Source organism: Actinotignum sanguinis (assembly GCF_030230305.1).
GTDB classification, from domain to species: domain Bacteria; phylum Actinomycetota; class Actinomycetes; order Actinomycetales; family Actinomycetaceae; genus Actinotignum; species Actinotignum sanguinis.
The window spans coordinates 1-115343 of the sequence record NZ_JASPCQ010000004.1 but is presented as its reverse complement, the minus strand read 5'-3'; the positions used below and the strand labels follow the sequence as shown (position 1 = coordinate 115343).

General features: G+C 62.1%; 86 protein-coding genes, 4 tRNA genes, 1 other RNA gene and 1 pseudogene (1 of these 92 running past the window's edge). 62 read left to right on the top strand and 30 right to left on the bottom strand.

Annotated elements, in window-relative coordinates:
- The 3 genes in view from QP828_RS03710 to QP828_RS03700 are tightly spaced (each overlapping or abutting the next) and all read left to right on the top strand, a layout consistent with a single transcriptional unit that may run on beyond the window.
- A protein-coding gene (locus QP828_RS03710; RefSeq protein WP_274733341.1) for a choice-of-anchor M domain-containing protein crosses the window boundary here: on the top strand, positions 1-1031 show its 3' portion. It extends 76 nt beyond the left edge of the window; the window shows 1031 of its 1107 coding nt (coding positions 77-1107); its start codon lies beyond the left edge, outside the window; it ends in the stop codon at positions 1029-1031.
- Positions 1019-1777 carry an anchored repeat-type ABC transporter ATP-binding subunit gene (locus tag QP828_RS03705; RefSeq protein ID WP_016443348.1) on the top strand — a complete coding sequence of 253 codons (759 nt, stop codon included), beginning with the start codon at positions 1019-1021 and terminating at the stop codon, positions 1775-1777. Before QP828_RS03710 ends, QP828_RS03705 begins: the two co-directional genes overlap by 13 nt.
- Entirely contained in the window at positions 1774-2643 is an 870-nt protein-coding gene (locus QP828_RS03700; protein ID WP_016443349.1) for an anchored repeat-type ABC transporter permease subunit, read from the top strand. The genes QP828_RS03705 and QP828_RS03700 overlap by 4 nt, the downstream gene beginning before the upstream one ends.
- Positions 2644-2728: 85 nt before the next feature.
- Here QP828_RS03700 and phoU read toward each other — a convergent pair whose 3' ends face one another.
- Positions 2729-3454 (bottom strand): phosphate signaling complex protein PhoU, encoded by a 726-nt coding sequence (gene phoU / locus QP828_RS03695; protein ID WP_016443350.1) that lies wholly within the window; start codon positions 3452-3454, stop codon positions 2729-2731.
- A 181-nt stretch (positions 3455-3635) separates the two neighbouring features.
- Between phoU and QP828_RS03690 the strand changes: the two genes are divergently transcribed.
- The 3 genes from QP828_RS03690 (at position 3636) to QP828_RS03680 (ending at position 6195) form a co-directional block, all read left to right on the top strand.
- Positions 3636-4817: a sensor histidine kinase gene (locus QP828_RS03690; RefSeq protein WP_274733342.1), complete on the top strand. Its 1182-nt coding sequence runs from the start codon at positions 3636-3638 to the stop codon at positions 4815-4817.
- 9 nt (positions 4818-4826) lie between these two features.
- Positions 4827-5516, top strand: coding sequence for a response regulator (locus tag QP828_RS03685; RefSeq protein ID WP_016443352.1), 690 nt, complete (start codon positions 4827-4829; stop codon positions 5514-5516).
- A 136-nt stretch (positions 5517-5652) separates the two neighbouring features.
- Complete coding sequence (locus QP828_RS03680; protein WP_274733343.1) at positions 5653-6195, top strand: CarD family transcriptional regulator; 543 nt, start codon at positions 5653-5655, stop codon at positions 6193-6195.
- Positions 6196-6312: 117 nt separating this feature from the next.
- On the opposite strand, the gene QP828_RS03675 is transcribed toward QP828_RS03680, so the two are convergent.
- Complete coding sequence (locus QP828_RS03675; RefSeq protein ID WP_274733344.1) at positions 6313-7701, bottom strand: MFS transporter; 1389 nt, start codon at positions 7699-7701, stop codon at positions 6313-6315.
- 78 nt (positions 7702-7779) lie between these two features.
- Here QP828_RS03675 and cysS point away from each other — a divergent pair, with 78 nt between their 5' ends.
- Genes cysS through QP828_RS03655 form a run of 4 tightly spaced genes read left to right on the top strand, consistent with a single transcriptional unit; the run spans position 7780 to position 12303 of the window.
- Positions 7780-9282 (top strand): cysteine--tRNA ligase, encoded by a 1503-nt coding sequence (gene cysS / locus QP828_RS03670; RefSeq protein ID WP_274733345.1) that lies wholly within the window; start codon positions 7780-7782, stop codon positions 9280-9282.
- A 7-nt stretch (positions 9283-9289) separates the two neighbouring features.
- Entirely contained in the window at positions 9290-10312 is a 1023-nt protein-coding gene (gene rlmB, locus QP828_RS03665) for a 23S rRNA (guanosine(2251)-2'-O)-methyltransferase RlmB (RefSeq protein ID WP_126135339.1), read from the top strand.
- The gene (locus tag QP828_RS03660) at positions 10284-11762 is read left to right on the top strand and encodes a hypothetical protein (protein ID WP_274733346.1); all 1479 of its coding nucleotides are present in this window, start codon (positions 10284-10286) and stop codon (positions 11760-11762) included. The genes rlmB and QP828_RS03660 overlap by 29 nt, the downstream gene beginning before the upstream one ends.
- Positions 11755-12303 carry an ASCH domain-containing protein gene (locus QP828_RS03655; protein ID WP_274733348.1) on the top strand — a complete coding sequence of 183 codons (549 nt, stop codon included), beginning with the start codon at positions 11755-11757 and terminating at the stop codon, positions 12301-12303. The genes QP828_RS03660 and QP828_RS03655 overlap by 8 nt, the downstream gene beginning before the upstream one ends.
- A gap of 98 nt (positions 12304-12401) precedes the next feature.
- Here the strand turns inward: QP828_RS03655 and QP828_RS03650 are convergent, their stop codons facing one another.
- Positions 12402-12998 carry a LytR C-terminal domain-containing protein gene (locus tag QP828_RS03650; RefSeq protein ID WP_126135342.1) on the bottom strand — a complete coding sequence of 199 codons (597 nt, stop codon included), beginning with the start codon at positions 12996-12998 and terminating at the stop codon, positions 12402-12404.
- A 409-nt stretch (positions 12999-13407) separates the two neighbouring features.
- On the opposite strand from QP828_RS03650, the gene QP828_RS03645 reads away from it, so the two are divergent.
- Both QP828_RS03645 and QP828_RS03640 read left to right on the top strand, forming a co-directional pair.
- Entirely contained in the window at positions 13408-14979 is a 1572-nt protein-coding gene (locus QP828_RS03645) for a uracil-xanthine permease family protein (protein WP_274733349.1), read from the top strand.
- Positions 14980-15612: 633 nt separating this feature from the next.
- Positions 15613-15993, top strand: a complete 381-nt coding sequence (locus tag QP828_RS03640) for a hypothetical protein (RefSeq protein ID WP_274733351.1) — start codon at positions 15613-15615, stop codon at positions 15991-15993.
- 62 nt (positions 15994-16055) lie between these two features.
- Here the strand turns inward: QP828_RS03640 and QP828_RS03635 are convergent.
- The 3 genes from QP828_RS03635 to QP828_RS03625 all read right to left on the bottom strand — a co-directional run bounded on the left by QP828_RS03635 (position 16056) and on the right by QP828_RS03625 (position 18004).
- Positions 16056-16140: transfer RNA gene (locus QP828_RS03635), tRNA-Ser, on the bottom strand.
- Between the two features lie 95 nt (positions 16141-16235).
- Positions 16236-16832 carry a YbaK/EbsC family protein gene (locus QP828_RS03630; RefSeq protein WP_241227539.1) on the bottom strand — a complete coding sequence of 199 codons (597 nt, stop codon included), beginning with the start codon at positions 16830-16832 and terminating at the stop codon, positions 16236-16238.
- A gap of 23 nt (positions 16833-16855) precedes the next feature.
- The gene (locus QP828_RS03625; protein WP_274733355.1) at positions 16856-18004 is read right to left on the bottom strand and encodes an acyl-CoA dehydrogenase family protein; all 1149 of its coding nucleotides are present in this window, start codon (positions 18002-18004) and stop codon (positions 16856-16858) included.
- 165 nt (positions 18005-18169) lie between these two features.
- On the opposite strand from QP828_RS03625, the gene ffs reads away from it, so the two are divergent.
- The 5 genes and pseudogenes from ffs (at position 18170) to QP828_RS03600 (ending at position 24274) form a co-directional block, all read left to right on the top strand.
- Positions 18170-18266, top strand: an RNA gene (ffs, locus tag QP828_RS03620) — signal recognition particle sRNA small type.
- Positions 18267-18328: 62 nt separating this feature from the next.
- On the top strand, positions 18329-21004 hold the full coding sequence (locus QP828_RS03615) for a DNA polymerase III subunit gamma and tau (RefSeq protein WP_274733418.1): 2676 nt from the start codon (positions 18329-18331) through the stop codon (positions 21002-21004).
- Positions 21004-21609: pseudogene (gene recR / locus QP828_RS03610) on the top strand (recombination mediator RecR); the annotation flags it as partial. The gene QP828_RS03615 and the pseudogene recR, both read left to right, overlap by 1 nt.
- Before the next feature lie 347 nt (positions 21610-21956).
- Positions 21957-23222 carry an aspartate kinase gene (locus QP828_RS03605; protein ID WP_126135699.1) on the top strand — a complete coding sequence of 422 codons (1266 nt, stop codon included), beginning with the start codon at positions 21957-21959 and terminating at the stop codon, positions 23220-23222.
- The gene (locus QP828_RS03600; RefSeq protein WP_126135698.1) at positions 23219-24274 is read left to right on the top strand and encodes an aspartate-semialdehyde dehydrogenase; all 1056 of its coding nucleotides are present in this window, start codon (positions 23219-23221) and stop codon (positions 24272-24274) included. The genes QP828_RS03605 and QP828_RS03600 overlap by 4 nt, the downstream gene beginning before the upstream one ends.
- 61 nt (positions 24275-24335) lie before the next feature.
- On the opposite strand, the gene QP828_RS03595 is transcribed toward QP828_RS03600, so the two are convergent.
- Positions 24336-25589 carry a DUF4032 domain-containing protein gene (locus tag QP828_RS03595; protein WP_274733358.1) on the bottom strand — a complete coding sequence of 418 codons (1254 nt, stop codon included), beginning with the start codon at positions 25587-25589 and terminating at the stop codon, positions 24336-24338.
- A 28-nt stretch (positions 25590-25617) separates the two neighbouring features.
- Positions 25618-26397: an ABC transporter ATP-binding protein gene (locus QP828_RS03590; RefSeq protein ID WP_274733359.1), complete on the bottom strand. Its 780-nt coding sequence runs from the start codon at positions 26395-26397 to the stop codon at positions 25618-25620.
- 133 nt (positions 26398-26530) lie between these two features.
- On the opposite strand from QP828_RS03590, the gene QP828_RS03585 reads away from it, so the two are divergent.
- The 6 genes from QP828_RS03585 to QP828_RS03560 all read left to right on the top strand — a co-directional run bounded on the left by QP828_RS03585 (position 26531) and on the right by QP828_RS03560 (position 32720).
- A complete protein-coding gene (locus QP828_RS03585; RefSeq protein ID WP_274733360.1) occupies positions 26531-28405 on the top strand; it encodes a serine/threonine-protein kinase in 1875 nt (624 codons plus the stop codon).
- 139 nt (positions 28406-28544) lie between these two features.
- Entirely contained in the window at positions 28545-29444 is a 900-nt protein-coding gene (locus QP828_RS03580) for a DsbA family protein (RefSeq protein WP_274733362.1), read from the top strand.
- A 170-nt stretch (positions 29445-29614) separates the two neighbouring features.
- Positions 29615-29690, top strand: a tRNA-Thr gene (locus QP828_RS03575).
- A gap of 204 nt (positions 29691-29894) precedes the next feature.
- The gene (locus tag QP828_RS03570) at positions 29895-30581 is read left to right on the top strand and encodes a hypothetical protein (protein ID WP_274733364.1); all 687 of its coding nucleotides are present in this window, start codon (positions 29895-29897) and stop codon (positions 30579-30581) included.
- A 390-nt stretch (positions 30582-30971) separates the two neighbouring features.
- Positions 30972-31634, top strand: coding sequence for a hypothetical protein (locus tag QP828_RS03565; protein ID WP_274733365.1), 663 nt, complete (start codon positions 30972-30974; stop codon positions 31632-31634).
- A 375-nt stretch (positions 31635-32009) separates the two neighbouring features.
- Positions 32010-32720, top strand: coding sequence for a hypothetical protein (locus QP828_RS03560; RefSeq protein WP_274733366.1), 711 nt, complete (start codon positions 32010-32012; stop codon positions 32718-32720).
- Here the strand turns inward: QP828_RS03560 and QP828_RS03555 are convergent.
- The 3 genes from QP828_RS03555 to QP828_RS03545 form a co-directional block, all read right to left on the bottom strand.
- Complete coding sequence (locus tag QP828_RS03555) at positions 32717-33379, bottom strand: hypothetical protein (protein WP_274733367.1); 663 nt, start codon at positions 33377-33379, stop codon at positions 32717-32719. The two genes, QP828_RS03560 and QP828_RS03555, sit on opposite strands and share 4 nt — an antisense overlap.
- 118 nt (positions 33380-33497) lie before the next feature.
- Complete coding sequence (locus tag QP828_RS03550) at positions 33498-39197, bottom strand: DUF6531 domain-containing protein (RefSeq protein WP_274733368.1); 5700 nt, start codon at positions 39195-39197, stop codon at positions 33498-33500.
- 273 nt (positions 39198-39470) lie between these two features.
- On the bottom strand, positions 39471-39752 hold the full coding sequence (locus QP828_RS03545; RefSeq protein ID WP_087070350.1) for a pyrophosphorylase: 282 nt from the start codon (positions 39750-39752) through the stop codon (positions 39471-39473).
- Positions 39753-40202: 450 nt separating this feature from the next.
- Here QP828_RS03545 and QP828_RS03540 point away from each other — a divergent pair, with 450 nt between their 5' ends.
- From QP828_RS03540 to QP828_RS03525, 4 genes are all read left to right on the top strand, one after another.
- Positions 40203-43397 carry a hypothetical protein gene (locus tag QP828_RS03540; protein ID WP_274733370.1) on the top strand — a complete coding sequence of 1065 codons (3195 nt, stop codon included), beginning with the start codon at positions 40203-40205 and terminating at the stop codon, positions 43395-43397.
- Positions 43394-44761, top strand: a complete 1368-nt coding sequence (locus QP828_RS03535; RefSeq protein ID WP_279058509.1) for an ABC transporter substrate-binding protein — start codon at positions 43394-43396, stop codon at positions 44759-44761. Before QP828_RS03540 ends, QP828_RS03535 begins: the two co-directional genes overlap by 4 nt.
- A gap of 138 nt (positions 44762-44899) precedes the next feature.
- Positions 44900-49105, top strand: coding sequence for a type VII secretion EssC family protein (locus QP828_RS03530; protein WP_274733373.1), 4206 nt, complete (start codon positions 44900-44902; stop codon positions 49103-49105).
- A complete protein-coding gene (locus QP828_RS03525; protein WP_274733375.1) occupies positions 49102-51267 on the top strand; it encodes a serine/threonine-protein kinase in 2166 nt (721 codons plus the stop codon). The genes QP828_RS03530 and QP828_RS03525 overlap by 4 nt, the downstream gene beginning before the upstream one ends.
- Before the next feature lie 67 nt (positions 51268-51334).
- Here QP828_RS03525 and QP828_RS03520 read toward each other — a convergent pair whose 3' ends face one another.
- Together QP828_RS03520 and QP828_RS03515 are read right to left on the bottom strand one after the other, a co-directional pair.
- Complete coding sequence (locus QP828_RS03520; protein WP_274733377.1) at positions 51335-52792, bottom strand: hypothetical protein; 1458 nt, start codon at positions 52790-52792, stop codon at positions 51335-51337.
- Positions 52793-52925: 133 nt separating this feature from the next.
- Complete coding sequence (locus QP828_RS03515; protein ID WP_274733378.1) at positions 52926-53594, bottom strand: uracil-DNA glycosylase; 669 nt, start codon at positions 53592-53594, stop codon at positions 52926-52928.
- 1 nt (position 53595) lies between these two features.
- Between QP828_RS03515 and QP828_RS03510 the strand changes: the two genes are divergently transcribed.
- The 3 genes from QP828_RS03510 (at position 53596) to groL (ending at position 56545) form a co-directional block, all read left to right on the top strand.
- Positions 53596-53970: a DUF3263 domain-containing protein gene (locus tag QP828_RS03510; RefSeq protein WP_274733379.1), complete on the top strand. Its 375-nt coding sequence runs from the start codon at positions 53596-53598 to the stop codon at positions 53968-53970.
- 4 nt (positions 53971-53974) lie between these two features.
- A complete protein-coding gene (locus QP828_RS03505; protein WP_274733381.1) occupies positions 53975-54601 on the top strand; it encodes a LytR C-terminal domain-containing protein in 627 nt (208 codons plus the stop codon).
- Positions 54602-54922: 321 nt separating this feature from the next.
- On the top strand, positions 54923-56545 hold the full coding sequence (gene groL / locus QP828_RS03500; protein WP_016443292.1) for a chaperonin GroEL: 1623 nt from the start codon (positions 54923-54925) through the stop codon (positions 56543-56545).
- Positions 56546-56749: 204 nt separating this feature from the next.
- Here groL and QP828_RS03495 read toward each other — a convergent pair whose 3' ends face one another.
- The gene (locus QP828_RS03495; protein ID WP_274733384.1) at positions 56750-58216 is read right to left on the bottom strand and encodes an HD domain-containing protein; all 1467 of its coding nucleotides are present in this window, start codon (positions 58214-58216) and stop codon (positions 56750-56752) included.
- A gap of 200 nt (positions 58217-58416) precedes the next feature.
- On the opposite strand from QP828_RS03495, the gene QP828_RS03490 reads away from it, so the two are divergent.
- Positions 58417-59232, top strand: coding sequence for an SDR family NAD(P)-dependent oxidoreductase (locus QP828_RS03490; RefSeq protein ID WP_241227402.1), 816 nt, complete (start codon positions 58417-58419; stop codon positions 59230-59232).
- Positions 59229-60062, top strand: coding sequence for a lysophospholipid acyltransferase family protein (locus QP828_RS03485; protein ID WP_274733386.1), 834 nt, complete (start codon positions 59229-59231; stop codon positions 60060-60062). The genes QP828_RS03490 and QP828_RS03485 overlap by 4 nt, the downstream gene beginning before the upstream one ends.
- 24 nt (positions 60063-60086) lie before the next feature.
- Here QP828_RS03485 and QP828_RS03480 read toward each other — a convergent pair whose 3' ends face one another.
- From QP828_RS03480 to QP828_RS03465, 4 genes are all read right to left on the bottom strand, one after another.
- Positions 60087-61694 (bottom strand): sensor histidine kinase, encoded by a 1608-nt coding sequence (locus tag QP828_RS03480; protein ID WP_274733388.1) that lies wholly within the window; start codon positions 61692-61694, stop codon positions 60087-60089.
- 9 nt (positions 61695-61703) lie between these two features.
- Positions 61704-62447 carry a response regulator transcription factor gene (locus tag QP828_RS03475; protein ID WP_026428430.1) on the bottom strand — a complete coding sequence of 248 codons (744 nt, stop codon included), beginning with the start codon at positions 62445-62447 and terminating at the stop codon, positions 61704-61706.
- 235 nt (positions 62448-62682) lie between these two features.
- The gene (locus tag QP828_RS03470; RefSeq protein WP_274733391.1) at positions 62683-63438 is read right to left on the bottom strand and encodes a PspA/IM30 family protein; all 756 of its coding nucleotides are present in this window, start codon (positions 63436-63438) and stop codon (positions 62683-62685) included.
- A 102-nt stretch (positions 63439-63540) separates the two neighbouring features.
- Positions 63541-65478 carry a TPM domain-containing protein gene (locus QP828_RS03465; protein ID WP_284891272.1) on the bottom strand — a complete coding sequence of 646 codons (1938 nt, stop codon included), beginning with the start codon at positions 65476-65478 and terminating at the stop codon, positions 63541-63543.
- A gap of 216 nt (positions 65479-65694) precedes the next feature.
- Between QP828_RS03465 and QP828_RS03460 the strand changes: the two genes are divergently transcribed.
- From QP828_RS03460 to QP828_RS03390, 15 genes are all read left to right on the top strand, one after another.
- Positions 65695-66072 carry a cold-shock protein gene (locus QP828_RS03460; protein WP_016443284.1) on the top strand — a complete coding sequence of 126 codons (378 nt, stop codon included), beginning with the start codon at positions 65695-65697 and terminating at the stop codon, positions 66070-66072.
- A complete protein-coding gene (locus tag QP828_RS03455) occupies positions 66065-66856 on the top strand; it encodes a DUF3027 domain-containing protein (RefSeq protein ID WP_274733395.1) in 792 nt (263 codons plus the stop codon). Before QP828_RS03460 ends, QP828_RS03455 begins: the two co-directional genes overlap by 8 nt.
- A 16-nt stretch (positions 66857-66872) precedes the next feature.
- The gene (gene manA, locus QP828_RS03450; protein ID WP_279058107.1) at positions 66873-68300 is read left to right on the top strand and encodes a mannose-6-phosphate isomerase, class I; all 1428 of its coding nucleotides are present in this window, start codon (positions 66873-66875) and stop codon (positions 68298-68300) included.
- Positions 68301-68598: 298 nt separating this feature from the next.
- Entirely contained in the window at positions 68599-70074 is a 1476-nt protein-coding gene (locus tag QP828_RS03445; protein WP_274778297.1) for an NCS2 family permease, read from the top strand.
- Between the two features lie 122 nt (positions 70075-70196).
- Positions 70197-71834 (top strand): MFS transporter, encoded by a 1638-nt coding sequence (locus QP828_RS03440; RefSeq protein WP_284891269.1) that lies wholly within the window; start codon positions 70197-70199, stop codon positions 71832-71834.
- Complete coding sequence (locus tag QP828_RS03435; RefSeq protein WP_279058102.1) at positions 71827-72531, top strand: metal-dependent transcriptional regulator; 705 nt, start codon at positions 71827-71829, stop codon at positions 72529-72531. The genes QP828_RS03440 and QP828_RS03435 overlap by 8 nt, the downstream gene beginning before the upstream one ends.
- Before the next feature lie 374 nt (positions 72532-72905).
- Positions 72906-73640 (top strand): C40 family peptidase, encoded by a 735-nt coding sequence (locus QP828_RS03430; RefSeq protein ID WP_274733401.1) that lies wholly within the window; start codon positions 72906-72908, stop codon positions 73638-73640.
- A 128-nt stretch (positions 73641-73768) separates the two neighbouring features.
- Positions 73769-74680, top strand: a complete 912-nt coding sequence (locus QP828_RS03425; RefSeq protein ID WP_274733402.1) for a universal stress protein — start codon at positions 73769-73771, stop codon at positions 74678-74680.
- Between the two features lie 157 nt (positions 74681-74837).
- Positions 74838-74909, top strand: a tRNA-Arg gene (locus QP828_RS03420).
- Between the two features lie 78 nt (positions 74910-74987).
- Positions 74988-75266, top strand: a complete 279-nt coding sequence (locus QP828_RS03415) for a hypothetical protein (RefSeq protein WP_126135283.1) — start codon at positions 74988-74990, stop codon at positions 75264-75266.
- Positions 75259-75828 (top strand): zeta toxin family protein, encoded by a 570-nt coding sequence (locus QP828_RS03410; protein ID WP_274733404.1) that lies wholly within the window; start codon positions 75259-75261, stop codon positions 75826-75828. The genes QP828_RS03415 and QP828_RS03410 overlap by 8 nt, the downstream gene beginning before the upstream one ends.
- 9 nt (positions 75829-75837) lie before the next feature.
- Positions 75838-77121, top strand: a complete 1284-nt coding sequence (locus QP828_RS03405; RefSeq protein ID WP_274733405.1) for a glycosyltransferase — start codon at positions 75838-75840, stop codon at positions 77119-77121.
- Positions 77118-78098, top strand: a complete 981-nt coding sequence (locus tag QP828_RS03400) for a PIG-L deacetylase family protein (protein WP_274733406.1) — start codon at positions 77118-77120, stop codon at positions 78096-78098. The genes QP828_RS03405 and QP828_RS03400 overlap by 4 nt, the downstream gene beginning before the upstream one ends.
- A gap of 69 nt (positions 78099-78167) precedes the next feature.
- Positions 78168-82838 (top strand): PDDEXK-like endonuclease domain-containing protein, encoded by a 4671-nt coding sequence (locus QP828_RS03395; protein ID WP_274733407.1) that lies wholly within the window; start codon positions 78168-78170, stop codon positions 82836-82838.
- Between the two features lie 10 nt (positions 82839-82848).
- Positions 82849-83181, top strand: coding sequence for a hypothetical protein (locus tag QP828_RS03390; RefSeq protein WP_274733408.1), 333 nt, complete (start codon positions 82849-82851; stop codon positions 83179-83181).
- A gap of 76 nt (positions 83182-83257) precedes the next feature.
- Here the strand turns inward: QP828_RS03390 and mscL are convergent, their stop codons facing one another.
- From mscL to QP828_RS03370, 4 genes are all read right to left on the bottom strand, one after another.
- Entirely contained in the window at positions 83258-83641 is a 384-nt protein-coding gene (gene mscL, locus QP828_RS03385) for a large conductance mechanosensitive channel protein MscL (protein WP_016443270.1), read from the bottom strand.
- Positions 83642-83691: 50 nt separating this feature from the next.
- Positions 83692-84324, bottom strand: coding sequence for an SAF domain-containing protein (locus QP828_RS03380; RefSeq protein ID WP_274733409.1), 633 nt, complete (start codon positions 84322-84324; stop codon positions 83692-83694).
- Between the two features lie 108 nt (positions 84325-84432).
- Positions 84433-84642 (bottom strand): FmdB family zinc ribbon protein, encoded by a 210-nt coding sequence (locus tag QP828_RS03375; protein ID WP_126135290.1) that lies wholly within the window; start codon positions 84640-84642, stop codon positions 84433-84435.
- 108 nt (positions 84643-84750) lie between these two features.
- Positions 84751-85386, bottom strand: a complete 636-nt coding sequence (locus QP828_RS03370; protein ID WP_274733411.1) for a 5-formyltetrahydrofolate cyclo-ligase — start codon at positions 85384-85386, stop codon at positions 84751-84753.
- A gap of 205 nt (positions 85387-85591) precedes the next feature.
- Here QP828_RS03370 and QP828_RS03365 point away from each other — a divergent pair, with 205 nt between their 5' ends.
- The 3 genes from QP828_RS03365 (at position 85592) to QP828_RS03355 (ending at position 88533) form a co-directional block, all read left to right on the top strand.
- Complete coding sequence (locus tag QP828_RS03365; protein WP_274733412.1) at positions 85592-86818, top strand: molybdopterin molybdotransferase MoeA; 1227 nt, start codon at positions 85592-85594, stop codon at positions 86816-86818.
- 109 nt (positions 86819-86927) lie between these two features.
- On the top strand, positions 86928-88310 hold the full coding sequence (locus QP828_RS03360; RefSeq protein ID WP_284891267.1) for a DUF6667 domain-containing protein: 1383 nt from the start codon (positions 86928-86930) through the stop codon (positions 88308-88310).
- A 147-nt stretch (positions 88311-88457) separates the two neighbouring features.
- Positions 88458-88533: transfer RNA gene (locus QP828_RS03355), tRNA-Ala, on the top strand.
- Positions 88534-89014: 481 nt separating this feature from the next.
- Here QP828_RS03355 and QP828_RS03350 read toward each other — a convergent pair.
- A complete protein-coding gene (locus QP828_RS03350; protein ID WP_284891266.1) occupies positions 89015-90010 on the bottom strand; it encodes a LacI family DNA-binding transcriptional regulator in 996 nt (331 codons plus the stop codon).
- A 227-nt stretch (positions 90011-90237) separates the two neighbouring features.
- Here QP828_RS03350 and uriH point away from each other — a divergent pair, with 227 nt between their 5' ends.
- Together uriH and uriT are read left to right on the top strand one after the other, a co-directional pair.
- Positions 90238-91188 carry a uridine-preferring nucleoside hydrolase UriH gene (uriH, locus tag QP828_RS03345; protein WP_284891265.1) on the top strand — a complete coding sequence of 317 codons (951 nt, stop codon included), beginning with the start codon at positions 90238-90240 and terminating at the stop codon, positions 91186-91188.
- Positions 91189-91235: 47 nt separating this feature from the next.
- On the top strand, positions 91236-92645 hold the full coding sequence (gene uriT, locus QP828_RS03340) for a uridine transporter UriT (RefSeq protein ID WP_465246416.1): 1410 nt from the start codon (positions 91236-91238) through the stop codon (positions 92643-92645).
- Between the two features lie 101 nt (positions 92646-92746).
- Here uriT and QP828_RS03335 read toward each other — a convergent pair whose 3' ends face one another.
- The 3 genes from QP828_RS03335 to QP828_RS03325 form a co-directional block, all read right to left on the bottom strand.
- Entirely contained in the window at positions 92747-93391 is a 645-nt protein-coding gene (locus QP828_RS03335; protein WP_284891263.1) for an ABC transporter ATP-binding protein, read from the bottom strand.
- Between the two features lie 9 nt (positions 93392-93400).
- A complete protein-coding gene (locus tag QP828_RS03330; RefSeq protein ID WP_284891262.1) occupies positions 93401-94768 on the bottom strand; it encodes an FtsX-like permease family protein in 1368 nt (455 codons plus the stop codon).
- Positions 94769-94836: 68 nt separating this feature from the next.
- A complete protein-coding gene (locus QP828_RS03325; RefSeq protein WP_284891261.1) occupies positions 94837-96201 on the bottom strand; it encodes an ABC transporter permease in 1365 nt (454 codons plus the stop codon).
- Between the two features lie 244 nt (positions 96202-96445).
- Between QP828_RS03325 and QP828_RS03320 the strand changes: the two genes are divergently transcribed.
- The 3 genes from QP828_RS03320 (at position 96446) to QP828_RS03310 (ending at position 99958) form a co-directional block, all read left to right on the top strand.
- Positions 96446-97924, top strand: a complete 1479-nt coding sequence (locus tag QP828_RS03320) for a threonine synthase (protein WP_284891260.1) — start codon at positions 96446-96448, stop codon at positions 97922-97924.
- A gap of 165 nt (positions 97925-98089) precedes the next feature.
- A complete protein-coding gene (locus tag QP828_RS03315) occupies positions 98090-99073 on the top strand; it encodes a ribokinase (protein WP_016443256.1) in 984 nt (327 codons plus the stop codon).
- A gap of 36 nt (positions 99074-99109) precedes the next feature.
- Positions 99110-99958 carry a Cof-type HAD-IIB family hydrolase gene (locus QP828_RS03310; protein WP_016443255.1) on the top strand — a complete coding sequence of 283 codons (849 nt, stop codon included), beginning with the start codon at positions 99110-99112 and terminating at the stop codon, positions 99956-99958.
- Between the two features lie 12 nt (positions 99959-99970).
- Here QP828_RS03310 and QP828_RS03305 read toward each other — a convergent pair whose 3' ends face one another.
- The gene (locus QP828_RS03305) at positions 99971-100705 is read right to left on the bottom strand and encodes a hypothetical protein (protein WP_155875993.1); all 735 of its coding nucleotides are present in this window, start codon (positions 100703-100705) and stop codon (positions 99971-99973) included.
- Positions 100706-101094: 389 nt separating this feature from the next.
- Here QP828_RS03305 and QP828_RS03300 point away from each other — a divergent pair, with 389 nt between their 5' ends.
- The gene (locus tag QP828_RS03300) at positions 101095-102486 is read left to right on the top strand and encodes an NAD-dependent succinate-semialdehyde dehydrogenase (RefSeq protein WP_274734386.1); all 1392 of its coding nucleotides are present in this window, start codon (positions 101095-101097) and stop codon (positions 102484-102486) included.
- Between the two features lie 125 nt (positions 102487-102611).
- Here the strand turns inward: QP828_RS03300 and QP828_RS03295 are convergent, their stop codons facing one another.
- The gene (locus tag QP828_RS03295; RefSeq protein ID WP_016443252.1) at positions 102612-104066 is read right to left on the bottom strand and encodes an amino acid permease; all 1455 of its coding nucleotides are present in this window, start codon (positions 104064-104066) and stop codon (positions 102612-102614) included.
- Between the two features lie 720 nt (positions 104067-104786).
- Here QP828_RS03295 and QP828_RS03290 point away from each other — a divergent pair.
- Together QP828_RS03290 and QP828_RS03285 are read left to right on the top strand one after the other, a co-directional pair.
- Positions 104787-105575 carry a hypothetical protein gene (locus tag QP828_RS03290; RefSeq protein WP_016443250.1) on the top strand — a complete coding sequence of 263 codons (789 nt, stop codon included), beginning with the start codon at positions 104787-104789 and terminating at the stop codon, positions 105573-105575.
- A gap of 531 nt (positions 105576-106106) precedes the next feature.
- Entirely contained in the window at positions 106107-107297 is a 1191-nt protein-coding gene (locus QP828_RS03285; RefSeq protein WP_016443249.1) for a cobalamin-independent methionine synthase II family protein, read from the top strand.
- Between the two features lie 182 nt (positions 107298-107479).
- Here the strand turns inward: QP828_RS03285 and QP828_RS03280 are convergent, their stop codons facing one another.
- Complete coding sequence (locus QP828_RS03280; protein WP_016443248.1) at positions 107480-109054, bottom strand: S1C family serine protease; 1575 nt, start codon at positions 109052-109054, stop codon at positions 107480-107482.
- 159 nt (positions 109055-109213) lie between these two features.
- Positions 109214-110983 carry a dolichyl-phosphate-mannose--protein mannosyltransferase gene (locus QP828_RS03275; protein ID WP_016443247.1) on the bottom strand — a complete coding sequence of 590 codons (1770 nt, stop codon included), beginning with the start codon at positions 110981-110983 and terminating at the stop codon, positions 109214-109216.
- Between the two features lie 62 nt (positions 110984-111045).
- Between QP828_RS03275 and rsmI the strand changes: the two genes are divergently transcribed.
- The 4 genes from rsmI to QP828_RS03255 form a co-directional block, all read left to right on the top strand.
- A complete protein-coding gene (rsmI, locus tag QP828_RS03270) occupies positions 111046-111897 on the top strand; it encodes a 16S rRNA (cytidine(1402)-2'-O)-methyltransferase (protein ID WP_016443246.1) in 852 nt (283 codons plus the stop codon).
- A gap of 278 nt (positions 111898-112175) precedes the next feature.
- Positions 112176-113171 (top strand): ornithine carbamoyltransferase, encoded by a 996-nt coding sequence (gene argF / locus QP828_RS03265; protein ID WP_016443245.1) that lies wholly within the window; start codon positions 112176-112178, stop codon positions 113169-113171.
- A 125-nt stretch (positions 113172-113296) separates the two neighbouring features.
- The gene (gene arcC / locus QP828_RS03260) at positions 113297-114253 is read left to right on the top strand and encodes a carbamate kinase (RefSeq protein WP_284891259.1); all 957 of its coding nucleotides are present in this window, start codon (positions 113297-113299) and stop codon (positions 114251-114253) included.
- Positions 114254-114270: 17 nt separating this feature from the next.
- Positions 114271-115343: SLC13 family permease (locus tag QP828_RS03255; protein WP_349018019.1), on the top strand; the 1073-nt coding region annotated here is incomplete at its 3' end.

Sequence of the window (115343 nt, the reverse complement as noted above, 5' to 3'; positions counted from 1 at the left end):
CCCTGGTGCTGACGCTGCCCGCGCGCGCTTTCGCCCATCCGGACCCGGCACCCACCGCGCCCGGCTCCAGCACGGCCGTTGACCCGGCCCTCACCCAAACGGTGAGCGGGGATGAACAGCTGGCCCCGGCCGGCACCCCGGTGGAGATCAGCTCCGGTCACGTGGATATGGGCCCGCGCCTGACGGATGCCGGTTGGGATTTCCTGGTGCGCGATGATTCGGGTGCCGCGCCGGTATGGCGTTCCGTGGATGACGTGGTCTTCCGGGTGGGGGAGGCGGCCCGCATGGAGGTGCCCGCCACCGATGCTTACTCCTTTATTCATGCCTCCGGCCCCGCCTACGTGATTCCGCAGCAGCAGCTCGCTGACGTGGTGTGGTTGGGCTGGAATACCCAGGATCCCGGCGTGGTCAGCCGCGTCAACGGGGATGTGGCCCTCACCTACGGCGGGCACGCCGGTGAAGGCCAGTTCACCGCTTTCGTCGATTCGGGGAACTTCTCCGGACCCACCCTGCTGTGGAATTCCGAAGTGGCCACCTCGCAGCCGGTCCACGTTTCCCTCAATACCCACACCCACGCCAATTGGGTCTTCACCCAGCCCGGCGTACACCTGGTGCGCCTGACGGTATCCGCACAGCTCACGGACGGTACCCAGGTGGAGAAAACCGTGACCTTGCGTTTCGCGGTGGGGGCGAATACTTCTGCCGACGCCGCCCGCGCGGCCCAGTGGCCCAGCGGCAGCGATGGTGCAGCTGCCACCGGCTCGGCCGCGGATAACGCCCGGGCGGGGCAATCCGGCGGCGGTCAATCCGGTACGGCGCAAGCGGGCGCGAACGGTGCCCAGAACCCCGCTGGCGGCGAAGCGGAGATCCCGCTGCGCTGGGTTGTTATCGGCTGCGCCGGTGCTGTGATTCTCATTGCCGCCGGCTTTATCGGGGCGCGTGCTTCACGCCGCCGCCACCAGGCCGCCGCGCTCGCGGCCCGTACCCAGACCCGCGATAGCGCGGAAGGGGAGGAATCGTGCCGGCATTAACGGTCCGTGACCTGGCGGTTGTCCTCGGGGGAGTGCGGGTGCTCCGCGATGTCAATCTCGAGGTGGCAGCCGGTGAACTCGTTGGCCTCATCGGCCCGAACGGCGCCGGGAAAACCACCCTCATGCGCAGCATTATGGGGCTGCTCACGCCGGCAGCGGGCACGATTGAGGTGCGCGGGGAGCGGGTCCGGCCCGGCCGCCCGCACCGTGCCATCGGCTACGTGCCGCAGTCGCGCGCAACCCAATGGGGTTACCCCATGAGCGTGGAAGAACTGGTGGCCACCGGCCTCGAACGCCGCGGGCTGCTCGCCCGCACCCGCCTCGGGCGGAACGCGTGGGAAAAGGTCTATGCCGCGCTCGATAGGGTCGATTTATTCGAGATGCGGCGTCGGCCCATCGGGCAGCTTTCCGGCGGGCAGCAACAGCGTATCCTCATCGCGCGCGCCCTCGTGCGCGACCCGGCCATCCTCCTCCTGGACGAGCCCTTCACCGGACTCGACCACCCCACCCAAGATTCCCTGGCCGATCTTTTCCTCTCGCTGCGCGCCGGCGGGGCCGGAATTATTATGTCCACCCACGACCTCACCCAGGCCGTCGATATTTCCACCCGGGTGGCCCTCCTCAATCGCACAATTATCGCGGCCGGTCCGCCCGCCGATATCCTCCGCGCCGACCTGTGGATGGAAACCTTCCAAGTGCGGGCTTCCTCGCCGCTGCTGCGCGTCCTCGGAATGGTGAAAGCATGAGTTTCTTCGATTTTCTAGCCGATTTATCCAATCCGGTGCTCGGCTTCCTCCCGCGCGCGCTCCTCGTTGCCATGCTCTCCGCGGTCGTGTGCGGGGCGGTGGGCGTACACGTGGTCCTGCGCGGCATGTCCTTCCTAGGAGATGCCCTCGCCCATGCCGTTTTCCCCGGTATCGTCATCGCTTTCGCGCTCCAGGGTTCCATTCTGGTGGGCGGAGCGGTCGCGGGCGGCGTCGTCGCCCTTCTTATCGCGCTCGCCTCGCAAAACCGCAACCTGCGCGAAGACTCGATCATCGGCATCTTTATGGCCGCGGCTTTCGCTTTCGGTGTGGCGCTCATCGCGCGCATCCCCGGCTATACCGGGTCCCTCGAATCTTTCCTTTTCGGTTCGCTCACCGGCGTGGATAGCTCCGACGTGCTCACGTCCGCCATCGTGGCCGCGGCCGTGCTTCTTTTCCTCGCCGTGCTCCACCCGGCGCTGCTCTCCGTGAGCGTAGACCGCGATTTCGCGCGCGCCACCGGCACCCGCGTCCTGCTCGTGGACGTGTGCCTCTACCTCACCGTGGCGCTCGCGGTGGTCATTTCCGTACAGTCCATCGGCAATATTCTGGTGCTGGCGCTGCTCGTCACCCCGGCCGCCACCGCCCGCCTGCTGACCGACCGGGTGGGCACGATGATGCTGCTCGCCCCGCTCCTCGGGTGCGCCAGCGCTTTCGTGGGGGTGTGGCTTTCCTGGGCGGCGGATATCCCGGCGGGCGCGGCTATCGTGCTGGTCACGACGGCGCTTTTCGCCCTCGTGTGGTTGAGTGTTCCGGTGCGCGGGAAACTGGTACGGGCCCGCACTGCACGCGGTAGCGACCGCGCGTAGTACAGGCCCGTACGACGCCGCCGCGGCCAGCCGGCCGCCTGCCTAGCTGGCACGCGATCCTGGCCGGAGCGGCGGTAGTACTGTATTAATCTTCCATATCCCCGGCGGAGAAACCTGCGGGGAAATCGCCACCGAGCATTTCTTCTTCGGTGCCCGGGGTGGATTCCACATCCACGCGCAAGCCGGTGACCAGGAAGTGCATGCGGCGCGCCACGGTGACCCCGTGATCCCCGTAGCGTTCCAGGAAACGGCCCAGCAGCACCACGTCCACGATTTCCTGGTGGCTCATGCCGTTATCTTCGTCGAGAACCAGCTGGAAGGACTGGCGGTGCAGATCGTCAAGAACTTCATCGCGTTCGTCAATCTCGTCGGCGATGGCAAGATCCTGCTTGCGCACGAGCTCTTCCACCTGGCGGCCCACTCGCACGGCCTCATCGGCCATGCGTACGAGCAGGTCATAGCCGGGGCCGCCCACCACGCGTTCGGGGAAACGCCCGCGCGCGATATAGGCAACGTGCCGGGCCAGATCACCCATGCGCTCCAGGGTAATGGCGATGCGCATGGCGGTCACCACGGTCCGCAAATCCGAGGCAACCGGCGCCTGGCGCGCCAGCAGCGAAATAGCCATATCTTCAATCTGACGCTGCAGCTCATCAATATTCGCATCGGCATCGATAACCGATTCCGCCAGGGCTAGGTTGGCGTTCCGCAGCGAATCTGCGGCGTGTTCCATCGCCCGAGCGGCGCTGCGAGCCTGCTTGGCAAGCGTTTCCTCGAGCGTCTTCATTTCGTTGCGGAATTCTTGACGCATTAAAGCTCCTCATTTCTGTGCGCCCGCGGGCGCGTTTGTAGCGCACGGCGGCGCACCACAGGTCTTATTTCAGCAGTATGGGGTTAACACTAGCGGCATATTCCGTAAACAGTAGGTAAATAGCGGGTTTTCGGGGCCGTCGGGCGTGCCAGGCCGCGCTCGGACAGGCTAGTCTGGAACCATGGTTGAAGGAATCGCCGTGCTTGCCGCGGTCTGCGGGGGGATCGCCGTGGGCATTATCGCCTCCCTGGCTTTCGCCTATTCGCAGCGTTCGCTGCGCCCATTGCGGGTGACCGCGCCGGTAGAGCCGGTGGAGGATGCCGTGAAAGTCCTCGAGGCGATTCCGCAATTCTTTGTGCTGGTGTCCGCCCTTGACGTGGTGGAACGGGCCTCTACCCAAGCGTATAGTTTCGGGCTGGTGCGCGATGATCGCCTGGTGCGCCCGGAGTTCATCCAACTGGTAGCGCGGGTGCGCGATACCGGGGAGGTGCTCTCCCGCCCGCTCTCCATTAAACGATCCACGCTGAAAAATCAGAGCGATACCCGCCTGATGGTCTACGCCGCGCCGCTGTCCGGCGGGCGGGTGCTCGTGCTTTTCGAGGATAATACCGAGAAGCTCAAACTGGAAGAAACCCGGCGCGATTTCGTGGCGAATGTTTCCCATGAATTAAAGACCCCGGTGGGGGCAATTTCTTTGCTGGTGGAAACCCTGGAAAGCGCGGCGGATGATCCGCAAGCGGTCCGGCATTTCACCGCCCAGCTAGATACCGAAGTGGTGCGCTTGCGCGGCCTGGTGCAGGATATTATCGAGCTTTCGCGCCTCCAAGAAGGTAATGCCCTCACCACCACGGAACTTGTTGATGTGGATGCGGTGGTGGCCGAATCGGTGGCCCGCATGGATGTGGAAGCCGCTAATCGCGGGGTGAAAATTGTGAGCGGCGGGCAGCCGGGCCTCACGGTTTACGGCGATAGGCGCATGCTCGCCACCGCGATCCGCAATCTGCTGGATAATGCGGTGCGCTATACCCGGCCGCACGGGCGGGTCTCGGTAGCAACATCGCTGGCGGATGGGCAGGTGCTTATTTCCGTCGTCGACCAAGGAGAGGGAATTGACGCGGCGCAACGCGAACGTATTTTTGAGCGTTTCTACCGCGGGGATGCGGCCCGGGATCGTAATTCCGGCGGCTCCGGGATCGGCCTCGCCATCGTCAAACATGTGGTGCAAGACCACGGCGGGCGCATCAAATTATGGAGCAAGGTAGGCCAGGGCTCCACCTTCACCATCTGCCTACCCGAACCCTATATTCCCGAGGCGGCTCCCACCCCTGAAACTAATGCGCTTGAGCATTCGGAGAGGAAGTAACAAAACACCATGACCACGATTCTTGTTGTTGATGACGAACCTACCTACCGTGACACCCTCGCATTCAACCTGGGCCGGGACGGTTACGAGGTGGTCACCGCCGCGGATGGCACCGCGGCCCTGGAACAATTCCGGGTGGCGCGCCCCGATGTGGTGCTTCTTGATCTCATGCTTCCGGGCATGTCCGGCGAGGAAGTGTGCCGCCGGATTCGAGCCACCTCGGATGTGCCCATCATTATGCTCACCGCCAAGGATTCCGAAATCGATAAGGTGGTCGGTTTGGAGGTAGGGGCGGATGACTATGTCACCAAGCCTTATTCCTACCGGGAACTGGTGGCGCGGGTGCGGGCGGTGCTGCGCCGGGCGAGTACCGGGGCCGCGGACGACGTGGACGAAGACGTGCTGCGCGTGGGCCGGGTAGAAATGGATACCGATAAGCACGAAGTGTACGTGGGCGGAGAACTCATCAGCATGCCGCTGCGGGAATTCGAGCTGCTTGAACTCTTCTTGCGTAATCCGGATCGGGTGCTTACCCGCCCCCAGATTCTTGACCGTATCTGGGGTTTGGATTATATGGGTGATACCAAGACCCTGGATGTGCACGTCAAGCGGATTCGCTCGAAGATTGAGGTGGATCCTTCCGCGCCCACCGCGCTGGTTACGGTGCGTGGGCTCGGTTATAAGCTGGTTTCTGAATAGCGAAGCTGTGGCCCGCACCGCAGCCCTTTGTGGCTTGCAGCGCAAAAAAGATCAGAGACTACACCGTCAATGGTAAAATGTCTATCGGATATGCGCATATTGCGCGAACGCGCAGCGGAGAAAGGGTTCTGATTCAATGCCGTTCAAGGTCGGAGAAACCGTTATTTACCCGCATCACGGGGCAGCGGAAATTACTGATATTTCGGACAAGATTATCAGGGGTGAAAAGCGCACCTACCTCACGCTTAACGTCATGCAGGGCGATATGGTCATTCAGGTTCCGGCCGAATCCATCGAGGAAGTTGGGGTCCGCGATGTCTCCAACGAAGATCAGCTTGAAGTGGTGTTCCGGGTTCTGCGCGAACAGGATGTGGAAGAACCTTCCAATTGGAGCCGGCGTTTCAAGGCGAATACCGAAAAGCTCACCTCGGGAGATGTTAATAAGGTAGCCGAAGTGGTGCGTGACCTCACGCGCCGGGATACGGATCGTCACCTCTCGGCGGGGGAGAAGCGGATGCTCCAGCGCGCCCGCCAGATCCTCTGCTCGGAAATTGCCCTCGCCCGCGAATTGAGCGAAGAAGAAGCCGGTGAGCTCCTTGATGAGATCCTGGCCGAAGGTAACGAAGGCCGGGAACCCAGCTCGGAAGAAGGCGGCGCGGCATCCACCTCATCCAACTAAAGAGCGGGGCCTCGTGCCCAGATACACGTGATTGAAGCGGCCTCGGGAATTTCCCGGGCCGCTTCATTCATGGTGGTACGACGCCGCGCCACCCTCGGCCAGCTGCGACTCAGTCCATCACCGCCGGCCGGCGCGCAGCGAACCGTAGAAGGCAGCCAGCCCCACCGCGAGCACCGCGATAATCCCGAGGATGCCGTAGTGGGCCGCGGCATCTCCGCTTACCCCGGCCAGCGCACCGAAGCTCATAATCGCAGCTGAATACAGCGCCGGGGTGAGGAAAGAAACCGCGCGGCCGGTGGTGGCATAGAGGCCGAAAAGCTCGCCGCTATTCTCGCGGCCGGCGCGGCGCGCCAGGTAGGTACGCGAAGAACTCTGGACCGGCCCCACGAAAATGCACAGGAGGGAGCCAAAGACCCAGAAGAGGGATTTGCCGGCGTCGTGCATCAAGAACAATACGCAGCCGCACGCGATCATAAGAGTGAGCGACATGAAAATAACGCGGCGCGCGCCGATAATATCTTCCAACCACCCGAAAGCGATGGTCGCAACCCCCGCGATCACGTTCGCCGCGATGCCGAAAATCATGACTTCCCCAGGAGTGAAACCGAAAACGCGGGCCGCGAGCACCCCGCCGAAAGCGAAGACACCGGCCAGGCCGTCGCGGTAAATAGCGGAAGAAATCAGGAACCAGAACGTGGAGCGATCCGCGCGCCACAGCCGCGCGATGGAGCGGAAAATAGCTCGGTAGGCGGCGATGATGCCGCGGGATTGTTCCCCGCGCGGGGATTCATCGCGGGAGAGCACCATGAGCGGGGCGGAAAAAATCAGCGTCCACAGCGCGCAGGCGATCATGCAGACGCGAATATTCATGCCGTTCGCGCTCGTCACTCCGAACCAGCCGGTATCCGGGCTGATGAAGCCAATAAAGAGGATGAGGAGGAGCACGATGCCGCCCACGTATCCCATGCCCCAGCCGAAACCGGAGATGCGCCCCAGGGTGGCCGGTGTGGAAATATCGGTGACCATCGCGTTGTAGACCACCGAGCCAATTTCGAAAACGATATTGCCGACGGCCAGCAGCACCACCCCGAGCCACAGGTAGGAAGGCGACGGCGCCACAAAGAACAGCAGCGCCATGCACACAATGGTGACGAGGGTGGTGAGGGTGAGGAGGGAGTTTTTCTTCCCCGAACGGTCCGCCCATTGCCCCACCGCCGGGGCGATAAGTGCCACGAGCAGCCCGGCGAGTGCCAAGCCCCAGCCGATGAGCGCATTGGCCTGGTTCCCGAAGAACTTTTCGTTGGAAAGATACGGGGTGAAAACGAAGGTGGTCACGACGGCGTTGAAAGCGGCCGAACCCCAGTCCCACAGCGCCCAGGGGAGAACCCGGCGGTTGAAAAGAACGGAACGCGCGGGTGTGCTAGCGCTCGGCGCGGCAGATGCACCGGCCTGCGGGGCGGCCGGCGGCGTGCTGGCGCTCGGCGGCGCGGCAGAAGTGTTATGCATGGCTTCATCGTAGGCGAGGAGGGTAACGGGGCGTTGAACGGCACTGCCCGGCGGGCGGGGAGCGGGTAAACTGGCCACGTGAGCTTCAAGATCTATGATTCGTCCGTCCGTGCCGTCCGGGATTTCGTTCCCCTGGAACCCGGGAAGGTCAGCGTGTACCTGTGCGGCGCCACGGTGCAGGGGTCCCCGCATATCGGGCATATTCGCTCCGCGCTGGCTTTCGATGTGCTGGTGCGGTGGTTGCGCCGCTGCGGCAATGAGGTGCGTCTGGTGCGCAACGTCACCGATATTGACGATAAGATCCTCGATAAATCCGCGCAGGCCGGTGCTCCGTGGTGGGCCTGGGCCTACCGTTTCGAAAAGGAATTCAGCGCCGCCTACCGTACCCTCGGGGTGCTCGATCCCACCTATGAGCCGCGGGCTACCGGGCATGTTCCGCAGATGATCACGCTTATCCAGGAAATTATTGACGCGGGCCACGCCTATGTGGGCAAGCCCGGCAATGTGTATTTCGACGTCGCATCGCTGCCCGATTACGGTTCCCTCACCCGCCAGAAGCTCGAAAATATGGTGGTGGATGAGGAAGGTGGGGAAGCCGATAAGCGCAATCCTCATGATTTCGCGCTGTGGAAGGCACCTAAGCCGGGCGAACCGGAAAGCGCCGCCTGGGATACCCCGTGGGGGCGCGGGCGGCCGGGGTGGCACCTGGAGTGCACCGCCATGTCTACCCACTACTTGGGTAAGGAATTTGATATTCACGGTGGCGGCATCGATTTGCGTTTCCCGCACCACGAAAATGAGCAGGCGCAGGCGCACGCGGCGGGGCGGAATTTCGCGCGGTACTGGATGCATAACGCCTGGGTGACCATTAATGGCGAAAAAATAAGTAAGTCGCTGGGGAATGTCGTCTCGTTGGAGGATGTTACCGCGCAGGTATCCCCGGCGGTGGTGCGTTTCGCGCTGGGAACGGTCCACTACCGCTCCACCGTGGACTACTCGCCGCAAAACCTGGCGGAAGCCGGGGCAGTATGGGAACGCCTGGCCGGATTCGTGGAACGCTCGGTTGCCGCCACTGAAGAAGTACCGGCGGAAGAAATCGCGGCGGTGGGTCCGGCGGATCTACCCGAAGCATTCGTACGGGCCCTCGATGACGATCTTAATGTTTCGAGCGGGCTGGCCGCGATCCATGATGAGGTACGCCGCGGGAACGCCGCGCTTGCGGAGCGGGATAGCTCCGGCGTGCGCGCCGCCCAGGTGCGGGTGCGGGCCATGCTTGATGTGCTCGGGCTTGATCCCCTGGCTGCCCCCTGGCGTAATTCCACCGGGGCGGATAAAGCAACCGCGCGGGCGCTGGGCGCCGTCGTCGATACTATGCTGAAGGAACGCGCGGCCGCGCGCGCCGCGAAAGACTGGGCCCGGGCCGATGCGCTGCGCGATGCGTTGCACGCGGCCGGCATCGCCGTGGAAGATTCGGTGGACGGAGCCCACTGGCACTTGGACAACGCGCAAGAATCCGCCACCGGCGCGGAAAATTCCGCCACCAACGTAGAAGAATCCGCCACCGGCGCGGAAGAAAAGTAGGAGAAATATGGGAGACGGACGCACCCGGCGCCCCAAGGGCAAGAAGCGCGCCACGGTCGGCTCGGGCGGGAATAACCGCCGGCGCCTGGAGGGCAAGGGCCCCACCCCGAAAGCGGAGGAACGGGTCTACCACAAGGCGTATAAAGAAAAGCAGGTGCGTGATGCCCGCAAGGCGCAAGCGGAGGCACGCGAGCGTTCCAGCATGAAGCTGCGCCGCGATTTGCATACCGCGCCCGGGCACGAACTGATTTGCGGGCGCAATCCGGTGCGCGAAGCGGTCCGGGCTGGCGTGCCCCTGACCAGGGTCTTTATGCAGACCTCCGCAGTGGGTGATGAACGCCTGGCCGAGCTGGTGGCGCAGGCAACCGCGCTGGGTGCGCCGCTCGTGGAAGTTTCCCACGGCGAGCTCGACCGGATGACGGAGAACGCCGTGCACCAGGGCGTGGCCATTGAAGTGCCGCCCTACGAGTACGCGGATGCAATTGAAGAGGCACGCGCGGCTCTGGAGCGCCACGAAGCGGGCGGGCCACTGCCGCTTTTCGTGGCCCTTGATTCGGTGACCGACCCGCATAATCTGGGGGCGGTGCTGCGCAGCGCGGCGGCTTTCAATGCGGACGCGGTTATCGTGCCGGAGCGGCGCGCGGCCGGCGTGAATGCTACGGTGTGGAAAGTTTCCGCCGGGGCGGTGTCCATTGTGCCGACCGCGCGGGTGACGAATCTGGCGGCCACGCTCGATGAACTGAAGAAAATGGGATATTTCGTGGTCGGTTTGGACGGCGGCGGCTCCACCACGGTGGAGAACCTCAGCCTGGCCGATACCCCGCTGGTGCTGGTGACCGGCTCGGAGGGGCGCGGGCTGGCGCGGCTGATTCGCGATAAATGCGATGTGATTGCCTCGATTCCTATCGCCGCGCGTATGGAGTCGCTCAACGCTGCGGTCGCCACGGGAATTTCGCTCTACCAGGTCGATCGGATCCGGGCACGGATGAACGGAGGGGACAATGTATCAGTGGAGGCCGGTTCGCGGTGAGGTGCAGCGGCTCGACCAGAGCCTGACCAGCCCCGCCCAGCTGGAAGATTTCTTCGCGCGCGAAGGTGTGGTGGTCCGCGGGGATCACGACGGCGATATTTTCCGTTTTGAGATCGCGGTGACCGGGAAACGGCGCCGCGTGGCCACGATCCGGAGCGTGTTGGAGGCGGGTGCCGCCGCGGAGTCCGGAGCCGGGCTTGCGGGTGCCGCGGGCGAGGAGGATGCGGAGAGCGCGCCCACTCAGGAGGAACCGGAGGCGGGCGCGGAGGCGGAGGAGCCCGGGATTGTGCCCGGCCTCAACCTCGTGGATTTCGCTCAAAAAATGGATCATGAGCTGCGCAAAATCCACATTGAAGTGGATGGTTACGTCGTGTACCCGAATATTGATTTGGGTGAGGTGGATGTGACCGAAGCGGATCTCGCCTATGCGGATGCTCATCTTCACAACGACGACGCCGCCGCTGCCGCGGCGGATCCGGCCGCGGGGGAAACCGGCGAGAATGCGCCGGTCTCTGATTCCCCGCTGCTGCCCGGAGACGAAGGCAAAATCCCCACCATGCACAACGGTCCCATGGTCGCCATTTCCGATGTGCCTTTCGCGCGAGTGCCGGGCTTGGCGGCGCGGATCAAAAAGCCGGTGGCGGTTTTGGAACACGGGAACGCCAATGTGATGGTGACAGATGTCCCCCTGGCCCGCGATGCGGAGATCGGGCGGCGGCCCGGTTTCGTCATCGTGCTATCCACCGCGGGGGCGGCGCCGAGCTGGCGCAACCCTGTTCTGGTCATCCGGCAGAACTCCGGGATTACCTACTGGAAATGGCTTGATACCCTCCAGGATCTCCCGCACGTGGAGGCCAATAGCGCCGCCGCGGCTTTTTCCCGGGAAGAACTCGGCGCGGGTGCGCGGGTGCGGCGTATCCTCGATGATTTCCCCGAGGTAGATGCTGGGGATCTGACCGAGGCGCTTACCGCTCCGGTATCGGAAGCGGTGCCGCGTTTCCTCGAGGTACTGGGCCTGCCGGCAGCGGTGGGCGAAGTGCTGCGCGGGGAGCGGGAAGTCGCGGATATTCCGGTGGCTACCGTTTTCACGCCGCAGGCTTTCCCGGAGCGCATGAAAGCATCCCTGGCGTATGAGGTATCCGGCTACGGTTCCGCCCCGGCCGGGATGTGGAAAGTATATCGGCGTCTCTACCTGGATCATCCGCGCCTGCTGGAGATTATTTCGTCGGCGCAGGCCGGACTGGGCTTGGCGATGGTTATCGCCGGGGCGCGGCGCTGGAATAAACGCGGGTATCGTGCGCTGACCATCGCGGGCGGGGCACTGGGCGCGAATGCCCTGGTGCGCATTCTTACCACCCAGTGGCTCAACGCCGCCCTAGAGGCCGAAGGTCTCAACCCGGGCCTCGCCACACAAGCACCCGAACCGTCCGAGGAGGATCCGCATGAGTGAGAATACCCAGGTAGAAGGCTTCCTCGAAGCTTTTTGGGTCCGTGCTGTGACGCGCGGGAGAATCAACCCGCTCGAAGTCATCACGGGCGGCGAATCGATTTCCGCTTTCCGGCCGCCAGCTTGTAGCTTCGGGCTCACCGCGGCGGAAGCCACGGAGATCGCGGAGCTCATCGTGGCGGGGAAGAAAACTGCGACGTCGAGCTGGGCGGATAGCTACCGCGCCGAAGAGGTGCCGCTTCCCGAAAAAGGCGATTTAGCGATTGTGCTGGATGGGGCGGAGCGCCCGCGTGCCCTTATCCGCACCGATAGCGTGGAAGTCATGCCCTTCGCGGAGGTGGGCGCGGATATCGCGCTGGCCGAAGGGGAAGGAGATGGCAGCTTAGAGAGCTGGCGCGCTGCCCACGCGGAGTTTTTCCGAACGGAAGCGGCAGCCATCGGGCTGGAATTCAATCCGGCGGGTGATGTGGTGGTGGAGCGCTTCACCGTGCTGTACTCGGACCGCGATGATCACCTCGGGCCGGGCGCGGTGGCCGGAAAATAACGCGGCGCGCGCAAACTAGCCTCGCGCAAAGCACACGCCGGCCGTGAGCCCTGCGGGAGCTGTGCGGGAGCCATGCGGGGAACCTAAAAGCGTGCCGCCTACTTCCGCGCTTCGCTGACCGGCACGCAGCTTTCCGGGGAGGTGAGTTGCCCGTCGGTGAGCTGGGCGGCCGCATCTTCCGGGCTGCGCAGCGCATCGAATTTCTCACCCAGGATCACCGTGACCGTTTGGCCCGTGGTGTCATTAGAGAACCCCACCACCGAATCAGGAATGTACGTGGCTAGGGTATAGGCCGCAGCCAGGCCATCGGGGCCGGCCTGCACAATAGCACCGTATTTATCTACACCGGCTGGCCAGTTCGCCGTCGTTCCTACGGTGACCCCCATTTCCGCGAGGTTATGCGCAACTTCCGCCGCAAGTCCGCTCGAGGACGTGGAGTTATACACATTCGCGTTAATTTTCGAGAGCTCCAGCGGGGCGGTGGGAGCGCTCAGGCAGGGGATGGTGACCTCATCGGGATCCGGATCGGCGGCGAATTCCTTATTGAGCGGGGAAGGGATAATGCCGAGCCAGATGAGCAGGCAAAGGGCAAAAACAATCGCGAGCGCCCCGGACACGATGCTGAACACCACGGTCTGGCGCTGCTGGATCTTACGACGGTAGGCCTCGCGGGGCCCAAGATGCTGCTGGGTCACGGGTTTAACGCTAGTTCACCGGCCCCAAAAAAGCAGCTGCGCGCGCTGGGAGATAGCCCGCATTGCCGTGCGCGTGAGTGTGGTGGCGCAGGTGCCGGCACGCGGCGGCTAAGTGGTGCAGGTGCGCTGGCTGCTCGGGTGTATGCTCATGCAGGCATTGTGACACATCCCATCTCTCCTCGTTTACGTAGTGTTTACCTAGTTTTTGAGCGGTAGCGGCGTCGTCGCCCCTGTGAAGCGAGCCGCGCGGGACTTGCGGTGCCCGCAAAAAGCCATACACTAATTCAGGTTCAAACGAGTGTGGACGGGCCGGTCGCCACGCGGTACCCCGGTCGCCACTGCGAGATTGCGAACCCATTCCTTCTGATGCGCGGGTAAGCCCGCGCGAAGAGCAACGAGGAGAGCATTCATGGCACAAGTATGGAAACTTCACGGCGACGGTGTGCGCATCGCGCCGGGTGAGGTGGTTCAACCGGACGAACGGCTGGGGTGGCCAGCCACAATCGGCATTGGAATGCAGCACGTTGTTGCAATGTTTGGCGCAACGTTCCTCGTTCCCCTACTAACGGGTTTCGATCCTTCGACGACATTGTTCTTCACGGGATGCGGAACCCTTCTTTTTATCCTTATTACCGCCGGAAAATTGCCCAGTTACCTGGGCTCTTCTTTTGCCCTCATCGCGCCCATCGGTGCGGTGACCGGCTACACCCAGGGCGGCGGCCCCATTGATTCGCACGGGATGGCGCTCGCGCAGGGTGGCATTATTTCGACGGGCGCGGCCCTGCTGGTGGTCGGCCTCATCGTCATGGTTTTCGGTGCGGGGTGGATCGATAAGCTCATGCCCCCGGTGGTGACCGGTACGATCGTGGCGCTTATCGGCTTCAACCTGGCGCCCGCGGCCTGGAATAACGTCAAGGCGGCGCCGGTGACGGCGGTCGTCACTATCGTGGCGGTGCTCGCGGTGACGGTGCTCTTCAAGGGCATTATCGGGCGCCTATCCATCCTTATCGGCGTCATTATCGGCTATGTGTGCGCCTGCATCCGCGGCGAAGTGGACTTCAGCGCGATTGGCGATGCCAGCTGGGTGGGTATCCCCACCTTCCACGCCCCGGCTTTCGACGTGTCCACCCTCGGGTTGTTCGTACCGGTGGTGCTGGTGCTTATTGCGGAGAACGTGGGCCACGTGAAATCGGTGTCCGCGATGACCGGGCGTAATCTGGACGGCGTGACCGGCCGCGCCCTGTTCGCTGACGGCCTGTCCACCGTTTTCGCCGGTGCCGGCGGGGGATCGGGTACCACAACGTACGCGGAAAACATCGGCGTGATGGCCGCGACCCGCGTCTACTCGACCGCGGCCTACATCGTTGCGGCGGTGACTGCCCTGCTGCTGTCCATGTTCCCGAAGTTCGGTGTGGTTGTTGCGACGATTGCTCCCGGGGTGCTCGGCGGGGCGGCCACGATTCTTTACGGCATGATCGGGATGCTCGGGGTGCGTATCTGGGTGCAGAATCGCGTGGACTTCTCCGACCCGGTCAATCTCAATACCGCCGCGGTGGCGATGGTGGTTGCGATCGCGAACTACACCTGGGCGGTGGGGGATATGGTCTTTGAGGGGATCGCGCTTGGTTCCTTCGGTGCCATTATCATCTACCACTGCATGCGCGCGGTATCGCGCCTGCGCGGTACGTCCCTCGAACCGGCGACGCCGGCCTCGGCCCCGGCAGGTACCGAAGTTGTGGAAGGTCACCTGGAGCGGTCCTGGGATGTGCAGCCTGATGGCAAGCTCGCGCGCACGCCGGCGAGCCAGCGGGTGCAGAGCGCACCGGAGCTTGCGGATCTCGTGGAAATTGCGGGGCTTGCGGAAGGTACGAGCGGTGCCCGCGGTCCGGAGGCTGCGGATAGCGCGCGCGGCACGGACGTTTCGCGCGATGCTTCGCATGGCGCTTCGCACGGCGCGGACGGTACGCACGCTAGCAACTAGTAGCAGCATGGTGTAGCACGACGGCGCAGCTACGCGCCCTGGACTTTGCCACATAAGGTACGGGCCGGGGTGGGAGCTGGGTCGGCCTCAATAAATAAATGGATGCACGCGGGGCGGGAAGCTGAAGAAGTTTCCCACCCCGCGGTGCTTATGCCGTGACGGCTGTGACGGCTGGTCTGAGAGTGAGGCTAAAACCGCTATTTTCGACGTGCCCCAAGTTCCCCAATTTCGACGTACCCCACAAGTTCCCCACGAGTCACACGCGTCCTTGCGGGGGTGCTATGTGTTGTCAGAGCTGTACTGCATTTGTCGTACACGCGCAGTACACCTCGGAAAAACAACCCTTGCCCCGCTGGTGGCCGGGTAGGCCGGAGTGTTTAGCGACTTGACACACTGGTGTTTAGTTACTAAATTCATGGGCGCGAAGGCAAGAGAAATCAACAAACGCATCGAGCGAGCAGGGGGCGAGTGTGTCCGGCAAGAAGGCTCACATCGCCGCTACAAGCTCACGCGCGACGGATGAACCGTTTTCGCAACCGTTCCACACCACGGAAGTCACGACATTCGTATCGGAACCCTGAAAACTATCGAAAAACAACTCGCTCCAATGCTTGGGAAAGGATGGCTCACAACATGAGAACCTATCGCGTTACCGTAACCCGCGAAGAAAGCGACTGGCTTGGGCAGTGTGCTGAATATCCCGAAGCGGTAGACTTTGCCCCCACTCTCAAAAAACTGTGCAAAGGAATGGTGGACGCAATCGTTCTTGCTGCAGATTTACCCAGCGGAGCTAAATTTAATATCCAGTTGGAAGCGGGGGAAGGCCTAAGTCCGGAGCTCAACGTGGCGTTCGCAATCGCGAACAGGCGCCTTGAGCTCCGAGCTGAACAGGCGCGTCTGCAAGAAGCGACTTTGCATTCCATACATGTTTTGCGGGAGGAAGGGTACTCTACGCGGGACATTGCGTCGGCTCTCGGCATTACTGCGGGGCGTGTGAGCCAGCTTGCCGCCTAGCTGGGGTGATAGATAAAAGTAAGTACCCGCTCCGAAAAATCGGAGCGGGCACTTCACATCCGCGGAGGATGGGGGATTCGAACCCCCGAGGGCTTGCACCCAACACGCTTTCCAAGCGTGCGCCATAGGCCACTAGGCGAATCCTCCAGGGCAGTTTTAAACTGCCTGTACAGCTTAGCGTAGATTCGGCCGTGAGCACCACTCAGCTCAATGAGGTGATGCCCACGTTATTCGATTGCCGATTATTCTGTTGCCAAGTTGCTCAGCACGTGCGCGCCGGGTAGCTGCGCGAGCAGCGCCCCCGGCACCACGAGCTTCGAGCGGCGCAGTCCCGAGCCTATTAGGGCAGTGCCCGCAGCCACTCGCGCATCAATAAGGAGATTCCATGCCTGCGGAACTCCAACCGGGGAAATTCCGCCGTACTCCATACCAGAAGCTTCCACCGCTAGTTCGGTGGGCCAGAATGAAGCCTTACGAACGTTGAGGAACTTCTTCACCACGTGATTCACATCCGCGCGGGTAGTTGCCCGCACCACGCAGGCGGCCACCCGTTCCTCACCTTCACGCTTACCAGCCACCAGCACGCAATTGCACGACACCGCCAAATCCAGGCCGTAATGCTCCGTCATAGGTTCGGTATCCGCGAACTCCGGGTCAATCTCTGTGACCAGGGCCTGCGCTGCCAGCTCAGGATGGCGCTGCGCAACAGCCTGCAATCCCTGTGCCACCGGCGTGGCCAATAGATCCAGATTCTCCAGAGCCGGCTGCCAGGGAAGGTCACCGAGCAGCGCCCGATCCACGTTCGTGCTGTAGGAAACTTCGGGTACGGATTCACTCATGCACATACTCCTTGATTTTGGGGCTAGTTCTCCTTCGGGGTGACGGGCCCGAGCACCAGGCCTGCCCACGAACCGTGCAGGGATTCCTGGTCGGAAGGCTGGAAAAGCCCGGCCAGCACATCGCGGTAGAGCCGCGAAAGCTCATGGCCCGCGTAGTACGAGCTTCCCCCGCAGGCGCGGATGCATTCTTCCACGGTGCGCAGCGACGCTTCTGCCGCCACATTCTTGGCCGCGGAGAAACGCGGGTACTCATCCGCCCCGCCCAGCTCCCCGCTGTCAATATGTGCAGCCAGTTCACGCAGCTGCGGACCCACCGCGTTCATTGTGAGCGCGGCTTCCGCGATACGCCAGCGAATATCAGGATCATTTGCGTAAACATCGTTGTGGAGAACCGAGCGGCGCTTCTTGACATGCTCAACGGCAACCTCAATGGCGCGTTCGCCAATGCCCTGATAGGTAGCCCCGAGGAGGATCTCAAAATTGGAGAAGATGCCGTAGACCACCGGTTCCTTATTCGGGCCCGGCGCCACGATCCCCAACACGTTTTCATCGCGAAGTAGCGCGCCATCCAAAACCGTGGAATTGGATTGGGTGGCCCGCATCCCGAGGGTGTTCCAATCATCCTTGATGGCGAAGCCGCCGTCGCCCCGTTCAACCAGGCCGAAAACGTCACGCACTCCGGAATCATCCTTGAGCGCGCCGAAAGTCATGAGGTAATCCCACGCCGGCGCGAGGGACGTGAAAACTTTGGTGCCGTACAGCCGGTACCCTGCCTCATCACGTTCGGCCCGGGTGAGCGAACCGAAAAGCACCAGGTCATTACCCGGCTCAGAAATACCGAAAGCGAAGAGCTTACCGGCCGCGGCTTCACGCAGGATCTTTTCCCCGGCCGTAACGCCGTTGCGCACCAGGTGGCGGCCGAGCCCCACAATGATCTGGTGCATATTAATTCCCAGCGCGGTGGCGGGGGCGTACTTCGCCAAACGGGTTTGTTCCGCGCAGATCTCCACCAGGCTCAAGCCGGCTCCGCCGTATTCCTTGGGGACAAAAGCGCCGTAGTAGCCAGCCTGCTTCAAATCTTCGTAGTCTTCACGCGGGAATTCATTGGCGGCATCCACCGCCGCCGCCCGCGAGCGCAGTGTTTCCAATAGATCTTCGGTAAGGAAAGCCATTGATTCTCCCTGTTGTTGTGGACGACGGCGATACTCCCGCCACCGCGGGGATCGCCCACTCACGCTAGAGAGTGTACCGCGGGCCTCCGACACAAAAAATGGTGAAAACGAAGCCGGGCCATCTCCCCGTGTTTTGCATTCTTCGCGAACTCGTTTAGACTGGCACCTGACTCCCCACGTGGCGTCATCTTGCAAAACTCCCCCAGGGCCGGAAGGCAGCAAGGGTATGCGGGCTCTGGCGGGTGCGTGGGGCGTCTTGTATCCACAGATTTTTCACGCGGATGATTCGTGTCGTAGGTACCCCGTAGACTGATACTCGTGAGCATGGCATTGTATCGGCGGTATCGCCCGGAACGTTTTCAAGATGTTATCGGCCAGGAGCAGGTAACTCGTCCCCTCATGGCTGCGTTGCGCGGGGAGCGGACCGTGCATGCCTATCTCTTCTCCGGCCCGCGCGGGTGCGGTAAAACCACCTCGGCTCGCATCCTGGCCCGCTGCTTGAATTGCGCGCAGGCTCCCACGGATACGCCGTGCGGAGAATGCGCCTCGTGCCGGGAACTCGCGGGGGATGGCCCCGGCTCCCTGGACGTGGTGGAAATGGACGCGGCCAGCCACGGCGGGGTGGATGATGCCCGTGACCTGGTTGAACGCGCGGCTTTTGCCCCCAGCCGGGATCGCTACAAGATTTTCATTATTGACGAAGCCCATATGGTCACCACCCAGGGCTTCAATGCCCTGCTCAAGCTCGTGGAAGAACCCCCGGCTCATATCAAGTTCATTTTCGCTACCACGGAGCCGGAAAAAGTCATCGGCACTATTCGCTCGCGTACCCACCACTATCCCTTCCGCCTGGTGTCACCGGCGCGAATGGAGGAATACCTCTCGCAGATCTGCGCAGAAGAAGGGATTACCCCGGAACCGGGGGTGCTCGGCTTGGTGGTGCGGGCGGGCGGCGGCTCGGTGCGGGATTCTCTCTCGGTTCTGGATCAGCTCATGGGCGGTTCGGAAACATCCACGCTGTCTTATTCTCAGGCGGTTGCGTTGCTGGGCTACACGGATAGTGGCCTGCTGGATCGCGCGGTCAACGCTATTGCGGAAAGTTCTGGGAGTCAGCTTTTCGGCGTCGTCGAAGAACTTATCGGTGCCGGGCATGAACCGCGCCGTTTCGTGGAAGATCTGCTCCAGCGCCTGCGCGATGTGATCGTCATCGATTTGGCGGGGGAAGCTGCGGCGGATGCTTTGGGCGAATTGCCGCAGGATCAGCTTGCCACCATGCGCGCCCAGGCGCAGGCCTTGGGGGCGGCGCGTGCCACCGAAAGCGCCGAGCGTGCGAACGAGGCCCTCTCCGCGATGGTCGGCGCTACGTCGCCGCGTTTGCAGCTGGAGTTGCTCTGCGCTCGGCTTCTGCTTCCAGCCAGTGCTGCTCCGTCGCCTTCGGAGGCGGCTCCCGGTAGTGCGGGGCGGGAAAATAGCGGGGTGCGCTCGGGTGCCCCAGCTAGCGGGACCGCGCGGAAATCACCGCAGGAAATCGCGCGCGAAAAGGCGCGGGCGGCAGCAGCCGCGGCCGCAGCGCAGCGCGGGGCACCGGTGGCGCCAGGGTCTCCTAGCGTTCCGCCTGCGTCCGCACAACAGTCCGGTGCTTCCGTTTCGGTGCAGAACGACGCCGCAGCCCCCGCCCAGCCCGCTCCTCAACAAGCTACGGAATCGCCCGCGCCGCCAGCCGCGGATCGGCCGGTGCAAGAACCGGGCGAGCCTTCGGCTCAGCAGCCCGTGCAGGCACCTGCTTCGCAGCCGGTCCAGAAGCCCGATAGGAGCGCTGAGCAAGCTGCCACTCCTGAAGTATCGGGACCGGATCATGCCGCGGAACTCACGGCCGCGTGGGCGGAAGTCACCTCCTCCGGGCGTTTCGCCCAAGCTATTTTCTCCGGGCCTACCCGGGTACTCGGTTCGCAGGGAAACCAGGTTGCCCTGGAATTCACTTCGGAGAAAGTCCTCGGAGCCTTGCAGGATCCGCGCAATGTGGAGCGCCTGAGCGCGCACCTGTCACATTTCACCTCGGTTCCTGTTACCGTGCGGGTCGTTCCCGCGGCGGCAAAGCAGGCCGATGCCGCGGGGCAGCCGGGCGGTGCGGCAGCTGCGGAGAATCCCCAGTCCGCGGCGGTAGCTCTTCGGCCTCACCCGGGTGTTTCTGACGGCGGTGGTGCCCACCCAAAAGCTAATGCCGCCACCGCGGCGGCCGCTCCCGTTTCCGCAGGCGCTGGCGCTGCATCGGCGCGGCCGGGAACTGCCAACAGCGCTGGTGGAGCAGCTAGGGATAGCAGGGATGATGAGTGGCCCGAACCCGAAGAACTTTCCGATCCGGATGACGCGGAAGATTACCCGCCCAGCCGGCACAGTGTTGCGCCCCGTTCGGCTAGTTCTGGCGCGGTCAGCTCCGGCGGGGCTGGTGTGGAAACGAGCCGTCCTGGGGCAGGCAATGCCGGCGTAGCTAGTTCCGGCGGGGAGATTCCTTTCTACCTTCAAAACATGCCCATGCCGCAACCCTTCGCCGGCCCGGGAGATACGTCCGGGCAGCTGGCTGCACATGAACATGCGCAAGATTTCCATATCCCGCGCCCGCCGCAGCGTACCCAGGATGTCCCTACCTATGACGCGCGGGAGCACCTGCGGCAGCTCCGCCACGGCAGTGCAGGCGGTAACGCGCCCGCAGGAAGTGCATCTTTTGGTGGCGGACTCACCGCGCCGGCTAGCGCCGCACCCGCAAACAACACCGGCGGGGGTAGCGTGGCCGGTGCGAACGGCCTGAACAGTGCGAATGGTTCAAATAACCAGCATCATGCCGCCTCGCAGCCGGGGGTGGGGTATTCTACTGAAGAGGATGATGTCTCCTTAGACGATCCCACAATCGAGCAGAGCAATGTTGTCGGGCTGCACGTTGTGGTTGAGATGCTCTCGGGAACCATTGTTGAAGAAATTGATACCGCGCAAGGAGGAATGTAGTGGCGGGGGTGTATGATGGCGCCGTGCAGGAGCTCATTGATGAGCTCGGGCGTCTGCCGGGCATCGGCCCGAAGAGCGCCCAACGCATTGCCTTCTACCTCCTCGAACAAGAAGAACCCGAGGTGCGGGCGCTCGCGGAAGCCATGCTCCGAGTCAAGGAACGCGTCCACTTCTGCCAGATCTGCGGCAACGTGACCGAAACCGATATCTGTTCACTATGCTCAGATACCCGGCGCAGTGATTCCGTGATCTGCGTTGTTGAAGAAGCCAAAGACATTATGGTCATCGAACGCACCCGCGAATACCGCGGGCGCTACCATGTTCTAGGCGGATCCATTAACCCCATCCAGGGTATCGGCCCGGAAGATCTGCGCATCCGCGAACTGCTCACCCGCCTCCAAGATGGCCGTGTCACCGAAGTCATTATCGCCACTGACCCCAATATTGAAGGCGATGCCACCGCGGCCTACCTCATTCGCCTCCTCACTCCCATCGGTATCGCGCTTTCCCGCCTCGCCTCCGGACTCCCCGTGGGCGGAGACCTCGAATACGCCGACGAAATTACACTCTCGCGTGCTTTCGAAGGCCGCACCCGCATTACCAGCGGCATAACCGCGAACACCGCCACGGGTGCCACCGGCACCACACTGGAAACCGCCGGCACTGGCGCGAACACCACGGACACACCCGGCACAGGCACAACAGATACGGGACGAATGCCCTCGGTGGTTCCGGGCACCACGCCTTCCGCACCAGTCGCGGAAACGCACGGCGAGCACGACTAAGCAGCTCAGCTCCGGGATCACCATAAAGCCCAGCGCTCAGCCCGAATGCGGCATCACATCAGGCAGCCGATCAGGAGAACAATCTCACCTGAAAATATCGGAAAGCTCCGCAGGCGGCTACGCGCTTCCAGTTACCATTAGTACGTCTCGGAAAAATAGGAGTTAATGTGGCACTCATCGTGCAGAAGTTCGGGGGATCCTCGGTCGCAGATCCTGCCGGGCTCAGACGAGTGGCGAAACGAATTGCCCAGACCAGCAAGGCCGGAAACAAAGTCGTCGTCGTGGTTTCCGCCATGGGAGACACCACCGATAATCTCTTGGACCTCGCCCACAACGTTACCGATAACCCGCCCGCGCGGGAACTCGATATTCTTCTGACCGCGGGGGAACGCATTTCCATGGCCCTGCTCGCCATGGCCGTCAATGACGAAGGCGTCGTCGCCCGCGCATTCACCGGCCAGCAAGCCGGCCTCCACACCGATGCCCGCTACGGCAATGCCTCTATTACCGGGATCGTTCCCGAACGCATTTTCCGGACCGTGCAAGACGGTGCCGTCGCCATTATTGCCGGATTCCAAGGCGTGAACGACACCAATGATGTCACCACCCTCGGGCGGGGCGGATCCGATACCACCGCCGTGGCTTTCGCCGCCGCCCTCGGCGCCGACGTATGCGAAATCTACACGGATGTGGATGGGGTGCTCTCCGCGGATCCCCGCATCGTCCCCGCGGCCAGCCAACGCCGCGAACTCAGCTACGAAGAAACGTTAGAATTAGCGGCACACGGAGCGAAAGTGCTCCATTTGCGGGCGGTGGAATTCGCCCGGAAATTCAATGTGGCCTTGCACGTACGATCATCATTCTCCGAGAACGAAGGGACGTGGATAGTGGAAGAAACCGCGAAACAGGGCGGATACGAAGACGCCGTCGTCGTCGGAGTGGCACACGACCGCAACCAGGGGAAAATTTCGGTCACCGGTGTCCCTAACCTTCCCGGATCCGCCGCGAAAATCTTTTCCTGCGTGGCCGAAGCGGACTGCAATATTGACATGATCGTGCAGAACACCGCGCTTACCCGCGTGGGCCTGAGCAATATTTCCTTCACGGTTCCCCGCGACCAGGTGGATATCGCCGTCGCCGCGCTGCGCGCCAACCAGGCTGAATTCGGTTTTGAGGACATCGCCGTCACCTCCGAAATCGGGATCCTCTCCATCGTGGGGGCGGGTATGCGCTCCCATAGCGGCGTTTCCTCCAAGCTCTTCAAGACGCTGGGAGATAACGGGGTCAATGTGGATATGATCGGCACCTCGGAAATCCGGATTTCCGTGGTGGTGGACCCGGATGTGCTGGACGCGGCCGCCCGCGCCGTCCACACCGCCTTCGGGCTGGACGCCAGCGAAGAAGCAATCGTATACGGAGGGACAGGTCGATGAGCATCACCTTGGCAGTAGTGGGAGCAACCGGGCAGGTCGGGCGAGTTATGCGCGCCCTGCTGGAAGAACGCCAGGTTCCGGTGGATCGAGTGCGTTTCTTTGCGACGGCGCGCTCAGCCGGCACCGAACTTCCCTTCCGGGGTGAGAACATTGTGGTGGAAGATATTGCCACCGCTGACCTGGCCGGTATTGATATCGCGGTGTTCTCCGCCGGCGGGGATGCCTCACGCACCTACGCGCCGAAGTTCGTGGAGGCAGGTGCCGTCGTCGTCGATAATTCTTCCGCGTGGCGCCGCGACCCGGATGTTCCGCTCGTCGTTTCCGAAGTGAATCCGCAAGATATCGCGCGCCGCCCCAAGGGCATTATCGCCAACCCGAATTGCACCACTATGGCCGCGATGCCGATCCTCAAACCGCTGCACGATGCGTACGGGCTCACTCGCCTTATCGCTTCGTCCTACCAGGCGGTGTCCGGTTCCGGGGTGCGCGGTGTGCACGAACTGACCACCGGAATCCGCAGCGCCCTGGGCGGCGACGTGGAAGCCCTCGCCCTGGACGGGCACGCCGTGGAGCTGCCCGCCCCCGAGGTCTATCGGGCCCCCATTGCCTTCAACGCGGTCGCTTTCGCCGGGAACCTTGCCGAGGATGGCAGCGGTGAAACGGACGAAGAACAGAAACTACGCAACGAATCGCGCAAGATTCTAGGTATCCCGGACCTCGCGGTGGCCGGAACATGCGTCCGCGTGCCGGTGTATACCGCGCACGGGATGTCCGTCAACGCGGAATTTGAGCGGGAGGTCGACGTCGCAGCCGCTATCCAGCTGCTCGAAGCAGCCCCCGGTGTTGCGGTAGTTGATCTGCCCAATCCCCTGGATGCGGCCGGGAAGGACGCCTGCTTCGTGGGGCGCATCCGGCGTGATCCCTCGGTGCCGGGCGGGCGCGGGCTGGCCTTCTTCTGCGTGGCCGATAACCTGCGCAAAGGCGCGGCCCTCAATACCATCCAGCTGGCTGAGCTGGTTATCAAGGAGCTCACGGAGAAAAGCGCGGCCTAGGGGCAGGTGCGGCCTGAGTCCTGCAGCGCTCCGGCACACTACTCCGGCGCCGTGCCGCGCTTTATTCCGGCGTGGCGGTGACCGCGGGGATCTCCCCGGTTTCTCCGTCCAGGAAGGTTGATTCGTCACGCCGGTGGCGCAGCACTTTCTCCACGAAGGAGGCCACAGCCTCGGCCTGCGGCACATCGCGCTGCTGGTCTTCGGAGATGAACCAGCGGTGTTCGAGGATTTCGTGGAACAGCTCGGCCGGCTCCAGTTTCGCGGTGAGTTCGGGCGGGATTGCGGCTACGGTCGGCTCATAGACATCCGCGAGCCAATCGTGGGCAATCATCATGTCGGATTTGCCGCTCTTATTGTGGAGGGCGGCGTATTCGTCAATATCGTTGAGGATGCGCCGAGCCTGGTTTTCTTCCACATCTAGGCCGGTCAGGCGCCACACCTTGCGTGAATAATGCCCGGCCTCCACGATCTTAGGCTGGATGAGGAGGCGGTCTTCGTCCGGGCCGGAATTGATAGCGATTTCGTCCACGTCAAAGCCGAGGTCGTTGAGGCGCCGCACCCGCTCGGTGACCTTCCACTTTTCATCCGGGCCGATAGCCACCTGCGCGGTGATTTCTTCCCATAGCTCGAAGTAGCGATCAGCGAAAGTATCACCCACCCCGATGGTGTCGAAATCTTCGGGGAGGACGCCGCCGGCTTGCAAATCCATGAGCTCACCGATGATATTCGTGCGGGCCACGTCAATATCGTATTCGCGTTTACGTTGGGTGATGGGGCTGTAGAGCTCCCCGGTTTCCGCGTCCACCAAATAGGCCGCGAAAGTTCCCGCATCGCGGCGGAACAGGGTATTCGAAAGTGACACATCGCCCCAGAAAAACCCGAGAAGGTGGAGTCGTACCAGGAGCACGGCCAGCCCGTCGATGAGCTGGGCGATGGTGGCGCGCCGGTGCTGCTGCCCGAAAATAGCGCGGTAGGGGAGTGAGAAGGGAAGATGCTCGGTGATGAGGCAGGCGTTGAGGGCATTGCCTTCCGCGTCGGTACGTTTGGAGACCACCGCTACCGGTTCCACCGAGGGCGCCCCGAGGCGCTTCAAGGTGCGTAAGAGTTCGTATTCGCGTACCGCCACGAGTTCGGAAATCTCTTTGATGGCGATAATGCGCCCGGAGAGCCGCACGAAACGCACCGTGTGGCGGGAAATACCGCGGGGGAGCGCAGCGATGAGATCGCGCGGCCACTCTTCGAGCGCCACGTTCCACGGCAGATCGAGGAGGTCAGGTTCAACGCTAGCCGCCATAATGGATAGCGAGGATCGCATGAGTGTCCTTTCCGGGAGTAGCTGCGGCTTAATCGTAGCCGAAAGCTCGCGAGCCCGGCGTGCCATCAACCAGCGCACCCGCCTCCACCATCCCGGCTTCTTCCAGGAAGGCCCGTACGGGCGGGGTGAGATCCGCCAAGATTTCGGCGGGGGTGCCGACCTGCTGGAGCGCACCGTCCACCATCACACCCACGCGGTGAGCGCAACTGAAAGCTTCGCGCGGATCGTTCGTCACGTACACCGTGGTGATCCCGGTGCGTTCTTGAAGTACGGAAATCTGTTCGCGAATCTCATCGCGAATTTCCACATCCATATTTTTCAGCGGCTCGTCCATGAGGAAAATACGCGGCCGGCGCACCACCGCCCGCCCCATGGAGACTCGCTGGCGTTCCGCGCGGGTCAGCTGCGCGGGTTTCGCGTCCAATAACTCGGTGAGTTCCAAAATATCCGCCGCCTGCGCCACCCGCGCGGCGATATCTTCCGGGTCCGCCCCGGCTATTTTCAGGTGGAAGCCCATATTATCCGCGACCGTCATATGCGGATACAGGGCGTAATTCTGAAATACGATCACTACATTGCGCATGGAGGGCGGTAGCGCGGTCACATCTTCTCCGTCCAGCAGCACAGCTCCGTAGTCGATATCCTCCAGCCCCGCAATCATGCGTAAAACCGTGGATTTACCGGAGCTAACCGGGCCGGTGAGCGCGAAAAATTCGCCGTCGTTGATATGGAGATTCACGTGGTCAACCGCCGGCGCGGGCGCATCGGGATAGTACAGTGTCGCGTTGACGAGTGACACAGAAGCCATGGGAATTCTCCATCAGTAACAGCGGTCGGCATTGACACGCTCACCCACTATTATGCCACGTCAGGAACTCGAATACGAGGGCGTGCTCCGCGGGAAAAATGCGCCGGCCCGCACACTTCGGTATTTTTGAGGTATGCGGGAGGAAATCGGTGGCTATCGGCTGGTGCGGCGCATCGGCTTTGGCGGCATGTCCACGGTCTACGAGGCGGTGGATGGTGCCGGCACCCGCGTTGCCCTGAAACTTCTCCACCCGGCGGCCGTGGACGGGGTGGCCGGGCGCGAACGCCTCCGGCGCGAAGTTGCGATGTTGCAGCGGGTGCGCGGGCCCTACGTTGCCGAAGTTCTCGACGCGGAAACGGATGACGAGGATGCCTTTATCGTCACTCAGCTGGTGGAAGGCCCCACCCTCGCGGAGGATGTGCGCGTGGACGGCCCTTACCCGCCGGCGGAACTCGTCACCCTGGCCCGCCAGCTCCACGCCGCGGTCACGTCTGTACATCGCCTCGGGGTACTGCATCGTGATCTCAAGCCTTCGAATGTCATGCTCGGCGCGGGCGGCCCGGTTCTCATCGATTTCGGAATCGCGCAAACGGGTGGCGATGCCCGCCTAACCGTATCCGGCGCGGTCACCCACACTCCCGGTTACCTCGATCCGCGGGTGCTGCGCGGTCACGCCCCGGACGAAGCCGCTGACCTGTGGGCCCTCGCCGCGGTCATCGCTTTCGCCGCCACCGGGCACGACCCGTATCCCGGCGCGAACCCGGCGGTTATTATGCGCCGCGTGCTCGAAGGGGACGTGGATGTCACCGGCGTGCCCCCGCGCATCGCGCACGCCTTGCGCGCCGCGCTCGCGGAGCCGGTGGAGGAACGCTGGGGGATTGACGCGGTGGTCGCGGCGCTCGCGGATCCGGCCGCGTGGGCGGAGCCTCCGGTGAGCGCACCGCCTCCTGCACCCGCACAGCGGCCTGCACCCGCGCCACTTCCCGCTACCGCGCCACTTTGTGCGCCGGCGGCACTGCCGCTCACCTCCCCGGAAAGTTCAGAAGATGCGGGGGAGAGCGGGGAGTACGACGCCGCCGCTACCGCCCCCCGCCTGCTGCCCACCCAGGTGGCGCCAGTCACGCCGGCCGCCGCTCCCGGAGCCGCCGCAGGGCCGAGCTACAACGCCGCGGATAGCGTGCCCAGTGCTTTCCCGGAGACCTGGCCCCAGCCCATTTACGCCGGGTCCGCCACCGCACCCTACCCGGCAGCCGTACCGGGGCCTGCTGCGCCGGGTCCCACCGCGCCAGCTACCTTCAGCCCCGCAGCTTTCGAATCCCAGTCGGAATCCGCACCCTATTCGCAGTTCGCACCGCAGGAACCCACGCCGCCGGAACCCACGCCGCTCCCGCTGTGGGCCCGCCCGCCGCGCCGTACTCCCATTCTCACCTTCGTGGCGGGTGCGCTGCTGTGCGCCCTGGTTGCTGCCTGGCAGATAGCCGGATACGTGGGATATGCACTCGTCACAGTGGGCTTGGTTTTCGCGAAGCGGAACGCGGCGCGGCTGCTGCGGCGTCGTGAAGAAGAAGGCGGGCCGTTCCGCGGGGAACACCTGGGGCAAATTTTGCGCGCCCCGCTCACCTTTGTGGAAAGCGTCGTCAGTGTAGTTCCGCTGCACGGGATCGGGCTTCTCGCGGTGACGTTCGGCTACGTGGCGGCGCGCCTGGGCGGGTTTTCCGGGCCGGGCGCCGGCGCGGTGGCGGCGCTCGCGGGGGTGGGAATCTCCTGGCTGAGCCCGAGCGGGCGGCCCGCACGCCGCGGCAGCGCGGTTGTTTTTGGGCGCCTAGCCCCCACGCGCTCCTACCGAGTTTTCTGGACCGTGGTGCTGGCCGCCGGCGCGGCCGGGATCGCGTTGCTGGCCCTTGGCGGGGTGCTGGGCGTGCCCGCGGATACCCCGCTCAGTTTCGGATATTACGGCGAACCGCTCGTCGCGATGATCAGGGATATTATGGGCGGCGTGGCCAACTAATTGGCCCGCGCGGGCAATGTCACCCGGCTGGCCCTCACTTTTCCCAGGGAAAGCGGCGATAATTGACATGTTAAAGTCAGGGTGAAAGGCGCAGTGGCCGGCTGGCCGCAGGCGCGTCGTCGTAACCGAGGGAAAGTGAATGGCACAGACTCAGAAGAATAACCGGCAGACCTCCGCGGCACAGCGGCGTGAAACCGCGCGCGCGGCGGCGGCCCGGCTCCAGGAACAGGAAAAGAAGCGGGCGCGGCGCAATCGCGCGCTCGCGGTTGTTGCAGCTGTTGTGGTGGTGGCGCTTATCGCTGCGGCCGTGTGGTTCATCCTCTCGAATAAGAAGGATGAGGCGGGCGGACCGGCCACGCAGGAAAGCTCCGCGGCCGCGTACCCGAGCGCGCCGGCTACGCCGCTGGCTGAACGCCCCGCCCCGAAGGTCACCGCGGAACTGCCCAAGAACACCACCCCGGATGTGGGGGTGAGCGTGGGGAGCTCGCTGGCGGCCGGCACCGTGAACGAAGGTAAGCCGGTTGTTGATATTTACTTCGACTACCTGTGCGTGTGGTGCAACCGCCTGGAAACCTCCTATGCGGAGGAGCTCACCCAGCGCGCGAAGAATGGCGAGATTACGCTGGTCTACCACCCGCTCGTGGTGGAATCCCAGTACGAATTCTCGCATACTGCCTCCGCTTCGGCCCTGTGGGTCGCGGAGCACCGCCCCGATGTTTTCGCGGCCTACCACAATGAGATTTTCGCGATGACGGCCCCGCTTTTCGAATCGAAGGAAAAGGTGCCGGTGCCGCAGACCGCGCAGCTGGCCGAGCTCGGTAAGAAGGCCGGCCTCACCGATGCCGAAGCCGAGCAGATGATCGCGGACGTGGCCGTTGGCGAAGGCAAGCCCGGCATGTACTCCGAGCTGCTGGGGCAGTCGCTCCAACAGTTCAGCGCCGACGGCTTCACCGGCACGCCCACCGTGCTTCTCAACGGCAAACAGGTGGCAGACTGGACCGACGGTAAGCTCACCGCCGCGCTGGACGCCCTCAAGTAGCGCTTTACCCGGCGCCGCGTGCCGTGATGGTACGACGACGCCGCAGCGGGGCGGTCGCTTCGCGCCGCCCCGCTAGCGCTTAGCTCCCGGGATCCCTATTTGTTCCAGAGGGGGGATTCTGGCATGATAAACTCTGGTTCCTTGCTTGGCGGGTGCGCCGGGCAAGAATTGCCTCCGTAGCTCAGTTGGTAGAGCAGCTGTCTTGTAAACAGCAGGTCACAGGTTCGAGTCCTGCCGGGGGCTCCACTACAACAGATTTTTTATGGACACCACCCCTCGTGACATAGTCGGATAAACGGCTGCTTGCATTCCAGCAGTTTATTGGTAGCGCAGGATGAGCTTCGCATCGTACCGTTAGCGGTGATGGTGCGTGGTATTGGCAGCTGCGTCCATTTGGTCGTTCTAGTGAAGCACTCTAGCCGCAGCGGCTCGTGAGTATGGAGGTCCCTTATGTCCGTTCCTGTCAGTACTTTGGTAGCTGCCGCACCCTCGTTCCAGCGGGCTTTGCGGAAAATGAGTAAATACCCGCGCGAGCCGCGGGTATTTTCACACAAAAAGCTTTTTCTCACATTTGGATGGGTAAGTGAATTCACGATTGCTTTTACCGGCATTGCTTTAGTTTTCTCTGACGAAGCAAGCCGACCCGATGATGCCACGATTGGAATTATTTTGTGCCCCATTATGATGGTTTTCTGTTCTTGGTTCTTGTGGGTCGGATACAAGCGCCGGCTTGGCGTGGATAATGAAAAAACTTGGTACAGCTTCTCGCCATTGCCTTATCGGGAGGTCTATTTTACTGATATAACTCGAATTATTTATACCGGTATATCGTTTAGTCTTTTTACAGATAAAAAAGATAAGCGCTTTGCAAAGAAAAAGAATTCCATTGGTATTGGGATTAATCACTTCGACTACACTCTTGCCTATCTGCGGATTCTTGAGGAGATGCGGGTGCGGCGTTTTACGGTTGGGAAGATTGAGCCGGATGATCCGCGCTGGCCGGAGGCGTGGCAGGAAATGCGTAACGCGCTTGCGGCCGAAGCGTATCGGAACCACCAAAACTACTATGATTCTCACCCGGCTGAATTAGAAGAACTTAATGCATTAGCGGTAGGGCGTTACTCTGTGGGCTCTTAGTGCCCTTCGGAGAGTGCAATCAGTGTTTGGAGCTTTTCCGGGTTACTCTCGTAGTAGCTTCGGTGGTTGCGGTAGGTTTCCGCGGCTAGTTCGTAACGTAGCTTTTGTGCGGCTTCGGGTCAGTGCGGGTCGTGCGGGGCGACGTCGCCCACCGTGAAACGGCGGTGCTTCAGCTCTTCAAGGATCCGTAAGTAAGCGATAGGGTATTCTTCCGTCCATGGCCGTGCAGCACGGCTGACGGTTATACTGACGAGACTAGAAAGTTGGGCTACTTTTCGACCGTTGCTTACAAGGCGCTATCGGAGTTTGGTTCCGTATTCAAGTACGCTGGGAATCGATGAGTATTTGCTGGAGGTGATTCCCGTTAGCTGATCTCATTGGAGGTTTCTGATGTCCCTTCCTGTTGGCGCATTCACTGCTGCGGCGCCCTCGATTCAACGCCGTTTGCGGAAAATGAGCAAGTATCCGCGCGAGCCGCGGGTGTTCTCGCAAGCGAAGCTCTTTATTCTGAGTGGGGCAATATGTACATTTCCTCCGCTTATGGGCTTGGTTATTGTTTTGACTACTGATGAGGTTCCTGATCCCGTCGATAAAATCCTGTTTCTCGTTTTGATTTCGACAGTAATTATTTTGGGTCTTTTGTTTTTGATGCATGGTTTCTGGCGGCGTTTCGGCGTAGATGATCAAAAAGTGTGGTCGAGGTTTGGGGCTGTTTTCTATCGGGAGATTTATTTCTCGGAGATAACACGCGTGACTTTCGTCGGCATATCCTTTGGAATCTTTGCGCACAATAAGAAGCCTCTTGCTTTGGGTATCAATCGTTTTGACTACACGCTTGCTTATTTGCGGATTTTGGAGGAGATGCGGGTGCGGCGTTTTACGGTTGGGAAGATTGAGCCGGATGATCCGCGCTGGCCGGAGGCGTGGCAGGAAATGCGTAATCGGCTTGCGGCCGAAGCGTATCGAAACCACCAAGAGTACTATGATTCCCACCCGGCTGAATTAGAAGAGCTTAACGCATTAGCGGTAGGGCGTTACCCTGTGGGCTCTTAGTGCCCTTCGGAGAGTTTGTGATATCCCGCGTCACGTTTCCGTTTTGTTTTTTCCGGTAGTTCCTATGCGGCTTCGGGCCAGCATGGGTCGTGCGGGGCGACGTCGCCCACCGTGAACCTGCGGTGCTTCAGCTCTTCAAAGATCCGTAAGTAGGCGAGGGTGTAATCGAAAAGAACTTTGGAGAGCGTGAGACTCGCACCGAGAGAAGTGGGAATTCTCGTAGAAGTTGGCAAGAACTTTGCTGATGATGGGCGGAGCGAATGGGAGAAAAAATTTGCGAATCACTTAAAGGAGCTATCGGAGTTTGGTTCCGTATTCAAGTACGCTGGGAATCGGTGAGTATTCGCTGGAGGTGATTCCCGTTAGCTGATCTCAGTGGAGTTTTCTGTATCTGCAGGTGTCACTCTTGATTTTTATTTCTTTGGAGGTCTTATGTTTCTTCCTTTTAGTGCTGCGGCGCCCACGATACAGCGAGCTTTGCGAAAAATGAGTAAATATCCGCGCGAGCCGCGGGTGTTTTCTCAAGCTAAGATTTGGATTACTGTTGGTTGGCCGGGCTTAATTGTTATGGCTATAACTGTTATTGCGTTAGCAACCGCTGATGAGGCGAATCGTCCTGATGATGCCACACTCGGAATTATTTGTTGCTCCGGCATGATGGCCCTTTTTTCATGGTTTCTGTGGATGGGGTACAAGCGGCGTTTTGGTGTAGATGATCAAAAAGTGTGGTCCAGTTTTGCGCCGGTCTTTTATCGGGAGATTTATTTCTCGGAGATAACACGGGTGACCTTCGCGGGGGTATCTTTCGGAGTCTTTGCGCACAATAAGAAGCCTCTTGTTTTGGGTATCAATCGCTTTGACTACACGCTTGCTTATTTGCGGATTCTTGAGGAGATGCGGATCCGGCGTTTTACGGTTGGGAAGATTGAGCCGGATGATCCGCGCTGGCCGGAGGCGTGGCAGGAAATGCGTAACGCGCTTGCGGCCGAAGCGTATCGAAACCACCACAAGTACTATGATTCTCACCCGGCAGAATTAGAAGAACTTAACGCATTAGCGGTAGGGCGTTACCCCGCGGGCTCCTAACGCACCTCGGCAAGCTCGATCAGTGCTTGGAGTTCAGTCGGGCGGCTGTTGTAGTACTTCTGGTGGTTGCGATAAGCTTCCGCGGCTAGTTCATAACGTAGGTTTTGTGCGGCTTCGGGCCAACGCGGGTCGTGGGGTTCAACATTGTTGGCGGTGAAACGACGGTACTTGAGTTCCTCAAGGATCCGTAGGTAGGCAAGAGTGTAATCGAAAACATCTTTGGAGAGCGTGAGATGGGTGCCATTCCCATAAACCTTCCAGCCGTCGGTGCCAGCAGTGGTGATATTGGTGATCTGAGAGTATTGGATGTCGTGATGGAAAAACGGGGCCAGACGGGACCACATGCTCGTCTGATTGGCGCCGTATTGGCGAGCTAGACCTCCCCATACAAGGAGCAAACCTAGAATAAGACTGACGTAAAATCCCGCGAGTTCCGGCATGAAGTCACCCAGGTCTGATCCTGATGATGCGATGAAGGTACCGAGAAGACCGAGGATTCCGATTGTGAGGAAAACGCCGGCGATCGGCACAGTCCGCTTCGCTATCGAGAAAACTCGCTCTTGCCGCGGATAGTCGCTCATTTTCCGGATCCGACGCTGCAGCGAGGATTGTGTGGCACCGGTAACAAAGCCTGCGAACGGAGCAAATGCAACTGACACAGTCGTTCCTTTCAAGAACATTGATGTTTGAGAAAGCACAGTGGTGGGTGGGATCATGAAAGTTATCCCACCCACCGTTTTCTTACCTGACGGCATTTGATTGATTACACAGAAAACCTTATTTCTGTGTAATTTTCGATAATGAGTCACCAACTGCCTTGATCTGTTTCTCGGCGTGTGACTCCTTTTTATTGAGGGTGGGATCCCCATCCAGGAATCTATCTTGGACGTATCCGCCGAGGTTCTTGATCTCCTTCGAGGTCATTTCTACTGCGAATTGTCCCCCACTGTTGAGCACCCGTTGGCCGACATCCTTTAGCTTGGGGTTCTGAGGAAGCTTGTCAATGCCAATCTTGTCCAGACCCTTGGTTTTGGCAATTCCGCTTCCAGTGGCCCCGAGCCCCGATTTTACGAGATTTCCCGTAAGTTTTCCGACATCGTAATTGGGTTTAAACTGTCCGTTCTCAACAAAGTTTTCGAACGTTCCGTTTATGGCCCATGATGTCGTCTCTTTTGCGGCATCGGAAGCAAAGCTTTTCATTCCATTTATAGCTACGTTAGTAACAAACTCTCGTCCGCCCTTAGAAAGCTCTGAGATGGTGTTCTTAGCGAGAGGTGTTTTACCAAGGAAACGTTGTCCGAGTTTGTTCATTCCGGAAATCACGCCATTGATTTTATCTGGAGCGGCTGCGCCAAAACGCCCGGCGAAGTTCTTAACGATACCGAGGTCTCCGACCCATTTTCCTAACCCTCCGGTTGCTCCCCCGACCACAGTACTAAGGGCGAATTCCGAGAAGCTAAATTGATTAGCTGGTTTGAATATCGCTTGAGTAGTCATATTAGCGCCGCCAGCAACCGCAGCTCCCGCTAGAACCGCAGCTGCGAGCCCAGTTCCAACTAGCGCGGGCACTGCAAAAATACCGACTGCAACGAGCGCGATTCCACCAACAATGAGTGCTCCGCGCTTGATATCTTCCCAGTGCACCTTAACCCAATTGACAGTTGCGTTGAACGTGCCCTTGAGCCAGTTCCACCCGTTCTGAAGGAAGTTGCCGACCGGTTTGAGGATTTTCTCCTGGAAAGCCATACGACCAGCGTGACGCAGCAGAGTAACGCGATCCATGATGGGACGCAGTCCCTTCAGCATGCTTCCGAAGTAGGTGTCGGTTGCGGGGGAGAGTCCGAGCGGGTCCATGAGCGCGAGTGGGTTATTCGCAGCGAAGTTATACGGATTAGTTTGGTAAGAAGTCCCGGCCGGTGCCGCAAGCGGGTCCGGAGACAAGAACGCTTGGGTAGCCGGGTCATACAAACGCTCACCCATCCACTCCATACCACCAACACGCAACGACCCAGTCCCGAGCATGTCAACACCCTCAGGCAAATACCCAGACAAACCCGAGACCACACCCGGGCTAGCAAACGGGGACATCGGGTCAGTGCCCCGCCCCGCCCTCCAGCTAGAACCAGCCAGAGTCTCAACACCCTGAGGGCTGAGCATCACACCACCAGGAAGAGACATGAACGAGGTACCACTCATCGCCCCTACCGTGGGAATAGGAGAGGCATAATCCCAATCAATATCAGCTTTACCATCGAAACCGATAGGATTACCCAACGCATCCAACGTGATAGCCAAATCGTGTTCCCGGCCGTCGGTCACTTCCGTGATACCCGCCAGGCTCCCACTCGCGTCCCAACGCAACCGCCTAGCAAGCTCACCATCCACGGTCTCACTGACCCTATGACCATCCGCGTCATAGGCAAAGACCGTGTGGCTCGTGCCTTGCGGGCTAGTAAGACGACGCTCAACGAGCTGGCTCGCGCTGTCATAGGTGTACTCGCTGACCGTATCACCGTCGATGAAACGGATAATACGAGCAGCCTGGTCATACTCCCACGCCTTCGTAGCCCCGCTAGTAGAAACAGCAGCAACAAGCTGGCCATCCCCACCATACTCATAAGTGACTTTCTCACTACCAGTAGTCACCGAGGTGACACGACCCCACGAATCATGCTCAACACGGGTGGTTTCCTCCACACCGGCTGTTGTGTGAGTATGGCGGGAAACAAAACCATCCTTATAGGCCCACTGGTGGGTATCTTCACCGGCAACCATGTGGGTGACTCGGCCCATCGGATCGTAACCAAAGCGGACTGTATCCAACTCCGGATGCGTGATCGTGGCAAGATTACCAACCGCATCATAGCCATAACGATAAGTTGCCCCGCCAGCTGGAGTATAGGAGGTCCGCTCACCATCCTTCCCGTACGTCCAGGTAGAACACCGCTCCTGGCCTGCCACGGTAGTGTTCTGGGAAATCAAACGCCCCAGGCGGTCATAGGTGAACACATACCGATTATGTGAAGCATCGGTGAGGGTGAGGGTACGGTCATCATAATTAAGGTCCGAACAGGCAACTTCCTGATCCCCGATACGAGCCTTGGTAACCGCGCCATCCTTATACTCGAAACTCGTCACGGTTCCATCAGCACCCGTACGGGAGAGCGGGTTCCCAAGCTCGTCATACGCCACCGACACGGTACGCCCGAGCGGGTCAGTGACCGAGACAAGGTTATCCACACTGTCATAGACCCGCTTGGTCACCCCGCCAGCCGGGTCAACCACCCGCACCAAGCGATTACGCACATCGTATTCATAACGCGTAATACCGCCCAGGCCGTTACGCACCGAGACTAGATTCCCCGCCGCATCGTAACGGAAATAGCGTATACCGGTGAGGATATCCCGCGAGTAGGTCACCCTCCCACACGAGTCATACCGGAACTCGGAGGTACCCCGCCCAGCCACCCGGGCCCGCAACAACCTCCCACACGAGTCATACTCGAAAGTCGAACGCTCCCCAGCAGTATTCACCGTGGCAACCACCCGGCTATCAGCATCGTATTCGAAGCTTGTCACGCCTTCCGCGGTGGTGAGAGCTTCCAGACGCCCGGAAGGCCCATACGTGTAGTCAGTGACTTTCCCACCCGGACTCGTCATGGAAACCACACGCCCGGCAGCATCATAATCCAGGGTTGTTAGCCCGCCCTGGGCATCCAACATTTCCGTGACATTACCGTTCGTATCGTAAGTAACCACGGCCGCGTCTGTCGCGGTGTCATAACTAGCCACCGGACGCCCGAACTGGTCGAACTGCATAACCGCACCATTACCCTGGCTATCAACCGAGGTAGCGGTCCGTTCCTGAGAGTCTCTCACCGTCCGGGTAGTAACCCCAGCCGGGTCAATCACCGTTGAGAGATCACCCACCGCGTCATACTCAAACTTCCAGGCATGGCCCACCGGGTCAGCAACCTGGCGCAGGCGTGAGAGAGCATCAAAAACGAAAGTGAACTCATCACCGTCCGGCATAGTGATAGAACGCAGATTACCCAAGTCATCCACATCGTTACTCAGGGCATGGCCTAGCGGGTCAATGATTTTCTCTACCCGCCCATCAACCTCGCTATACACCAAGGTCAGTTTCGCCCCGCCAGGATCAGTGACCACAACCGGGCGCCCATAAACATCGTAATCAACCGTGGTCGTAGCCCCATCAGGATCAATACGGCGCGCTAACGTACCATCGGCGTTATAAACAAGCCGAGTCGTGAAACCGAGCGGCGTGACCATCTCAACCACGCGCCCCGCGCTATCACGCTCCATCCGATAGGTATTACCCAACGCGTCAGCGAAAGAAATAACCTCACCGGCATCGTTGTAGCCAATAGTCTGGAACACTCCGGTTGGATCCGTCGCCTTAACAAGGAGCCCGTTTACCCACTCCAGGCTGGTCACCGCACCATCAGCGTTAATGAAACGGCTCGGATTAGGGCTATCACCCTCATACTCATACCGGGCCACCAAACCAGTAGGCCCTACCGCCTCAACCAGGCGGTCCTGCTCATCATAGGAGGCAGTCAGTTCCCCGCCAGCCGGGGAAACCGTGCGAACCAGGTGTCCACGCTCATCATAAAAATGCGTAGTGACTTTATTATCTCGATCACGCGAACGCAGCAAGTTCCCGTGCCGGTCATAAGACATGGTCTGGCGGTTACCATCAGAATCCTCAGCAGCAATGGTACGCCCCCGACTATCAGCCACCCAGGTATTCGAACGAGTACCATCCCCATCACTGACCACCGTGACCCGGCCCGGTAGATAAGCAAAATGAGTATCCCGACCATGCTCAGAGGTCTGCTTGACCACGCGAGCTTCGCCGTCGTAAACATTCACGCACTCAACCACGCCAGTTGTCGCAACCACACGCGCAACCAACCCAGCATCATCAATCTCGTAACGCCGGGTACCATGCGGGCCGCTCGCGCCCACCAAATGCTCGCCCTCGTAGTGGTATTCGAAACGGGTACCATCCCAGCCACGGGCCACAACCACCCGGCCATCCCGATACTCAATATCGATACGCCGCCCACGCTCGGTTACCAGTGCACTGACCAGGCCATCACGATCACGCTCGGCTCGCACCCCGAAACCTACACGCCCACACACCTCAATCCACGCGCCAGCACGGGTGAAGACCCAACGCTGACCAGTATTATCCGAAACCTCCCAGCACGGCACTCCCTCGCTATCGCCAGGCACCGCAACCGCACGCAGCCAGAAGTTTTCTCCCTCAGCACGCACCACACCCGAACCTGGTTCGAACCGCTCAGCATCTACCGGGAAATACACATGCTGGCCATCCGCACGCATCCACACCACGTGATCAGCACGCTCGACCAGACACTGATCAAGCACGCTCACCCACCCGATACCAAAAACACCCCGCGCGGGAGCATCCTGCGCGCCCGTATGCTGCATATGACTCAGGATCGAGTTATACATCCGCGACAGGCCACCAACCTGGCAACCCTCCGGGAAACTAATATCCAACTCCGGTTCAAGGAAATTACCCGTCGCACTATTAACCGGATCAGACACCAAAGCAGAATTAACAACCTGACCAGTCAGACACGGCCACGCTACCTGAATAGCCTTACGCCCCGCATCCAAACCAGCATTATCAAGCACCGCATCAATATGCGAATCCAGCAACGTAAGCACCGGACCACCCTCGCCAGCCTCCTTGAAAGCCTGACGCACCACATCAATCCAGTCCGCATCGTTATCGTTATTACGAATGTAATCGTTAATACCCCACGCGATACTCTCACCACCAGAAAGACTCCCAAACTTCCAACCGCCCACAAAGGCGCTGACGGCAGTCTGCAAGGCACGCGGATGGCTTTCGAGAGTGTCATGCGCTGAACGGGTGGCTAGTACGTATTCGTACAGGTTCGCGGGGTAGCAGGAAGAACGCCCGCCTGAGCCGCCCCCGCCGCTGCCTGGCATGGGGGTGTCGTGCTGGGGTAAGGCAGGCTGATCGATGGAATGTGCGGGCGGGGTGCCCGGGTAGCGCGCGCTCGGAGGGATGAGGAGTGGTTCGTTAGCCAGCCACAACGGTATGAGCTCCGGGTTAATGGGCCGCCGCGCAAGCCAGCGGTTGTGGTCATCTTCCCAAGCATTGAAGATATCGATCATCTTCTGCTCAGCCTCAGCCGCTTCTTCCAGATCGGTAACGCCCGATTCCAGAGCCGTCAAGGACGCGACGAGCATCTCTTTATCCGCGCGTTGGATATCCATATTCTGCGCGTACACATCCGCGAAACGCCCAGCGAAGTCAATTTGCGCGTAGGCGATACCGCCGTTAAGAGTGGCTTGGGCGGTGTTTAGCGCCTCAATCGCGTTCTTGATAGCGCTCTTTAAATTGCTCGCGAGACCGATTTCGAAACCGGTATATACGTTGGGTCTTGGCATGGGAACTACCTATCGTTGTAAATCGACATCCGGGCTGGGCAAGCTGTGTTTCGCGCGCTCGGTGTGAGCACCTCGCGGGGCACGGGACAGTGTGCTGTGGTGGCGAGGCGAGACAGGGCGAGCGATGAAGAAGCCATAGAGGAGAAAGAAGCCATAGGGAAGAAACACGACATAAGGGGAACGCACGATCCGGGCGGTCCGCCGCGTGGTGACACGCAAATGCGGTGAACCGCCCGGATTGCGCGCAAATCGGACTGGGTGGTGGTGTGGTGCTTACTCGCCGCCGCCGGCGGTGAAGATATTGGTCGAGATCTGGTCGAGCTGGTTACGCAGATCTTCAAGCTCCTGCTTGGCCTTGTCCAGAGCCGACTTGGTCTGCGGCCACACATCACCGCGGAACTGCTGAGCGAGCGGACCGTCCCACACATTCGCATCCGAGAGAGTCTGACCCTGGGTATCGAGCTGCGAAATCTGATCGGTCAGGCCACCGTTAATAATGGACTGCATCTGCTGAATGGCCTGCTTGGCTTCACTGGATGTAAGAACACGAGCCATGATTGGTCTCCTTTATTGGGTAGAGAAGAGTTCTGACAGTGCCGACAGGGCGACATTGTCATGTCTAGCCATCGACGCTTTTGACGCTACTGACCCTGGGTAAATACTCCGTAACGCGAAATGTTACAAATCGATAACATTTTCGTGGGTGGTGGTGGGCTTGCGTTAATCTTCTCGCGGGCTTTACTGCTCTGCGGTGGAATATAACGACGACGGCGCCTTTCCGGCCGGGTGGAACCGCGCGGTGAAGGTAAATTCGCATAGTATGTGCCCCCAAGGTTAATAAAAATCAAACTCCCGGGAAACGGCTTTCTGGCGCGGTTTAAGCCGCGGAAATATGTCATCGCATGGTGATAGGGTGTGGCCGTCATGCGCTCACCACACTACGAAAGGCGCCCAATGTTTCCTGTCCGCAACTTTGTGAAGCGATGCCGGCCAGCGCTTCTGGCCTTGGCGGTTCCCGCTCTGGCCGTGGCCGGGGTAGCGGTGGCCGTCCCGGCTCAGGCCGATCCTGGAGTTGTTACGATCCAGGTGGGCGGCGACGGAGCTATCACGGCGATGGCCGGCGGTGATGGCCATCGTATTGATCCGGCAGCCGCCGGTGGAGAGCTCCCCATCCGGGTGGTGACCTCCTACACCTTTAACGGGATCACCACCTCGGATGCCAGCAGTGTTGCAGGCGCTACCGGCCCGGTTCGCATCGATGTGACTGTGCAAAATGTCACAGGTAAATTGGAGCGGGTGAATGCCGATGTTGACGGGCGCGCGGTTAGTCACGAGGTCCTGGTGGCCACCCCGATGTCGGTTGCTGCCGGTGTGGAATTGCCCGGGATCGCCCCCGAAGCCGTTCGGACTCCCCAGGCCGGCGGTGAAGGCGTAGCAACCAACGGCGTCGTCGCCGTTAATGACCGCGGTACCACCACGGTGCAGTGGGCTGGACTTACCGGAGTAGGGTCCACCACCTCTCTGCTGCATTTCACGTTGGTTGTTGAGGCGCAGGATTTCGTCACGCCCGTTATTAATATTGCGACGCAGCCAGGCTTCGGAATCAACCCGGATTCGCGCAAGCAACGTGAGGAAACACTGCTCGTTTCCCAAACGATCCGTACCCTGCAAGAATCCGCGGATATCCTCGCGGATTCCGGAACCGCCCTGGAGGATGCGCGTGCCATGCTCGCCAACGCCGGTGGTTCCATCGGTTCGCGCACTATCCGGGATTTGGAGATGTCACGCGGGCGCATTGAGAATTCGGCGCAATCCGTCTCATCCACGCTGGAGAGCCTGGAATCGCGCCTCAACAGCCTCTTCGCCAGCACGGGCTCCACCATGTCTAGCTCGCTGGCGGAAACAACCGCCACCGTGCGTACCCTTTTGGGTAACCCGGATGCTCCGCGGCCGCGTATCGATATCAACCCCGATACCTGCGAAATCAACTTCGGTCTGGAAGAAGATCTGCCGGCTACGCCGAGCCCGGCGGCTCCCAGCCCGGGGGAGGGGCCGAGCGCTTCGGCATCCCCGGTCCCTTCGCCTTCCGCTTCTGCGGGTACGGGTGCCGCGCCTTCGCCGTGGCCTACCCTCCCGAACGGGGATCCCAGCCCCAGGCCAACCGCAAGCTCCATCCCCATGGCCACGCTTTCGCCGGCGCCCAAGCCCAGTGGTCCGGCCGCGGGCGATGACCTGCCCACCGTCACCAACCCGGAAGAAGTAATTCCGGCCGGTGGGGTATACGGGGTTATCAACGGTCTCTCAGCCCGTTTGGAAGCACTGAGCGCCACCACCACCCGCTGCCAAGAACATATTCTTTCCGATCTGGATAGCATCCTCGGACCGCAAAATCCCTCCCCGGAAGACTGCGCAAATCCGGCCGTTGCCACCACCTTGACCTGCACGATTCTCAGCGCCCACCACGATCTGAATGAGCTGAGCAACCAGGTGCGTGCCGAAGGTGAGGAACTTGTGACGCAGCTGCGGGGCGGCTCCCAGCACAAAAACCTGGATACCGTGGAGCAATTGGATGGCGCGCTGCGCAGCGTGAATGCCCTCGCGAAAGATCTCCAGATCTACCAGCATGAGGGCCGCCTGCCGCAGCCGGCACCCACGCCGGAGCTTGCCCCCAGCGTCCCGGCGCTTCCGGGAACCGAACCTTCTGGTTCGCCCGAACCGAGCGCGGGGTCGGAACCGAGTGCGGGGTCGGAACCGAGTGCGGGGTCGGAACCGAGTGCGGGGTCGGAACCGAGTGCGGGGTCGGAACCAAGCGCGGCTCCCGCGCCTTCTAGTTCGCCGGCACCCAGCACGGCACCCAGCGCGGCTGCGCCCCAAGTGATCCCGCCCGAAACGGTGGATTCCAGCGCACCCATGACGCCCTATATTGACGAACTCAAGAAGCGTTTCGATGCTGCCCTCAAGCTCGTGGATACCCTGGATAAGGAATTTGCGCGGGTGAATGCGGAAGCCGGAAAGGCTTTTGAACGCAATCAAGCCCAGGACAAGCGCCTCACGGAGATCACGGAATCCATGTGTATTGACGCGGGCCTCACCCGCGCGGTTGGCGCCGAGGATCCTATCGCCAATCCCAAGCTCGATAAGAAGACCGTGCGGGGAGTTGTTCGTGATCTCACCGGCGCTGAATGTCCGCATACCGCGGGAATGATCGGCAACCGGGCGGGCAAATATCGCGAATCTGTACGTTTCCTCGGGCAGGAAACCCGCGATCACATCACCTCAATTATGGAAGCCACCCAATCGGTGAGCGGAACGAATCAGCCGGAGGCAATTGCCGGGCTCACGCAGCTACGCGAGGGCCTCACGCAATCCCAGCAGATCCTCACCGATCTGGATACCGAACGTGCCCGCCTCGATGATCAGCGCAAGGACCGCACCGCACAACTCGCCCAGATGGTCGATGAACTCAATAAGAACATCGCCACAACCGTTAATATCTACGCAGATCTGGCCCCGCTGGCCCGTGACGTAGTGGGAGAATTGGATGCCTTCGCCACGGAGCTAGACGGCTTCGTTGGAAAATCAAAGACCCGTGCCGACGAAACGGGCACTACCAATCGTGACCGCCTCTACACCGGGGTCTCTACCGCGCGGGACCGCACAGAACGTTCCTCCAGCGCAATTTTCGATAGCGTATCCAATCAGCTGACGGTCTTCTCCGGGAACCTGCGCGATACCGGATCCCGAGCGGTGCGGAGCACCACCGGTCTTATTACGGATGCTAATAAGACCCTCGATGCGGAAACCAGCCAACTCATGGATGAGAACAGTACAACCGTGAGCGCAACCAGCCGCAACGCCGTCACCAATTCGGATGCCGTTTCCGCCCTCATCATGCAGGACCTCGTGAACGTGCTCGCGGATATCGGGACCAATACCCCCGGTGGGGGCGGTCTGCTCGGAGCAATGAAAACCTCCGAAGGGCACCTTGGAATTGCCGATGCCAAGCTCAGCGATTCCACCGCGACCACCACAACCATTCAATCCGGGTACCGTTCGGCACTCGGGGCGGATGCCTTCGGGGCCGCACGGCTGCGCGCCTCCCTGGCCCGCCTTGAACAGTTGCCCACGCTACCGGCAACCGGTAACGCGGAAATCGGAATGTACTCCTTCCACGTCATTCCTACCGAGGAGGAAAAGTGAGCGAATCCGCCAAGCACACCGAGGCCGATACGCAATCCCCGGGGGCCTACCCGGCGGGCAGCGAATCCATTCGTGATCGGCGCCGTACCGCATTCGGTATTCTCGCGACTCTTCTGCTGCTCGCCCTTCTCGCGGTCCTGGTCTGGTTCTTCCGGTACCAATCCGAAAAGGCGCGGACGACCGAAGACCCCGATTTCGAGGCATTCCCGCCGGCATCCGTGGAGCTCGCCGTGGAGAATGCTCCCGAGGGGCTCAAGCTCGGCGTCGTCGTATCCTATACGGAAGATCTCACCCAGGGACCGGGCTGGGACCTCAGCGGTGAAGGCGTGCGAGTGGCGCAATGGCGCCTCGCGCAGGGCGGCACCCCAGTGGAGCTTGTGACCGTTTCCGATCAGGGCAGTGACGACGGCGCCCGCGCCGCCATCACCGAATTATCCGATAGTGATGTTTCTGGGGTCATCGCCCTGACTACCGGTAGCCACACCCTGGCGCTCGCGAACGCGGCTGCCGATGCCGGGCTTCCCATTATCTTCCCCTACCAACTTCAGCCCTCCGCCAACGTGCCCGAGGGTGCACACTATCGGCTTCCCACCGCGGGTGGCTGGATCACCGGGCTGACCAACCAGCTCGGTGACCTCCAGTGTTCCACCGTGGTTTCGGTGGGCGGAGAACTTGCTAACGGGGTGCGGGGAGTGCGCGGGGTAGATGCCCACATCGGCCTGGCCGAACCGGCCACCGTGAGCGCCCAGGTGCTTGAAGCAACCCTGGGGCGGCCCAATCCCTGCGTGGTTATTGACGCTCCGGCATCCACGATCGCCCAGCAGATCACCGGCTTGCGCGGGGCGCGATACGATGGCCCGATTTTGGTGGGGCCGGAAGCTTTTAATGGCGTGCTGAGCACGGGCCTTACCGATGCGCACACCCCGATTGCCGGTATCTACAGCTACGGATTCCCCACCCCGGGCGGACTATCCCTCACCTCACCGGATGCCAGCGGACTACCGGCCGGCGGTTTCCTTCAGGCCGTGGAAGTGATGCGCACCAACGGCGCACTTCCCTCCTTGCGAGATGACACCGAGTTCAGCGCACGCTGGCAGTACGCGGACGGCCTCAGCCACGATGCGGTTCTCAGCTTCGTGGCGGCCGCTGCGGTAGCCGACTCCACCGACCCGGCCAAGATCACGCAGGCCCTCACCACCCCCGAAGCACACGAAGCCGCGGTAGCGGGAACCGAACGGGTGGCGCGCTGCGGTGCCGGCGGCAAGGGCAACGGGGCTGGCGGCCAGACCGACGGGCCGTGCCCGGTGCAAGCGGCCATCGTGGACGGGCGCATCGAATGGATTTCTTCTGAGGCCGTGCGCTAAGGAGCAACCCGAAGAAAAAGCGGAGCGGGCCGCCCGCATTCCCCAGGCGTGGCCCCTGAAGGTAAAGGCACAGCGGATAACGATATGCGTATTGTCATTAGGAGCGATCACTCGGATCGGTTGTTTTCTCTGACAAACGTGACAGAGGAGACGCGCGTCGGGGATATTCTCGACGGCGCCCACCTCGACCGGCGCGAATGGGCCACCGTGTGGGTGGATGGCGTAGCGGTCACTCCCTCCACCACCCTGGCCCGCGCCGGGGTGCACGAGGGGAGCGTCATCTCCGCCGTCGAACCGGAGCATCCCACCGATGAATGGGGCTTCATCATCACCGCGGGGCCGGATACCGGGCGCTATATTTCCCTCCCCGCGGGTCGCACCCTGCGCATTGGCCGCAGTCCGCAAGCCGATATCCACCTTAATTCCCCCACGGTTTCGTGGTCGCATTGCCTCGTGGAAGTACGCGAGGATGGCCTGTGGATGAGTGACGATAACTCCTCGAACGGAACCATCCTGGACGGTGCGGCCCTGAAGGGGGAAGAAGGCGCCACCGAATTGCACCCCGGCGACATTATCGGCATCGGGGCCTTCTACCTCGAAGCGGTTCGGCGTGATGAGGAGGGCTCTCACCAGAACGACGACGCGGCTAACGGCGTGCTCACCGCCGTCTCCACGGTCGCTTTTAACCGTCCCCCGCGCCGGGCCCTGCCCGCCCACCCTAAACAACTCGAAGCACCGGAAAAGAAAACTCCGGAAAAGCCCGGTCGGCTCTCCTGGGCTGCGATCCTGGCTCCGATTTTCATGGCCGTGGTGCTCGTAGCGGTTCTTGGTTCCTTCCGCTTCGCCCTCATCGCGCTTTTCTCCCCGGTTATCGCCATAGGTTCTTTTATTGAACAGAAACGCCGCTCCAAGAAGAGCAAAATCGAAGAAGAAGAAAAGTTCGTGGCCGCGCTCCAGGATTTCACCGTGGATATTGGCAAAGCGGCCCTGGTGGAACGCTCCCGCATGCGCTCCCAAACTCCCTACCAGCATGAGCTGGCCGAACAAGCCCGGCGTGGCGGGCCGCGCCTGTGGCAGGTGCGCTCCGATCATTTCGATTTCGGCAGCGCCCAGATTGGTACCGGGCCGGTTCCCTTCGAGGTCCCGCTGGAAAATGCCAGCACCAAACCGGAGCCGCGGGTGCGCGAGGTGCTCGACCTGGCCCGCATCCCCGCAGCCCCGGTTCGGGTGGATTTCACCAAGGGCCCGGTAGGGATCTGGGGTGAGCGTGACGAAGCCCTGGCGTTGGCGCGTTCCCTGGTGACCCAACTAGCCACCCTCTCCGGTCCGGCCGATGTGACAATCGCGGTCGCCACGGACCGGGCTCGTTCCGAACACTGGCGCTGGTGCGCCTGGCTGCCCCATACCCGCGTGGGCGGAGCTAACCCGAATAACCGCCATCTCGCTTTCGAACGCACCCCGGCCCAAACGATGCTGCGCGGCCTGCGCGATGGCCTCAACGGCTTACCTTCAGCATCCCTCTTCCTCGTTATTGATGATGTTGCGCTCCTGGAAGGCCGCGATTGCCCGGCCCGTGACCTTCTCGCGTACCGCGGGGAGGATGTGACCGGTTCCCAGAAAGCCAAAGAAGTAAGCGGTATCGTGTTGGCTACCCGCCCCGAACAGCTCCCCGCTTCTTGCCATAGTGTGATCGAGGCAAAACCCGGGGCAGAGCTGATTCTGAGTATCCCCTCCGAGGACATCACCATCGAGCATATCGCCGGGGCGGTGTCCACCGAGCCGCGCCTGGAAGAGTGGGCGCGTTCACTCTCCCTCTTCGACGATCCGGAAGTGCGAGACGCCGGCGCGGCCCTACCTCCCCTCGTTCACCTTCTCGGTTTGCTCGGGCTTTCCCGCGATATGACCAGTGCGGATATCACCCAACTGTGGCAGAACAACAAGGGGTTCCGCTTCCCGCTAGGCGTATCCGAAGATGGTACGTACTGGCTGGATATGGTTCGGGATGGGCCGCACGGCCTCGTGGGTGGCACCACCGGTTCAGGTAAATCGGAAATGCTGCGCACCATGGTTGCCGGGCTCGCCGCCCGGGTAGACCCCCAGCACCTCACCTTCATCCTTGTTGATTTCAAGGGCGGGGCTGCCTTCGCCACTCTCGACCAGCTCCCGCACACCATCGGCACTCTCTCGAACCTGGAGCCCTCCCTGGCTTACCGCGCTCTGCGTGCCCTAGAAGCTGAGATGCTCTACCGCCAGCAGTGCTTCGCGGCCGCCGGGGAAGGCGTGGACAACCTCGATAACTACTTGGCAACGAACCCTAGCGAGCCCATGCCGCGCATTCTCGTCGTCGTCGATGAATTCGCGCAGCTCGCGAAAGAGTACCCGGACGTGCTCTCCTCCCTGGTTTCCATCGGCGCGGTGGGGCGTACCCTCGGTGTACATATGGTGCTCGCTACCCAGCGCCCGGCTGGCGTTGTCAATGATGACATCCTCGCGAATACCAATATGCGGGTGGCTCTGCGTGTGCAATCACGCGATGATTCCTCGAATGTTATCGGGGTGCCGCACGCCTCCAGCATCGGTCGCGAACAGCGCGGGCGCGCCTATATCAAACTTGGGGAAGAGGATATTCACCCCATTCAAACCGCGCTCGTCACCGGCATAAGCGACGCCGCCCAATCCACCGATCTTCACGTGGACGAAATTGAGCTGGGCGGGCCGCTGCCCGATCACACCGTGGCCCGTGCCGGGGACGAAGAATCCGACGTCGATCTTCTTATTCGCGCCATTCAAGAAGCCCACCGTGCCGCGGGCTTTGGTACCCCGCGTCCCGTGTGGCCCGAACCGCTGGGCGAACGCGTGGATCTGCTTCTCGATACCGATACCCCGCGCGCAGGGGTGGCCAATATTCGCGTAACCGAGGGTGGGGATACCGTTGCTGTGGCCCTGGCTGATGATCCCAGCCACCAGCGCCAAATCCCGGCTGGCTGGCGGCCCGCGGAGGGGAATCTTATGCTCGCCGGCATTCCCGGTTCGGGAACAACGACGACGCTGCAATCCCTCGCCCTCGTGATCGCGGCAACATCCGACCCGGCCACCACGGATTTTCTTTACCTCGACCTGGGTGGGCGCGGCCTGGAACCCCTCCACGAACTGCCCCATTCCATTGGTTACGCCGGGCCGGGCAAAGCCAATCGCGAACTTCAGCAGCGCCTGCTGCGCTACCTGCGCACCGAATACGATAAACGCACCACGGACCCGGGAGAATATTCCGATATTTACGTCTTTATCGATTCTTTTGCCACCCTGCGTGAAGAATACGATGATGCGGAAGGTATGGAACTCCTCGAAGGTCTCTACCAGGTGTGGGGTAAGGGGCCGGGCGTAGGCATCCACATGGCGGGTGCTACCTCGCGCCTCAAAGCAATTCCTGCGGCAGTCGATGAAGTCACCACCCAGAAATGGCTCTATCGCCTGGCTGATTCTTATGACTACTCCCTGGTGGGGGTCTCGCGTGATAACATCCCCGCCCAGGTTCCGGGCCGCTACGTGGACGCGGTCACGAAACTCCACGGGCATGTGGCCACCGTTCCCGCCTCGCTCGAGCAGGCTATTGCCTCGGTGGCAGCGCGCTGGCAGCCGGTGGAGAAAAGCACCGTGGTGGCGCGCCTGAGCGATGACCTGCGAGTATCCGATCTGAGCACCACCGCGCAGCTGACGGGGGAGCCCTGGATTATCCCGGTCGGAGTGGAAGAAGCCACCCTGCACGATTACTGCCTGGAAGCCTACGCCGGGGAACATATGCTCATTTCCGGCCCGGCCCGCAGCGGGAAAAGCTCCGTGCTCCTGGGCATCGCCATAAAACTTGCCGGCGATGCCCGGGCTGCCGGAAGTCCCCTGCGGATTATCGGCCTGGCTTCGCGCCGCTCCCCGCTGCACGGTAGCGATGTCTTCGATATTGTTTATGACCATGAGGACGTTCCCTCCGCGGTGGCGGAGGCGGGTCTGGGCACCACGCCCACAATTCTTGTGATCGACGACGCCCACCACATCACAGAAGGGGAAGACGCTCTCAAGGATCTCCTCGCCACCGCCAACCAGCAGCTCCTCATTATCGCGGCCGGCCGCAATGATGACCTGCGTTCCGCCTACGGTAAATGGACGGCCACGTTGCGTAAATCGCGATTGGGTATTCTGCTCCATCCGAACCGCGATTATGATGGCGACCTCCTGGGCGTGCGCCTCCCGCGCCGCTCCCCGGTCAAAATGACCGCAGGGCGCGGGTATGCCTGCGAAGGCGGCACCGCGACCCTTATCCAAGCCGTGACCGTGCGAGATGACGCATGAGTACCGCTTTTGATTTCGGAGCATCCTACCGCGCCCTCAGCCCCATCGGTCGCGGTGCCTCCGGTGTGGTGTACGAGGGGGAACGTAAGGACGATGGCACTCGCGTCGCCATTAAATTCCTGCGCGATGAATACGTGGGAGACCCGGAAATTCTGCGGCGCTTCATTACCGAACGTTCCGTCCTCACGCAGCTCAGCCACCCCCATATTGTCGGGGTGCATGATCTGGTGGCCGACGGCGGGAAACTCGGCATCGTCATGGAGTACGCTCCGGGCCCCAACCTGCGTGAATACCTTACCGAACGCGGTCCCTTAGCACCTGCGGACGCCTTGGCTATCACCCGCCAGGTGGTCGAAGCATTACAGAGCGCACACGCGGGCGATGTGGTCCATCGCGATATTAAACCGGACAATATTATTTTGACCGCGCTCGCACCGGACGCGGCGCACACGCCGGACTCCGCCTCTCACGAAGATAAAGATAGGGTGCTTCCGGGGCGGAAAAAACTGCGGGGGCGCACCGAAGCGGAGGACCGTTTCAACGTCAAAGTAACAGACTTCGGTATTGCCGCGATTATCGGGACCGGCTCAAAAACCACGAGCATCGTGGGAACCCCGGATTATATGGCCCCGGAACTCATTGCGCAGGCGCGCGCCACCCCGAGCGTGGATATGTACGCGGTGGGCATTATGCTCTACGAGATGCTCACCGGGCGCACCCCCTTCGGAGGGGAGGGCCTCAACCCTTTCACCATTGCGCATCGTCACCTCACGGAGAAAATTGCTCCATTGGCCGGCCTGGAAGAAAATACCGCCGCGCTCCTTGATGAACTGGTCGGGAAGAACCCGGATACCCGGCCGAATGCCGCGGAAGTGCTGGAACGGCTACCCGACTGCCTGGAAGCAACTGCCGGCCATGCCCCTCTGGAGATCAACACCTCTGCTCCGGCCTTTTATCCGGCCACCATGTTGGACGGTGCTTTCAGCGCCGCCGCGCTCACCCCTGCTGCGCTGAGCTCGACTAACGATACTGAGAAAGAAGCGCCGGCCCGCCCCGCCGTCGTCCTTTCCCATGAAAATTTAGCGGAGCTCGATGCTGCGCCGTCGGCCACCATTATTAGTTCCGGCGCGGCACTGGACCTTAACTACGCGCCCGCGCCCGTGGTTGAACATGAGCCGAGCTTCTGGGAAAAAATCGGGAGCTTTATACGGGAGCACTGGATGCTCGTGACTCTAGGCGCCGTGACGCTCATCGCAGCGATTGCCGGGGTGGTGTGGATGCTGTGGCCGCAGGCAGAAAGCGCCGATACCGGCCCAACCGAACCGATCCAGGCGCGGCTGGAGGACCATCCGCTTCCCTCCGGCCTGTCGATTGTGCGCGAGGCGAAGTGGAATCCGCAACGCCAGGTTATCGACTACACCGTCACATATAAAACCGCGAAAAGTCCGATTTCGGGCAATGTGCTGGAGGTACTTCCCGCTCCGCAACCCAAGGACGAGGGTGGGGACGCCCCGAAGAATCAGTCTGATAAGCAGAACGCGCCGGGCACAGGCGGGGCAGCGGCGCCGCAATGCGCCGACGTGGTGTGGGATCGGGCCGGCAAACCGCATTCCAATGCGACGACCTCGCTCACTGCCCGCTGCGCCTGGACTCTCGCGGCTCCCACCGTTACCGTGGGGCAGCCGGTGACCATTACCGCCACGGTGAGCTCCGACTACATTCCTGAAGACGAACAAGAACTGTCACGGTGGCTCACGGAGGTCAGTGAGGCAACTGCGAAGGCGGCCGGGGACGAAACAGCTACGTCTACCGCCTATCCGCTCCAGCGCTTACGCTCCGTCAAAGTCACGGTGCCTCCGCGGATCCAGCAGGGGCAGCCGATCCCCATCAGCATTATCGGGGTGTGGCCCAATGGTGAGAACGTGACGACGCCGCTTTACACCAGTCCCGCCAGCGGTGCCCCGACGAGTATCCTCGCGGATCTCACGGGTGGGGATACCAAGAACCTGCGCTTCACCGATCGCTGTTCCGGGGCGGTGACCATCAGTTCGGACGGCCACGCAGTTTCCGCGCTCTACCCGGCCCAATGCGAGATCGGTGCGGTTGTCGGTAATTTCGATGCTGCTCCTGGCACCATCGCCATTACCGGCGCGGGCTCGTAGCAATACGAAGCAGCATCGGAGGGAGCCGGGCGCGGGCCCGGAGCGGCAAACGGATTTTGGGCCAGCTTTAGCCTTGGAGACGCCGCCCCACCGCGAGTGCTAATCCGACTCCGCCCAGCAATGCCGCGAGTACCAGGCCCGCAGTAGAACTCGCTCCGGTGCGTTGCAACGAGGTTGGGCGCGGCGTGGGCATATTCACCGGCGGGCGCGGCGTGCTTACCGAAGACGGTGAGCTGGGAACGCTCGGAGTGCTCGGGACCGTGGGAGTGCTGATAATAGCCGGCGCGGTGGGTGTAGGCGCCGGCGGCGCGGGCGTGGGCGGCGTCGGGCTGGGAACGCTCCGGTCGCTAGGTTCCGGTTCCGGTGAAGATGACGGTTCTGGCGAAGGCTCCGGGGACGGCTGCTCGCATAGCGTGATCACCGCGGCGGCTTGATCGCAACCGTCCTCCCCAATGCCGCTCAGGTCATACGTGACCGCGGGGTTGGCGTAGAGAGCATAGGTGTAGGCGTACCAATCGCCCGCACCCAACGCGCCCTCAATATCGGTCCCGATAAGATCGCTGCGCCCGCTTTCCTTCGTGGCGACACACTGCGGCGAACCGGTCAATCCGGCATCCGTCACCCGTTCGCGCGCAGCCGCATTGACCGCCGGGTCGCTGAGCGAATACGTGGGTAGATCACCCATGCGGCCCCACTCGAATTCCTGTAGGCTCTGGCAGCCCTCGAGATACGATCCGGGACCGCCACCTTCCTGGGAACATTTCCACAGCTTATTCGTGGCTCGCACCGGAAGCACAGTCACCTCCGACTGCACCGCCACATCACCTTCCACCCGGAGCGTGTAGATACCCGGACCGTGCAACCCGAAAGAATATTCGTCGTACAGGGCCATATTCCCGACCACGCCGTCGTAGGCCTGGTACGACGGCGGATCTGTGGACACGGCTCTATCGGCCTTCATATGCCACACACCCAGATCCATATCCTCGAAATCCGGCCCGATATGGGGATACCAGGGGAAAGTTTCGGGGTCCCGGCCGGGATTGAGCTCGGGATCGACAATGACCGCGCCTTCCTCACCCCGGCGTACTTCCCAGATGGGCAACTCCTGATTCACCGGAACGGTGGGAACCGTCCAGCGCGTCTCCCAATCGAAATCAGGTTGCGTCAGGCGGGCCTCGAGAGCGGCATGGTCCGGAACACTGGTGACCGTCAATGTGACGTTCTCCAGCACCGTGGGGACGAAAACGGCCACCCCCTGCGCGCTTTGGATATGATCCGAGGAACCCAGCAGACGGGCTACCTGAATCGTGTAGCTCACATGGGCGACGTCGCCCACCTTCTCCACGCACGTATCCCCGCCGCGGCAATTCACCCCGCCGCCGGTAGGATTCACGACGTTTCCGATAACGGTGCGGCTCGGGTCAGGCCCGCCGGCTTTCGCGGTGGCGGGAAGGAAAATGCCGGCGCCGGCCAGCGCGGCGGCAAGGGCGAAACGCCCCCAGACACATGCGTGATTAGCCATGGGTACCCCCGTGGAAATTATGTTCCCGATGCGGTTTCGGCAATGACGCCGCATCGAGAAAGGCGTGATATGCGGGTAAATAGTCCGCACCTAGTTTCATACTACGCCTTAGTAAATTAATATGCGCGGGTTTTTAGGGTAGCCGCCAATCAACCGGCGCGGCACCCTGCTCGGCAAGAAGTGCATTGGCCCGCGAGAAAGGCTTGGAGCCGAAGAAGCCGCGGGATGCTGAAAGCGGGGACGGGTGCGGGCTGGCAATCACCGGGGTAGCGCCCAGTAGCGGGCGTAGCTCCTGAGCGTTACGGCCCCACAGAATCGCCACCAGGGGCTTCCCGCGCGCCGCGAGAGTGCGGATCGCGTGATCGGTGACCTTTTCCCAGCCGCGCCCGCGATGGGAATTGGCGTTATTCGGGGTCACGGTCAGCACCCTGTTGAGGAGCATAACGCCCTGTTCGCACCACGGCGTGAGGTCACCGCTGCTGGGAAGCGGGGCGCCAACGTCGTCGTGCAATTCTCGGAAAATATTGACGAGCGAGCGCGGCGGGGCCACATTCGGCGCCACACTAAAGGAGAGCCCCACCGCATTCCCGGGAGTGGGGTAGGGGTCCTGACCCACAATGAGCACCTTGACGGCATCGAGGGGATACGTGAAAGCACGCAGCACATTCTTGCCCGCGGGAAGATAGCCGCGCCCGGCCGCGTTTTCCTCGCGTAAGAACGTCCCCATCTCGTGAATGATAGGTTCAACAGGGGCAAGAGCCCGCGCCCAATCGGGGCTGATGATCTCGGAAAGAGGCTGCATAGTGTCAGAGTACCGGAGTGAAGAACCTCCTTTTGCGGAAGCGCCCTCGGGAGGCGGGCGCGGGGAAGGGGATTCCGCGCGCCGCGAGCGCGAGGCCGCCTGGGAGGATTTCCTGCGCGGTGCCGGGCCCGCATTGCACGACGACGAGCTGCGCGTCCTCACCACGGAGATGCGCTGGCGGGCCGCGTACCGCACGAAAACCGAGGCGATTCGGGCACTCGGCATGACTCCCACCCGCTACTACCTGATCCTTTCCGGGATTCTCAATAACCCGCGCGCTGAAGTGGAGTATCCGGATGTGGTGCGCGCTATTACCCGCTTGCGGGATCTGCGCGATAAAGAACGCGGCGGTCGCGGCGGAAAACAGCTAGGCTAGCCGTGTGGCAGGAAAGTACCCAGTAGACGAATTTGATATCGCGGCGCGCCAGCGCACAACCCGCGGGGCTCACCGCAAGCGCGAATCCTCGGTGAAGTGGTGGATCGCGCTTATCGCTATCCTCATTCTCGCCCCGGCTCTCGGGTACGGCATTGTCAAAATGAACCAGATTTCAGTAGCGCCGCCCTCCCAGAAACCGAGCGTAAGCGCACCGGCCCAGTCCGCAACGCCGGCGCCCGAAGCTGGTACCGAAGGCGCGGGTGCGGAAAGTAGCCAGGCGCCCGCGGCGCAGGCTCCGAACCCCGCGGAAGCCGCCTCGCCTTCGGCTTCCCCCACTCCGGCCGCTGAGGTGGATCACAGCCGTTCTACCCTCATCCTCAACGCCTCCGGAATTTCCGGATATGCCGCGGCCCACCAGAGCCAGCTCACGGAGGCTGGCTTTACCGCCACCTCCATCGGTAACTACCAGCACGCCGCTCCGGCCCATTCCCAGATTTTCTATCCGGCGGCCGCCGATCTGCCCACGGTGGAGGCCATCGGTGCGGAACTGGGGATCACCGATTTCGTTGAAAACGCCAGTGCCAGCGGGGATAGCATCGTCGTTGTGCTGGTGGGAGATACCCGCGGCTAAAGAACCGCGCGCGAAGATTCCCGGCTTCGCCAGCCGCTAAAAGTTGAGCGTATTCCGCTCAAGTGTTCGGGGCGGTAATCCGGGGTGAGGCGCGCGGAATTGCGGGCATATCGCGCTTTTCTGGCGGGTGGCTGCTGCGTCGTCGTACCTGAACCAAAGCTTGCACTCGAGCCGTGAGAGTGCCAGAATCTCTGTTAGCACTCCGAGTATGTGAGTGATAAGTCCACCTGGTTGGTGAGGCTGACCGTGAGCGAAGAAAGGCTTCGCGCGGAAGGCCGTCCGTCGCGGGCACCGGCCACAGTGATTCTGGAGGAATATCGCATGGCAAAGACCATTGCTTTTGATGAGGAAGCACGCCGCTCCATGGAGCGCGGCCTCAATCTCCTCGCGGACACCGTCAAGGTGACGCTGGGACCCAAGGGCCGTAACGTCGTTCTCGATAAGAAGTGGGGCGCCCCCACCATCACGAATGACGGCGTGTCCATCGCCAAGGAAATTGAGCTGGAAGATCCGTACGAGCGCATCGGTGCTGAGCTCGTCAAGGAAGTTGCCAAGAAGACTGACGACATCGCCGGTGACGGCACCACCACCGCGACGGTTCTCGCGCAGGCTCTCGTGCAGGAAGGTCTGCGCAATGTGGCCGCCGGCGCCAACCCCATCGCGCTGAAGAAGGGCATCGATACCGCGGTTAAGGCCGTGACCGAGCGCCTCCTCGCGGACGCGAAGGAAGTTGATACCCGCGAAGAAATCGCCTCCACCGCCGCTATTTCGGCCGGTGACCAGGAAATTGGTGAGGTCATTGCCGAGGCCATGGATAAGGCCGGCAAGGAAGGCGTTATCACCGTGGAAGAGTCCTCCGGCCTGGAGCTGGAGCTTGAGCTCACCGAAGGTATGTCCTTCGATAAGGGCTACCTCTCCCCCTACTTCGTGACCGACGCCGAGCGTCAGGAAGCTGTTCTGGAAGATCCTTTCATCCTCTTCGTGGATTCGAAGATCTCCAACCAGAAGGAACTCCTCCCGGTTCTCGAAAAGGTTATGCAGGCGGATCGCCCGCTCCTCATCATCGCTGAGGATGTGGAATCCGAAGCGCTGGCCACCCTCGTGGTCAACAAGATTCGCGGCACCTTCCGCTCCGTGGCCGTCAAGGCCCCGGGCTTCGGTGATCGCCGCAAGGAAATGCTTCAGGATATGGCCATCCTCACCGGCGGCCAGGTCATCTCTGAATCGGTTGGCCTCAAGCTTGAGAACACCGATCTCACGCTCCTCGGCCGTGCCCGCAAGGTGGTTGTCACCAAGGAAAACACCACCATCGTGGACGGCGCTGGCGACCAGGAGCAGATCGACGGGCGCGTTTCCCAGATCCGCACCCAGATCGAGAACTCCACGTCCGAATACGACACCGAGAAGCTCCAGGAGCGCCTGGCCAAGCTTGCCGGTGGCGTGGCGATTATCAAGGCCGGTGCGGCTACCGAGGTAGAACTCAAGGAACGCAAGCACCGCATCGAGGATGCCGTGCGTAACGCCAAGGCAGCCGTGGAAGAAGGCACCGTCGCCGGTGGTGGCGTGGCTCTTATCCAGGCCGGTAAGGAAGCTTTCGCTGACCTCAAGCTCGAGGGCGACGAAGCAACCGGCGCGGCCATCGTGCGCTACGCTATCGAAGCTCCGCTCAAGCAGATCGCCAGCAACGCCGGCCTCGAGGGCGGCGTGGTGGCCGAGAAGGTCCGCAACCTCCCCAAGGGCGAGGGCCTCAACGCGGCCACCGGCGAATACGTCAACCTCATGGAGGCGGGCGTTATGGATCCGGTCAAGGTGACTCGCTCGGCACTGCAGAACGCGGCGTCCATCGCGGGCCTCTTCCTCACCACCGAAGCCGTGGTGGCGGACAAGCCCGAACCGCCGGCTCCGGCCGCGCAGGGTGATGGCGGCATGGGCGGTATGTACTAAACCGCAAAGCTAAGGTGCTAACCGTCAGGGTGGCGCGCTTTCCGAGTGGAGGGCGCGCCACCCTTGGCATATACGGAAGTGCAGACAGGCCCGGCCCGCAGTGCGCGGATCCGGCCCGCAGTGCGCAGGTCCGGTCCGTAGCGCGGGCCCTGTCCGTAGGTCGCATGCTATCGATTTCGGCCGCACGCGTATATCCGGCCGGGCTTACATATCCGGTTCGCGCTCGATACCGTGCGTGGGGGAGGGATCGGCGGGCCGGGCCACAATATCTCCCTCGGGATCATCTTCGATCAGCGGCGGAATAGTATCCGTGTAACGCGGGGTACGCCGGGGCGCGCCCTCGCGTTCCTTCTCTTTCCACACCTCGGCCTGGGCACGATCCGCGAGCGGGGAGTCGATATTCTCCGCCAGTGCTAGTGCCTCATCGCGTTCCTTTTCGGCTGCCCGCCGCCGCTCATTAATTTTATTGAGCATGGCCTGGGAAACTTCTTCGCGCTGGCGCTTGCGGAGCTGCTCGGCGCTCAGCTGCGGCTCACTCACGTCCGTCACCGTCCCGGTGGGGATCACCCGCGTGACCTCGCCGGAATCCTCCTCCGGAATACGTGCTTCCACCGCTTCCAACGTTGAGGTTTCGGTGCGAGCATCGCGGTAGGGCTCCGCCCCGGCCGGCGTTACGGGTGTGGCCAGCGATACGGGCGCGGCTGGCGCGGTGAGAGGTGGCAGCGCCGTCGTACCTAAATCTGTATCGCCCGGGCGCGTAACGTCTGCCGTGCGCGCTACCTCAACCGTGCGTGCTACCTCTCCGCTCCGCGTAGTCTCCCCGCTGTGCGGCCCATCGGCCGGTACCATCGCCTCCGCGGGGCGCTCGGGCTCCGCCAGGCGCTTGCGCAGCTTCGCGGCCTCCGCCTGCAAATTCTGACGCGCCGCATCCTCCCATTTTTGGCCCTCGGGCGTATAAAACAAATGCTTGCGCTCCAGCAGCTTCGCCACGATTTTTTCGCGCCCGCGCCAGAAACTCTCATCGGGAATATGCGGGTATTCCTCGCGAATCGCCTGGGTATAGCGCCGGTAGCTCTGCGGGGACGAAGCCAAAATCGCCAGGTGTGCATCACGCAGCACCATAATGTCAATATCCTGTTCGGCGGTCCCAAGGCTGGTCGCCGGGGCGCGCCCCATGACCGGCATAGCGGTAAGCGCGGGAGCTTTCATACCCCAAATCAATTCGGCCACCCGGCGCGCAGTTTCCGCGGCGATACCCAGCTGCGTCAGCTCATTTTCGGCCGTGCGCGCCGAGAGCAGCTCATCTTCACCCCCGCGTTTCGTGTAGACGCGGTAGCGCGACGTCGAAAAAACCACCCCGTGGTACCAGGCCGCAAGCCGCACAGTATCCGGGTGATGCGTTTCGTTAATGAGTTTTTCCACGTTGGCGAGCATGGCCGTGAGGTGGTGAATATCGTGGAAGATGCGATCAGGTTCCGACCAGCGCCCCAGCACCGACGCGCACGTCGCCTGAATCTCCGCGCTGGACGCGGTCGCCCCCAGCCCCGTCACTGCCTTCTCGAAAGAAACCGGCAGCCACGAAGGAACGGACATATTTCCTCCCACCGTGGTGCGCACCCGCGGCGAACTTTTCGCCAGGGGACGACGACGCACGTCGCCCTCCGCACTCAAACGCAACTGATTCTAATCATGCCCCGGCCCGGGTGGGGACACTTTGGGCCTTTTCGCACCTCAGGACCGCAGTGGAGGCAGACGGGGAGGACCTTGTTTGAGCGCGGGTAACGCCGCGGACCCTCCACTTTTCGCCCAGCTGAACGCGATAACCGGGCCGGCGAGGTGCACGGGCGCGGCCGGTGCACTAACGTAGAGACGTGATATCTGACGCAGCCTTCTCCGCCTCGCCCACCGCCGGCCGGCCCCGGGCGCTGGTGACCGGGGGAAGTTCCGGTATCGGGCTCGCTTTCGCCCGCCAGCTCGCCGCGCGCGGATACGCGCTAGTCCTGGTGGCGCGCGGGGCAGCACGCCTGAACGCCGTTGCCGAACAATTCCGGGAGCGGGGCGTGGAATGCGAAACGATGTGTTGCGATCTGGGTGCGGGCAACGACGTCGCACGCCTGTGCACCTACCTAGCTGACCATGCTGTTGATGTGGTGGTCAATAATGCCGGGGCGGGCCTTTACGAGAGCCTCGTGGATGGGGATATGGACCGGATCGAAGCCGCGGCGGCCCTCATGGCGGGGGCGCCGGTACGGATCGGCGCGGCAGCCACAGCGGCAATGGCGCGGCGCGGGCGGGGCGCTCTCATAAATATCGCCTCGGTGCAGAGTTTTGTTCCCATGGGTGCCTACGCGGCCCTCAAATCCTTTGTGCGAGTATGGTCCGAATCCTTGGCTGTGGAATTGCACGGTAGTGGAGTGACGGTCACCGCGGTTCTGCCCGGATGGGTGCGTTCGGATTTCCACCGCAACTCGGGTGGGAAACGCTCCGGGGTTCCCGATGTGCTCTGGCTCGAACCCGATACGGTGGCGCGGGCCGCGCTTGCGGCGGCCGCGCGCGGAAAAGTCCGCTGCACCCCCACGGTGCGCTACAAGATTATTGGTTTTCTCGCGGAAAAGGGCCCGCGCTGCGCGGTAAACTGGGTGGCAAGGAAAATTAACGGCAGTGGGCGAAAGGCGGACCGCGGGTGAGCGAGCTCGAACCGATCGATCCGTATTTGGATGACTCCAAAGCCCGCCGCCGGCATCGGGTGCGCCGTGCCCTCACAAAACCGGTCATGTCCACGATCCTCCGGCCCACCGTGCTGGGAGAAGAAAATATCGAGAACCTGGACGGCGCATTTATCCTGGTGCCGAACCATTCTTCGCACCTGGATGCTCCCATGATTTTCTCGCTGCTCCCCGATAAACTCACCGAGCGGTTAGCCACGGGGGCGGCCGCGGATTATTTCTATCGCCGCCGCGGCATCTCCAATCTCACCTCGTTATTCTTTAATACCTATCCTATTGAGCGCGGTAAAAAGCCCACGGGTAAAGCCGGTTCGGAATACCAGCCCGGCCGTGCCAAAGGGATGACAGGCCGCCTGTTAGCAGCGGGTGTTCCGATTCTGATTTTCCCGGAAGGTACGCGTTCACGTACCGGGGAGCTCGGTACTCCGAAGGCGGGTGCCGCGGCCCTCGCCCAGCGTTTCAATGTTCCCATCGTCCCGATTGCCATGTCCGGCGGGCACGAAGTTATGCCGGTGGGTGCGATGCTCCCGAAATTCCGCGGCGAAGTCTTTTTGTTTATCGGCCGGCCCATGTACGGCCTCGCGGAGGAAGACTCGGCAGATTTTATGGGCCGAGTTTTCACCGCCATCCAGATGATGCTCGAGCAGAAAAGCGCGCATCCGCTCACCCCGGAAGGCACCAGTCCTTTTGACGCGGCGCAGGCCGGTCAGGCTCCCACTGCAGGTGCGGCGCCCGAAGCGGGCGATCCGAGCGAGGCCGGTGAGGCCGGCGAGTTTCCGGAAACCGAGTAACTGCTTGGAACCTGAGTAGCTCGTTTAGCTGGGCGATGCCGGATTCTGGCACGGCTCGGTGGGAGCGGGGAAGGTGAGCTGCACCGTGAGCCCACCACCGGGGGTTGTGAGCGCCCGAGCGGTACCGTGATGCGCGGCCATAATAGCGGCAACGATGGCCAAGCCGAGTCCGGAACCACCCGATTCGCGCGAACGTGAATAATCCGGGCGGTAGAAGCGCTCGAAGATGCGCTGGGAATCCGCTTCAGAAATACCGGGGCCGTGGTCGCGCACTTCAATAGTGGGCTGGCCTTCCGCGGTGCCTACCGCCACTTCCACCGGGCTGGCTTCCGGGGCGTGCGCGAGCACATTAGAAAGCAGATTTGCGATCACCTGGGTGATGCGATCCGCATCCCCGTGGACCTCCACCATCGCGGGCGGTGGGGTGCGCCCATCCAAAGCAACCACCGTGGCGGTGCGCTGCGGGGCACGCACCCGGAAATCAAGGATGGCGTTATCGGCCAGCTTGGCAAGATTGACACAATCGAGGTTAAGGGGGCGATTTTCGTCGAGGCGGGCCAGCTGGAGCAGATCCTCCACGAGCCCGGCCATTCGGTTGGCTTCCGATTCCACTCGCTCCATAGCTTCGGGGACACGCTCGGGGGGAACTCCGCCCAGGCGATACAGTTCGGAATACCCGCGGACGGTTGCTAGCGGGGTGCGTAATTCGTGGGAGGCGTCCGAAACGAAGCGCCGCATTTTTGCTTCTGAGCGTTCCTTTTCCGCGAAGGCGTGCTCGATTTGGGCGAGCATAACGTTAATGGATTTAGCGAGCATCCCAACTTCGTCGTCGTCCTGACCATGCGGAACACGTTCGGCCAGGTGTCCTTCCGCAATGGTGTGCGTAGCTGCTTCGATATCACGCAGGGACCGCAAGGTACGCGACACCAGACCGGTCACGGCCAGTCCGGCCGCCAGCACGGTCGCGAGTCCGGCGAGCACAAAAATAAGGCGTAGTCGCGCAATCGTAAACTCGATCGGCCCGAGTGGCTGGGCGATAATGATGTTCCCGGTAATGAGGCCGCCGGTGGAGGCCGGGCTAATGGGGTGGACCAGCACCCGCCAATCCGAGCCGTACAGGGTGGAAGGAACCGTTACGGGCTCTTCGGAACCCAGGCTGGCAATACGGTCAAGTTCGCGCGGGTAGCCGAATTCTTCTACGGCCCCCGGATTGGGAAGTTCGTAGGTGGTTACCTCGCGCTGCCCGGCAATACCCCAATTGACCCGCACGAAGAAATCGGAGAGGTTGAGGGGGGAGGACTGGCTGGCACCGGGCAGCTCCTGGAGGAACATCCGCTCCACCGAGCGCGCATTCGTGGTCAAATCCTGGTCGATAGTGGAGACTAGGTATTGCTTGAGAAGGGTGACCGAGGCGAAACCCAAAAAGGTTGCCGCGGTGCCCACCAGGATGACGAACGCGATAATGAGGCGGCCGGCAAGGGTGCGGGCCGGCCGCAGCGCGCGCCGGAAAACTCCGCCGCGGTGGTTGCGCGCGGGAGATTCGGTTGCCGGGTTGCCGGGCTGCGCGGGGCGGCTCGGCAACGGCGGAGCCCCCGCGCTTTCCGGGGGAAGCGGATCGTGACGTTGGGTCATAACCGAATGCTATTTGGAAGCACGCAGAACGTAGCCGATGCCGCGGCGAGTGTGGATGAGAGGAACGAGGTTGCGGGCCTCTTCCGGATCGGTGATCCCCAGGGCTTCCGGGGAATCAATTTTGCGCCGCAAATAGGAAATATAGGATTCCACGATGGAAATCTCGCCCTGCCAGTTGTAATCCCATACATGGTCGAGGATCTGTGATTTAGAAACCACTCGTTCGGCATTAATAATGAGGTAGCGCAACAGCTTGAATTCTGTGGGGGAGAGTTCCACCGGCCGGCCGGCGCGCGTGACCTCATAGGAATCTTCGTTCATTTCCAGGTCCGCGTAGCGCAGCACCGCCGATTCGGTTTCCTCCGGGCTGGTGCGCCGCAGCACTGCGCGAATACGTGCCACCACTTCCTCCAGGGAGAACGGCTTGGTGATGTAGTCATCCCCGCCGACCGTCAGACCTTGGACTTTGTCCTTCACATCATCGCGGGCGGTGAGGAACAGCACCGGGAGATCATGGTCGCGTTCGCGCAGCCGGCGCAGCACCTCAAAGCCATCCATGCCCGGCATCATGATATCGAGGACGGCCAGGTCCAGGTGCTGATTTTGCTGGTGAGCGAGGGCTTCCGCGCCATCTGCGGCGGTGTACACATCGAATCCGGCGAACCGGAGAGAAACGGAAAGAAGTTCGCGAATCGAGGGCTCATCATCAACAACGAGGATGGCCGCTTCGGGAGTGTGCTCGGTAGGCGTCATAAAACTAAGGAAACTCGAGCTTTCTGAAAGCTTCCTGGAAGTTTGCGGGAAGCGAAAGGAAAGAGGTGAGGGAGATGGGAGGGGAACGACGACGCCCCGGGCCGGGGTGGCAGCGCCACCCCGGCCCGGGAAGCCACGCGGAGCTTGGGTCACATAGGCGCATATGGCTTGTGCCCGCTCCCGATGCGGGATATTCCCAGCGCGGGATATTCCCCGCGCTGGAGAGCCCGGTACTTTAGTAGCTGGTGAAGTCCCGGCCTTCGATTTGCTCGGGGGCTTCCCCGCCCTTGAGGGCGGCGAGGCGCGCTTCGATTTCTGCGTCGTCGGAATGATCCTCCAATTCTGCGAATTGATCGGCCAAGCTCAGGGAGGCGACTTCGGCCTTGCCCTGCGCCAGGGCTTCCTGGCGGCGGACCCGCTCTTCGAAACGGGCCAGCTCACTGGTGGGATCCAACACGTTGATCGAGGAGATGGCATCCTGCACCTGGCTTTGCGCCTGGGCGGACTTCTGGCGCGCCACGAGGGTATCGCGCTTGTTCTTGAGTTCGGTGAGCTTGTCCTTCATCTGGGTGAGCCCGGACTTGAGCTGCTCCATAACCTTTTCCTGGGAGGCGAGCATGGGTTCGGCGTCCTTGGCTTCGCGCTCGTATTGAATCTGCTTGCTCAGTGCCACTTTCGCGAGGTCATCCCAGTGGTTCGCACCTGCTTCATCGCCCTTGGCGCGCATCTCATCGGCGCGGCGCGAGGAGGCGATGGCTTTCTGCCCCCAGTCGCGGGCGGCTTTGATGTCCTCGTTGTAATCGGATTGTGCCAGGCGCAGATTGCCCACGGTCAGGGCCACGGCATCTTCGGCTTCCGCAATGGAATTCTTGTAATCCCGCACCATCTGGTCGAGCATCTTCTGCGGGTCTTCGGCGCGGTCGAGGAGCGCGTTAATATTCGCCTTCGCCAGCTGGGTAATGCGTCCGAGGATTGTTTGTTTTTCAGCCATGATCAGCCTTTCTCTGTGTCGTCGAGTAGGAATGGTGTGATGAATAATGGATAAATAGTATCCGGGCGGGGCGCGATCAACGGACGCACGCGGCCACCGGTTTTAGAACGAACGGCTCCCTCCTCCCGCGGCGCCCCCGCCGCCAAATCCGCCGGAGCCACCTCCGAAACCACCGAAACCACCGAAACCGCCAGCACGCCCGCCGCCGAAGCCGGAGCCCCAACCGGAACCCCAGCCCGAATTGTGGCGGGATCCGCCCCCGGAGAGCGAACCGAGGAACATTCCGAGCAGCAGGCTACCTACGTCCCCGCCGCCGTTATTGCCACCAAAACCACCGGAGCTGCGGGCGGACAGCGCCGCCTGGACCGCATCCGTGGCGCGCTGGGCATAGGATTCGGCCCGCGCGTAATAGTCGCGGCGTTTAGCCAGGTCATCACTGGTATCCCCGGCTTGGAGGGCGGTGCGGGCCGCTTCTAGCGGGGCGCGTGCTTCGTTACCGGTACTCCAGCGGTTCTGCGACACCATGGCTTCCGCTCGCTGCACCGCGGCCTGGGCCCGCTGGCGATCCCGCTCCACTCCGGCTGCCTGGCGCCGGTAGTTTTCCTCCGCGTTCCGGGCCGGGGCGAGGGCGCCGTCCAGTGCACGTTCCGCCTCGGTGAGCTCCCGAATTCCGGCCAGCGGATCCACGCGCTCCCCGCGATACTTTTCCACCAGCGCCGCCGCCCGATCCCGCGCGGCCACCACCGGGGCATGATCCCCGCCGATGCGATGGGCATCCGCAATATCCGCGGAAATGGAGGAAATATGCTCGGCCAGTTGGGTGAAAGCACGATTAACAGATTCTTGGACGTTGGAAATCGCGCGGTAGCGTTCCGCAGCCTCATCCAGGGCCTGTTCTGCGATACGCACAAAAGGCACGGCCTGGTTGCGTTCGCCCCTGCTAAGGAGCCGATCAACCTGCCCGAGCGCATCCTCCGCTCCGGCCAGCAAGGACTCAATATCCGCGGGGTAGGTACGGAAAGTTGCCACCGCGCCCTCCCCGTAGCTTGCCGCCAGCGAGTCCAATTGCCGGGTAGCGCTGGGAAGATTAGTGCGAATATCCGCCGCGCCTTCGCGCACCCGCGCCGCGGCCTCTTCCACATTCGCGGCCAAATCACGCAGCCGGGAGAATTCTTCTTCCTGTTCGGTAATGGCCCGCTGCGCTTTGTCGGTCAGTTCCAGAATCGCGGTGTTATAGGCACGCACTTGCTCCGGGGTGTCGGGGATATCGTCGTCTAAGAGCTGGCGTTGGTTGAAAGCTTCTTGGAGATAATGCTGTGCCTGCGCGAGCGCCTGGTCAAAGCCGCGCACTGAGTTCACCCCGAATTGCGCCCGCGCGAAATTGAGTTCCGCGGCGGCGCTGCGGACGCCGTCGTCGGTCGCTAAAAGCGCGGCTGCGGCACGTTTGCCGAGCGCAGCAAGATCTTCACGAATTTTATTTTCCGACTGTTTGCGTTTGCGCGAACGCACGAAAACAACGGCCCCGATAATAACGACGACGACGCCACCCCCGAGCGCCACACCGGCCCAATTCGTTTCTTCCCCTTGCGCCAGCTCCCGGGTGTAGGCGAGGGAACCTTCCAGCCAGCGGCCTTCCCGGAAGGCGGCGCGCACGTCACCGGTAAAAGCGTTGTCCAGATCCGAGGCGGAGAAACTGGAGCGGCCGTAGGCGTAGCTGAACTGGCGGCTATCCACGGCCACGGCGATGAGGGTGGCATCGCTGGACAGCCCGGCGCGGTTGAACGTGTCGATGGGCCACTGGTCCGCGCTGGCGCCGTCGAACCTATCGACAAAAACGAAACGCACCGCGTAATCCGTCTCATCTTGGAGGCGGTTGAGGGAGGTGCGCAGCTGCTCTTCTTCCGTGGTGGACAGCACCTGGGCGTGATCCGTGACCGGATCAACGCTGGAGAGGGGTTCTTCCGCGGCGGCCAGCGGGCCGGAGAGTAGCAGGGCGCCCGCGAGCGCTAATGTTCCAGCTATCCGGCGTGCGATCCCCATAATTTCAACCTTCCGTGCGCCCGGTGGCGATCACCGGCCTTAGCCCTCAAGTGGTGGACAGCACAATTTAACCACAGCATGCTGGGAGGGGGATGGGAAAAGGGGCCGGGGGCGTTCAGCCGGTAGCGTTGCCTGTGCCCGCGGGGGCGCTGGTAGAATGACGCTGGTGCTTCGCCCGACCGTGTGCGAAGCGTTTTTGCTAGAAATGAGAGTGTTGTGCCAACCGGAAAGGTTAAGTTTTTCGACGCCGCTAAGGGCTTCGGCTTTATTGTCAGCGATGAGGACGGTGCGCAGGTATTCCTGCCCGCCTCGGCCCTCCCGGAAGGGCTGACGCCGCGCAAGGGCCAGCGGGTATCTTTCGGGCTTGCCGATACGCGTCGCGGTCCGCAAGCACTCAATGTCGAACCCATGACCAAACTTGAATCGCTCGCGCGGAAGAATCGGCGTTCCCCGGAAGAAACGGTGGTGATCGTGGAAGATCTCATTCGGCTTCTGGACGGGGCCTCCACCCAGCTTCGGCGCGGCCGCTACCCGGAAGGGGGAGGGCAGATCGCGCGCGCCTTGCGTGCGGTTGCCGATGATTTTGATGCCTAAGAATGCCGAACATGCCAACTGCGCGGGGGAAGAATCCGCCGCGGTCCACTTTCCCGATGTGAGGGTGGAAGGACACGCGGATGAGGGCGCGGATATGGCGCGCCCGGAGGATCGCGTCGATGAAAATGTAGCGGTGGCACCCGATGATAAACGGGTGGAACCGCTCCCCGGCCTGCCCGAAGATCGAGTTCTCGCGGGGGCTGTTGATGAGGCGCGGGCAACTCTGCTCGCGGCCATTGCCGAACGTTTCGTGGGGGAGTACGCGGGATTCCTCGCTGAGGATACCCGGGTGGTCTCCTACCTCTTTACCTGTACTCATCCGGGTTATCACGGCTGGTACTGGAGTATTACGGTGAGCCGAGCGAGCCGGGCCCGCACCGTGACGTTTAACGAAATTGAGATGTTGCCCGGAGCGGGGGCTTTGCTGGCTCCGCGCTGGGTGCCGTGGAGTGAACGGCTGGCCAAGCTGGAAACGGAGAAAGCGCAGGCGCGGGCCGCCTCGGAAAAGGAACGTCAGGAATCGGTGCGGGCTGCCGCATCGGACAAAGCCGAGCGGGCTGAGCGCAGCGGCCGGCGCCGCCGGGTGCGGCGCAAGGTCACGGTGGCGGAAAGTGAAACCGCCAAGGTGGAAACGGAAACTGCCGGGGCGGAAACAGAAACCGCAGCAGCGGCAGAAGTACCTGCGGTGGAAGTGGCAGCCCCGGTGGTGCGCCGCGGGCGCGGGCGGACCGTGGTGCGCGGATCGCGCGGGCGGCGCTACCAGGCCACCGGCGCCCTGAGCTAAAACAGGAGCAGCGGTGATGCGGATCCAAGGGCGGGCCAGAGATTACGCGTGGGGCGGCACCAGTGCGCTTCCCGCGCTCTTCGGTTACGCTCCGGCGGAAACCCGGGTGGCGGAAATTTGGCTCGGTGCCCACCCTGATGATTCGGCCCAGGTGATCAGCGCTGCGGATGCTCCACTCTTCGACCTGGCCCAGCTCTACCCCTCTGCACCCGCTGGCGAACACCGGATCGGGCGTGAAGATGAGGTGGGCGGGCGCAGGAGCGCCGTGGCGCGCACCCCGCGCGGGCGGTGGCGCGCGCGGCACCGGACTGGCCTGGCGCGAGGCATGCGCACGCCGGATCGCTCGGAGTTCCCGGGGTGTTCGGGGCACTCGGAGCGTGCCGAAGAATCCACTACGTTCTTGGGTGCCGGTGGGCCGAGTCTGCGCGATCTTATCGCCCGGGCACCCGAGGAGATGCTCGGTGCGGATGTGGCGCGCCGGCACGGGGGTGAATTACCGTATTTGCTCAAACTCATTGCCCCGCATCAGCCGCTCTCCCTCCAGGTGCATCCCTCCCTTGAGCAGGCCCGCGCGGGGTTCGAGCGGGAAGAAACCGCCGGAATTGCCCGCACCGCTCCCCATCGTTCCTATCGGGATCGCAACCATAAACCGGAACTGGCCTATGCTCTCACGCCGTTTGAGGCTATTTGTGGGCTGCGCACGCCGCGCCGCATCGCTGAAGTGCTGGGTGGGCTCGGGCTGCCGCTCACGGATCGACTTGCGGCTCTCGTGGAAGAACGCGGGGTGGGGGCGGTTTTCGCCGAGCTGCTTTCCGCGGGAACCCGCCCGGAACCCGCCCAGATTGCGCAGGTGGTGGCTGCCTGCGCCGCGCGTCTGGAGCGGGGCGCCTCGCCTTCCCCGCGCGCGGATCGCATCGTGGAAACCCTGGCGCAGTACTATCCCGGCGACCCGGGAGTGGTGGCTTCCCTCCTCATGAATCCCGTGAGTTTACGCCCGGGCGAAGCACTATTTATCCCCGCCGGGACAGTGCACGCCTACCTGTCTGGAACCGCGGTGGAAATTATGGCGGCCTCGGATAATGTGCTGCGCGCCGGCCTCACCCCGAAACATGTGGATGTGGAGGAATTGGTGCGGATTATGGACGACGCCGCAGTCCCGCCCATCCGCATCGCCCCCGAGCATATGAGCGAGGCGGTATCCACCTTCTATGTTCCCGTGGATGATTTTGAACTCTCGGTCGTTCATCTGCGCGATGCTACCTCCACGGAAAAGCTGCGCTCGCGCGGTCCGCGCACGGTGGTCTGCCTGGAGGGTGCGGTGGAAGTCTTTGCCGGAGGCCGGCGCGAACCGCTCAACTCGGGGCAGGCGATTTTTGTTCCGCACAGTGACGGGGAGCTGGCGGTACGAGGATTTGGCGACGTCGTCGTCGCATCTGTTCCGTAACGACCCGGGCCGTGCGCGTGGTGAAACGCCGTGTACGCCCAGCCGCGTGGCCGGACTCACGCGGGTGGCGGGGCGGGAGAAAACCGCGCCAGCGCGCCGTTTTCACCCAGCAGGCGGCCAGTGTCTCGAAATATGAGACAAAAAGGGCGAAAAAACATCCAAATAATGAGACGTGTCTTGCGTGGGTGGTGACCGGGTTCAAGAATGAGTGCTGGTGGCGGTCAGGACCGCCCGAAAATCTGCGGATCACGCGCTCGCCTGGCGTGCAGCGGACCGCACGACTACCGAGGAGATCTTCGTGAGCGTAACTTCCACGCACGTCGAGACGAACCACAGCACAACCTCCGAGCCGAAGCGGGATTTTTTCCGGCTGCGCGAACGCGGGACCACCGTGGCCCGGGAAGTGCGCGGCGGGCTGGTCACCTTCGTGGCCATGGCCTACATTTTGGTTCTTAACCCCATTATCCTTTCCGGTCCGGATTCCACCGGCGCCTACCTGGGCGGCGGCACCGAAGGTCCGAACCTCCCGGCCATCGCCGCGGGTACCGCCATCGTTGCGGGCCTCATGACGCTGCTCACCGGCGTTATCGCGAATTTCCCACTCGCCATGGCGGCCGGGCTGGGGCTCAATACCATCGTCGGCGTGGTGATCGTCCAGATGCCTGGCATGACCTGGGCTGACGGTATGGGCATTATCGTTATCGAAGGTATCGTCATCACGCTGCTCGTGGTGACGGGCCTGCGTGAAGCTATTTTCCGGGCGGTGCCGAAGTTCCTGCGCACCGCCATTTCTGTGGGCTTGGGGCTGTTCATCACCCTCGTTGGGCTGGTCAACGCCGGCCTCATTCGCCCCGGCGAAGGTACCATCATGTCCTTCGGAATCAACGGCTCCATCGCCTCCTGGCCGCTGGCCGTTTTCGTATTCGGACTCTTCCTCACCGCGATCTGCCTGCTGCGCGGCGTTCCCGGCGCGCTCCTCATCGGCATCGTGTCCTCGACCATCGCGGCCGTTATCGTCAATATTGTTGCCAAGCCCGGAAGCGTGGCCGGTGGGGATGTGGCCGGCTGGAACGGCGGGGCACCCGCACTGAACGGCTCCCCGGTGCAGATTCCGGACTTCTCCACCCTCGGAGCCTTCTCCGTGGTGGGCCCCTTCCAGAAGATCGGCGTGATCTCCGTGGTCGTACTGGCCTTCTCCGTGATGCTCGCTGATTTCTTCGACACCATGGGCACCATGGTCGCGGTGGCTTCTGAAGGCGACCTCCTTGATGAGGACGGCATGCCGTACCACACCTCCCGCATCCTGCTCCTCGATTCCCTCGCGGCGCTGGCCGGCGGTATGGGCGGCGTATCCTCCAACACCTCGTTCGTCGAATCGACGACGGGCGTAGCGGACGGTGCGCGCACCGGCCTCGCATCGGTGACCACCGGCGCCCTCTTCCTGCTCTCCATCTTCTTCGCACCGCTCGTGACTCTGGTTCCTTCCGAAGCGGCCGCCCCCGCACTGGTCGCGGTGGGCTTCCTCATGATGCAGCAGGTGACCGAGATTGATTGGGAAGACCTGAGCGTGGGTATCCCGGCCTTCCTCACCATCGCGCTCATGCCCTTCTCCTACTCCATTACGGTCGGCATCGGGGTGGGCTTCGTTGCTTTCGTCATCATGTCGGTGGCCGCCGGCAAGGCTCGCCGGGTTCACCCCCTCATGTGGGGTACCTTCGTTGCCTTCGTGGTCTACTTCCTGCTTGATCCGATTCAGAAACTCCTGATTGGCTAAGCGCAGCTAAGCTCTGTGCAGCACGTTGGCTGCCAGCTCAACCACGCAGGGCCTACCCGCACGGGTAGGCCCTGCGTGCGTCGTCGTACCATTTTCGCCGGTGAGACAAAGGTGAGCTTTACGTGGCCGTGCGTGATAAACTCACCGCAGATAGCGCAACTGCGAGCTCGCCGCGCCCGCCGGCCGCTATGGATATCGGATTTTTCTGCAGGGGGCAGGATTTAGTGGGGCGTACATTCGCCAGTTTGAAGTACCGCAACTACGCTATTTGGTTCGCTGCCTCGTTGGTCGCCAATACCGGCGGGTGGATGCAACGCACCGCCCAGAACTGGCTCGTCATGAGCGACCTCACCAATAATGACGCTTTCGCCGTCGGTATTGTTACGGCGCTGCAATTCGTCCCCATTCCTTTTATTATGCCGCTGGCCGGGGCGCTCGCTGATCGCCTCGATAAACGCAAAATGGTAGTGCTCACCCAATTCGGAATGCTGCTCACCGCGGTAGCCCTGGGGGTACTGGTACTACTGGGCTGGGCGAATGTGCTGGTGGTCTGCCTTTTCGCCCTGGCCATCGGGGTGATTCAATCTTTCGATAATCCTCCGCGCCTCGTTTTTATCTCCGAATTGGTGCCCCCGCGCTGGCTCCCGAATGCGGTGGGCCTGAATTCCATGTCCTTTAATATTGCGCGCCTCATCGGGCCGGCGCTGGGTGGTTTGCTCATCGGCCTTATTGGCACCGGCTGGGTTTTCATTATTAACGGCATCATGTTCGGTGCCACCCTCATCGCCTTGGCCCTTATGCGCCCGGAAGAATTCCACCCGGCACCCCGCCCGGAAAAGAAAGTTTCCGCGATTCAGGGAACGATTGACGGTTTGCGTTACGTGGGCAACCGCTCCGACCTCCTCGTTATTTTCGCGGTGGTGGGTGTGGTCTCCTGCCTGGCCATGAACACCCCGCTCACCACGGTGTCCATGTCCACCATGGAATTCCACGCCGATTCCACCCAATTCGGCATTGTTTCTTCTATGGTCGCGGTGGGTTCGCTTTCCGGGGCCGTGGTGGGGGCGCGGCGCACGAAACAGCCGCGGGTGCGCTCCGTGGTGGGAGCGGGTGTGGCCATGGGCATCGCGGTCACCGCCAATGCGCTGGCCCCGAATCTGCTGGTCTACACCCTGACGCTCGTGCCGGTCGGTTTCTTTATGCTCATCATGCTCACGGCGGCCAATGCCGCGGTGCAGATGTCTACCTCCCCGCAGATGCGCGGGCGCGTGGTGTCCCTCTACCAGACGGTCAATCAAGGCGTGACCCCGATCGGTTCCCTGGTGGTGGGCGGTATTTCCGGGGCGGCCGGGGCGCGCTGGGGCGTGGGCATTGGTGCGATTGGCTGCCTGGTGGCCACGGTGGGTGCCTACTTGTGGGGCCGGCGCAAATGGGATGTGGAAGTGCACTACCGGGTGCGTCATCCCTTCCAGCTGGAGATCCTCGGCCCGCTCGAACATGAAAATGAGGAGCGCGAAGCAGAACTACGGGCCAATCGCACCGGGCAAACGGATAGCGGGCAAAGCTTCACCGCGGAGGACCACGACGAGGTCGAGGCCGATCTTTTCGAACCCGAAGATGAAGCGCACGACGTTGAAACCGGGCATTCCCCGCAGCGCGCGGGCGGCTTAGAATGGCAAGATACGCATGAGGAGCCGGATGTGGATGGGCGCCCCGGTGCCGCCCCCGCCGCTGAGACGAAGGAGACCCGCGATGAGTGATGACCTTGTTGATACCCGCGAGATGTACCTCAAAGCGGTCTACGAACTCGAAGAAGAAGGAATTGTTCCGCTGCGCGCCCGGCTCGTGGAACGCCTGAGCCAATCCAAACCCACCGTCTCGGAAACCGTGGCGCGCCTGGAGCGCGACGGCATGATGTACCTGGATACTGATCGCGCCATCGTTCTCACCGAGGAAGGCCGGCGCATCGCCACCAGCGTGATGCGTAAGCACCGGGTGGCCGAATGTTTCCTCCTTCACGTGCTGGAGATGCCCTGGGAGCACGTGCACGCTGAGGCCTGCCGCTGGGAACATGTTATGTCCCGCGAGCTAGAAGAACGCATCGCGCACGTGCTGGGGGAGCAGGGCTATGAACTCAGCCACGATCCTTTCGGCAACCCAATTCCCGCGGAAAACTCCCTGGGTCCCGGCGCGGATATAGCCGCGCGAACCGGTCTGCTCGCCGTGGCGGATTACCTGGAGCGCAACCCGAGCGGCGGGAAAGTCACCATTGCGCGCATCGGTGAAGTGGTCCAAACCGACGACGACGTTCTCGAGGCTATGGCCGCGGCCGGCATTAAACCCGATGCTACGGTGACCATTAGTGTGGAGGACGACGGCGATATCCTCGCCCGCGGCGCCAGCGGGGTATTTCCTCTTACTGACTGGATCCGCAAACACCTCCTGGTGCACGCCTGAGGGTGCTGTTGCGCTGGCGGCATGCTCCTAGGGGTGTGGCGCGCCTCGAGTGGCGGTGACGGCCGGGGTTCAGAGCGGCGGGGCGGTAGTGCGGCGTTGTCGTAACTCGTGGTCTCCACCACAATTCGTCACCGCAGCGTAACCTAAGCCGCAAAAAAGTATATCAAAACGTTATAAATCCCCTCTGGGAAAAGGCTGGTATCACGCGAAAAAAGTGGAGGAAACGCCGGAAGGTCGCCGTTTTGGGATGATAACGGCCCGGCTGTGCCACTTGTTACATAAACGTGACAATTCGTTGCCCAATCGTTACGCTAATGGACGTACCGAAAGTGCCCCTCGGGGTGCGCAGGAAAAGTTTTGTAGGAGATCATCCCATGACCGGACGCCACGCTCTTGATACGCGGTCCCAGGCTCACAACCTGGCGAACCCCGCAGTACGTGGTCTCACCGCAGCTCTCGTTGTGGGTGGCGCAGCAGCACTGATCGTTCCGAATGCGGCGGCTGATACCGCGGCCGCGCCCGCCAAGGCGGCGCTGTCCAACCCGCATGCGCAGGACGTTGCCGCTGGTATCGCCGGCACCACGAGCGCCACCTCGGAATGGAAGATCGAACAGATCAACATTCAATCCGCAGCTCCGGCTGTTGAAGTAGCTGCCCCCGCCGCCAGCGCCACCACCGCCGCGGCTGATGCCGCCACCTCCTCTTCCGATGCTGAAGCTGCTCCCGCGGCCGCGGGCATTGGCGTGGAAGTGGAAGCCGCTCCTAGCGCCATCGGCTCTTCCGTTCTTGATACCGCTCTCAGCGGTGTGGGTTCGCCCTACGTATGGGCTGGCACCACCCCGTCCGGCTGGGATTGCATCGGTTTCGTGCGCTGGGTCTACGCCCAGCACGGCGTTGCTATCGGCGGGCGCACCACCTCGGTGCTCTCGGTTGGCCGCCAGGTTTCCTACGCGGAAGCCCGGCCCGGTGACATCCTGTACTGGCCCGGCCACGTGGCGATCTCGCTGGGCAACGGTCAGAATGTGGCCGCGTGGAACCCGGGTATGGGTACCCGCGTGGGCCCGGATTCGTGGTGCGGTGATACTCCCATCGTGATCCGCGTTTCCTAAAGCGCGTCTCTCGCGAGGTTAGAGAAGAATTATGTGCGAACGCCGTCGGAACTCCCGGCGGCGTTCGCATTTTACGCACGGTTCCACCCCGGGGTGCGCCCGTGGGAGAATGGGCAACGGAGGTAACAATGTACCAGCATGAGAATTCCGTGGTCGTTGGGGTGGATGGTTCCCCCGAATCACGGGCGGCACTTATCTGGGGTGCGCACGTGGCCGTGAGCCGCAATGCTACCCTGCGGGCCCTCACCTGCTACCAGGAAGGTCCCGATCCGCGCGGCTCCTATGAAAGCGCCATGAGCATTGCCCGGGAGGCACTCGCCCAGGAAGCGGTGGCGAGCTTGGCGGGGCTGGAAGCCACCGCGGTGGCGCTACCCGGGGACCCGGTTGAGCTGCTCCTGGCTGAATCTAAAACTGCTTCCCGGCTGGTGGTGGGGTATTCCGGTGCGGATACCGCAGATATTGACCAGCTCGGTGTAGTGGCCGGCGCAATCGTTTCCAAGGCGTACTGTCCGGTTGCCGTGGTGCCGCTCCAGCATTCGCGGCGCCTGCCTATCCGCCACATCGTTGTGGGGGTGGACGGTTCACAGGAATCAAAATACGCGCTCAATTTGGCGGTGCGCATGGCCGGGCGCTGGGGTGCGCAGGTTTCCGCGATTAACGCGGTCTCGGTTACGCGCGCCGGGGGCGGCTTGCTTCCCGGTGGGGATATGACCCGCGAAATTCTCGATGACACCCGCCTGGGCCTGGAAGAAACCGTGGCCGAGGTGCTACGCGGGGATGAAACCGTGCAGGTGCGCTGCTATGCGGTGGAAGGCTCCGCAGCGGAAATCATGGCGGAGTTCTCTAGCTCCGTGGACCTGGTAGTTGTGGGAGCACGCGGCCGCGGCGGCATTACCGGGCTGCTCTTCGGCTCCACCAGCCATACGCTGCTCCTGGGAACCCAATCGCCGGTGCTCGTGGTACCCACCCACGCCACCAAGAACCTCCACGTTCCGGATACCAACGTGCCCTGGGATGTTCCCGATCCTTCGGCGCGGTAGTGTGAGCGTTACCGCGCGGGGCGCCTGTGTGATCTCGTGGTCGCGTGCGCGGGCATGAGCGAGTCGCGGTAAGTAGCGCCCACGGTGCCACGCAGAGTAACCTGGAACGGTTATCTTGTTCCTACCGTCGTTCGGATGAACGGTCGGCGGTAGGCCAGCCCTCGTAGCTCAGGGGAAGAGCGACCGCCTCCTAAGCGGTAGGTCGAAGGTTCGAATCCTTTCGGGGGCACAAAAGATCGGTGCGCGGGCGTAGCCCGTGTGGGGACTACTGCTTAGGATGGAACAAGGGCGAAAGGAGGGTGACACCATGACAGAGCCTTTTGGTTACGAAGACTATTCTGACCCGGTTCTATATGACGTGTTCTATGAAGCGGGAACGATGCTTTGTGGGCGGTATATTTCCCTCTCCAGGCAAGCAGATATTGCGGGTGACGAAGCGCGTCGAGCGGTTTATGACGGTAAATACCTTGAGCTCGTTGAGCAACGCGATGCTGTAGATGAAAATGATCGGGCGGAACAGATTCGTTGTATTCGTTCGTGGCATGCACTGCGTGAGCAATTACCCACCACTCTTTCTCATGTGTGATCTTGATATCCGTGTGGAGTGGATCCGTCGCGTCAAACCGAGAGTATTCGCCAGATCTCGGATATCGCTATCACCAGTATCCATTTTTCTAGGCGGCCAGCCGGGTGCCGGTAAAACCAAGACACAAAAAACGGTAGTATCCCGCTATCTCGATGAAAATATTACGCGCATTATTGGCGACGATCTGCGAGCTTTTCATCCTGACTACGATTGGCTATGCCAGAACGATCCTCTCCGGATGCCTCACGTAACTGCCCAAGCTTCTGGCCAATGGATCGCGATGTGTATCGAGTGGGCATCAAGAAATTCGTTTTCCACTCTGGTTGAGGGAACATGGCGCAATACCGCGATGGTAATGACCGAAGCCAGGAAAGCGCGTGAGCTCGGGCGTCGCACGCACGCGATTATCGTTGCGGTTCCTCCGGTGCTTTCCGTGCAGGAAAAGGAATATTTAGCGAAGCTCGTCCCTCGCTTGGATGAAGGTATACGGAAGTTCACGCCCGATGATATGCCTGTGAAGGTACTCGTGGAGAATATTCGGAAAACTCTCGAATCCGGGTAGGCTGGGGGAATGACCTTGGGAGATACTCACCACGAGCAGCATTCGCACGGGGCCGACGGCGCGCCCGCCCCGCTCCATATCGCTATGACCTCGGTGCACACCTCCCCCCTGGCCACTCCCGGATCTGCCGATGCCGGCGGCCTCAACGTGGTGGTGACCAATACCGCACAAGCCCTGGCCCGCGCCGGGCATCGCGTCGATCTGGTTACCCGCGCCAGCGAAGCCGGCCAGCCCTATATGCATGAGGTTATGCCGGGCGTACGTGCTTTCTTCCTTCCCGCCGGCCCGCGCCACCCCGTTGCGAAAAGCCACACCGATGCCCTCATTACCCCCTTCACAGTGGAATTTCGCCGGTGGATGGCCGAGCGCGGTAGCGGCATCGATCTTATTCACTCCCACCACTGGTTCGCCGGTGTGGCTTGCCTGCCTATCGCCCAAGAAACCGGGCGCGCGCACGTGCAGTCTTTCCATTCGGTAGCGGCGCGGGAAGGCCACAATCTTGCCGACGGCGAACCGGCGGAATCATCCGGCCGTGTGCCCGGCGAGGCGCGTTGCGTGCGCGAATCCGATCTCATTATTGCGGTATCCCAGGCGGAAAAAGAGATGATTACGCAACGCTACGGCACCCCTCCCTGCCCGGTCACCATCGTCCATCCGGGCGTGGATATTGATATGTTCCGCCCGGCTAGCTCGGTGACCTCCGTCCCCGATTGCGTCACCGCGGTGACCGGAGGGCGGGATTACGTTTTCTTCGCCGCTCGCCTGCAACCCCTGAAAGCCCCGGATTTAGCGATTCGTGCGCTTGCGGAACTGCCCGCCGGCACCCGCCCGCTCCTCGTTATTGCCGGGGCGGCCTCTGATGACTTCGCCGGCTACGAAGACCACCTACGCGCCGTCGTAACCGAAACAGGAATGGAAAGCGACGTGCGCTTCATCGGCCCGCTTCCACGCACCGGCCTCGCGGCTTTCCTTGCCCATGCCCAGCTCCTCCTCAATCCTTCGTTCTCGGAAACTTTCGGGATTATCAACGTGGAAGCGGCCGCCTGCGGCACACCCGTGGTGGCCTGGGATTCTTCCGGGATTCCCGAATCGGTGCACGGCGGCGTGACAGGCACCCTGTGCCGTAGCCGCGAGCCACGCGAATGGGCCGGTGCGGTGCGGGCCTACCTGGACGATCCGGCCGTGCGGGCCCGGCACGGTGCCGCGGGGCGCGCTTTCGCGGAGTCGCGCACCTGGGACGCAGTAGCGCGTGATTACGTCGCGGCTTACCGTAGCCTCGGGAGGCAGGCATGACCACGCCTCGCGAGTTCGATGCGCGCGCGTGCAGCAACGCGACCGCGCGCCCGTGGAGTTGGGATCCCAGCGAGTCGCTCTTCGCCCGCACCCTCTTCCTCCACGCCCACCCGGACGACGAAGCGATCCAGGCCGGCGGGCTCACCGCGCTCCTCACCGCAGCCGGGCACCGCGTCAGCATCCTCACCTGCACGCGCGGAGAAGAAGGCGAAGCGGTCCCCGGAACCTTGCCCGCCGGGGCGGGGGAGGCAGAACTCGTTGCCCAGCGCGAAGCGGAAATCACCCGAGCGCGCGCCATCCTCGGGGTTGCGGATGGTTGGTGGCTCGGCACCGCGCCAGCACTCGCGCCCGGCGCTGCGCCGCGCCGCTACCGTGATTCCGGGATGTCCTGGATCGCTCCCGGGGTTGCCGGCCCCGCACCCAGCGCCGGCCCGGGCGCTTTTTCACGCGCGGACCTAAGTGCAGAAATAGCAGATGCGCGGGCACTAGTCGCGCACGTGCGGCCCACCGTCATCATTGGGTACGACGCCGCAGCAAGCTACGGCCACCCCGACCACGTGCGGGTGCATGACCTGGCTGGCGCCCTCGGCCGGGTGACGGGAATTCCGGTGCTCGAGTTGGCTTCCACTCCCGGGCAAGCCGGATGGTGCTACCGCAGCGCCCGGGCGCATGAAGCCACCGTGGTGGCGGCGCTGCGCTGTTATGCCTCGCAGCTGACCGTGGTTGATCGCGCTGATCCTGCGCTGGCCGGCCTGCCGGTCATTGGAACTCCGGGGCCGGGTGCCGCGGGGGCGGGCGCCGCGCGTGATTCTGAACCTGCCCCGCAGCTGCTTATTCGGCATGTGGGCGGCCAGCTCCAGGAGCTCCCTCTCTGGCCGGGATTGCGCCCGGCCGATAGTGCGTCGTCGTTCCCCACTCCGCAAACTTCCGCGCATGCTGCCGCGGCGGGGCTGCCTTCCACGCCGGTGGCGGAATAACGCCCTAATTTTTGGCGTATTACGGCGCGCATAGGGACTTTTACGCCGGACCTGAGTAGCGTTAAGGTCGTGACTCCTCTCTTCAAACGCTCTTCTCGCCGGCATCCGGCTCGTGAATCTCTTTCTCGTGAAACCGCCGCGGTTCCCGAGACCGCCGCGGCGCCCGCGGGCACCCCCGCAGAATCCGCGCAGGATACGCCCGTAGTATCCTCACCGGTCGCAGCCTCCGCGGCCTCCGCCGCGTCCGCTGCCAGTGCTGAGGCTGCCGGCAATTCCACCACTCCGGCTGCACAGGCGCCGCAGGCCGGCGCCGTTGGCAGCACCGACGCCGCACCGCATCATGCCCCGGGCGTCGCAGCGCAGCACGGAACTGAAAGTGCCAACCACGCCCGTGCCGCGGAGGAGCATCCCGCCCCGCTTCCCGCCCCGCAGCGTGAAGAGCTCGTTTCCCGCGCCTACGCCGGTTGGCAGGAGGAGTTGAGTGCGCGGGCGGAGCGCGCGGCGGAAAATGTGGCCGCGCGAGTGTGCATCGATCTCACCCATCCGCATCCAACCGGGGGCGCGCAGTTTTCTTCCGGGGCGCCTACCCGCCTCACCTCCCTTATCCGGGAGGAACGCAGCCAGCAAGAAGCCTTGGCCACGTGGCGAACCCTGCGTGACCAGGTAGCGCGTGCCGCCGAAGAATACGGGTACGCCCCAATTCAGTTGGCGAGCGGCAATCTCACGTGGACGGAGCTCCCGCCGCGCCGGCCCAGTGATGAACTGGAACCCGGCTATGAGGACACCGGCGAACTCAAGCTCGATCCGGAAGCGATGCGGGCCTGTGCGGAGGAGGCCGCGCACGCGGCGGAAGGTACCTCGGGGGAGGCGCAGGCCGGCTTCGAGGAGTCACTCGAGCAGGCCGCCGCGCAGCCCGGCCCGGCTGAAGCAAATGTAGCCGACGCGCAGGCGGCGGAAGCCGGCCCGGTGCCCGCCACGCAAAGCGGCGAAGAAACCCGGCAGGTACGCGAAGTGAGCGTGCCGATTGTTTACCGCTTGCTACGGGTGGAAGACGTGGGTACCGATGCCCTCATCCAAACCACCCCGGCCCTGTCCGTCAATCCGGATATTGTGGGTGCACTGCGCCAGCACGGCGCCCCGGTGCGAGAATTAGCCCAGCTCACTCGGGTGGAACGCGCCACCGAAGATGAACTCATTACTCGGGTGCGGCGCCTGTCCCATCTTTATCTGCCCGGGGCGTCCTACCGCCCCCAGGTGCTTCTTGGGATGTTTGCCGATCCGGCCGCGCGGGCCATTACCGATGCGGAACTGCTGCGTCCGGTCATGATTCGTTCCGGGGTGCTCGCGGCGATTGCCGGGGATCAGGGCACCCACCAGCTCACCAGCGCCCCGCTTCCTCCGGCTGAGAAACGCGACCGGGCCCCCGAGGGTGAACGCGGGGTGGGCGATTTGGATGTGGCTGAACTTGCCGCGGTGGAGGCTGTGGCAACCGGCCGCGACATCGTGATCGACACCCCGCCGGGAAGCGCGGACGTGACCACCCTGGTGGCGATTGCCGCGGACGCAGCTGCATCCAACCGTTCCGTTCTTTATATTCCTGGCAGTCGGGCGCGGCGCAACGCGGTGACCGCGCGGGCTGGCGAACTCGGCGTGGATGATTTGTTCATCGACCTCTCTGATATTAATGCCGCGCCCTTGCGGCTGCGCCAGGGCCTGCGCCAGAAGTTCCCGCAGATTGATGAAGAACGCACCCTGGCCGTGCGTCGTGATCTCAAAGCGGCCCGGCGCAGCCTGCGCGGCTACGTGAACGCGTTGCACGCCGTCGACCCGGTATGGAATACCTCGGTGTATGACGTACTCGAACATTTAGCTGAGCTCGCCGCCCAGCCCCACGGCCCGGCCACGAAGGTGCGCCTGGATGCCACCGCCGCGGCGCGGGTGCGTGAGGATCGCGAGGCGGTGCTCGAACGGCTCGCGGAAGCAAGTCGGGCCGGCGCCTTTACCGGGGGCGGGAATTCGGAGTGGTTGCGCGCCCAGGTACGTACGGAGGAAGACGCCGCTCGCGCCTTCTCCACCGTGACCCGCATGGCCACGGAAACCCTTCCCCTGGTCATGGAGCAATCCCAGCGAGTGGCCGGGGAAACCGGCCTGGCGCGCCCGAAGACGCTGGCGCAGTGGATGGAGCAAATCAAGATGCTCGAAGGGATCTCCGATACCCTCGAGGTCTTTAAACCGGCTATTTACGAACGTTCTGTGGCCGATATGGTGATCGCCACCGCGAGTGATGAATGGCGTGCTGAGCATGGCGAAAGCATGAAACGTGCCCAGCGCCGTGCCCTGACTAAGCAGGCGCGCGATTTTGTGCGGCCCGGAATCCGGGTGGCGGATATGCACGCGGCCCTGAGCGAAGTGGCACGCCAACGCGATATTTGGCGCCGCTACAGCGCGGAAAGTGATTGGCCCACTCTCCCCGAAGGCATGACGATGATCCGGGCTACGGCCGCGGAAGTGGACGGGCAGGTGCGCGAACTCGAGGAATTCCTCCCGCACCGCGCCGGCCTGCGCCGCGAACCCATCGAAAATGTGCTGGCCCTTGCGCGCGCGCTGGTTTCCCAGCGCCGGGTGCTTGATTCGCAGCCGCGCCGCATTGACCTCCTTCACGACCTGGAAGATAGCGGCCTGGGTGATTTCGCTCGTGATATGGTCCGCCGCGAGGTGAGCGGGGACGCGGTGGCTGCCGAACTTGATCTGGCCTACACCAATTCTGTGTTTGAGCAGCTCATTGCTCGTAATACCGTATTGGCCCAGGCCGGCCCCCATCAGCTCGCCGCGCTCGTACACACGGTGCGGGATCTGGACCGCGAACACGTGGAGAGCCTGCCCGGGCCGGTGCTGCGCGCCGCGATTACCCATATGCAAGAGGTGGCCCGCAAACAGCGCGAAGAAACTGTGGCCGTGGATCGCTACCTGGCCCGCGCCGGCGTAAGCGCGCTGGCCGACGTGGCCGCCTCGGCAACCGCGCTGGTCCAGGCGGCACGCCCGGTGTGGGTGGTGCCGCCGGCCCTGGTTCCCGAGCTTATTCCGACCCTGCCCTGGGCGGATGTGGTGATCCTGGACGGTATCGAGGATGTTCCACTGGCCGCGGTGGTTGCTCTGATGGCGCGTGGCTCGCAGCTCGTGGTTCTCGGTGACGTGGCGCGGGCGGGTGCGCAGAGCGCGCTCGCGGCCCTGGCCGATGCGCTTCCGGTGTGCGAACTTCCCACGTTCCGGGCGCATCACGACGATCTTGCTCTCGCCTGCTTGCGCACCCTCGGGTACGACGACGCCGACCGCGCCGCTCCGGCGGGGCGGGTGCGCCGGGCTAACCGCCTGCAGGTGGTGGACGGGCGCGGGGTTCCTTCCCCGAATACCGGAATGGTAGAAGCTCCCAGCGCGGAAGTGGATGCGGTGGTGGATGCCGTTGTGGATCATCTCCTCACCCGCCCGGAAGAATCCCTGGCTGTTATAACAATTTCGCGTTTGCATGCTGTGCACGTGCGGGCTGCGGTGGAACGCACAATCGCGAATAGCCCGGCGCTGGTTGAGGCGGGCGAGTCCGCCGTCAGCCTGGTACCGGTGGTGGATATTACCGGGGCGAGCGGGCTGCGGCGCGACCGGGTTATTTTCTCAGTAGGCTTCGGGAAGACGGTACACGGCCGGGTGCTTCACACCTTCGGCCCGCTCACCGAAGCGGACGGCGCCCGTTACCTGAGCGAGGCACTGCTAGTTCCCAGCCGCTATATGAGCGTTATTTCTTCGCTGGGACCGGGGGATATCGGGGTGGATGATCTTTCCGGCGCGGCTCCCCGGCTTCTAGCCACCCTGCTGGAGACGGCCGCCCGGGAAGAATTACTCATCGGGGCGGATGAGGATGTGGCCAAGGCCAGCCCGCTGCTCTTCGACCTGGCCGCGCGCCTGCGCGGACGCGGGCTTTTCACCGCGCTCTACTACGGGTACGACGCCGGTTTGCGCATCCCGCTTGTTGTTGCCGAACACGAAGGCGATTGGCGAGTGGCTGTTTTGACCGACGACGCCGATTACGTTGCCGAACCGTCCCTGCGCCGACGTGACCGCTACCGGGTCGAGATGCTCGAGGATTTGGGCTGGAAAGTGGTGCAAACCTTCTCCTCTTCGATTTTCCTCGATCCGGAAGCCGAGGCGGACCGTATTGAAGCACTCGTACGGGTGGTACGCCGTGACGAGGCTGCCGCACGCCACCGGGCGGAAGATACCCCCGCTTTTGGTGCGGATGTAGAGGAAGTGAATTCTGCTGGAGCGGATTCTGCCGAAGCGGGAGCGCCGGATGCGGCGGGTGATGCCGGCGCTGCGGGTGCTGAACGGCCGGAGGATGCCGGCGTGGCAAACCAGCAAGACCAGCAAGGCGAGCCCGGCGCGGCACGTACGCACGGGCCGGCCGAGGGTGGCAGCCAGGAGGCAGGCCCTGCTGTGGCGCCGGATCCGGAAACGTCACGCCGGGCCCGGGGAAAGAAACCCGCGGTGCGACCGGGATTGCCGCTGGCCGCCTACTCGGACGACCAGCTTGATGACATGGTGGCCTGGATAGCTTCCGATGGGGTAGCCCGCACTTCCGAGCAACTGGTGGAAGAACTGCGGAGCGAACTGGATATCCGCCGCCGTGGGCCCCAGGCCGATGCGGTGCTCGGTAATGTGGTGCGCCGCTCCAGCCTGGCACAGGATTAGGTGAGCGGCGGTGGCGAGTAACGCGCATTCCCGGCGTACCCACCGGGCGGTGGTGCGTCTGTCTGAAGTGGATGCCCGGCGGATAGAAAGCGGCGAACTCAAGGATGCCGCCGAAGCTCTCCAGCGCCTCGCGCGCGGTGACGGGGGAGCGGATCTACCGCACCCGGATACGCCCACCAAGAAATCCGCGTTAAAAGAAGGTAGCGCCCCGGGGGCCAGCATCGTGGCACCCCGGGACGCGGTTGCATCCGCCCGTGAGGTTCGCACGCGGGATATCGTGGCGCGCACAGCTCACGAGCAGAGCATTCTTGACGAACGCCCGCCCCATTTCGGCAAGCTCTAAGCGGCAGCGAACTCCGGAAAAACAGTGAAGCTTCGCACCTGCTCAGACTCGCGCAGATTCGCGCAGGCTCACGCGATTAGTCGCGCTTGGCCCGCAGCTCATCACGGATCTCCTTGAGGAGGATGAGCTGGGGATCTTCCGGGGCCTCAGCGGCCGGCTTAGCGTGGCGTTCGCGCAGCTTATTCATGGGGAGCACCAGGAAGAAGTACAGTGCGAAAGCCACGATGAAGAAGTTGACCACCGCGGTGAGGAAGCTACCGAATTGAATTTCGCCTCCACCCAGGTGCCACACAAAATTACCGTCGAAATTCGGCTGCCCGAAAATCGCGGCGATAAGCGGCATGAGAATGTGGTCCGTCAGGGATTTCACCACGGCGGAGAAAGCCGCACCGACGATAACACCGACGGCGAGGTCCATAACATTGCCCTGCATAACAAATTTCTTAAAACCCGCGAGCACCTTGCATCCTTTCGCGCGGAAAGCCATCGGGACTACCCCGCTGGCAGAAACTACGGAGGGGCTACCAGCACTGCCCGCAAAGAATCCGCGGCAGCATAGCCCACGATAAGATTAGCGTCTTTTTCGCGAACAACCAGGTACAGCACTCGATATGTGGCGCCTTCGGAGAGCATGCCACCGTTCTTTTCTTCTTCCCCGATCCCCACCACCGCAGCCCGGTCTACCACCCGAACTGCACCAGCTTCTGTGCTGTGCTCCGGGGCGGGCCCATATAGCGCAATGAAATTACCCGGCTCAATAAAGTTTCCGGTTCCATCGGATGCGACCCGGACCGCGACCACCACGTGCCCGGCAGGTGGATCGCGTAAAAATTCTTGGGAAAGCAGCAGCCCACGAGCCAGGGGGTATCCAGCCGGAATACTAGCTGCCAGGCGCTGCCCGTCAGCTTCAGAGGCCGCGGTGAGGGCGTGATCCGGAATGAGTTCCCGGGCAATGGTGCGCGCCTCTACATCGCGCCCGCTCAGCACGTGCCCGGCCGGTAGGGAACGGCGCGCTACCAGCACGTGCCCGGTAGCCGGGTGGCGCTGTTCGATGGCCTGAAGAATGGAGAAAAAAGCCACGAGGGCAACCGCGGCCAGCAGCAGGTGGCGCACCCGCCACAATCGTGTGAGGAGTCCGGTCATAGCTCGAGGCTAGTGAGAAGTGCTCAGCTGCGGATCAGAACCAGGCCCTTCTGTGGATACCGGCAGCGTTTCGCGGAGCTGGGGATAAACCGGGTTACGCCGTCGTACTTACTTTTGCGTGGAGCTCCCACCCGAAGAACGCGAGTCATTGTGGTAGAAACCCGAGCCTTTGAAAACAATTGCGCTGATCCCTGCCATCACCTTGTGCAAGGAATCTTTTCCGCACTCCGGGCAGGTAACCAGAGCTGCGGCTGTCATCGACTGGTGCGCATCAAAATGGTGACCGCAATTATCGCAACGGTAACTGTAGGTAGGCACGTTCTTCCTTTCCGGGCCGGTGGCCGAGCCGAGGTGCGGCCGGCACAAGCCGTACGGCGCATTATTCTAGCGCGTGACAAGTACCCTCGGGGAAGTATCCCGCAACGCCTAGTGCATCGGGGTATGCCCGCCCAGGTCCACCGCGGTTTCAGGGAGCAGGACGTAGCGCACCGGCACATCCATCTCATCGTGGGGGAGGGGCGTGTGCACGTATTCCTCCGGCCATATCAAAGCGCCGACCGGGGTGGCGCTATCGAGCTGCTTGAGGACGCGATCGTACCAGCCCCCGCCCTGACCTAGGCGCACGCCGTCGTGATTGACGAGTAGCGCGGGGATAAAAGCGGCGTCGACCTCGCGTAATACGGTGGAATCGAGGGCTTCACCCCGGGGTGCGGGCGGCCGGCCGGGGGCCTGGTCGGTGAGATTATCGGCACCGGTATAGCGCGCCCATTGGCGGGTGAGCCCGGGGCCGAGCTTGGGAACAAGGAGGGTGCGGCCGCTGGCCACAATCGCATCGCAGAGCGCGCGAGTACCGGGTTCGTTATTGACGGAAATATAACCGGCAACCGTGGTGGCGGTGCCCAGGAAATCCAGCACGGTGGTGACCCAGCGGGCCTCGGCTTCCTCACGGGCTGCGGGGGTGCGCTTGGCCCGAGCCGCGCGCACCGTTGCGCGCAAGGCTTGTTTGGCTTCCGGCAGCGCCATCGCGGAGACATCAGGAAGAGATAGGGTGTGGTAGGTCATGGCACCAGTGTGACACGAGCAGCTGGACGCCCGCTAGGAGTAAGGCCCTTACGCGCCACTCGCAAGGCCCTTATGCGCTCTCCGTACGGCCGAGCGCCGCCACCCGCTCAGTCCCGGGTGCCGCCCTGCTCAGCCCCGTGCGCGCGGCGTTAGCGCTGGCAGGCCCTCAACCCGGTACGCTGTGCTGTGTACCGAGGAGGAATGCGTGAAAACAGTAGCCGAGCAACTCGATGAATTCTTAAAGGTCGCCCAGCCCTTGGAGGCTCTCGATGTGGAGCTTGCCGACGCGATGGGGTGCATTCTTGCTGAAAACGTCGTCGCCACTGTTGACGTTCCTCACACCGACCTGGCGGCGCTGGACGGGTACGCGGTGCGCGCGGACGAAACTTTCGGTGCGGAGCCCGCCCGCCCGGCGCACTTCCCGGTGACGGACGATATTTTCGCCGTCACCACCGATCGCATCGCCCACACTCCTGGTGCGGCGGCCCGCATTGCTTCCGGGGCGCGGATGCCTACCGGCGCGGACGCCGTCGTTCCCCTTATTGATACGGATCACGGGGAAGCGCAGGTGGACATTACGGCGCGTGTGGCCCCCGGGGAAAATGTGCGTGCGCAGGGTGAGGACCTGCGGGCCGGCACCACGATTCTGGAGGAAGGCACCCGTATCGGGGCGCGCCATATTGCGCTGCTGGCGGCGGCCGGGCGGGACCGGGTGCGGGTGCGGCCGGCGCCGCGCGTCGTCGTGATGTCCGTGGGCGATGAACTGGTGGCGCCAGGAAAAGCCTTGGGTAACGGGAAGATTTACGACGCGAATTCGCACGCGCTTGCCACCGCGGTGCGCAATGCCGGGGCGGTTGCGTATCGCGTGCCGGCGGTTTCGGATGACCGCCACATTTTGCGGGAGTCTTTGGAGGACCAGCTGTTGCGCGCCGACGTTATCCTCACCACCGGCGGTTTGAGTTACGGGGGTGGAGATACCCTCAAAGAGGTCCTGTCCCCGCTCGGGTCGATGCGGTTCGACGCCGTCGCTATGAATCCGGGCCGGCACGTCGGGGTGGGCACCATCGGAGCCGACGGCGCAAATTCGGCGCTCATGTTCTGCCTGCCGGGCAACCCGGTGGCCGCGCTCGTGTGCTTTGAAGTTTTTGTGCGTCCCTCGCTGCGGAAAATGGCTGGCTACAAGCACGTGACCCCGCGCTCCATTCGGGCGCGGGCCGCGCGCGGGCTGCTGTCCAGGCCAGGAGTGCAGGATTACGTGCGAGTGCAGGTCTATGGTGATCCGCGCGCCGGCTACGAATTTGATCCCGTGGGGGATGTGGAGCTCCTTTCGCTGGCGAATTTTGCAAAATCGAATGGGCTCGCGGTGGTTCCCGCGGATCGAGAAAGTGTGGGCATCGGTGATGAACTGGAGTGCATGATCCTCAACGGATAGCCCAGCTCAGTAGTCCCACCTGCCCCATGAATAACACCGTTGTTATTCTCTCTACGAAAGTAACGGCGCGTCCCTGCCCGCGCGCCCCACGATTGGTTAAAGTGGCTGTGTGGGGTTCCAGGGATACGCGTTGATGGCAGTGGTTGTGCTGCTCATGGTCTATGTCATCCCTGGGGTGTATCGGCAGCGCGTCATCCTCGCGGATGTGCGTATTGACGAGCGCTATTCACCCCAGCTACGCACCCTCGCGCTGCCAAACGGAACGGTAGGCGTGGAAACTGGTGGGCCAACCGGGGCTATTTTTTTCCGGAAGCCGGAGGTCATCATGGCAGAGAACGACGAACGCGATATTCTTCCACCCAGCGCGGGGCGTAATGTGCGCACCCTGGCGCGGGAACGCGCGCGCCGTAAGGCACGTATTTCCCAACGCGCGGCGAACCGCCAGCGCGGTTTCGTGGTTGCGGGCGCTTTAGGCTTGCTTATTGCGGTGCTCGGCGCTCTTGCTTTTACGACGACGATGCCACGCTGGATTTTCTACGTTGCCGTGGGCATCGGGGTGCTGTACGGGGCCGGCTTTGGGTACTTGCTCAGCGAAATGGGTAAGGCGACGGCTCGTGACCGCGAGGATATTGCTGAGCTCACCGAGGAACTCGGTATTCGGAAGACCCGCGGGGCACAGCGCCATTCGCGCCGCCCGGCCCGCCCGCGCCCCGGGCGTTCGGCGGTCTCGGCTGCTTCCGCACATTCGGCTTTGAGTGCGGCCAGCGCGGCGCTGGGAAGCGATGACCTCGGGGCGCTGACGGCTGATGCGAGCCGCAGTGCTGACCTGGGGCGGAGTGCTGATCTCAGTCGGAGTGTTGCGAGCGGGAGCGCGGCCACCATGCCAACGGCGGCCTCCGCGGCTACCGGTGGCGCAGATGCAGCTGGTGAAGGTGAAGCTGCTGGCGATGCTCGCGATACGCAGGCTGCGAACGCCGAGGAACAGGAGACCGGGGTGAACCCGGGAAAAGCACGGAGCCGGAACGCGGGGGCGCGGGCGCCTAAGCGCCGTTCCGGCATTTCGGTGACCCTTGAGCAAGGGATTATTGCCGCGGAAGATTTCGCTCCTATCGCCGGTTCGCGGCGTGAACAAGCGGAGAAACTTCCCAAGCGTTTCGTGGCCGGGGCGGTCCCGCGCCGCCAGCTGCCTAGCTATACGCTCAAGCCGCAGATCCAACAGCGCACGGTAGCGCCCTACCAGGCTCCAGAAGCTCCCGTTGCCCCGGTGCCCTACCGCCCGAAGGAGATCGGCGAGCGAGTGACCTTCGTGGATGCGGCGGCGCAAGATGTGGCCGCAGCCGCGGCGCCGGCAGGCCAAGCTACGCCGCAGAGCAGTGCGCCGGCACCTAAGTCCGAAGCTGCAGTGCCTTCTGCACAAGCGACTGCACCGGCGCATGATGGCCTCGCGGGTGGTGCGGCTTTGGACGAGTTGCTGCGCAAGCGCCGCGCGTAGCTCTGGCCAGCTGGGTGTCCTGGCTGACTGCTGAGTTGCCGCGCCGCGGGTACTAACTGAAAATAGAAGATCGGGGAGTGGTGTAATAGGAACCACTCCCCGAAGTTTTATTCCGGGCCGTTCGGGTGCTAAACTAATCAGGTCTTTGGGGCTATGGCGCAGTTGGTAGCGCGTCTCGTTCGCAATGAGAAGGTCAGGGGTTCGAATCCCCTTAGCTCCACCATTCTGGCTGATAAATACTCACGCCACATTTCTGTTCATTCACCGAAGTCCGCTTTTCGGAAGTCAGGGATTCAGTTGGACTTCTTCGGCTGGTAAAGCGTGGACATCCAGATCTAGCGCTGGAGCTTCAGTTTTAACAATGAGCTTTTCAATCCTCCCGACAGCCGTGCAGTGCTGTGGAGCATTCGGCGGTGTTCCCTCGATAACTGCCACCTCAATGCGTCCATCAGTTTCCTTGGCGACGGTACGCAACTTGAAACATTTGGGGTCACCCGTGATAACGGTGAAAGTCAGCTCGTGTGAATCTGTAACCTCGTACTCTGTCCAGTTTATTATTTTTTCCGAGTGTGATGCGCCTTCGCCGCCTGAACAGCCGCATAGCGTAACAATGGCGCTTAGGAGTACGGTTAGTGCTCTTTCGATTATTCTCGGTGGCCATTTAATCATTTCGCCTCATAACCCTGTAAGCAGCTAAACCAAAGCTACCAAGTTTTGGTTGAGGACCCAAGAACTAATTCCCCGGTGAAGCGCTGCTCGGTGACGGGTGCGTCAGACGGCAGATCAGCCCGGGTAAAGAGTTGCGTGATCGCAGCTTCCATCATGTCTTCAATGGGTTGGGCGAGGGTCGTGAGTTGAGGTTCTACCACCTGTGCCAGCACAGTACCGTCAAAGCCGGTTACCAGTACCTCGCGCGGAACGTTGATACCACGCCGTGTTAGTTCCCCCAAAGCACCAACCGCAATAAGGTCATCCGCACAGATCACCGCGTCAGGAATGCTGGTGAGCCCAGCGATTGCGGTAACACCCGTCTCAAAGGTGTATTGATGGCGGAAGAACTCCACATTAGCGAATTCACTACCTATCTCGCTGGTGCGCATGGCATCGTCACGTTCCCGGCCGGTCGATGTTGCATCGTCGACCCCGATAAAAAGCACGTCTTTTGCCCCAGCATCGGCAATATGCCGTAAAACGATGTCAATACTTGCGTGATTGTCAAGCCCGACGAAATCAGCAACGCTCGGCCCGGCCATACGATCCACCTGCACGAGCGGAACCCTAGCGGCAGTTGCTGCAATGGCGGGAGCCGACTCTTCAAAAACCGCCGGGATGGCAATAATTCCATCGACTTGGCGTGCTAGTAACAGGTCGAGGCGGCGCCGTTCTAGTTCAACATCCGCTCGGGAATCCGCAAGGATCAATTCGTAGCCGTAACGGTGTAGTGCCTCTTCTGCTGCACGAAGCAACTGCACAAAGAACGGATTCTCCAGGTGGGGAACCAGCATGCCGACCGTGCGCGATTTCCCGTCCCGTAAGGCTTTCCCGACGGCGTTGGGAAAGTACCCAAGTTCCTCCGCAGCTTTCTGCACTCGTGCAATGGTTGCCGGAGCTACTCGACCGCGTCCTCGCAAGGCACGTGAGGCAGTTCCGGTGGATACCCCTGCGGCTGCGGCGACGGCGCTTAGTGGGACTCCTGCCATGGGAGTTGCTCCTTTCAACTCGCGGGCGCTCTTGACAATCTCAACACACCCCACTAGCCTAACTCACGAAGCGATGCGCAAACGATTGCGCATATGACGATGACGTCTCGTTAGGAACTTGTAGACGACGCGGCCGCGACGGTTCTCTCGCGCGGGAAACCTGCTCGGTGGTCCGACTTCTCGCTTCGATTCGGACCTGCGTCACCCGTATATTGGAGAAAAATTTCATGGCTAAGAAAATCATTTTGGATTGCGATCCGGGGCACGACGACGCAATTGCGCTTATCCTCGCTTATGGCAACCCGGATATCGACCTCCTTGCTGTTACAACAGTGGGTGGCAATGCGGTCCTGGAAAAAACCACGAAGAATGCCATGGGCGTTATGACCATGGCAGGAATCCTTGATGTTCCCTTTGCTCCGGGATGCTCACGGCCGCTGTGGCGTGAAGGGGAGGATGCCGATGTGCACGGTGAATCGGGCTTGGATGGGGTGGTGCTACCGCCCTCGCGGGTTACGCCTGATGGACGGCACGGCGTTGATCTCATTATTGACACCATTATGAGTAATGAACCGAAGAGCGTGACCTTGGTTCCCACTGGTCCACTGACCAATATTGCAATGGCGATGCGTAAAGAGCCCCGCATTATTGAGCGAGTCAAAGAAGTGGTGCTCATGGGCGGCGGGATCCATGTGGGCAATTGGTCTGCAGTTGCCGAATTCAATATCAAAATTGATCCTGAAGCCGCCGCGATTGTTTTCGATGCCCCGTGGGAGGTCACCATGGTGGGCTTGGACGTCACCCACCAGGCTCTTGCCACGGATGAAGTTTCGGCACGCATCAAAGCGCTGAATACTCCGCTCGCGGAGTTTGTGCTCGGACTCTTCACTTTCTTCCAGAAGGCCTACCACGATGAACAAGGCTTTGAATTCCCGCCCGTGCATGACCCGGTGGCGGTAGCTCGAGTTATTGACCCCTCGATTGTGGGAACGGTGCGAGCACCTATCAACGTTGAACTGACAGGCACACATACTCTGGGTATGACAGTCACGGAACTACGCCCGGCCCATATCCCCGCCGATTGCCATACCCAAGCGGCCACATCTCTGGACGCTGAGCGGTTCTGGAACCTAGTTATTGATGCGATTGACCGACTTGGAAAGCGTGACGGGCAATGAGTAACGCATCCGCAAAGCTGGTCCCCGCCTCACAGCGGGAAGACCGAGTGGGTAACGAGGTAGTAATTGGTACTCGTACAAGCACCGGAGCGGTCATGTTTGCATTGCTGGTGGCGTGCTTCGCTTTCCAGCTCAACGCATCAATGTTATCGCCAGCACTCAAACTCATGGAAAGCGAGTTGAATGCTACAACCGCTGAGATCGGGTTGACTCAAACCGCGTTCTTTACATCGGCGGCGGTCCTTTCGCTTTTCTTGCCGCGACTTGCGGATCTCAAGGGGCGCAGAAAAACTCTCGTTACGATGATGGCGCTGACAGCGATTGGCTGCGTTATCAGTGCGCTTTCTCCAAATGTCACCTGGCTTTTTGTGGGACGTATTATTCAAGGTGTTGCAGGGCCAACGGTGGTCATGTGCCTCATTGTTCTACGTATTCACGTGCGTAATCCCCAGCGTTATGCGGTTCTCATGGGAGTGATTACCGCGGTGAATGGCGGAATTGCCGGAGTGGACGCGATAGCTGGCGGGTGGCTTGCCCAGAACTACGGTTTCGCCTCCATTTTCGCTGTCATGGCGGTTACCGCCGTCATCGCTGCGCTAGCGCTATGGTTCTTCACCAATGAATCGCGGGTGGATAACCCGCCGCGCATGGATTGGCGCGGTACGGGTCTGCTGGTGCTTGGGGTGGGAGCGCTCTATCTCGCCTTTAATGAGTTGGCGGCGCTGTCCGAGGCTCGTTGGGTTCTTATCGGTGGCCTCTTGGTGGTTTCCGCCCTGGCCTTCGGTTTCTTTATCCGCCTCGAATCGCGTATCGAGAACCCTCTGGTATCGATCGCAACGCTCAAAAGACGCGAAAGTTGGGTTGTGCTGGTGACGACCCTGTTGACTCTTACCGGGGTTTTTGCGGTCATGAATCAGATTGTTCCGGCCATAGCGCAGGACGTGGATTTAGGTACCGGTCTAAGCGCTGCTGTCGCACCGTTCTTGACGCTCACGCCCTACGCGCTGGCGGGCCTAGCCATGGGGCCTTTAGCCGGGTATTTGGCCGGGAAGTATGGGTACAAGCGTATCTTGCAGATCGGGTTAGTGGGCGCAGTGGCATCAATGTCCCTAGCCTTGCTGCTCATCGGGCGTGATGCCACCTGGCTCCTGGTGATTGTTTCTGTCCTCGTGGGCATCTTCTACGCGGGCATGGCAAATATCATGCTCAACGGCCTATGTGTTGTTCTGTCCCCGGCTGATAGCCCGGGTATTCTCCCGGGGCTCAACGCCGGAGCCTTCAACCTCGGAGCGGGATTATCTTTCGTTATTTTGCCGTTGATCCAAACAATCTTTAGTGGTCGCGGCGAACCGGCCGTCGGCTACGCTGCTGGAGTAGTGACCGGCTTGGTTATTCTCGCGGCAGCGTTGCTAACAAGTTGTTTGCTACCGAAAGGAGAATCTACTCCGGCGGAGTGATGTACAAATCGCGCACAGGCATGTGAATGCCTGAGGTGCGTTAAGGGCTACTGCGCGGGGCTGATAGCAGACGTTATCAGCCCCGCCCACATCCCGCCCGCTTAGCGCGCGCCGGCTCGCTCGGTGAGGCGCCGGTGGGAGAGCGTGAGAACGCGATCCGCGCCGCGGGCAATATCCGCCGAGTGCGTGACAAGAATGACGCACTTGCCGTGCAGATGGGCGGCGTCGTGCAAAATCTGGACCACGCCACGCGCGGTATCCTCATCAAGATTCCCCGTCGGCTCGTCCGCAAGAATCACCGGCGCGGGGGAGGCCAGCGCCCGTGCAATCGCCACCCGCTGCTGCTGCCCACCAGAAAGCCGCAGCACATTACGGCGAATCTCATCCTCACTCAACCCCAGCTCCAGCAGCACGGAACTATCCGCCCGTCGATCCACCAACCGCACATTCTCCAGCGGCGTCAAATAATCTATGAGATTGTAATTCTGGAACACCAGCGAAATATGGGCACGGCGGTGGTGGGCGTAGCCCGTCGTTGCAATATCCACGCCCTCAAAAAGCACCGCGCCCTTCGTGGGCGTATCCAAACCCGCCAGCAAACTCAACAGTGTCGATTTCCCGGCACCCGAAGCGCCCAGCAGCGCCGTAACCGTACCCGGCTCGAAACCCGCGCACACATCGGTCAGCACCTTCGCGCCGCTACCCGGGTAGCTGTAACTCACGTGATCAAGTTCCATAACATTCATAATCTTTTCCTAACTCAGTGACGAAAGAATCTGCCGGGGAGACCGGCGCAAAATCGGAAACAGCGCAATCGCCAGCGCCATGGCAAGAATCCCGGCGCCGATACCCAGCGCCCACGCAATATCCGCGCCGCTCACCGCCACCGGAGGTAACCCGGCCAGCGCGCCCGGTGCCGCGCCGTCCACAACGGCCCGCCCCACCAGCGCGGTGAGCTGGCGCCCCGCAAGAATAGCGACGACGCCGCCAGCCAGTGCCAGCGCGCCCAACTCAAGCGCGAAACCGCCGGCAATCGCCCGGCGCCGCTGCCCGAGCGAAAGCAAGACCCCAATTTCCCGCATACGCCCGCGCACCCAGAGAGCCAACACCGCTGCGGCAATCACCACTCCGGCCGCGCAGGCACCGCTGAGCAGCGCACTCAACAGTCCTTCCACGCTATCCACCGCGCGCAGCACCCCACTGAAACTCGCGGCATTGTGCTCATAAGTAAGGTCAGGAAGCGCGGCACGGGCCGCGGCCAGGCTCGCGGGTAACTCGCTCGCGCTCGCGGTGAAACACCGCACTCGGGTGGCGCCCGCATCCCCGCTGAGCTCGCCGCCCGCCGCGCTATCCACGAGGATACGATTCGCGGCTGCGCTTGCCGGCAACCCGGAGGGATTCGGGGTAGTGCCGTCGAAAATCCCGGTGACGGTGCGGGTGACCTCGCCGGCCGGGCCGCGCAGCCGCAAATCATCGCCAAGCCGCAAGCCATTAGCTTCCGCGAAATCACGGTGGATGAGGGCGCCCGGTTCCGCGCCGCTGTTCATCTTTCCGGACGTGAGCCGGTAGAGCTTGGCCGCGAAAGCGGGGAACCGCGCCGGATCCGAGCTCGCGGTCACCGTCACCGCCCCCACGACGCCGGCATCCAATTGCACCCCGCCCGCGGTGGCCACCGCTCGGGCTCCAACCGGAGTGGCCAAAATATCTTGCTCGGTGGCAGTGCTTGTCACCCCTGGCAGCGCCGCGAGCTGGCTGGCCTGGTCCGGACTCAGAGTGGGCGCGGCTTGTGTCAGCGGATTATCGCCGGGGTTGGTGTTGGGGCTATCGCTGGGGACCGCATTGCTCAGTGCATCGCCCGGTGCATCGCCCGGCGTATCGCCCGGCGCGCTCTCCGGTACTCCGGCAGACGCGCCATCCGCATCACTGGGCGAACCGGCCGGTGCACTCGCAACGAAACCGGCTCCCACCTGGGCATCAATAGCGGTGCGTAGCTGGCCCATCGCTCCGCGCACCCCGGCCTGCGCCACCAGCGCCGTAAAAATCAAACTGATGACCACGAAAAGTAGGGCGTTGCGGACCGGGCGGCGCCGCAGCGCGAGCCCGGCACGCCGTCCCGCGCTCATGGGCACGGGGTGCTGGGACCCCTGTGGCGGGTGACCACCTGTCTGGCCACTCCCGGGAGTTACCCCACTCATGCCGCGCTCACCAGCAGTTTGCGCGGGGAAGTGCGCAGCATCGGGAGAGCTGCCAGCACGGTTGCCCCGATGAGCACGGCGAGGGTGAGGGCCAGGGCGAGCGTCGTCGTACCCGCACCCAACTGGACCGCAAGATCATCCAAGGTTCGCGTGGCCGTGGTGACATCCACCCCGCCACCCAGCGGGGCCTGCGAGGTGAGCTCCTCCATTCCCGACTTCTTCACCGAGGCGAGCACGCTCGTTCCCACCCGCTGGGCAACAACGGTACTGAGGGCCACCCCGGCTGCTGCCGCCGGGATACTAATAAAGATCAGCTCCACCAGGTATTGGCCCAGAATCTTCAGTTTCGAGGTGCCGATAGCGAGCAGCACCCCGGTTTCGCGGCGGCGCTCGCGCAGCCAGAGCACCAGCACCAGGCTGAGGAGCGCGAGGGCGAGGATCGTCGTCGTGATAATCGCGCCCGTCATCACGCTCTGCACCCCGGCCACCGCGCCGGTGATACCGGTAAGCAGTTGAGAGGTGCGGGTGAGCTGATAGTTACGCCAATCGATAGGTAGGCCGCGCGCCTCATTCATCACCGCTTCGCTATCGGCGCCCTCGGCCACGAAGAAAGTGGTGTCTTGATAAATCTCCGTTTCCGGGGTGTAGGCGTAGAGCGCGCGGGTGGTGGCGAGGTCCGTGTAGACCGCGTTGGCGAAGAGTTCGAGGCGGCGCGCGGCCGGTTGCGGGTTATCCCCGCGCACCAGCCCCACAATTTCCACGGTCACTTCCGCGGTTGATTTCTTCGTATTGTCGTAATCATAAGGGTTTCCGCGCAGGGTGAGTTTCGAGCCAACGGTCAGGCCGTTGAGGCGCGCCAAATCCTCGTGAATAATTGCCTTATTTTTATCTTCGCGGGTGATGTGCCGTCCGGCCACCAGCTCCAGGGTGCCGCTGCGAATATTCGTTTCATCCGCGCTGGCACTTACTCCGCGCACGCTCACGGCATTGCCGAGTTGCGCCTCGCGCTTGGCATCGTATTCCTGGCGGTTCAGCCGGGCCACCTTGGCGCCCACCAGATCTGCGGTCACATCCTGGCGCGCGGTGAAACGATCCACTCCGGGCAGGGCAGCGATGCGCTCCACGTCCGCGGGTTTGACCGTCCCGCCCCCGCGTGGGGTACCGGAATTATAGGGGGAGTTCTCCAGCACGAAACCGGATCCCAGGGTGCGTTCCGCGTCGCGGCCCGCCGCTGCCGATGCCGTTTTCACCGCCCCGGCCGAAACCAGCACGGTTACCACGGTCGTGATGATGACGAAAAGAAGGAGGGTACGGATATGTTTTCGGGTGACGTAACGCCACGCGCGTCCAGCTAAGGTCACTACCGGGTACCTTTCATGTCTTCGGGAAAATTTCTGATAGGCACTAGCATTTCTCAGCTTACTGGAGACTTCCTGGAGGCTTCGTGAAGAGATATGAAAAGCCTTGCGTGCCGCGAGCCCTGCGCGCCGCGAGCCGTGTGCGCCGGGTTGGCTGTGCTTGACCACCGGTATTGCGAGCGGCGGGGAGCCACTATGATGGGAGAGCGGCGCTTTTTCCCGCACCCACCCTCAGCGAAAGGCGAGCATGCAGTTCATCTCCACCCGTTCCGGGATGGAACCGGCTTCTTTCACCGATATTCTGCTGGACGGTCTGGCCCCGGACGGCGGCCTGGTGGTACCCGAAAGCATCCCGCATGTGGATGCCGCTCAGCTTGAAGCGTGGCGCGGGCTGAGCTATCCGGAGCTAGCCGCGGCGATTATCGGCCTGTACGCTACCGATATTCCCACCGCGGATCTTGAGCGTCTCACCGCGGCCGCCTATAGCCCGCAGAACTTCCCGGGCGGGGTGCCGCTGCGCCGCGTGGATGACACGCTGGTCTTGGTTGGCCTTTCGGAAGGCCCCACCATGGCTTTCAAGGATCTCGCGATGCAGTTCCTGGGCCAGGCCATTCCCTACGTGCTGGCTGCCACCGGGCGTGACCTCACTATCCTGGGTGCTACTTCGGGGGATACGGGTTCCTCGGCGGAATACGCCTTCCGCGGCCAGCCGGGCGTGCAGGTGGTCATGCTTTCCCCGCGCGGGCGGATGTCCGCGGTGCAACGCGCCCAAATGTATTCCCTCCAGGACGCCAATATCCACAACCTCGTCGTCGATGGCGTTTTCGACGACTGCCAAGACATCGTCAAAACCCTCAGCTCGGATATCGACTTCAAAACCCGCTACCGCATCGGAGCGGTCAATTCCATCAACTTCGGGCGGATCGCCGCGCAGATCGTCTACTACTTCTGGGCGTGGTTGCGTTATACCGATGGCACTTTCGCGCAGGATAGGAACGACGACGCCGCCGCTGGCGCGGCCGTACCTCCCGCTCCCGGTGGAGCCGGCGGGGAAGGAGCCGAGGCCAGCCAGGTGGATTTCTGTGTGCCTTCCGGTAATTTCGGCAATATTTACGCCGGTCACCTGGCTCGCTGCATGGGTCTGCCCATCCGCAGGCTGCTGTTGGCCACCAACGAAAATAATGTGCTGGAAGAATTCTTCACCACCGGGCGCTACACCCCGCGCTCGCGGGAGCACACATTCGCCACCTCCAGCCCGTCCATGGATATTTCCAAGGCGTCCAATGTGGAGCGTTTCATCTACCAGGTGCTGGGTGCGGAGTTCCCGGTTGCCTGGGAGCAGCTGAACGCCACCGGAACTCTGGATATGCGCACGTATCTGCCGGAATTCGGGGAGAAATTCGGCTTCGCGGCCTCATCATCCCATCATGCGGACCGCCTGGCTGCCATTGAGTGGACCTACCGCACCAGCGGGATTCTTATTGACCCGCATACCGCTGATGCGGTCACGGTGGCGCGCCGCCTGAGTGACGGCACGGTCCCGGTCCTCGCCTTGGAAACCGCCCGCCCGGAGAAATTCGCCCATACGGTTCGCGAAGCGGTGGGGGATGCGGCCGCTGACCTGGACGAACGCCTTGCCGGGCTTCTGGCCCTCCCGCAGCGCTCCACCGAGGTCCCGGCCGATCCGGAAGCGGTGCGCGAGTATATCGCCACGCATTGCGCTTAGCGGGCCGCCGGGTGGGTTCCCCGCGCGGCGCGAGGCGCCGCGCGCGTCGTCGTACCTATAAAATCCGCGCCGGAAACGGAGCGGCTCCGGGTAGTATATGAGGTAATGAGCCGCGCGATTGGCGCCGTCGCCCGCGCACGAGCCTAGACAGAACGGGGTGTATCCATGGCACGCATTTTCGTTGTTGGAAGCATGAATTCCGATACCTTCCTCAAGGTGGAGAATTTTGTGGAGCCGGGAGAAACAATTTCTGCGCTCAGCTCCCACACCGCGCTGGGAGGGAAGGGGCTTAACCAGGCGGTTGCTGCGGCTCGTATGGGAATCCCCGTCACTATGGTGGCGGCTCTCGGGCGCGATGCTGTGGGGGATGCCGTTGCGGCTGAGCTCGCTGCGGAAGAAAATCTTGATATGGATGCGGTGCTGCGGGTGAGTGAACCTACCGGGCAGGCCATGATCCAATCCGATGCCGATGGGGAAAATGCCATCGTGGTGGTGGCCGGCGCGAACGCCGCGAATACTCCGGAGAATGTGGTGGAGCGCCTAGCCGCGGTGCAGAGCGGGGATATTGTGGTCTGCCAGCTGGAAATTCCCGAACCCGCGGTGGCAGCAGCCCTGAGCGAAGCTAAGAAACGCGGGGCTACCACGGTGCTCAATGCCGCCCCGGCCGCTCCTGTGGGTCACCTGCTGGAGAACGTGGACGTTCTTATCGTTAACGAAACCGAAGCGGATACCATCCTCGGAACCAAGGTGACTGATCGTGCTCAGCAGCTCCACCTGCGCTACGGCGGGTCCATCGTGGTGACCCTGGGCAGCCACGGCTGCCAGTACATTGACGCCTACCTGCCCGATGCCGATGTTAAGGCCGACGCCCTGCCCGCTCACCACGTGGACGTGGTGGATACCACCGGTGCGGGCGATGCCTTTGTGGGTGCTTTCGCGGCCGCCCTGGCCGTGGGTGAATCCCTGGCCACCGCGGCCCGCTGGGGCACCGCCCTCGGTGCGATCGCTACCGGGGCTTCGGGTGCGCAAGGCTATACGGCTAGCCGTGCGGACGTGGTGGCTCTGGCCGGTGTTGGCGCAGGCAGCGCCGCCGGTGCGGGTGCTACGGGCGCCGCGGGTACTCCCGGTGCCACGGGTTCCGACAACTAGAACGCTCTCCACGTAGCACTAGCAGAAAGGCTTTTCGTGCAGCCCGCGCCTACCGACCTGAGCCTCCTGCGCGAGGCCGCCGCCAGCGTGAAACTCGTCGTCGTTGATATGGATGGCACGTTCCTCCTGCCCGGGAAAATCTTTCCGGAACGTGGCAATGAGCTGGTGGCGCGCCTGCGGGAACGCGGTATTATTTTCTGCCCGGCCTCCGGGCGCCAGTACCAGACGCTGGCGGATATGTTTTCCGCACACGTGGAAGGTATGCCAATTATTGCGGAGAACGGGGCAAATGTACGCCGCGACGGCGAACCGCTGGCCATCACCACCCTGCCCCGGGAAACCAGCGCACGGGTGGTGGAGATCGTGCGTGAGCTCAGCGCGGCGGGGGAGGATGTGGGCACGGTGCTCTGCGGGGAGAAAGCCTACGCCGAACGCAGTGACACCGCGTTTCTTGACGAAACCCTCGCCTATTACCACGCCAATGCGATTGTTCCCGACCTCATGCCCCATACCGAGGGGATTTACAAAATTGGGGTGCTCAGTTTCGCTGACCCGCTCCGGCGCGTCATCCCGCTGCTGGAAACGCTCGGGCCGGGGGTGGATGTGGTGCGCAGCGGCGAGCTGTGGACGGATGTCAATCCCGCCGCAGCCACGAAAGGCACCGGCCTGGCCGGCCTCCAGGCAAGCCTGGGCATCAGCCCGGCGCAGACCCTGTGCTTCGGGGATTTCAATAATGACATCCCCATGTTCGAGCACGCGCACTTCAGCTTCGCTATGGCGAATGCCCAGCCCGATGTGGTGGAGGCCGCTCGCTACGTGGCGCCTTCCAACGCGGAGGAAGGCGTGATCACGGTAGCGAACGACCTCTTCGAGCTGGGCCTTTAACCGTAAGAGCCGCTAGTTTTGCGGTTCTTGCTCGTCCTTGTCGCGCGGTTGCGTTGGGTTCTGGGAATTCTGCGGCGGGAATTGTGGTGAATTCTGCGGTGGGAACTGCGGGGCCTGGCCGGCAAAAGGCGCTTCGCCACCGGGAACCGGGCCGGGCTGCGGGGCACTGGCTACCGCGGCCGGAGTTTTGGCGATTTGCCAGATACCGAAACCGAGCATGAGCACGGCGGCCACCGCGAGCAGATAGAAGCCAATGCCGGGAGCAATATCCACATCCACGCCCTGGGACTGCCCGTAGGCAATGATGGTATCCGCATCCGAAGGCTTGATATTAATAACCAGGTAAATCGCCACAATAACCGCGCCGACAATGCCGCCCGAGGACCACGTCTTGCGCACCGCGGCGGGCGCCTGCCGCACCAGCCCTACGAATGCGCCGATAGCACCCAGGGCCAGGCCGATGGTGATGAAAATAGCGACCGACTTCGTATCGGCTTCCCATAGCTTGACGCCGAAATCTTCCGACTGGGTGCCGGCACTCATATGCAGGGTCCAGAAGTGCAGCGCCGTGCCGATGAAACCGATAATGGAACCGGCCAGCACGCCGAGCGGGGCCGCCAGCGGCGGAGTGGTGCGTACCGCGGGAGTGCCTGCAGCAGCCCCGGGCAGGGGAGTGCCGGCGGGGCCGGGCGCGTTGAAGGAGTGGTCCGAGGGCATATCTGCCCCCTGGGGGAAAGTGTTACTCATAGTCCCTAGTGTAGGGGGCGTATCCCCGTGGCGGGGCCGGGCGGATACCTTGTGGCACCTAGCGCGCAGGAACGACGACGCAGCTTCGGGACAAGGGTCCCGGGGCTGTCACATTTCGCCCAGAGGTATGAAACCGCTCACATCTGCTGAAAAATAGGTAGAGTAATAGGTAGGAACGCGGGAGATTCCGCGTTCCCGTCATAACAATATAACTGCTCTCTTCCCGCGGGTAGCGAAGCGCCGTCGCCTCCCTACCCGGCCCTACATCCCGGTATATGCGCTTTCGCGCAGGGGATGAGGCGCGCGGGATGCGCCGGGAAGCCCATCGAATTTATCCACTACGCGGGTGGGCCGCGGGTCTGCTCGCACCGATACGCGGAGGTTGAACAATGGCGTACCAAACAGTGAGTCCGTACACCGGTGAACTACTCAAGGAATATCCCACTGCCACGGATGAAGAAGTCAAGAAGGCAGTTGACGTTGCCCATGAAGCTTTTTTGGAGTGGCGGGAAACACCGTATGCGCAGCGCGCGCAGGTGCTCCAGAAGGCCGCTGATCTGCTGCGCGAACGCCGCACCGAATACGCCTCGATTATCACCAAGGAAATGGGGAAGGTGATCGGGGAGGCAGAAGCGGAAGTCGATATCTGTATCGCGATGTTTGAGGACTATGTGCGCAATGGTGAGAAGTATCTTGCCACTCGCACGCTCCCCTCGGATAAATACGGGAAGGACTCCGTGCAGCTGCTCTTCCAGCCCCTCGGGGTGCTCTTCATGGTGGAGCCGTGGAACTTCCCCTACTACCAGATTGTCCGCGTGGCTGCCCCGCAGCTTTTCGCCGGCAATACCCTTATTCTCAAGCATGCCTCCATCGTTCCGGAATCGGCGGCAACCTTCGTGGAGATCTTCCGCGAAGCGGGCCTACCCGAAGGTTGTTTCCAGAATCTTTACCTCTCCCATGACCAGTCGGAGATTGTGCTGGCTGATCCGCGCGTGCGCGGGGTCGCGCTTACCGGCTCGGAAGTGGCAGGCGCGGCCATCGCGCAGCTTGCCGGCAAGTACATTAAGAAGTCCACGCTGGAACTGGGCGGGGCTGATGCCTTTATCGTGCTCGAGGATGCTGATCTTGATAAGACGGTTGCGTGGGCGGTTACCGGCCGGCATTGGAATGCCGGGCAGGTGTGCTGCTCGTCCAAGCGCATGATCGTTGTGGATGCTGTGTATGACGAATTCCTGGCGAAGTACCGGGAAGGCGTCAAGCAGCTCAAGGCCGGGGACCCGATGGATCGGGAAACCACCTTGGCACCGCTATCCTCGGCGGCAGCGAAGCGTGATCTGGCCAAGCAGCTGGAAGAAGCTATTGCGGAAGGCGCGAAGGCTGAAGAAGCGGGAATTGAGCTACCCGAGCACGGTAACTTCTTCCAGCCCACGATCCTCACGGAGATCCCCGCGGGCGCCCGGTGCCGCTATACGGAATTCTTCGGGCCGGTCTCCCAGATTTACCGGGTCAAGGACGAAGAAGAGGCAATTACCCTCGCCAATGATTCCCCGTACGGCTTGGGCGGTTCGGTCTTCACCGAGGATCTGGAACGCGGCAAGCAGGTAGCTGCACGGCTGGATACCGGGATGGTCTATCTCAACCATCCCACCGCGGTCGCGGCGGATATCCCCTTCGGCGGCGTGAAGAACTCCGGCTATGGGCATGAGCTCATTGACCTGGGTATTCACGAATTCGTCAATATCAAGGTGGTGGCTAATTCGCCTATCGACGGTGAATTCTAATCCCTGACTCCCGCGGCCCCGAGCGGCCCCGAGCGGCCGCGGATAGCCCAATCTCCCGCGGGCCAGATACGCCGGGGCGGGATGCATCCGCATCCCGCCCCGGCCGTCGTCGTACTCTTTAAGAACTATGCGCGCGCATGGCGCTTCTCACGCGAAACTTTCACCTGGTACGCGATGGTGAGGAGTAGCAGCCAGGCCGGACCCACGAAAACTGCCACCCGGTAGGCGTCTTGGAAAAGCATGAGCACCACGCAGGCCGCCAGCGCCACCAGTACAAAAATGCTGGAGGCTAGGCCGCCGGGGAGCTTGTAGGCGAGGCTCGCCACGCGTTCCGGGCCGAGCGCGGCGCGGAATTTCAGCTGGGTGATCATGACCATTGTCCAGTTGATAATCCCGGCGATGAGGGCGATGGAAAGCAGATACCCGAATGCGAAGTTCGGGAAAGCGAAGACCACAACCACTGCCACGACGGTGACGGCCGAGGAGGTCAGAATCCCCACGTACGGCGTGCCCGCTCGTGAAAGTGTGGCGAAAATACGCGGGGCGTTACCTTGTTGCGCCAGCGAATAGAGCATGCGGCCGTTGGAGTACAGTCCGGAATTGTAGACGGAGAGCGCCGCGGTGAGCACCACGAAATTGAGGATATGGGCCGCGAAGGTGATCCCTACCGAGTCGAAAATCTGGACGAAGGGGCTGGCGTGCCCGTCGATGCTGCGCCACGGGATGACCGCCATAATAATGGCGAGCGACAGCACGTAGAAAATGAGGATGCGCTGAATCACCAGGTTGATGGCGCGTGGGATGGATCGGCGTGGGTCGTCTGCCTCACCGGCGGTGATGCCGATGAGTTCGATGCCGCCGAAACTGAACATAACGACGACGAAAGCGAAAGTCGCGCCTTTGAGGCCGTTGGGGAAAACCAGCTCGGCGAAAGAGGTTCCGGGCGGGACCTGGTGAGGTTCTTGGAGCCCGACGACAAGCACAAGAATGCCCAGCACAATCATTCCGATAATTGCGATGACCTTGACGAGCGCGAACCAGAATTCGAATTCACCGAAGGCGCGTACCCCGAGTAGGTTGACGGCCGTGATGAAGACCAGGCAGAACGCGGCGGTGAGCCACGTGGGGACCGCCGGGAACCAGTAATTGATATAGAGGCCGACGACGGATAGTTCCGACATCGCCACGAAAATGTAGTTAAACCAGTAATTCCAGCCCGAGATAAAGCCGGCGCGCGGGCTCCAGTATGTATAGGCGTAATGGGAGAAAGCGCCGGGCACCGGTTCGTGCACGCTCATTTCACCCAGGGCGCGCATAACAAGGTAGATCGTGCATCCGCCGATGAGATAGACGAAGAGGATAGCCGGACCGGCCAAGCTGATGGAGGAGGCTGAGCCGTAGAAGAGGCCCGTTCCGATGGCCCCGCCCAGCGCGATCATCTGGATATGGCGATTGTGCAGATCTCGGTGCAGGTGGGCTGCGTGGGTAGTGGCGTGGGTGCCGGTTGCTGCGGGTGCGCTGGTAGTCGGCGTTCCCGGCGCCGGAGTGCCGGACGGAGCCGGCGTGGAATTCGTGGACATAGAGGTCTTTCCCGATATGTGAGGAATGTGCTGCATTAGCGCCTTGAGCTTATCGCCTTCACCGCCCGGGTGGGGAATTGTGGGCTATGTGGACAGGTGCGAAGGTGCGCTGGACGCGTTCTGACGGAGTGGGGGCGGAGTAGGCGCGGAGGCGCTGAGCGGTGTGGGTGCGGGCAGGGGAAGGATCCGGGGAGGGATCTGGGGAGGGATCCGGGGAGGTGCCGGGCAGACGTCGCTACGTGCATAGTCACGCGGCGGGTGTACCCGGCCCGGCTAAAGGCGTGAGGTTGCTGAGGGGGCTGGACGGGACTTTGGTCGAAAAGTTGAATACAAAGGTATATTAATTCCATTGATGAATCTTTGAGCTGGGCAAATGCATATCTTAAATAAAATCGGAATGTTAATATGGCGCGAAATTAAAAGGAAAAAACACCGTGAGTGGCGGTGGTCACAGAGTTCCGAAAATCTCATCATTCCCGTATATTAATAGAGCGCAATAAAGTATTGTGACTGTTGTGGCAGGTGCTCAGTGGAGTGCACGGCTGGCGAATGGGATCGGTCGATAAAGCCTTTACTGAGGAATTCATGCCATGGACATACGTTTATAGGAGTAGACATGCAGTTGAAGAAGATTGTGGCTGGCGCTACCTTTGGTGTCATGCTCGCCGCGGGGGGGGGGGTGTAGCTTACGCTGCTCCTGCCGCGCCTGATGCACCGCAGGTGACCGCTGCCGATACCACGGCGGCTGAAAAGGCTGTTGCTGATGCCAAGGCTAAGGTTGATGCCGCGGCAGCTGAAGTGAAGGCCGCTTCCGAAAAACTTGAAAAGCTCGAAATTGCCGTTTCGAACGCGAAGGCTAAGCTGACTGAACTTGAAGTTGTCAATGCTGGACTTCCCGCGGAACTTGAGAAGGCTGAGGCTGCCTACGCGGCTTTGGCTACCGCCCAGGAGAATTACAATAAAGCTCGCAAAGCTTTCGAAGCCAACATGAACGATGAGGCGCTTCAGAAGGCTATGGTTGATGCCAAGAATGCCATGAACACCGCACAGGCGGGCGTTGCTGGTCTCCGCACGGTGGAAGAAATTAAGACCGATATCGCTGATACCCCCCGTTACATCGAGATCCAGAAGGGCACCCTCAGCTACGCTGAAGAAGCTCTTGACGCCTTCCCGGGTGTTGGTCCGGCTCAGGATGCCTACGACAAGGCCGTCGCCGAACTCGACGCTGCCCAGAAGGCTCTTGACGCTCTGAAGGGCCAGGCCCCCAAGGTTGACCCCAAGGCGGATCCGAAGGCTGAAAAGCCCGCGCCGAAGGCCGATCCCAAGAAGGATGCCGAGAAGAAGGCTGATCCTAAGGCTGAGAAGAAGGCTGACCCCAAGAAGGAAGTCAAGAAGGCCGACGCCAAGAAGCTGGCCAACTCCGGTGTTGACGCCGGTGCGGCTGCTGGTGGGGCTGCTCTGCTCCTCCTGGCCGGTGGTGCCTTCGTGGCCTACCGCAAGTTTGCCTAAGCAAACCTGCCTCTGGCACTAAAAACAGTTCCGAGGCTGGTTGCCATTAGGTTATTCATCCTCAACTGTTTCATCGTTTCACGCGGAATGGGTCCGGGTTTTTACCCGGGCCCGTTCTGTTTTTGTTGTGCTGCCCCTGCGCTACCCTGTCCAAGAACTCTCATCTCATATAGTGGGCAACAAGTTGACGTGGCTTAATAATTCCCTCTAGGCTACTGGAGGTAGGCGCCCACAAGGGGCACTACCTCAAAGAAACGCCGGCGGCACGGCCCCGGCGCTCCGATTCGGACGGAAAGGATGCACCATGGTTCTCAATGATCCTCGCTCTGCCATGACGATGCCCGCCGCCCGAATGCGAATGCTGGGCTAGCGCGGATTCCACTTGGCCTTCGGGCGATTCCGCGCGCGAGGACGTCTCGCCCCGGTCCGTTACGTCTCACTGAGCACCCGCCGCTGCGGCGTCGTATCGTTGATGGGATACGCTGAGTCGGACCGATCTCCATCACCACACCCAGTACAAAGGACTTTATAATGACGAAGATCAAGACCACTCATGTCGGCTCCCTTCCGCGCACCGATTCGCTGCGCGCGACCAACGAAGCACACCAAAACGGCCAGATTAGCGACGCCGAATTCAAAGAAAAGCTCGACGCAGAAGTTGCTGGCGTTGTTGCGCGCCAGAAGGATATCGGCCTCGATATTATTAACGACGGCGAATACGGCCACGTCATGACCGAAGTAACTAATTACGGTTCCTGGTGGTGGTACTCATTCTCGCGCCTGGGCGGGCTGGAATTCACGGATAACGAATTCCACGCGGCGGCTACCGCGGGTGGGGGAGCGGTTGAGCTCGTTCCCTTCGATGAGCGCCGGGATTGGCAGCGTTTCAAGGATGCCTACACGGATCCGGAATCGGGAATTCACCAGGCCAAGCGCCAGGAAGTGGCCATGCCCACCATCACCGGCCCCGTGACCTACATTGGTGCCGAACAAACCCAGCGCGACGTCGACCTTACCCTCAAGGCACTCAAGGCCAATGGGCTTGATGCATCCTCCGGGTTTATCGCGGCGCTGTCTCCCGGGTCTGCGGCGCGTATTTCCAATACGCATTACAAGTCGGAAGATGAAGTCCTCACCGCGATGGCCGATGCCCTCCACGAGGAATACAAGATCATCACCGATGCCGGCCTGACCGTCCAGATCGACGATCCCTCGCTGGCTGAAGGCTGGGACCAGGTCAATCCGGAACCGGCCGTTGCCGATTACCGCACCTGGGTGGCTCGCCGTATTGAAGCGATCAACTACGCCCTGGAAGGCATCGATCCGGAGCTTGTGCGCCTGCACGTATGCTGGGGATCCTGGCACGGCCCGCACACCACCGATATTCCCTTCCGGGATATCGTGGATCTGTGTTTGAAGGTGAAGGCCCGCGGCCTGACTTTCGAAGCGGGCAATGCCCGCCACGCTCACGAATGGAAGATTTGGGAAGATATTGCCCTGCCGGATGACAAGGTACTCATCCCGGGCGTCGTTTCCCACTCCACGAATGTGGTGGAGCATCCCGAGCTGGTGGCGCAGCGCATCGAGCATTTCACCTCGCTGGTGGGTGCCGAACGCGTGATCGCCTCGACCGATTGTGGCCTGGGCGGGCGCATCTACCCGTCTATCGCCTGGGCGAAGCTCGAAACGCTCGTGGAAGGCGCCCGCCTCGCCTCGAAGTAAAGGCTCCAAGGCCGCGGGCCTGAACACACCCGCGTCTTGAAGGACCGGAGCGGCCTGCCGCTCCATGTGGAACACCGAAGGGGACCCGGACAGCTCAGCTGTTCAGGTCCCCTTCTGGTATTCCGGCCGCATCCGGTGGTCCACTTTTATGCGGAGTACGGCTCCAAGGTGCCTCCGACCGTTTAGTTCACCGGCGATTCGCCCAGCGTTACCTCAATGGTTTGCGGGGCCCCGCCGCCACGCGAAATTTCCAGGGTGATGGTGTCGCCTACCTTGTGGGTGCGTACCTGCTTGGCGACCTGGGCCGGGCTGGAAACCGATTGCCCATCCAGGCTCAGAATCGTATCGCCTTCCTTCACACCGGCTTTCGCCGCCCCGGAATTCGGGCCAACGGCCAGCACGGTCACGCGGCTTTGCTCACTGAGCCCCACGGTAATTCCGAGGGCGGCGTTCTTACCCACGGTTACGTTATCGTCGCTCTTCCCGGCGCGGATCTGCTCCACGATGGACAGGGCGCGCTCGATAGGAATAGCAAAGCCGTACACCTGGGCAGACGTGGTGCCCTGCGAGGCCGCGCTATTCATCCCCACCACTTCGCCTTGGGCGTTCATCATCGGTCCGCCTGAATAACCAGGAACCACATCGGCATCGGTGACGATCATATCCTTGAGGGTGTCAAAGCTCAGGCCATCCTCAGTGGCCACCCGCACGTCCATTCCCAGCCCGGTCACCTCGCCTTTAATTTCAGTGAGATAGCCCTGGCCGCGCCCGTTGCCCACCGCGCTTACTTTATCGCCCTGCTTAGCCGGGGTGCTGGCAATTTTTGCCGGAGTGAGCCCGGAAGCGTCCTTGAGCTGCAAAAGGGCGACGTCGCGCTTCTCGTCATGCCCGATAACACTGGCCGCATAGGTTTTCCCGGTTGCCGGGATCTCGACCTGGATGGCATCCGATCCCATAACCACGTGGTAATTCGTGAGCACCTGGCCGTCCGCCGTGAGGACAATCCCGCTGCCGGCCCCCATGCCGGAACCCATCCGCGCATTAATAATGGCCACACCCGCCGGGCTAACTTTTTCGCCCCGGTCAATAGGCCCGTCCGCACCGTGGTTGCCGCCCGGCAGCTGGGTGGGGAAATCCCGCGGGATCGGCATATACGGTTCGGCACCGCCCTGCTGGCGTCCGTCGTTCGGGGCGGTCAGTCCGTCATTGTATTGGAAACTAAAGGGATCTTTGACGGAAGGTGAGCTCGCCTGCGGTTCGGGAGCCAGGCCGAAATACCCCACCCCGGTGCCCACGAGCAGCGCGACCACCATACCGATAATGACAAGAATGGCGGTGGTGCCTTTCGAACGCCGCTTAACCGGCGCTGCCCCGAATTGCGGTGCGCCGCCGAACTGCGGTGCCGCTCCGAATTGCGTTCCGGCACCGAATTGCCCGCCGTAGCCGTATCCGTATCCGTACTGCTGCTGGGAGGCGCCGGGGTAGCCACTCGGATAAGGCGGCTGCGCGGAGGCATACCCTGCGGAGGGAACGCTGGGGTAGTGGTACGCATTCGTGTAGCTAGTCGATTGCGCGCCGCCGGCCTGCGTCCACGCACCTTGCGAGCTGCCAGCCTGCGCCCACGCACTTTGCGCGCCTCCGCCTTGGTTTGCACCGGGCTGGCTCGGATTCACGTGCGATTGACCCGGGCCGGCATGGTTCGCATTCGGCTGCTGCGCGCCCGGTTCGCCCGCGTCATTACGCCACTCATCTGTCATGTGAAACGTCCTTTCCTCACTCCGCACCTAGCCGCCGCCACGGCCGCCGCGGTGGTCCGGTCACATCGGGTAGCATGCCCGCCGATTCTGGAAAGTTTCTGAACGTTGTCCGAAAATGCGAGCATCGCCAGGTGCGCGCTTGCGCCGTGCCCACCCGCGCTAAATCCACGAAGGTAGCCACATGTGCAGGCGCCAAAACTCATAGGAAACGGTTTGCCCGGTCCAGATCGGGTACCAGAACAGCGCCGCCAGCACAATAAGAACGACGACGACGCCGCACGCCGTCAGCGTGCGGCGGCCTATCCGGCATCGCCACCACCGCACCGGAGAGGCGCATATCCCAACCGGCTTATCCCAGACGAAGTCCGCGTGGCCCCAGGCGCCGTCGTCGTATAAATCCGCGCGCACGCTCCCGCATCCGCGCGCGTGCGGGGCACCGAGCGCACCGGTGATATAGCCGAGGCCGTAGGTGAGGGCGAGGGCCACGAAGGGGAGGAAAGCGATGGCGTAGAACTGGAAAATGGTGCGGTCCATATACAGTGACCACGGCGCGGCCATGGCAAGATAGCCGCTCACAATCGCCCAGGCGCGCCAGTCGAAACGGGTGAAGGCCACCCAGAGCACCACGGCAAGGGCGAGGAGCGCCAGCCACCACACCACCGGATTACCCACCGACGTGACCGCTTGCACGCAACGCTCGCCGCTTGGGCACTGCCCGGCCATTTCTTCGGAGCTCGGCCACCAGAAAGAGACCGGGCGCCACTGCACAAACCACTGCCAGACCGAGGATTGGTAGGTGTGCGGGGTGGAGAGCCCGTTGTGGAAGTCCCACATTTGGCTGTGATAATGCGCCAGGTCGTTGAAAGAATTGGGGAGCCAGGGGAAGGGGAGAGCCTCGGGGGTACTTTCGCGTACGCCGGCCGCCCAGCCGTGCCCCCAGGACCGGCTATCGCGGAACCAGGAGAACCAGGAGGCCACGTACGTGGCCGCGGCGGTGGGAACCAGGTGGATAAAAGCGGGGATTCCCTCCTGGAAAACCGCGGCACCTCCCCACAGCCGCAGCCCCACCGCGTGACGGGCGGCCATGCCCCAGGCGAAGGCCACCAGGCCGAAAACCGCCACGGCGTAAATCCCGGACCATTTCACCCCGCAGGCCAGCCCGAGGAATACCCCGGTGGCCAGCATCCACGGGCGCCACCACACCCGCGGGCCCCAGGCAACCGGGCGCCCATCCGCGCGCACCGGCCCGGTAGCAACCCGGTGGGCTAGGCGCTCCCGGGTCCAATCGCGATCCCGCAGCAGCGCCCAGAATCCAGCCAGCACAAAGAAAGCCAGCAGGTTATCGAGGATCCCGATACGGGAGATGGTGATCCCCATGCCGTCCAGGGCCATCGCGATCCCGGCAACCCCGGCCAGCCACGGGTTGAGGAAGAGGCGCAGGGCGATGCGAACCAGCAGCGCCACCGCGAGCGTGCCGGCCAGCGCCACCATAAAGCGCCAGCCGAAGGGGGAAGTTTCCCCGAAAATCGCCTGGCCGACCGCCATGATCCATTTCCCGAGCGGAGGATGAACCACGTAGTCGCCGGCCGGTGAGGTATGGGAGAAGTCGCCGGTGGCGAAAGCGGTGTCGAACTCCGTGCCGCCCTGCCAATCCACTTCGTAGCCCAGGCGCAGCAGCGAATTCGCGCCTTTGACGTAGTAGGTTTCGTCGAACATGAGGCGGTCGGGGAAGCCCAGGCGGAAGAACCTGGTGAACGCGGCGATAAGCGTAACCGCTCCGGTCACCCACCACCCCAGCCGTTTTTCGGCGCGGGTGAGCCACTCTAATCCGCGCGGGGCCAGCCCGAGCCGGCCGCGCAGCTCGTCTTCATAGCGCTCCGCGCACTCGCGCGGGAGTCGCCCGATGGGTTCGCTTCGTTTTTCGCTCACGTGCGGATTCTATCGATAACTAGGCGCCCGCGCCGTAGTGCTGCGCGTGGCAGAATAGCAGAATGAGCACAGGTCAACACGCGGGAATTGTTCTTGCCGCCACCCCCATTGGAAACGACGCCGATGCCTCGCCGCGTCTGCGCGCCGAAATTGCGCGGGCCGATACCGTGGCCGCGGAAGATACCCGCCGTTTTTACCAGCTCGCCGCGCGCCTCGGCATCGAGGTGAACGCCCAGGTGCTCTCCTATTACGAACATAATGAAGCCGAACGCGGCGCCCACCTCATTGACCTGGCTCGCGCCGGTGCTCGGGTTCTCATGGTCAGCGATGCGGGAATGCCCGCCGTTTCCGACCCCGGTTTCCGCCTGGTCGTGCGCGCCCGCGAAGCAGGTATTCCCGTGACGGTGGTTCCCGGGCCTTCCGCCCCGCTCACCGCGCTTGTCGCCAGCGGCCTTCCCACCGACCGTTTTACTTTCGAAGGATTCCTCCCGCGTAAAACCGGGGAACAAGCCGCCGCGCTCGCGGCCTTGGCCAGTGAAGAGCGCACCATGATTTTCTTCGAATCCCCGCGCCGCCTCGGGGCCACCCTCGCCAATTTCGTCACCGCGTTCGGCGGTGAGCGCGAAGCTGCGGTATGCCGTGAACTCACTAAGACGCACGAGGAAATTGTGCGCGGGCCCCTGGCCGAACTCGCGCAGCGTTTCGCGGATGGTGCGCTCGGGGAGATCGTCGTCGTCGTTACCGGAAGTAGCGTGACCGAAAGGGAGGAACGGGCGCGCACGCGGGCCGTGGGCGACGTCGCCCAGCTGTGTCAGCTCGGCCTGCGCCGCAAAGATGCCGCCGCTTTCGTGGCCGCTCGCACCGGATTGCGCACGAATGAGCTCTACCGCGCCGCGCTCAGCGAGGGCGAATAAAGCGCGAAAATACGCGGGTTTAGTGGGGTTTAGTGCCGAAAAAACGCAGCTAAACCACGTTCCACCCGCACTCCACCCGCGCTTTCCTAGCGCACGTGACCCAGATCATGCACAGTAAAAACAACCCCCGGGGAACCGGGGCCGGGACATGATCCTCTCGCCGCGAGGCGGGTACGGGTTGGACAGCCAACAGTGATCCCAGGGGCCGAAGATGACCCCGTTACCGCTGGCCGGTCTGCCCGAACGGGACCACGGACCGCGCTAGGAAAGGAACGACAATGGCTGTCAATATCCGCGGACGCAATTTCCTCAAGCTGCTCGATTTTACGCCCGATGAAATCCGCTACCTGCTGCGTCTGTCCGCGCAGTTCAAGGAACTCAAGCTCAGCGGTACCCCGCACCGCTACCTCGAAGGCAAAAATATTGTGCTGCTCTTCGAAAAGACCTCCACCCGCACCCGCTGCTCCTTCGAAGTGGCCGGCATGGACCTGGGCATGGGAGTGACCTACCTGGATCCGGGCAGCTCCCAGATGGGTAAGAAGGAATCCATTGAGGATACCGCCCGGGTGCTCGGCCGCATGTACGACGGTATCGAATACCGCGGCTTCTCCCAGGAACTCGTGGAGGAAATGGGCGCCAAGGCCGGCGTGCCGGTATGGAACGGCCTGACCGACCTCTTCCACCCCACCCAGATGCTCGCCGATATCCTCACCGTGCAGGAAAACTTCGAGGACGGCATCAAGGGCAAGAAGTTCGTGTTCTTCGGGGACGCGCGCAATAACGTGGCGAACTCGCTCATGGTGGTTTGCTCCAAGCTGGGCCTCAACTTCGTGGCCTGCGGCCCGAAGGATCGCATGCCCGAAGAGTGGCTGGTGGATACCTGCAAGGAACTCGCGGCGGAATCTGGCGGCAGCGTGACGCTCACCGAAGATGCTGCGGCGGCCGCCACCGGCGCCCACGTGCTCTACACCGATATCTGGGTGTCCATGGGCGAACCGGACGAGGTGTGGGCCTCGCGTATTGCCGAGCTGGAAGCCTACCGCGTCACCCAGGAACTCATGGACAAGGCAGATCCGGAAGCGATCTTCATGCACTGCCTGCCCTCCTTCCACGACACCAACACCACCATCGGCGCGGAGATCGCCAAGAAGTTCGGGGTGACGGAAATGGAAGTGGAAGACCGGGTCTTCGAAGGGCCGCGTTCGCGCGTCTTTGACGAAGCGGAGAACCGCATGCACACCATTAAGGCCGTTATGTACGCAACCCTCTCCTAGGGGGTACAGGCACGCGCCCGCGCGGCCGTGCCGAGATAAGCGCGGGCGACGATGCCGGGGAGCTGGCCGCAGGTAGCAGGGCCGCACCGCGGCGCGTCGCCCGCGCGCAAAATAAGGACTGAATTATGACACAGGAACATACACAGACCGCCGGCGAAAAAATTGTGGTTGCGCTGGGCGGCAATGCACTCGGGAAAACCCCGGAGCAGCAACTGGAACTCATTAAGGAAACCGCACGTTCCATCGTGGATTTGGTGGCAGCCGGCAATGACGTCGTTGTCACCCACGGAAACGGCCCGCAGGTAGGCATGATCAAGGTAGCAACAGATAATTCGGCGGCCGCAGGGGAAACACCGTCGATTCCCTTCGCCGAATGCGGCGCCATGTCCCAGGGCTATATCGGTTACCACCTCCAGCAGGCCATCGAAGCTGAACTCGCGGCACGGCAGCTTGCCCGCCCCGTTATTTCGGTGGTCACCCAGACTGAGGTGGACGCCGCAGACCCCGCTTTCGGGCGCCCCACCAAGCCGGTCGGGGCCTTCTTCACCGAAGAACAAGCCCGGGCCCTCATGGAGGAAACCGGAAACAAATACGTGGAGGATGCCGGGCGCGGCTGGCGCTGGGTAGTGGCCTCCCCGCTCCCCGTCTCTATCGTGGAACGCGATGTTATTAGCTCCCTCGTGGCGGCAGGCACCATCGTGATCGCGGCCGGTGGCGGCGGCATCCCGGTGGTTAAGGAAGGCTCAGGATACCGCGGAGTTGCGGCCGTGATCGATAAGGATCGCACCGCCGCGCTGCTGGCACGGGAGGTCGATGCCGATACGCTCCTCATCCTCACCGCAGTGGAGGCCGTTGCCATTGATTTCAACAAGCCCACTCAGCGCGACGTGCGCGAAATGACGGTGGCTCAGGCCCGCCAGTACATCGAGGAAGAACAATTCGCCCCCGGATCCATGCTGCCCAAGGTGGAGGCTTGCCTCGAATTCGTGGACGGCGTGGCTGGCAAGCGCGCCATTATTACCTCTCTGGAAAAGGCCGAACAGGGTATTTCCGGGGAGAGCGGCACCGCGATCATCGCTTAAGTCCGAAGGACACAATCATGACAACACGCACAAACGATGCCACAGCCGGCAATGGGGCCGGCGGCATGGATAACAACCTCGCCCCGGACGGGCGCGAACACCGCAGCGGCCGGGAGGACGCTGCGGGCGTCGTCGTCGCGGATAACGAAAGCGAAGCCGTAACCGCCGGCAGTGGCGATTCCAATGACGGCGATTCCGGTGCGAAAAAGACACGTAAGAAGCGGCGCGGTATTACGATTCCGGGCGCTTTCACGATTCTTTTCTTCCTCACCATCGTGGCGGCTATCGCCACGTGGCTGGTGCCGGCAGGCTCCTACGCGAAGCTGAGCTACAGTTCGGATACCGGCACTTTCTCGGTGCTGAGCCCACACGGGGATACCACCGAATATCCGGGTACCCAGGAAACCCTGAGCGAATTGGGGATGGATATTGATATCTCCCAGTTCACCTCCGGGGCCCTCAATAAGCCGATTTCGGTTCCGGGATCTTATGAATCCCTCGAGCAGAACCCGGCCAGTGTTGCCGATATTCCGGTCGCCATGGTGCACGGCACGATCGAAGCGGTAGACATTATGGTCTTCATCTTCGTGCTCGGTGGCCTGATCGGGGTGGTGAGGAAAACAGGTGCCTTCGAGTCAGGGCTCATCGCGCTGACGAAGAAAACTAAGGGCCACGAATTCCTCCTCGTCTTCGCGGTTGCCGTCTTCATGGTGGTAGGCGGATCGCTGTGCGGCCTGGAAGAAGAAGCGGTGGCCTTCTACCCAATCCTGGTACCAATATTCTTGGCGATGGGCTACGACTCGATTATCTGCGTGGGCGCCATCTTCCTGGCCGGGTCGATGGGAACCACCTTCTCCACCATCAACCCCTTCTCCGTGGTGATCGCCTCCAACGCGGCAGGTATCCCCTTCACGGACGGCATTATCTGGCGCGTGGGCGGCTGTATCGTGGGCGCCATCGTGGTGGTGTGGTACCTGCATCGCTACGCAAAAATGATTAAGAAGGACTTCACGAAGTCCTATGTGTACGAAGATCACGAAGCTTTTGAGAAGCAGTGGGCGATGACCACCCACTCGGATGATGTGCCAGC

Bases quoted from the DNA above. Each gene is read 5' to 3' on its own strand.
- QP828_RS03700 (WP_016443349.1), top strand. From the start codon at position 1,774: ATGAGTTTCTTCGATTTTCTAGCCGATTTATCCAATCCGGTGCTCGGC.
- phoU (WP_016443350.1), bottom strand. From the start codon at position 3,454: ATGCGTCAAGAATTCCGCAACGAAATGAAGACGCTCGAGGAAACGCTT.
- QP828_RS03690 (WP_274733342.1), top strand. From the start codon at position 3,636: ATGGTTGAAGGAATCGCCGTGCTTGCCGCGGTCTGCGGGGGGATCGCC.
- QP828_RS03685 (WP_016443352.1), top strand. From the start codon at position 4,827: ATGACCACGATTCTTGTTGTTGATGACGAACCTACCTACCGTGACACC.
- QP828_RS03680 (WP_274733343.1), top strand. From the start codon at position 5,653: ATGCCGTTCAAGGTCGGAGAAACCGTTATTTACCCGCATCACGGGGCA.
- QP828_RS03675 (WP_274733344.1), bottom strand. From the start codon at position 7,701: ATGCATAACACTTCTGCCGCGCCGCCGAGCGCCAGCACGCCGCCGGCC.
- rlmB (WP_126135339.1), top strand. From the start codon at position 9,290: ATGGGAGACGGACGCACCCGGCGCCCCAAGGGCAAGAAGCGCGCCACG.
- QP828_RS03660 (WP_274733346.1), top strand. From the start codon at position 10,284: ATGTATCAGTGGAGGCCGGTTCGCGGTGAGGTGCAGCGGCTCGACCAG.
- QP828_RS03655 (WP_274733348.1), top strand. From the start codon at position 11,755: ATGAGTGAGAATACCCAGGTAGAAGGCTTCCTCGAAGCTTTTTGGGTC.
- QP828_RS03645 (WP_274733349.1), top strand. From the start codon at position 13,408: ATGGCACAAGTATGGAAACTTCACGGCGACGGTGTGCGCATCGCGCCG.
- QP828_RS03640 (WP_274733351.1), top strand. From the start codon at position 15,613: ATGAGAACCTATCGCGTTACCGTAACCCGCGAAGAAAGCGACTGGCTT.
- QP828_RS03630 (WP_241227539.1), bottom strand. From the start codon at position 16,832: ATGAGTGAATCCGTACCCGAAGTTTCCTACAGCACGAACGTGGATCGG.
- QP828_RS03625 (WP_274733355.1), bottom strand. From the start codon at position 18,004: ATGGCTTTCCTTACCGAAGATCTATTGGAAACACTGCGCTCGCGGGCG.
- QP828_RS03615 (WP_274733418.1), top strand. From the start codon at position 18,329: ATGGCATTGTATCGGCGGTATCGCCCGGAACGTTTTCAAGATGTTATC.
- QP828_RS03600 (WP_126135698.1), top strand. From the start codon at position 23,219: ATGAGCATCACCTTGGCAGTAGTGGGAGCAACCGGGCAGGTCGGGCGA.
- QP828_RS03595 (WP_274733358.1), bottom strand. From the start codon at position 25,589: ATGCGATCCTCGCTATCCATTATGGCGGCTAGCGTTGAACCTGACCTC.
- QP828_RS03590 (WP_274733359.1), bottom strand. From the start codon at position 26,397: ATGGCTTCTGTGTCACTCGTCAACGCGACACTGTACTATCCCGATGCG.
- QP828_RS03585 (WP_274733360.1), top strand. From the start codon at position 26,531: ATGCGGGAGGAAATCGGTGGCTATCGGCTGGTGCGGCGCATCGGCTTT.
- QP828_RS03580 (WP_274733362.1), top strand. From the start codon at position 28,545: ATGGCACAGACTCAGAAGAATAACCGGCAGACCTCCGCGGCACAGCGG.
- QP828_RS03570 (WP_274733364.1), top strand. From the start codon at position 29,895: ATGTCCGTTCCTGTCAGTACTTTGGTAGCTGCCGCACCCTCGTTCCAG.
- QP828_RS03565 (WP_274733365.1), top strand. From the start codon at position 30,972: ATGTCCCTTCCTGTTGGCGCATTCACTGCTGCGGCGCCCTCGATTCAA.
- QP828_RS03550 (WP_274733368.1), bottom strand. From the start codon at position 39,197: ATGCCAAGACCCAACGTATATACCGGTTTCGAAATCGGTCTCGCGAGC.
- QP828_RS03545 (WP_087070350.1), bottom strand. From the start codon at position 39,752: ATGGCTCGTGTTCTTACATCCAGTGAAGCCAAGCAGGCCATTCAGCAG.
- QP828_RS03525 (WP_274733375.1), top strand. From the start codon at position 49,102: ATGAGTACCGCTTTTGATTTCGGAGCATCCTACCGCGCCCTCAGCCCC.
- QP828_RS03520 (WP_274733377.1), bottom strand. From the start codon at position 52,792: ATGGCTAATCACGCATGTGTCTGGGGGCGTTTCGCCCTTGCCGCCGCG.
- QP828_RS03515 (WP_274733378.1), bottom strand. From the start codon at position 53,594: ATGCAGCCTCTTTCCGAGATCATCAGCCCCGATTGGGCGCGGGCTCTT.
- groL (WP_016443292.1), top strand. From the start codon at position 54,923: ATGGCAAAGACCATTGCTTTTGATGAGGAAGCACGCCGCTCCATGGAG.
- QP828_RS03480 (WP_274733388.1), bottom strand. From the start codon at position 61,694: ATGACCCAACGTCACGATCCGCTTCCCCCGGAAAGCGCGGGGGCTCCG.
- QP828_RS03475 (WP_026428430.1), bottom strand. From the start codon at position 62,447: ATGACGCCTACCGAGCACACTCCCGAAGCGGCCATCCTCGTTGTTGAT.
- QP828_RS03470 (WP_274733391.1), bottom strand. From the start codon at position 63,438: ATGGCTGAAAAACAAACAATCCTCGGACGCATTACCCAGCTGGCGAAG.
- QP828_RS03465 (WP_284891272.1), bottom strand. From the start codon at position 65,478: ATGGGGATCGCACGCCGGATAGCTGGAACATTAGCGCTCGCGGGCGCC.
- QP828_RS03455 (WP_274733395.1), top strand. From the start codon at position 66,065: ATGCCTAAGAATGCCGAACATGCCAACTGCGCGGGGGAAGAATCCGCC.
- manA (WP_279058107.1), top strand. From the start codon at position 66,873: ATGCGGATCCAAGGGCGGGCCAGAGATTACGCGTGGGGCGGCACCAGT.
- QP828_RS03435 (WP_279058102.1), top strand. From the start codon at position 71,827: ATGAGTGATGACCTTGTTGATACCCGCGAGATGTACCTCAAAGCGGTC.
- QP828_RS03430 (WP_274733401.1), top strand. From the start codon at position 72,906: ATGACCGGACGCCACGCTCTTGATACGCGGTCCCAGGCTCACAACCTG.
- QP828_RS03425 (WP_274733402.1), top strand. From the start codon at position 73,769: ATGTACCAGCATGAGAATTCCGTGGTCGTTGGGGTGGATGGTTCCCCC.
- QP828_RS03415 (WP_126135283.1), top strand. From the start codon at position 74,988: ATGACAGAGCCTTTTGGTTACGAAGACTATTCTGACCCGGTTCTATAT.
- QP828_RS03410 (WP_274733404.1), top strand. From the start codon at position 75,259: ATGTGTGATCTTGATATCCGTGTGGAGTGGATCCGTCGCGTCAAACCG.
- QP828_RS03405 (WP_274733405.1), top strand. From the start codon at position 75,838: ATGACCTTGGGAGATACTCACCACGAGCAGCATTCGCACGGGGCCGAC.
- QP828_RS03400 (WP_274733406.1), top strand. From the start codon at position 77,118: ATGACCACGCCTCGCGAGTTCGATGCGCGCGCGTGCAGCAACGCGACC.
- QP828_RS03380 (WP_274733409.1), bottom strand. From the start codon at position 84,324: ATGACCGGACTCCTCACACGATTGTGGCGGGTGCGCCACCTGCTGCTG.
- QP828_RS03370 (WP_274733411.1), bottom strand. From the start codon at position 85,386: ATGACCTACCACACCCTATCTCTTCCTGATGTCTCCGCGATGGCGCTG.
- QP828_RS03350 (WP_284891266.1), bottom strand. From the start codon at position 90,010: ATGGCAGGAGTCCCACTAAGCGCCGTCGCCGCAGCCGCAGGGGTATCC.
- uriH (WP_284891265.1), top strand. From the start codon at position 90,238: ATGGCTAAGAAAATCATTTTGGATTGCGATCCGGGGCACGACGACGCA.
- QP828_RS03335 (WP_284891263.1), bottom strand. From the start codon at position 93,391: ATGAATGTTATGGAACTTGATCACGTGAGTTACAGCTACCCGGGTAGC.
- QP828_RS03330 (WP_284891262.1), bottom strand. From the start codon at position 94,768: ATGAGCGCGGGACGGCGTGCCGGGCTCGCGCTGCGGCGCCGCCCGGTC.
- QP828_RS03320 (WP_284891260.1), top strand. From the start codon at position 96,446: ATGCAGTTCATCTCCACCCGTTCCGGGATGGAACCGGCTTCTTTCACC.
- QP828_RS03315 (WP_016443256.1), top strand. From the start codon at position 98,090: ATGGCACGCATTTTCGTTGTTGGAAGCATGAATTCCGATACCTTCCTC.
- QP828_RS03305 (WP_155875993.1), bottom strand. From the start codon at position 100,705: ATGAGTAACACTTTCCCCCAGGGGGCAGATATGCCCTCGGACCACTCC.
- QP828_RS03300 (WP_274734386.1), top strand. From the start codon at position 101,095: ATGGCGTACCAAACAGTGAGTCCGTACACCGGTGAACTACTCAAGGAA.
- QP828_RS03295 (WP_016443252.1), bottom strand. From the start codon at position 104,066: ATGTCCACGAATTCCACGCCGGCTCCGTCCGGCACTCCGGCGCCGGGA.
- QP828_RS03285 (WP_016443249.1), top strand. From the start codon at position 106,107: ATGACGAAGATCAAGACCACTCATGTCGGCTCCCTTCCGCGCACCGAT.
- QP828_RS03280 (WP_016443248.1), bottom strand. From the start codon at position 109,054: ATGACAGATGAGTGGCGTAATGACGCGGGCGAACCGGGCGCGCAGCAG.
- rsmI (WP_016443246.1), top strand. From the start codon at position 111,046: ATGAGCACAGGTCAACACGCGGGAATTGTTCTTGCCGCCACCCCCATT.
- argF (WP_016443245.1), top strand. From the start codon at position 112,176: ATGGCTGTCAATATCCGCGGACGCAATTTCCTCAAGCTGCTCGATTTT.
- arcC (WP_284891259.1), top strand. From the start codon at position 113,297: ATGACACAGGAACATACACAGACCGCCGGCGAAAAAATTGTGGTTGCG.